The following is a 115,343-nucleotide window of genomic DNA, read 5'->3' as shown; positions in this document are numbered from 1 at the left end:
ATAGTGGCGGGGTTAAAAATATTATTACAGATGGAAAAACGGGAGTTCTTTGTCCGCCTAAAAATGAAGATGCATTTCTATCATCCATTTATTTTTTATTACAAAATGAAGAAAAACTTGAGCAGATGGGAATAGCAGCTTCATCTTTTGCGAAATCAAAGAGCTGGGATGAGATCTTTCGTGGCTTGCTTAACCAATATGAAGAAGTCCTTCAGCATAACGCATCAGAGTTGCTTGCTTAAATAGAAAAACTCCCTTCAAAAAACGAAGGGAGTTTATTACATGGTCATAAATTTTAGTTTAATAAATGATACATAAGGTTAAGCATTGTTTTATTTCTATATTAATTATATCAAAAATAAACATAACTAAACAGACTTGTAATAAAAACCCATAAAAATTAATATATGGTTATACAGTGTTTTAACTGTATAATGATTTTAAGAATTCCCCTTAAAATCAACTCACTCACATACCTTTATACAGCAATTGTTCCCCAATTCTGTATATCAAAAAAACCTTTCATTCATTTGAAAGGTCTTTTTGAGCCTGCACATATTCTTCTTTCGTATTTACATTTATAAACCAATCCGCATTCGCTTGTACATCTTCTCCAGAAACATACTTCACATTACATTGTGATAAAAGCTGCCCCATACTTCTTTTTTCTTCCTGAAGTAAAGCATAAATCTTTTCTTTCACGCGGTTATGATACGCCGCAAGTAGCGGTTGTTTTCTTCCATTAATAATAGGTACAACCGCATCATATTCATTGTTCGTTTGCTCTAGTAAAATGGTAAACCATTCATGCGACACGTTTGGTGCATCGCAAGGCATAATAGCGTACCAATCTGCTTCTATGTATTCCATTCCTGATACAATGCCGGCCAGCGGTCCATTCCCTTTATAGTGCGGAATGTCTTCTATAACAGGTACTTGTACGAATTGCTCTACTCGCTCTTTTATATCAGTATGGCTAATTACTACAATGTCTTGCAAAGTATTTCCCATCACTTTCACAATATGCTCAACAAAAGTAGTTCCCTTCCAAATTGCTAACGCTTTCGGCTCACCGAATCTACTCGACATACCACCTGCTAATACAATTCCAGCATACTTACTCATTGGCGATGCAGCTCAAATGTAATATGACCTAATTCCGGTAAAATTAATTTATTCATCGCAAGGCGAACCGCTCCGCTAGACCCTGGCATCGAGAAGACTACTTTGCGCCCAATTGTACCACCAATCGCTCTACTTAACATTGCGCTGCTTCCGATATCTTCTAAATAACTAATCATACGGAACAGCTCACCAAATCCAACAATTTCTTTATCTAATAACGCTGATACTGCTTCAATTGTGACATCGCGTTTCGTAATACCAGTACCGCCATTTGTTAATACAACATCTACATCTTCCTTATGATAACCAGCTAACACTGCTTGCTGAATACTTTCTTTATCATCTTTTACAATTTCATAAGAAGTTACTTTATGTCCCGCTTCTTTTAACAATTCATGTAATAGTTGTCCGCTCTTATCTGTTTCTTCCGTACGTGTATCGGAAATCGTCACGATCTTGCAACGCACTTCTTTTGGAGCTTGTTTTTTATGTTCAGTTACACTCATTTTTTATCTTTCCTTTCTTAAAGACTTTTCTTCATTTTATCATACATACCTTTACACAATTATGTATGAAGCCAATCATGCGCCATGATACAATATAAGTATACTAACCCACAAAAAGGAAAGTGCCCTTTCTTATACTCCTAGACTACACATCTTTAGCTACTCTTTATATTTTCTACATAATAGAATTCAATTTTAAAACTTGTACTAAAAAATAAATTGGAGGTCTACATAGTATGGAACTTTATAAAAAATTAACAACAACATTTATCCTCTTATTCATCGCTTCAATCACTGTCGGCTTTTCCTTAAAAGGCGCAATTCCATACGCTACATTAGTAAGCATTATATTCGCGACACTATTTTTACTAAGTAGTGCATTTTGCGCAGGTAAAGCACGTCAAATGAAAGGTTGATTACATATGTTCCAGAAGAAATCAATCCTTTGTAAATCATGTGAAAAGGAAATACAAAAGGAGGACTTACATTGTTTGAATCAAACCGTATCCAGTTACGAAAGTTTTCCGAAGATGATATTCTAACATACTATAAATGGCATAATGATATAGACGTTATGAGTTCAACTACTCTCACTCTTGATAAATATTCCCTTCAAGACACAGAAAAACTTTGCCAGCAATTTATTCATTCTTCGGACTCTAAGAGCTATATCATTGAAGAAAAATCTACGCATCTTTCAATTGGTATTACTTCTTTAATTCATATTGATTCGTATAATCGAAACGCTGAATGTATTATTGATATTGGTAACAAGGATTACTGGGGGCAAGGTTATGGGAAGGAAGCTTTCACCTTATTATTGGATTATGCATTTTTAGAATTAAATTTACATCGCCTTTCTTTACGAGTATTTTCTTTTAACGATAGAGCAATTAAATTATATAAATCACTCGGTTTTCAACATGAAGGAACTTGTAAAGAAGCTATATTCCGCAATGGCAATTGGCATGACATTGAACTCTTCGCTTTATTCCAACGTAATTATAAATAAAAAAAGCTTTGCGCTCACCGCGCAAAGCTTTTTTTCATATATTATAGACCAGCTTGCTCTTTTAAAGCTGCTGCTTTGTCTGTACGTTCCCATGATAGATCTACATCAGTACGTCCAAAGTGGCCGTAAGCTGCTGTTTGTTTGTAAATTGGGCGACGTAAGTCTAGCATTTTAATAATACCAGCTGGGCGAAGATCGAAGTTGTTACGAACTAGCTCTACTAGTACGTCTTCAGATACTTTACCAGTGCCGAATGTATCAACTGAAATTGATACTGGTTGTGCTACACCGATTGCGTATGCAAGTTGTACTTCTGCTTTTTCAGCAAGACCAGCTGCTACGATGTTTTTCGCAACATAACGAGCTGCATATGCTGCAGAACGGTCAACTTTCGTTGCATCTTTACCAGAGAATGCACCGCCACCGTGGCGAGCGTATCCACCGTAAGTATCAACGATGATTTTACGTCCTGTTAAACCAGCATCACCTTGTGGTCCACCAATTACGAAGCGGCCAGTTGGGTTAATGAAGAATTTCGTTTCTCCATCCATTAATTCTGCTGGTACTACAGCTTTAATTACGTGCTCTTTTAAGTCGCGATCGATTTCTTCCCATGTAACATCTGGGTGATGTTGTGTAGAAATTACGATAGTATCAACACGTACTGGTTTACCATTTTCATCATACTCAACTGTAACTTGCGTTTTTCCATCCGGACGTAAGTATGATAATGTATCATCTTTACGTACTTCAGTTAAACGGCGAGCTAATTTGTGAGCAAGCGAGATTGGAAGTGGCATTAACTCTTGTGTTTCATTACATGCGAAACCAAACATTAAACCTTGGTCTCCTGCACCAATTGCCTCAATCTCAGCGTCAGTCATTTGCCCTTCGCGTGCTTCTAGCGCTTGGTCAACACCCATAGCGATGTCAGCAGATTGCTCATCGATAGATGTTAAAACTGCACAAGTTTCTGCATCGAATCCGTATTTTGCGCGTGTGTAACCAATGCCTTGAATTGTTTCACGAACGATTTTTGGAATATCTACGTAAGTAGAAGTCGTAATTTCCCCCGCTACCAATACTAAACCAGTTGTTACAGTTGTTTCACAAGCTACACGTGCATTTGCGTCTTTTGATAAGATCGCATCTAAAATTGAATCAGAAATTTGGTCACAAATTTTATCTGGATGTCCTTCAGTTACAGACTCAGATGTGAACAGATGACGTTTTTTTGTCATGTGGTAAACCTCCCTACAGTAATTGTATATATTGTACGGAACTCATCCTTAATTTGCCACAAACTGCGACATACATTTATTCTCCCACACAAGCATACAGAAAAACCTTTCCTACTTTACATAGAGGAAAGGTTTAATTTGCTACTTGCATACTGCTTTTTGCCCTTCGCTCTTATCGTTCGAGACCTGTAGCCTCGCACAGGTTTTAGCACCTATTCACCTGTATTTACCACTACAAGTGAGGTTGCTGGGCTTCATCGGGCCTGTCCCTCCGCCAGCTCGGGATAAGAGAGTATCCGTCCCAACCTATACTAAAGAAATGATATTCATTTGTCAATTAATATTCACATTTTCCTGAAAGTTTTTCTCAATACGCCTGAAATGAAATATTAATAGGGAAATAATGCATTCACACAAACAAAAAGAAATAAATAGTATACATTATTTATATAATTGTGTTATACTCTTGTTGGGGATTACGAGAAATATTTCATTAAATGAAAAGGATGGTATATAAATATGAGTACTGTGAATGTCCAAATTGGTTTACACGAATTATTGAACGGAAGCAATGCACAGATTCAACTAAGTGTTCCGCAATTAGTGGAAAAAGTATTAATGCGAAATGAAGGGAAATTAACTTCGACTGGTGCCGTTTCTGCTTCAACTGGAAAATATACAGGACGTTCTCCTAAAGATAAATTTATTGTGAAAGAAGCATCGGTTGCTGACAAAATTGCTTGGGGAGCTGTGAACCAACCGATTTCTGAAGAACATTTTAATAAATTATATACTAAAGTTTTAGAATACTTAAAAGAAAAAGAAGAGTTATTCGTCTTCAAAGGATTTGCAGGCGCTGACCGCAATTACCGCCTACCAATTCAAGTTATTAACGAATATGCATGGCACAATTTATTTGTACATCAATTATTCATTCGTCCAACTGAAGAAGAATTAACAACTCATGAATCAGAGTTCACAATTGTTTCTGCACCGAATTTCAAAGCTGATCCAGCTGTTGACGGTACAAACTCTGAAGCATTCATTATGGTTTCATTCGAAAAACGTATCGTACTAATTGGTGGTACAGAATACGCTGGAGAAATGAAAAAATCAATCTTCTCTATTATGAACTTCTTATTACCTGAACAAGATATTCTTTCTATGCATTGCTCTGCAAACGTAGGTGAAGAAGGCGACGTAGCACTATTCTTCGGTTTATCTGGAACAGGTAAAACGACATTATCTGCTGATCCAAACCGTAAATTAATCGGTGATGATGAGCACGGTTGGTCTGATAACGGTGTATTCAATATTGAAGGCGGTTGCTACGCGAAATGTGTAAACCTTTCTCACGAGAAAGAACCACAAATTTTCGATGCAATCACATTTGGATCTGTTTTAGAAAACGTTATCATTAATGACCAAACACGTATCGCCGACTACAACGATACTACTTTAACAGAAAATACTCGTGCTGCATACCCTATGCATGCGATCGACAATATCGTACTGCCAAGTGTTGCTGGACACCCAAATACAATTATTTTCTTAACTGCTGATGCATCTGGCGTATTGCCTCCAATCAGTAAGTTATCAAAAGAGCAAGCTATGTATCATTTCTTAAGTGGTTACACTAGTAAACTAGCAGGAACAGAGCGCGGCGTTACTTCTCCGCAAGCAACATTCTCAACTTGCTTCGGTTCACCATTCTTACCACTTGATGCATCTCGCTACGCTGAAATGCTTGGTGAAAAAATCGAGAAACACGATGCGAAAGTATTCTTAGTAAACACTGGCTGGACTGGTGGCGAATACGGCGTTGGTAAACGTATGAACTTAGGTTACACTCGTGCAATGATTCAAGCTGCATTAAACGGTGAACTTGCAAAAACTGAAACAGCTAAACATGATATCTTCGGTCTTGAAGTTCCACTTCACGTACCAGGTGTACCTGACGAAGTGTTAATGCCTGAACAAACTTGGGCTGATAAAGCTGCTTACAAAGCAAAAGCAATCGAACTTGCAAATGAATTCAAAGCTAACTTCAAAAAGTTCGACAGCGTATCTGAAGACATTATTAACTTAGGCGGTCCAATCGCTTAAATTAAAACTTTCTGTTGGAATAACCCTTTACTCATATGAATAAGTGTCGTGTAACCGTAAAGTTTCGCGTACTCACCGACAAAACCCAATGCGGCTTAACGGTTACACACACTTACATAAAAAAGAAGCTTACGTGAAAACGTAAGCTTCTTTCTATATCTTATATAAAGTGAAACGCTAATCTCTTCATCTGTGACCTAGATTATAAAATTACAGCTTCGAATATATACATTATATCCCTACTCACTACATCTCTCGGGTTTCACATCGTATGGGGCTAAAAAAGGCCCTGACCGCTTCTATTCGTGACTGGATCATCTATTCCATCTAAAAAGAAGTCTTTTATCTTTTTAGCTCTTTGTTAGTTCTTTCTCATCTTTCATGCTATAGTAACCTAAGTTCACAACGATTAAAAAATAACCGCCCATAATCCCTACTGCAAATGCCCACATCACCATATGGTGCTCAATTTCGTACATAATAATAGCGCCCAAAATAGCAGCCGCAAAACGATTAAACATACCAAGCGTCGGTGCTTTCGTTTTCTTTACGATACTATCTCCAAGCTTCTCAATTCTTCTCCCTAAAAGCCAAACGCAATACATACTTACGATAAGTCCAATTCCTGCACCTAAAAAATGTGCTGAAAACGGTGTTATCATCCAGCCTAGTAAAAGAATACCTAGTATATAATACGATTGAATTTTAAATGATCTTAGTGACATACTAATCATGCTGTACCTCTCTTCATTCGTTCTTATCTATCCAACAAAAAATTTCTTTCAAATTCATATTCCTTACATTCATTTCATTCAAATTAAAAACAACATAAACAGTATGTTTATGTTGTTTAAATGTTTTTAGAAAATAATATTATACAAGATTTCAAACATCATATTCTCATATTTTGTGACGGTTTTTCAAACTTTTTTCGTCCATTTATGAAAAAAATGATATCAATCTATGAACATACGGATATGATGTAATAAGCACACAAATAAAGGGGGCGTCTAATGATTTATTTTTTAATGGCTCTCATTCACCTCATTATCCCTGCACTTATTGGACTTTCATTGTATTGGTACACGAAAAATCATAGCATTTTTTACGCTGTCCTCGGTGTTCTTCTTCCAGGTATTATTCTTATTACACTCTTCCGTATTCCATTTTTAAACTTAATTCCACTTATTACTGCTATCTTGTTTCTCATCTTCTTACCAAAAATAAAAAAATAGGAAAGCAGATCATAGGTGATCTGTTTTCCTATTTTGATATAGGTTCCCTTGCAATAGAATGAACTTTTACTTTCTCCGATTTCACAAACCATAGACCGACAAAAATGATAATTCCACCGATGATTTGTTGAAACGATACATATTCATTTGCCCAGACAGCTGCAAATAGAACCGCTACAAGCGGCGTTATATACATATATACCATCGTATGTGACGCCCCAATTTTTTGAACACCAACATACCACATTACTAGACCAAATACTGTTACAAAGAAAATAGAATATAGTAAAGCAAATAGTGTCATTCCGTGAGTAATGTGAAATGGCATGACAAACACATGTGGACCACTTAACAATAATAGCGGAATCGCACCCACTAATGCAGACCATGCAGTAACACGTAATGCTGAATATTTTTTAATTAATGGTCCTGCTAAAACAGGATAAAGCCCCCAGCATATTGATGTAATAAGTCCAATTCCATTGCCATAAAAAGAACTAGTAAGTGAATGTCCTGCTACTAAAACTAAGGCTGCACCAACAAAGGCAGTCATAGAACCGATTAACTTTCGAGAAGAAAACTTTTCTTGTTTCAAGAAAATCGCAAATGCAGTTGTAAAAATAGGTGAAATAGAAATGAGTAAAGAGGCATTTGTAGCGGATGTATATTTGACAGTTTCCATAAATAACGTTTGATACAGTACAATACCTACAACGCTAACGATAATTAATCTAGGTATATCCGTTCGCTCCATATAAACCGACTTTTCAATACAAAAGGTAAGGAGTAACAGAAGCGGTGCCGCCGCCATCATACGAAGTGCAGTAAACTCAATTGCTGTAAATTCTAAAAGTCCATACTTCGCAATTGTATAGTTAATCCCCCAAATAATAACAACACTTAAAATTAATAACTCAATTCCCCATCTTCTCATGCGTATCCCCTCCGCAAAGAAGATTATACAGAAAATTCAATCACATGTACATTTCATTATGTGAAAAAATCTTTTTATTATATGAAACGTTTTGGTAAATGAAATTATATGGGCGATTTTTTCAATATATCGACTTATCGACAATAATAGCGACTTATAAAATAAAAAAAGTGAGTCCAAAATACATTTTGGACTCACCTTTACTATACTCGAACGTGTAATTTCATATTTGGATTATAAAACTGGCTTGGGCTCTTCAACTGAAAAGTTCCTCCACCTTCATGCCAATCAACCGTTAACTTATCGTCCATAAATACAAGCTTTGTACGATCAGCGATAAAGTTCATTGTGCTTGATTCAATATCCACATCGCGCTCATCTTTCTCTGCTACAGCTACTAAATCGATGATTCCGCTCATAACACAACCGCAACCTTCATTATCATAAAATAACTTTATATATTTCGCTTCACTTGGAATCGTATCCATAATCTTTTTATATGCTGCTTCTGTTACAGTAACGTACATATGTTAATCTTCATCCTCTCTTCTCTTATCATTCATATATTGTATCACCATTTTTCTTAAAAGTTATATACAGAAAATTAAGACTAATATACAATGTATGTGATAAAGTTTCAGCAATCGAGCTTTTATGAGTAGTTCATGCAGGAGAAAGGATGTTTACTATCTGTGTTCAAACTACAACGATATCCCATGTTATTAGGTGTATTTAGTAGTTTCTTCATTTCTAGCGGAATGCTATTACAGCATGTACTTCCCTATTCTCCTTCTATTAGCTGGATTCTAGGTTTTATTTGTTTCCTATCCGCTTCTTATTTTGCTACGAAGAATACAAACAACTCATAAAGCAAGAATCATCTTAAGGAGGATTATCAAACATGCCAGCCTTAAAAAAAATAGAGCAATCACTCGATCACTTATTCCAAATTGAAAAATATGGAAAAGATAGTACCTTTAGTCGATTTATCCCAGCCGTATATGATCCTATCAAATTTCCTTGGCAACAATTTTTCGAAGCAAATTTTGTAGATTTATTTAACGGCCTTATGATGCACGGATCTGAAAATGTAAACAAAGTATTTTTAGCTGTATTCCCTACAGATGACGTTCTTGAAACATTCATTTCACAATCCACACCCGGTGATTTACTCTTTATGCACCATCCCCTTGTAATGGAGTGCGGTGATCCGCTTGGAAGATCAGGCCGCGGTTTCTTACCAATTCCTGAAAAATATTTGCAAGGAATAAAAGAAAAACAACTTTCTATATATACATGTCACGTACCAATGGATTTTCATCAAACACATGGAACGAGTATTTCAATTGCAAAAGCATTAAACGCTACTGTAGTGGACGACTTTGCATATGGAGGTCCAGAACAAGAACCAGTTGGCCTTATTTGTGAAATAGATGAAACATCAACAGAAGCACTCCAAAAACATCTAAAACAACTCTTCCAGATTCCTTACACAGACTTCGAAGGTAAACGACATGATTCCATCAAAAAAATCGCAATTATCGCTGGATGTGGCGATGTCGTATCTTTAATGAAGGAAGCAGAAGAAAAAGGTGCTGAAGCATATATTACAGGAGAAATCCATTGCCATATCGACAATGATTACGGCAGACATAAATACTCGCTCATTATGGATTATGTAAAAGAAACGAATATGTCTCTAACTGGTGTGTCACACTCTGTCTCTGAATATTTAGTGAAAGAGACATTGATGTATGATTGGTTTAAAGAGAATTTTGATGTGGATGTTATTTTACTTCCTCAGGAAAAATGGTGGCTCTAACGCTATCATTTTTTAAATTTATATACACAATACAATCGACCACAGAAAAATAGATAAATGAGAAAGCACATGTACCTACGTAAATGCTTCCATTGTGCCGACTTTACTGGCGCTAACAGTATTACAGCTGGAAACCTATTTTTTGGAGAGGATACAACCGCTCTTTGTATTCATGCTGCAAGTGCTGTATATTCTGTTTTTATAATTACCGAAATATAGAAATTCACTTCATAAAAAAAGACCCGAAATTCGGGTCAACAAATAGAAATATAAATGAACTACAACAAATAACAGACAAAGCCATTATATATTTTTCATAGTAAAACATCCATTATTTTCTTTTTACACTATCAATATATTATTTTTCGTTATCGTCCTCTTTTTTAGAACGTCTACCTAAGAAGAACACAAAAACATCACTTCCAAATAAGTGATGTTTTTTGTAGTTAATGCAGTGGTAACATAACTTCAACCGTCGTTCCAACCCCAACTTCACTTTCAAAACTTATTTTACCGTTGTGGTCTTTAATAATTTTTTCTGTAACTACTAAACCTAGACCAGTTCCTGTTTCTTTCGTTGTATAAAAGGCTTCATTTAACTTTGGAATTTTATCTTTCGGAATGCCGCATCCCTCATCTTTCACTTGAACGATGATTCCATCTTTTACAGTAACTTTAATCGTAATTGTTCCGCCAACTGACATTGCTTCAATTGCATTTTTGATTAAATTAAAAAAGACCTGTTTTAATCGTTTTTCATCACATGTAATTGATGGTAAGTCTTTACTGTAAATACCTTGTATGTAAACTCCTTGTTTTAAAGCTGGCTTTTCCATAACTCGAATAACATAAGAAATAATTTCTTGTATGTTATGAGTTTCTGATTCTAGTGATTTAGATTTCTCAAATCCACTAAGTTCTGTAGCAATTATATGAATCCGATCTACTTCTTGTTTCATAATATCACTATAAATTTTATCCTCTGGATGCTTGTCTGCTTGTTTATTCACAAGTTTTTTTAAGTTTGCTAAAGGTCTTCTAATCTTATAACCAATAACCGTTGCCATCTTTCCAACAGCTGCTAGTTTTTCTGTCTGTTTTATTTCTTTGTCCATCATCTCAAGCGTACGAACGTAAGACTGAACCCTTAAAAATATAATCCAACATATGATAGTAAATACGCTATATAATGCCATTGGGATTAAAACGAGAGAAGATTGAATAATGATTCCTGTAAGAGCATACTTTCCGATAAGTATCGCTGGAACTAACCAGAAATATCTTTTATTCACAAAGATTGGTGCAAACAAAATAAAAAATCCTTCTACTATATTTCCACCGTCAAATTCTGCATCGCTACCATAATAAATCATAATGTTATGGATACAATCTAATACATTATAGCCAATTAGAATAATATACTTTACCGCAAAAGCATTCTTCCATTTCATAAAGTATATTCCAATGCAAAACAATACCACCATCAAAAAGTAAAGCCATAAACCTAAACCATCTTCAAACTCTCCCACACCTTCTTGCTCTCCACCGATTAACGGTACGATAAATTCATAGGCAAGATCATATACGAAAAATATAATAAAAAATAAACTTAAAAATGCTTTCAGCGCCTTTATTTCTTCATTTTTAAATATATAGCCTTTATTCATATGGTAACTCCTAGCTTTTCTTCCACTTGGATTTCAGTATTTCCACACTTCCTTGGGAGAATGATGTCTATTCTCGTTCCAGTATCTTTTTCACTTGAAATATGCAACTCACCAAGGTGCTCGGCGACAATTCGATTCGCTACCGTCAGTCCCAGACCAATTTTATCTTGTTTCGTTGTATAAAAGGCCTCTGTAACACGGGGTAAGTTTTCTTGCTTAATACCATGACCATTATCGATCACACTGATCATTACATATTCTTTCCCTTTATTTTCTAATTGTAAATGTAATATACCACCTTGTCCCATTGCCTCTAAAGCATTTTTTATCGTATATAAAAAGACTCCTCTTATTTTTCGTTCATCACATTCAACTTCTATTGTTTTTTCTTCCACATTAGAAATAAACTGAATGTTTAATTCATCTATTTTTTCACGAAGACTTGTTATTACTTGTAATACAATTTTTCCTACATCATGTTTCTTATAAATAGAAGGTTTGCATGTAGCAACTTCCATTAACTCACTTATCATATTATTCATATTTTCTATTTCAAAAATCATACGTTTATAAATAGGATCCTCTTCATGCTTCTCTCGTTGTAATTGCGTAAATCCTTTTAATGAAGCAAGTGGATTTTTAATTTCATGTCCAACCGTCGCTGCCATTTTTCCGATTACTGCTAATTTCTGTGATTCACTAGCAATCGCAATACTTTCCTTTACAGCTGAAAGATATTGTAAAAATCGGTTTAAAATGATATATGCAGCTATTAACATAAGTGTATACATAATAAGGAACATAAATGCTTTTACTTCCTCTAATACAAATAAATAAATTAAATATTTTCCTACAATAGAGGAAAGTAAAAACACATAGAATTTTTTATTTAAAAATATAGGTACAAAGAAAATGAGAATAATTTCTATTATATTTGTCGCATCAAACGCCGCCTTATTATAAAAAACATACGAAAATATATTAGCGAGTTCTATCCCTATGTATGCAAATATCCATGCATATTTAACAAGGCTTGCCTTCTCTTTTTTCATTAAATATATATTCACGCACAGTATTGCTACTCCGCAAATAACTTGCCATATTATATTGTATCCCTTATCCATTATTGATTTATCTTCTAATACGATTGCATAGAAAATTTGATATACAATAACAATGACATATAACACCCATAAAAGGATTTTTGCATTTCTTTCTTCTTCTTTATATGATAGAAAACTTTCTTTCACTTCAACACCCCTTCAAAATAATATCTCGAAGAATACCATTTATTATAATAAATGATTTTCATAGACAAACAAAGATAAATCGAACATTTGAGGAAAATCATGCCAACTATGCAATATCTTCATGCTATATACAAGCATAAAAAACATAAACAATAATACGTATATTATGGGAGGTGTTTTTTATGGATGGCAAAAAAAATAAAAAGACCGAACAACTCCAATCTTTCATGCGTGAAAATGAAGGAAAGGAGATGACAACAAATACAGGTATTAAAATTTCAAACGATGAAAACTCTTGAACTGCCAGTGATCGTTTCAGAACGATTAGGCATAGTGCAGGGAACGCCAAATGGACAGTGGGAAGTAAATGATACTTTCTTAACAGGCTCACCACTCCTTTATGATGGATTACTTCTTATCGGCGGAGAGATGGATGATCATTTTCTTAACAAAGCAAGTTCATTTGTCGTAGAATCATATAATCACTTTAAGCCGATTGGCTCCTTCCAAAACGGCTCTTCTATTATTCAATCTTTAAATATCGAAGGAAAGCCTGGTATTTTAATAGAACAAGACCCTACAAGGCTAGCAAATGAATTTATTAAAGCTATGACAAAACAACGCTTTTGGGATAGAGCATATTCATAAAATAGGGGGACATTTATGTTTGTTACTGTCGAGAAAGATGTGCATATTTTTGTGCAAGACGTTAATCCTGGGCCAGGTAGTAAGACTGTTTTCTTCGTTCACGGATGGCCTTTAAATCATCAAATGTACCAATATCAACTCAATGTTTTACCAGAGCATGGCTTTCGCTGTATCGCCATGGATATACGAGGGAATGGACAATCTGATAAGCCATGGACTGGTTACACGTATGATCGATTAGCGGATGATATCGCAATTGTTCTGGAAGCACTTCAAGTAGAGAACGCTACATTAGTCGGTTTCTCAGTTGGTGGTGCTCTTTCTATTCGCTATATGTCTCGCTATAATGGGCGCCGCATTTCTAAGCTCGCATTAATTGACGCTGTCTCCCCCTCTTTCGTTAAAAATCAAGAGTCCCCTTACGGTGTACCGAAAGAACAAGCAGATGCTCTCATTAATCAAATGTATGCTAATTTACCAAAATTTTTAAATGATGTATCTTTATCCTTTTTTAATAGAAACTTAGGGGCTGCAACCCTTGAATGGTTTTCTTATCTCGGTATGCAGTCCGCTTCTTATGCCCTTATAAAAATTTTACAAGCAGCTGCAAATGAAGATGTAACGAAAGATTTAAATAAAATTAACGTCCCAACAAAAATCTTCCACGGCGTTCACGACCAACTAATTCCTTACAAAAGTGCTGAGCTTACGCAACAACGAATTAAAAATTCTCAGTTACATGCTCTTACAAATAGTGGTCATGGTTCACCAATCGATCAAGCGGATGAATTAAATAAAGAACTGATAAAATTTTTACATGCATAACAACTGCAATACAAGAACGAAAGTTAATATAATCGTTTTTTCACAAAATATAAAATTCACATATTTCTCACAAATACATAAATAAAACGATTACATTTTCATATATACTAAATGTACAGGTAATACTCCCTAAACCCAGCTTGTCTGGTTACCCCGTTAAATACTATGAAAAAAGAACTTGTATCGTTATACAAGTTCTTTTTGTTTCTTTTATTTAAAGAGGATATCTTTACTATATTGATTTCCGACGAGTAAATCATATTGGAGCATTTTATATTGCTCTAACATTTCTTTTTGTTTCTTTGTTAAATCATTGATTACTTCTCCATTTTTATCAACTTTTAATTCATCTCTAAGTACTGGTATTTCCTTGTAAAGTTCCGATAAAAATTGATAAAATAAGGATTTATTTAATCCTGCATAATCAAAAATAAGATTAGAAAAATGAATTGGGCTTACTAAACCTAAATTATCATTTGGCATATCAAAGTTTGCATACATTAATAGCGGCGTTTGCGCCATCGCTAAACGTTCATTCGGTGTTTTTTCATTCGTTATATACCCATTTTCTTTATAAAAAGATTTATTTGTTCCTAATGATGGAAGATGATCTCCAAAGAATACTAATAATGTAGGTCTATCAAAATTATCTAGTTGCTCTATTAAATATTGAAGAGCCTCATCTGAACGTCTTAATCCTTCTGTATACGTCTCTAATTCTCCCTTTGAGTCTTCATTTTCTAGACCGCTAATTTCGATTAGGTTTTCACCAAATCGGCCCTCTGTAAATGGAAAATGATTTTGCATCGTAACTGCATGAATAAATGTAGGTTGTTTTTGTTTCTCTAACTCAGCAATTATCTCTTTACTCATCGCTAAATCACTAATATAATCTCCATCAATATCCACATTTTCCATCGTGTCCTCTGCATTAAACTTATCAAACCCTAACACCTTATATACATCATCACGTTTAAAGAATGTGCGACCAAATGAATGAATTGCACTTGTATAATAACCTTCTTTTTTCAACGCCGTAGGGATTGATGGAATTTCTTTCTTATTTGTAATAACCTGCTGATATGGTATAGAACCTGGCTTTAACAAACTCATTGAATAACTTGTTAATGCCTCAAATTCAACGTTCGCCGTATTTCCCCCAAATGTAGGAGAAATAGTTTGTCCACCAGGAAAGTTTTCTATATAATGATGTAAATTTGGTACAGGATCTTCACTAAAAGAAAGGTTAGTTACTTTCGTCGGATCCCAAAACGATTCACTCATTACAAAAATAATATTCGGTTTCTCTTTTTTCTTTTGGCTCCCTATATTTCCACTATATTGTTTTTTTATATCGTTTGCTATTTGAAGCATATTTTCTTTAGAATAATTTTTTGGTTTTTCCATAACTGTTGTATCTAAATTGCTAATAAACCCAAGTACAAAACCATTTGAAGCATAGTTCTCATTTTGATTCCACAAAACAAAATCTACACCTGATTTTTGAAATACTTTATTCATAAATGTATTCGCAAAATTACCGTACGCATATAGAACAAAAATAGATCCTACTACTAATAAGGCTCTTATTCCTAGATGAATCTTTACATTTTGAATATACCTTCTCATATATATCCCTGCTACAATACAAGCTACGATACTTAAGATAATGACAAAAATATAACTCCAACTAAAATAGTCCATCACCATCGGTATAACAGATTGCATATGCGTAATTTGTGTAAAATCAGAAGGATATAACGGATCACCTCTGAAAATAAGCTTCAAATAATTCACAATACATAAAATGACTAACGTACAGCTCGTTAAAACCATAGTTAGAAAAACCTTACCTATTAAATTATATACAAGAATATATATTGCATAAATTACTACAAAACTTAATATAAACTGCATATTATAAAAGTAAATCCAATTCATTGCCTCTATGAAACTCATATTAACTTGCATGACAATATAAAATAACGCTACTGTATGAGCTAGCAAAAATAATATAAAATGCACTCGTAGGGATGCTCTAAGTATAGACATCTCTTTTTTATTGAACTGCGTAATATAAAACGTTATGCCCCATATGAAAATCATCATAACACTTAAAACAAGCTTTTGATTTAAATGATCTTTCATCATGTCTAAATTGAAAACCTTTAAAATCATAAACAGCATAGTTATTACTAATAAAGTCACCATACTACTTATAATGCTAGAAATTAATATATTTCTTTTTGGAAGATGAAAAAGTGTAGAACCATACTTCAATTCATTCCCTCGTTTCTATGTCTTAATTTCCCCCGCATCGAAAGAACTATTTCTATTAAAATAACATATATTACATATTTCGTCTGCATACTTGTTTCTATCATAAATGTATTGTCTTAATATTCCCTTAATCAACAGTTAAATTGTGGCATACAAATTACTCATTCTTGAAAAACTTAATTTCAGCATTCCACTTTATGATATAATAACTATGTTTTGGAAATCCTTAATACTATTAAAGATTTCACATAAAAATACGAAAGAATTAATAAAAAAGGAGTTGCTCATTTTTGCTTACTAAGTTTAAGAGTTTGCCTAAAGCGGTATATGTAATTTTGGCGCTTTCTTTCCTGTTGCACGTTTTTTGTTTAGTAAAACAGCCAGGATTAGATGGAGAGTTAGTCAAAGTAACATATGGTGCAAATGATGCCTTTAACTATTCGTTAACAGCTGAACAACTATTAAAACATGGTGTATTTGGTTATGTGTATTTAGAACCTAGTGAAGTTCCAGGAAAAAATGCATATATTACACCAGGTCAGCCATTACTATTAGCTGGCGCTATGATTATTTCTGATATTACATCAATTCCTTACTATTACGTAGCAACTGTTATTAACATGATCATGAACCTTTGCACAGTGCTATTAGTATTCTTAATAGGAAAAGAATTGTTCGAAAAAAACATTTATGGAATTGTTGCAAGTATTTTATATGCTATTTATCCAAGTAACTATACATACTTCCGTACATTGCTAACAGAAGTTCCATCCATATTCTTATTGGCGTTATGTGTATATGTATTTGTTCTCGCATGGAAATACAATAAAGTGAAATTCCATATATGGTTTGGAATTGTCGTTTCAATTTTACTTATGTTCCGTCCAAATCCAGCTCCAATGATGCTCATTCCTGTTCTTGTTGTGTTATTTACATATGGATTTAAAGACTCCATTCGAATCGGATTGTTATGGTTTATCGGACCTTTCTTTATTATTGGCGCATGGGTTGTTCGTAACTACTTAGCACTCAACCAATTTATTTTATTCTCAACCCAAGGTGCAGATCCACTAATTGCCGGTGCAGATCCATTTAATAAAATTGGATATGAAAATATAGTAAATGAAATGAGAGCTAAAGGCTTAGATGACAAAGGTGCATACGCAAAAGAATTAATCAAGAACGGATTTAAGACGGACTTCACTTATTGGTTCTCTTGGTTCACTGTCGGTAAAACAATTGAATTATTCAAAACAGCTCCTGCTGTAGACCAATACCGTATTCACAACTTTATGCAACTATGTCATAGAGTGTTTATCATCGGTACATTCTTGAGCAGCTTCTGCTTCATGCTAAATTCATTTAAACATAAACGCGTTATGATGCTAGTAGCAAGTTCTATTATTTACATTATCTTCTCAAACTTATTCTTAGCAATTAATCGCTATGGATTTTTCATTAATCCTCTTATGTGCTTAATTCTTGCATACGGATTAATTCACATTGTGCAGAAACTTCCATTCTTTCGCACTAACCAAGCATAATAAGAAAGAGGTCGTCCACCGTTGGACGACCTCTTTCTTATTCCCTACACTTTACACACGGCCAATTTGTCCATTCTGTAATTACACTTTAATTCCGTATGTATGTGTTTCTGTATTTGTCAAAATATCTTTCACAACACTACTCACTGTTTTATGTATAAATGCAAGTTTTTTACAAATATTACTATAACGAAAAGAACCCGCCACAAGACAGGTTCTTTTCGTTATTTTATGATAAAAGAGAAGATGATTAGCATGTGTATTATATAAAAGGAAGCAGCCATATTTTCCATACGATACATACGAGTACTGTAACTACAAAATCAAAAAAAATCTAATCTCGGGCCTTTTTTCATATTCATATGTAGCCACATATGAAACCATTTTATTTTTGTATATTTATGGATGTTTTTCTTTGCAAATTGGTAAATAAGCATTTGCATGATAAAAAATCCGGCCACAAAAATAAATAATAAGATGAGAAATCCAATCACAAAATTCCTCCTATTTTTGTAGCGTTTTTTCTACTATCCGATTTTTCAAAACCCACTCTTCAAACTGGGCACTTCCAAATTCCCAGCTAAGATCGCGAGCATGTACAGAAAAAACGTAATAACCGGCATATTCATCCATAAACCTACCTAACTCTACATCGTCTTTCTGAATACCGTATACTCCAAAATTAAAATACACATCCCATACGTCTTCATTCTTTCTCTTATAAGCAATCGATTCCATATCACATTCTGTCCCGAAATAATCAAGATGTAAATGTACGCTATCATCGTATTCGTACTCCATTTTATCACCCCTTATATTTGTACTTCTTTACCACCAAAAAAATTCCTGCTATCTACACTCACATATGGGCGATTACCTACATATCATGCTTGTAGAGTGACTTCTAGGAGGTGTTATATAGTGAAAAAATTAATCGCGATTTTTTGCATCATGTTACTAGCTGTTTTTACTTTTGCTGCTTGTAGTAGTAAAAAAGAAGGTACGAAAGAACAAACTCAAAACATTCGCGTCGGCGAAGTTACCCATTCTCTCTTCTATGCCCCATTATATGTTGGGATTGAAAAAGGATTTTTTAAAGATGAAGGACTAAATATTGACCTACAAACAACAGCTGGTGGCGATAAAACGATGACCGCCCTATTATCTGGCGGAATTGATATTGCTCTCGTCGGTTCTGAAACGTCTATTTACGTTCATCAACAAGGAGCGAAGGACCCTGTCATTAACTTTGCACAGCTTACACAAACAGATGGGACATTTTTAGTTTCACGTAAAAAACTAGACTCTTTTAATTGGAATGACGTAAAAGGTGTTACATTTTTAGGACAGCGTAAAGGCGGCATGCCGCAAATGGTTGGAGAATACGTTTTAAAGAAAAATGGCATTGATCCTCGTAAAGATACGAACTTAATTCAAAATATCGAATTTGCTAATATTGCAAATGCCTTTGCATCTGGTACAGGAGAGTTTGTCCAGCTCTTTGAACCGACTGCAAGCATATTCGAAAAAGAAGGTAAAGGTTATATCGTCGCTTCATTCGGAAATGAATCTGGTACTGTTCCTTATACAACATTCATGGCAAAAGAAAGTTTCTTACAGAAAGATAAAGCTGCTGCTGAAAAGTTCACACGTGCGCTCTATAAAGCACAGCAATGGGTTGATACACATAGTCCAGAAGAGATTGCTGATACTGTTTCCCCGCTATTTAAAGACACTTCAAAAGACATTACAGTAAAAGTAATTAAACGGTATAAAAAGCAACATTCTTATGCGACAAATCCACTATTAGATGCAGAAGAATGGAAACAGCTCCAAACTATTATGAAAGACGCTGGTGAATTAAAAAAAGAAGTCCCACATGAAGCGCTCGTCAATACAAAAATTGCCGAAAGCGTTATTAAGAAATAGAGGCGAAGTGTATGAGTTTTTTGCAAATACGTAACGTTTCTCACTGTTTTTTTGCAAAAGAGAATGCCAAACTTATTCTTGAAGATATGAGCTTACAAGTGGAAGAAGGCGAATTTATTTCTATACTCGGTCCAAGTGGTTGCGGTAAAACAACGCTCCTCTCAATCATTGCTGGACTACTTGATCCAATTGACGGTATCGTCTTTTTAGATGGTGAACCGATTACAACGAAAACATCATCTATGGGGTATATGTTGCAGCAAGATTACTTATTCCCGTGGAAAACGATTGAAGAAAATATTATGCTTGGACTTCATATTCGAAGGATTTATGATGAACAAATGAAAGAACATACTTTAAACCTTTTAAAGCAAGTCGGTCTACATGGGGTAGAAGGACAATATCCTCGTGAACTATCCGGCGGTATGCGTCAACGTGCTGCTCTCGTTCGAACGTTAGCAACTGATCCGAAAATTTTATTACTAGATGAACCATTCTCCGCACTCGATTATCAAACGAAATTAAAACTAGAAGAACTCGTTTTCAACTTACTAAATAAATATAAGAAAACATCACTACTTGTTACTCACGATATTGAAGAGGCGATTGCGATGAGTGATCGTATTTATTTACTGCAAGCGAATCCTGGAAAAATCGCGAAAACCTTTATCGTCCCGGAAAGTATCCGTTCTTTATCACCGTTAGAAGCACGCCATCACTACGATTTCCCAGCCCTCTTTCAAGATATATGGAAGGAGCTGGAACGACTTGGATAATATAAAACAACTACATGAACAATTTCGAAAGAAAGAACGCAGGCGTGCTTGGATTGCTCGCTCACTACAGCTTTTACTACTTATTCTTTTCTTTGCACTATGGGAAATAGCTAGCAAAAAAGAATGGATCGATCCTTTACTCTTTAGTGCTCCTTCGAGTATTTGGAATCTCTTCTTAACGAAATGGATCGACGGTTCACTTTGGATCCACATATGGACGACATTGCTGGAAACAGGAGTAGGCTTCATTCTCGGAACAGTACTTGGTGCTATTATTGCCACGTTCCTTTGGTGGATGCCACTTCTAGCCCGCGTACTTGATCCTTATCTCGTCGTCCTAAATGCAATGCCAAAAGTTGCACTCGGTCCAATCATCATCGTTATTTTCGGTCCAAACATTTCATCTTCTATTGCAATGGGAGTAATCATTTCCATCATCATTACCATTCTCGTTATTTACAGTGCATTTCAAGAAGTCGATTCTAACTATATAAAAGTGATGGACACATTTGGTGCAAATAAATGGCAATGTTATAAGCAAGTCGTTCTCCCTGCATCCTTTCCAGCAATTATCTCAACGTTAAAAGTAAACGTTGGTTTATCCTGGGTCGGTGTTATTTTCGGAGAACTTCTCGTTTCCAAACAAGGACTTGGCTACTTAATTAGCTACGGATTCCAAGTCTTTAACTTCACACTCGTCTTACTTAGCGTACTACTCACATGTGTTCTTGCAACTCTTATGTATGTATTTGTTGAGGCATTTGAAAAAATTTTAATTGGAAAAAGAAAAAGAAGCTGACTCAAAACAGTACGCTATAGTCAGCTTCTTTCTTTTACCTTTTATCACACATTTTCGTTTCATTTGTAATGTTTCCATCCGCAACCGTAACTGTATGGAAACAGTCTTTCACACGTACTGTAACGACATTATCTTTTCGATCTATCACATGATAATCATTAAACTTTTCATTCAAAGCACTACGAATTTGCTCCCCTTCAAAAATCGGAAAACCGTGAGACATTACCCAAATGAGACCAGCAACAGCAAGAATCGTTTTCATACGTTTCATTACCTCCTCGAGAGTAAACTTATAGTCCCTACAACACGCGCATTATAATTGTGTCTAAATTGTGACATTTTTATACTAATTCTATTTTATACCGCAAGTTCCTTCTTCTTTTTAATAAAAATACAGAATTTTCAATTTTATCAACATAAAAAAACGCAAAGAATTAAAAATTCTTCACGCTTTTCTTTAACGAAACTATATCGAAAGCATACCTCACATTAGTCTCCACTTTGTTGTTCTATCGTTTTTGAAACATCATATAATCCCGACAGCACTTCCGCTCTCATTTTTACAAGCTCAGGGAACTGATAGAAGAAAGCAATTTTTTTATATTTTAACTCTGTTCCTTCTTTCAACTTTTTTGAATCTTGTAAAATGAACGCTGTAAATGTATCTGCGATATCCTCCGTTACATTTGTTGTTCCATACAGCGATACAAAATCATCATGCTTTTCTTTATAAAATTCAATTTGTGCCTCTTCACTTTCTTCTACTTTCTTTTCTGTCCACTCTTGCTCAATTGGTTTCCAAAATTCATTATAAAATTGGTTAATATACGAAGTTTTTCTCGCACATCCATTTTTCAAGAACACCGTGTTACATTTATTTCGATATGATGAAATGTCTTTCTCTTCATCAAACGCCTCTAAATATTTCCTATCTACTGGTACTTGTTTATGCCCAATCGTTAATACGTGAGCCGTTTCATGAATTAATGTTTTCATCACTTCATCTATATTCACCCCAGAATCGAGCACGTCTAAACTAAGCAACCAATCTCTCGGGTCATCCATACTTGGCATGACATGGGCAACAACGCCGTCATAACCATCCGTTATTAAATCCAACCCTGTTATATTCTCACGATATTTCACTGGAATAAGAGTGCGATACATGTCCCATAACGTTTCATGATACTCTCTATCTTGCCGCTGGCTTAACAAATCATCTTTTGCTACTTTGTCATCTGCAAAAACTTTATTCAATCTCTTACGATCCAATTTCTCAAAATAAGGATCTACAATTTCATCATCATCGATATAATAAGAAGCTAAAAAGAAGTAATTGTCATCCTCTTCTTTTTTCTGTTCCGCCTCTTTCATATTCATACTTTCATACTCTTCTATGTCATAATCCTCTACTTTTTCAAGTTCTGAAAGTCCCTCTATCTTTTTATATACTTTTTGTAATGTTTTATCTCCTATTTGCGTGCACTCTTCTTCTGTTTTACAAATTTCTTTTTCATTCGTAACCTCGATAGCACTCTCGCATCCTGCAACTAAACTGCTTGCTATAATACAACACACTAACTTGCCATACAGTTTCTTCATACAATCCCCCATTATTCCATTCTACAAAATATCATAATCATTTTTTTGCGAATATGCGATAAGTAATTATAAAAACTGCAAGGAGGCTTCCCATGATTCGTGCAATCTTATTCGACTTAGATGGAACACTATTAGATCGGCGCCAATCTTTAGAACAATTTATTTGTGAGCAATATAATCGCTTCGCCTCACATTTGAAGAGCATAGAGAAATCAAAGTATTGTTCTCGATTTCTTGAACTCGATAATAATGGCTATACGTGGAAGGATAAAGTATATGCTACTCTCCTTTCCGAATACAACATTACTACTTTAACGCAAGAACAACTACTACACGACTATATTACAAACTTCCAACATCATTGTATTCCTTTCAAAAACACGCATGAACTACTTCAACAGTTAAAACAGCGAAACATTAAAATTGGTATTATTACAAATGGTTTTACTGAATTTCAGATGAGCAACCTTCGAGCACTACATATACATACGTATACAAACACCATTCTCGTTTCAGAAGCTGAAGGAATTAAAAAACCTCATCCTGAAATTTTCGAACGTGCTTTGCAAAGACTAGATGTGAAGGCAGAAGAATGTCTTTATGTTGGAGATCATCCAGAAAACGATGTGCTTGGTTCTGAACAAGTAGGGATTCTTGGTGTTTGGAAAAAAGATGCGTTTTGGGGGAATTTTAAGCATTCACGTATCGTAGATGATTTGTTGGAGGTGCTTTCGTTTTTAGAGGTGGAGATAAAAATACAATAATAGTAATTAAATTATATCAACAATTTTCACAATATATTGATTTACCGACAAAAAATAATAAGAGGAGGCAGTTGTTCAAAAACGCCTCCTCTTATTATTCATATACTGTAAACTGCGGTTTACTCGGATGATCTTTTACTAGCGCATCATCTGGAAACTTTGAAACTTTTTGATATACGGCAATGTCGCCGATACACCCTGCTGTTAGTAGAATTCCTAAAAATGAGAGTGGCTCCAGATTCATAGCTAATCCCAATACAATTGGCAAAATTCCAGTTGGTAAAAACGGAAGCATTAACACTTTCTTCATTTGCTTTACTGTAACCGCCTGTTTAGAATGAGCATATGCAACACCTAATTTCCAATTAACGCCCCATTTTAGTTCACTCCACGGAACACCTCCGATATAACGAAAGCCAATTAAATGTATCGCTTCATGAATACAAACGAGAACAATCATTGCGATAATAAAAAGAAACATCGTTAATAATGTAACTTCGACTTGAACCCCACCTGAAAGAAATATATGCAAATAACCAATTCCAAACGACAAAGCAATTATTATAAAAAATAAAGAAAAGTTTAATTTAACCATCGAAACAGTAACAGTCGTTTCTTTTCTTTTATCCATCTTCCCCCTCCCAAAATGTAAATATATCTTTACAAAATTGTATAATATCCCCAAAATAATGTAAAGATATGTTTACATTTATTCTTACATACAAAAAAAGAAACCGGCTACTTTACTTCGTAAAACAGCCGATTTCTTCTATATGTTTCATCGTACGCGCTAATACGTCATCGCGCATTATAAAGCTAAATTTTCTATTCGTTTTAATGTTGTCAGGAATGTCTTTTAATAAAACAGACCCTTTCGTTTCTTCGTAATGCGTATGTTCTTCTACCGCACTAATTGTTGCAAAATAAATGTTTTTAATGATTATTTTGTCTTTTCCAGATACTTTGTATTGTCCTAAGTAAGTTAAATCAGAAACTATGCCGCCGGTTTCTTCATGAACCTCTCGAACTGCCGCTTCTTCCGGTGTTTCCCCTAGTTCTACTTTACCACCTGGAAATTCAAGACCGCGACGTAAATGATGCGTTAATAACCATTGATCCCCGTACCGGCATACAACCCAAACATGCTTTGGCTCAGGAGAAAATGGATAACGTTCAAACGATAATTGTACAGTGTTGTGGTAATAATCTTTAAATTTGTACATGCCATTACTCCCCTATTGATGGTTACAAGTTTTTCCTACCACAAATTGTAGCATATTCTCGCTTTTCTGCATAATATTATCCAATTACAATCCATTGATTATTCCCATTTGTGCGACTAATTCTTTCGTCTCATGATTTCCTAAATCGTAAATCATTTTATATGCTTTTTGTAGTTGTTCATCATATCGGTCATTATTTGAATCGTGATGATACTCAACAAATGGAACGTGGGAGCGTACAAATGACCCTAAATCTTCTACATATGCTTGATCAAAGTGCTCTCTTAATTCCGTAATTTCCTCATCATTTGCGGAAATCTCAAAATTATACGTATCCGCCGTCTTCACTTGTGAAATTTGACCGTTTCCTATTGATATATAATATGTTTTTTTCGTCTCCATGTAACACCCTTCTTTCATCCTTTTATTTTCTATTGTTTTCATCAATTACAAAATTATGTAAAATAAAGAAAAGGAGGGATTTTATGTTCAAAATATTAATTATCGGTATTATCATCGTCCTAATCATCCTCGTACTCTCCGTCATGACAATTAATAAAGGCTATGCTTATAAACATTCCGTCGATAAACTAGAAGACAATCCTTATACAAAAAAGAATAAGGAGAATTCCTAATATGCTTCGTATACTTCGCATCATAGTAGCACTCACTGTGATCGTTATGTCGGCAATTGGATTATATACAGGTCAAAATAATTCTTTACCTCTTTCACAATTTCTATTAGGGGCTTTAATGTTTCTCATCGCATTTGAACAAATAAAGAAAAGGGAATCAGCAACTGGACTTATTTGTATTATTGCCGGTGCTTTCATTTGGATTGTTCTCATTATTACCTACATAAAATAGAGGAGGTCTTTTATGCTAAAAGGGGGACGGATTACTTTATCACTTATTGCCTTATCTATAGCAATCTATGGATTTTTTACTGGTAATAGAGAAATAATCCCTTATATGTTCATCTTTTTAGGAGGTATGGCCCTCACCATAAGTTTAGAGGAAATATTAAAACAGCAAACAGGAGGTAGTGTGCTCGCTCTACTAGCAGGAGCCGCTGCTTTATTTATTGGCTTCACAGAAATATTCTAGTAAATGGTCTAAAGGGGGCTATACGATGCTAACTCTAACTATATTACGGATTTTTTTAGCATTTTTCATGCTTCTCTTACTCACTCTAAGCACTTATGTCCATTTTACCGATAATTTTTCACTTCTCCCATACGTACAATTTATTCTCAGTTGTTCCTTTATTCTTCTAGGAATTAATGAGTATCCCGTATTTTTTCGTTTCTAGTCTCATATTCTTCTTTTTAATATCAAACTCTTTCGCTACATGTAGAATAAAATTTCGATCAATTTAGCATTTATAATTATTTTCTCTCAGTAACTATTTCTTTCTACTTAAGGGGGATTCCATGTTAAAAAACATTCAAATTATAATCGCCACTATCGCTCTTTCTCTCGCCCTATTTAGCTTCTTTGCAAACTTCACTATTCTTTTACCTTACGTGTTTATCCTTTTAAGTATTATGTTTATCCTTTTTGGAATTGATGAAATGAAGAAACGGGAAAAAGCAAAAGCATTTGTTTATTTTCTCGGTTCTGCCTTTGTTTTATATGTTGGAGTATCTAATATATTTTCATAAAAAAGAAGAGTATGTTCGCTCTTAGTACAATAAAAAAACTGCCCTTTCACAGGCAGTTTTCCTTTTTATCCAAACACTTTCTCAAGTTCATCTTTATCTTGGCTTAACCAGAAGTTCATTAAGCGTTGTGCTCCTTCTAAGTCGTGAAGCTTCGCTTGACCACATTGTGTTTCATTTGCAGCTGGAATTTCTGTAATTTGAACCGCATCTTTTAATGTTAGTTCTAATAAATCAATGATTTCTCGTACTGTCGGTGTTCCGCTTACTACAAGATAATATCCTGTTTGGCAGCCCATCGGTGAAATATCGATAATATCAAAATGCGGATAACGATCAATATATTTACGTAAATTAAATGCTAATAAATGCTCTAACGTATGAATAACATCTGGTTTCATTGCTTGTTTATTCGGTTGGCAGAAACGAATATCAAATTTATTTACAATACCGTCACTACCTACATTGTGAACTCCGCAATGTCTTACATAAGGTGCCTTTACAATCGTATGATCTAATTCAAAGCTTTCTACTGATGGCATACAACATCTCTCCCGCTTTTAATTTAATTCCGTTATATCCAATATGATATAACGGAAATGCACATTAGTAAAGTATTATGTACAGTCGTGCTATAATACTTTAAGAATATGCTGAAAAGGAGACCGTTATGAAACAGATTTTTATTGGGATTATACGCTTTTATCAAAAATTCATTTCTCCGATGACACCACCAACATGCCGTTTTTATCCGACTTGTTCTCATTACGGATTAGAGGCGTTTCAAAAACATGGTGCACTCAAAGGTTTTTGGCTTACTTGTAAGCGTATATTAAAATGTCACCCTTTCCACCCGGGAGGATTTGATCCTGTCCCAGATAAAAAGGATGACAAAGTAAATTCTTAATTGTCGTAACCATTCACAACTAAATCTAATTTTCCTGTTTCAGGATCGATAACAAGACCGTGAACAGGTACTTCTTCTGGAAGTAACGGATGGTTGCGAAGTATCGATACGCTATGTTCTACACTTTCTTCTACACTAGAGAACCCTTGTAGGAATCTTTCTAAATCGATTCCAGAATAACGGAGTGTATCTAATTTCTCATTTGTTATACCGCGCTCTTTCATCTTCTCAATTGTACTGCTTGCCTGAATTTTTGCCATACCGCAATCGTGGTGACCAACTACACAAACTTCATCAGCACCAAGTTCATATACAGCAACTAAAATACTACGCATAATACTTCCGAATGGATGTGAGATAACAGCTCCTGCTACCTTAATAATTTTCACATCACCGTTACGCATATTCATTGCTTTTGGTAATAATTCAACAAGACGAGTATCCATACAAGAGATAATTACCATTTTTTTATTCGGGAATTTTCCTGTTTCATACTCTTCGTATTTTTTCTCTTCAACAAATTTCTCATTGTACTGCAAAATCTCTTCTAATGACTTCATAGTAAGGAACCCTCTTTTCTCTCATTTACACTACATAAATAGTGTACCAAAATATGAAAAACTCAAAAAGGATATCGCTTTATAGTAAAAATAAGATATTTTCAGATAATCGACATAATTCTTTCAAAATATACACACAGCTTTGTAACAAGTTTCACATACTTTAAACGTATTTTCACTATAAACTGATTGTAGATAATGTAAAAAAGGAGTGAATATTCATTATGTCCGACGTTCTGTTACTGAGTCGTTTTCAATTTGCAATTACTATTTTTTATCACTTTTTATTTGTACCTTTGACAATCGGACTTGTCATTTTAGTAGCATGTATGGAAACTCAATACGCCCGCACATTGAATCCAACATACCGCAAAATGGCAAATTTCTGGGGTAAATTATTTACAATTAACTTCGTAATGGGGATTATAACCGGGATTACGATGGAATTCCAATTTGGAACAAACTGGTCTGAGTACTCCAAATATATGGGAGACATTTTCGGATCACCTCTCGCAATCGAAGCACTTGTTGCCTTCTTCTTAGAATCTACTTTCATGGGAATATGGTTATTCGGTAAAGACAAAATTTCACCAAAGTTCCGTGCCTTCTGCATGTGGATGGTTGCACTTGGAACAAACATTTCTGCCCTTTGGATTATTACAGCAAACGGCTTTATGCAAAACCCTGTTGGCTACGTAGTACGTAACGGCCGCGCTGAATTAAATGATTTCTGGGCACTCGTTACGAATCCATACGCTTGGAATATGTTCTTCCATACTGTAGTTGGTTGTTATATTGTTGGTGCTTTCTTCGTTATGGCAATTAGTGCCTATCACTTATTACGTAAAAATGAAGTTGAATTCTTCAAAAAATCATTTAAGTTCGGCTTAATGTTAGGCTTATTCGCCGCAACAATTACACCGTTTATGGGACATCAATCTGGTGTATCAGCGGCTAAATATCAACCCGCAAAAGGAGCTGCGATGGAAGCAGTTTGGGAAACCGGAAAAGGACAAGGCTTCTCAATTGTTCAAATTCCTGATGTGAAAAACGAGAAGAATTTTGAATTCCTTACGATTCCAAAACTCGGAAGCTTCTTCTATACAAACTCATTTGATGGCGAAATTGTTGGTTTAAAGGATATTCCGAAAGATGAACGTCCAAATGTTAACCTCGTGTATTATAGCTTCCGCTTAATGGTTGCACTCGGTATGTTCTTTATGGCATTAACTTGGTATGGCTTCTATTTAAACCGAAAAGGAAAACTAGAAAACTCAAAACGTTATTTAAAAATTACAATATGGTCTGTCTTACTTCCTTATATTGCGATTAACGCAGGATGGATTGTCGCTGAAGTAGGTCGCCAACCATGGACAGTATATAAACTAATGCGTACAGCAGAATCTGTATCGCCTATATCTGTTCCACAAATTTGGTTCTCATTAATTAGTTTAATTTTATTCTACACTTTACTTTTAATCGCAGACGTATACTTAATGCTGAAGTTCGCGAAAAAAGGACCTGCCGCATTAGAAGAACCTGCTACTGAGGGAGGTGTGGCTCATGTCTCATGATATGCTTGCAATCATCTGGTTCGGTTTATGGGGCGTGATTTGGACAGTTTACTTCATTCTTGACGGGTATGCACTTGGTAACGGAATGATTTTTCCTTTCGTTACGAAAGATCGACAAGAACGAAATCAATTACAAGAAGCAATTGGCCCGTTCTGGGGCGGTAATGAAGTATGGTTAATTACAGCTGGTGGCGCAACATTTGCTGCCTTCCCAGTCACATATGCTAATATGTTTAGTTATTTATATACACCGTTATTCTTAGTATTACTTGCACTATTTGCTCGTGCCGCTGGACTGGAATTCATGCATAAAGATGATTCACCAATTTGGCAAAAAACTTGTAAATGGGCATTTGCAATTGGCAGTTTCTTAATCGCCTTTTTATTCGGTGTTACATTTGCTAACTTGTATTACGGACTACAAATCGGAAAAAATGGCTATGAAGGAAATTTACTTAGCTTACTAAACCATTACGGTATTTTAGGAGGGTTGTTCTTCACTGCTATATTTGTCGTATCCGGTGCCCTTTGGGTCATGATTAAAACGACTGGTGAAGTATCTGATCGTGCTTATAAAATCGCAAGGCCATTTTCAATGGCAGCTGCTATTATTTTAGCTATCTTCTATGTAGCGACTGCTAATCGAACAAACTTATTCCAAAACTTTACGGAATATCCGGTACTATTCATTCTTCCAGTACTTGCAATGCTAATGAGTGTACTCGCACTAATTATGGTGTACAAACATAAAATTGGCCTTGCCTTCACATTCGTTTGCCTAACAATCGCAATGTTTATGACAACTGGCTTTGCAGGTATGTTCCCAAGAATGTTACCATCTCGTATTAACGATGCATACAGTACAACGTTATACAACGCAGCCGGTAGTCAATTAAACTTAAAAATTATGTTCTTCGTTGCAATGGTCATGGTACCAATCGTTATTGGATATCAGCTTTGGAGCTACAGTATATTTAAAAATAAAATTCATAAAGACTCTGCTAAAGGGTATCACTAAGGTACAAAAAGACACTTCATTTGAAGTGTCTTTTTTATACGTATGATTTTCGATAAGATGTTATATTTCTAATCTAACAACTATACTACAGAAGAATCATTAACAGCTCACAGCTAGATTGTATCATAGGGCAACTTCATCATTTTATGCAATTTTACATACTGTACTATAAAGTAAACTGTATCCCCTGATCATTCGCATCATTATCCCATACATCAGCTGTACTAATCCCGCTAAACGTTTGTACTTTCATTCCTGTATTTGATGATCCCGATCCATTATAAGCCTTCGTCTTTTCAATCGGCTGTACGTTATATTTGTCACCTACATTAATTGTTCCATTGCAGTTTTCAATAATAACACCTTCCACAACTGCCGGCATTTTGTCACCCACTTTCATTTCTTTACTTTTATTTTATGAAAATCGCCTAGAAAAATAGCATGTTTCAATAAGAAAAAGCACTCAATTTGAGTGCTTTTTCTTTAAGCATAAAGACAAGTTTGGAGACAGTTGACTTCTTCAAAATTTTATTAGGGGTAATATTTTGAAAAAGAAAGCCTTTCATATGTAGGTTAACACCACTGGAATATATAGTAAATTGATAATATTTATACGGAAGATTGCTAATGTTTAGTATAGATAGTTTACACTATGCTAACAGTGTAAACTATCTATACTAATAAAAAAAGGTGCCTTCAAAAAAGACACCTTTCAAAAACAGACACTATAAAACAGAATTATTTATTGTTATACGATTGTTAGATACAAAAAGTAGAGGGAAATGTTTGTATGAAATTCTGCTTTATAAAGTCTGTCTACAACTTATATTGTAATCCTCTTCATTTGAAAAAAAATATAATATGCACAATTGCATACAAAAAGAAAAAGCACTCTACTGAGTGCCTTTTCAACCATTTTACTTTTAATATATCGCTTTGAATATATTGTAACATACGTATCTATATATTTTATTGAGAAAATTCAAAATCCTTTTTCTTTCATTTTCACTTATAAAATCATGTAATATAAAAGGTATGTCAAATTCTTATACAAGTTGAGGTGTACTATATTTATGATGTATTTCGGAATTATTCCTCTTATATTATTTATTATTTTTCTTATCTCATATTTAAAAGATCCGCGAAAAATAATAAACGGCTTTTTATTTAATGCCTTTATCTGTTTTTTCCTTCTTTTTTGTGTGATTGTATCATTGAACTCAGATAGTGATGTCCTACGCTACATTATATTTTTACCTTTTTTAGCACTTCTCATTATGCTTCCTTTCGGTATTGTTGCTTTAATGTTTGGGCTATTTCTTAATGCTAGAATTTTAATGAAGCGAGAAGGACGACGGTTCACTAACTGTTTAACACTCCTTGCTGCTTTAGGGATGTTATTCTTTATGTTACTCCCTATTATAAATCCAGCAAGTTTGGTTTCATCGCATTTAGAGCCTATTTTTGCAGCTATTTCTCTTATAAGCATATATTTCTTTATACACTTATCTAACTTCTTAAGTGCATATTTTTTATACCAATTCAACAGACCAAGACGTAATCAAGATTTCATCATCGTTCTTGGTAGCGGCTTAATTAATGATAAAGTACCACCTTTACTTGCAAGTCGCATTAATAAAGCGATTGACTTCTATTGGAAACAAGCCGCTGTTAATACACCACCAACAATTATTTTTTCTGGTGGACAAGGTCCAGATGAAGGTCTTCCAGAAGCGGAAGCGATGCAAAGTTACGCTGTTGAAAAAGGAATTCCTCTTGAACATACAGTCCAGGAAAATCGCTCTGTAAACACATATCAAAATATGCTGTTCTCTAAAGAAATTATGGATTCTTTAAAACCAGAAGGTAAATATAAAAGTATTTTTACAACGAATAATTTCCACCTTTTCCGTGCTGGTATATATGCAAGACAAGCCGGTCTTAACAGCCAAGGTATTGGATCAAAAACTGCATTTTATTACTGGCCTAACGCAATGATCCGTGAATATGTTGCGATTGTCGTAATGGGACGCAAGCGCCATATGAAAATATGTGGAACTATTTTAGGTTTCGCTTTATTCGTATCAGTACTTAGTTTTATATTTTCTTAATAGCATCCCATCCTTTGAAAGGATGGGATTTCTTATACTGATTTCAAAAATATTTTAAAGATAATATGGTGATAATATTCCCTGCATACATCCATTAAAGGAGAATTTTTTCAAATTAAATGTTAAAATAAAATTTAGGTGTGAATTACGTAACAAATAAGAAACTAGTTTGAAACGAGGAAATTACATGGAGAAAATTATCAAAAACAAGCCCAATAAGCTAAGAATTGCTTCAAAAGCTTTGATGATTATTATTGGGGCATTTATCACAGCGTACGGATTAGAAGCAGTATTAATTCCAAATAACGTATCAGACGGTGGTGTAACTGGTTTAAGTATCGTTAGTTCAAGATTATTTGGATTGCCATTAGGAGCTCTAATCGCAGTTATTAACATTCCTTTCGTTTGGTTAGGGTATAAGCAAATCGGTAAAAGCTTTGCGATTTATTCTATTATCGGAATTGCTTCATTAGCAGTAGGTACCGTTGTCATGCACGGAATACCAGCTATTATTGAAGGCGATACATTATTAGTTACAGTTGTTGGTGGTATTATCATCGGTTTTGGTATGGGACTAGCATTACGTAACGGTGGGGCATTAGATGGAATCGATATGCTTGCTGTATTGCTTTCTCGTAAGTTACCATTTGGAACGAGTGACCTTATTTTATTCTTAAACATGTTCGTATTTATTTTCGTATCAACGGTATTCGGCCTGCAAGGAGCTATCCTTTCGGCAATTGCTTACTTTATCGCTTCGAAAGTGATTCATATCGTTGAAGTTGGTTTAAGTGGTTCAAAAGCATTTAAAATTATTACAAAAGAGCCTGAATTAATGGTAGAAACAATTCGCGATCGTTTAGGCCGAAGTGCAACATATAACGAAGTATACGGTGGTTATTCAAGAGAGAAGTTTAAAGAAATTTCATGTGTAATTAACCGTTTAGAAGAAAGTAAAATGAAAGAACTTATTAATGAAATCGATCCACACGCCTTTATTACAGTTTATGACGTAGCAGAAGTAAAAGGCGGTAACTTTAAGAAACGTGATATTCATTAATCGTTATGAAAAAGAGGGTGTGCCAAAATTTTGGCACACCCTCTTTTTATTATTAAGTTGCTATCGTTGTCAGTTTTTGTCGGTAAGTCGATATATTTCAATAATCGCTGATATATTTTTACTTCCTCCCTTATGCCTAAATCGTACCACCTGAGAGGAATTAATTCCCATAACAAAAAAAGACCAAAAAGCAAATTCCACTTTTCGGTCTCTACACTATCTTCTCTTCGTAATTTTTCCTGAACCACCGACCCTCGTTTTCGGAGGAGATGTATTCCTTGGCGGCGTTTTAATAGATGATTTTGGCTTCACATCTGATCCGCTTGAACCGCCTGGTGTTTTTGTAATTTTACCCTTGCTTCCAGTAGAAGGTGGGGGCGTCGTATTACTTCCTTTTTCAGTAATACTTCCCTTATCACCTACTGATGGTTTCGAATCTACATTATCGCCTCGCTTAATGATAGACCCTTTCCCTTCCTTCGTAATTGGAGGTGGGGTTTTCTTTTCTTCTTTTGTAGGTGGTCTCTCTGGAATAACTGGTTTATGATTTTGTCTATCGTTATATCCTCGATAATCACCGTATGATGATTTTCGTGAACCGAATATATCGTTTAATATGCTACCCATAATATATCCTTGCAAGAAGGACGGTTGGTAATTTTGACGGACAAATTCTTTATTACTTATTTCAATTAACGTATCAGATGGTTTCTCTTTATCCTTTTGCAGGTTATAAATCTTATCAGAATAAACGAGGAACATTTGATTTTCGTCTTCTTTAGATGCTTGCTGCGGTTCTCTTTCATTAATGAGTTCCTTTGCGACTTCAGGAACTGACCGATTGGCGGCCCTATACACGTAAGATTCTTGTTTACCTTCCTTGGCAACAGATTCAAGTGGATAACGGTCTTGAATCGACTTTGTCTGCCCGCCTTGACAACCTGATAAGGCATAACCAGCAACAACAAGTAATATAACGATAGCAAGTATAGGGATCACAAACGATTTAATCATGGTAAACAATCGGTTTGACATGATTACGCCCCCTTACGTTGCTCTTATAATTTGTACATCAGCAGGAATGATTGCTTCTCCCTCATACATCATTGTGCGACCATTTTGCCATTCAATACGCAATAATTTTCGATTATCTGATTGGAATTCCCATATATACTGTTCTTCTGAAGCTGAGAATGGAGTTTTTCCCATCACAACAACACGTCCGTTATATTGTTCTTCCATATGGTACTCGATATCATCCATTTCAATTGTCGTCGGAATTTCATCAATTGAATCTAAGCGACCATCAATTGGAGTATATAATTTGTAATACGTATTTTCTCGGTCTTCAATTTTTAAATAACGAATATCTTTTCCATCTTGCAATGTCAAAACAATTTCCTTACGCGAATGCATACTCGTTTTCCCAATTAATTCATACATAACTAATGAAACTTCAATCATATCGCCAGGAGCTAACGTTAAAAGACTCTTTTCCGGCTTCGGTGGCTCTGGGCTTTTCATTATATTTTTAATTCGTTTAAATAAACTCATGATCTACCCCTCCTTTTCTCTTTATAAACAAGCACCTAAAATTAGTGCACCAACAATATGTAATGATCCGGCTAACATCGCATGTGCAACGCTACCTTCTTTCGTACCTTCTTCTAAATCAAGACCAGACATTTTCTTTAATACGAATTCGATAAACATTTCTACCACTAATAAAATAACGAAAGAAACTGCTGATGCAAGAAGTGCTTGCCATAAATCATTTGCTTTCGTTATCGATTGAGATAAAATGTACCCTTGTGCAAATAATTTCATAATAAAACGAGTTGTTACAGCTGTATTTCCATTTTTGATTTCTTTTAAATCATTGTATTTTGTAAAAATTGAATCAACCCACATAATTGCAAATAAAAGTACTGCACTCGCTCCAGTCCATACAAGCATGGCAACTACATTCATCCATGTCATTGCAAAACCTCCTCTAAAATATAATAGAAAACCGACATGAATATATTTAGACATGTCGGTTCATTTGTCTTTATTCTATATTATTTCTCATACTGCTTCATAATACGAGCTAATTCATCGTCAACAGCAGAATTTTTGTTTAAGCTTGCGAATTCATCATCTAATGATTTTTCTTTCTTATAAACTTCACTGCTTGCTTCCGCTTCAGCCTCTAATTGAAGGGCTTTCTCTTCCATACGGCTTAAACCAGCTTTTGCTGAATTTGAATCAAATCCAGACATCGCCTGATTAATATTTTTGTGTGCTTTCGCAGCATTTACACGTGCTACAAGTGTTTCACGTTTATTTTTCAGCTCTGTTAATTGCTTACGCATTTCTTCTAGCTTTAGGCGCAGGTTATCAGCAGCAGTTTTATTTTGCTCGTAGCTTGCTTTATACTCATTCATTTTTTGCTCTGCATTTTGTTTTTCTTCTAATGCACGACGCGCAAGATCTAAGTTATTAGCTTGAACAGCCATATGAGCCTGCTCTTCACGTTTTTTCACAAGTGCTTCTTGCTCTTCAAATAATATTTTGAATTTCTTCTCAAGTGCGATTTGAGCTGCTACACTTTTCTCAGCCTCTTGTACATCGGCTTGCATATCGCGTAAATATTGATCAGTCATCTTAACTGGATCTTCCGCTTTTTCAATTAACGAATACACATTCGACATTGTTAAATCTCTTAATCGTTTAAATACAGACATCTAAATTCCTCCTATGATATACCTCATATTTCAAATTCACTACTTGGAAAACTGAAAAATCTCCCTTTACAGTAAAGAATATTCATTTTACAGCCTATGTGTTTATTATAACAAAACTAATATGTCCTTACATGTTATTTCCAAAATACATCCATTATAATATGACATTTTATATATAATATTGTATTTACAATATATTATAATTATATCTATTTGGAATTAACTTACTTTTTTGCAATTTCACTAAATTACATAAGTGTAATGTTACTGTAAGCTAACTCGATAGTTGCATTCCAATATTTCTTATACACTAATATCAGAAGCAACAAACAAGCTTCTTCGCATGTAAGCAACGATACAAAAATTGTATTTACTATAAAACAGATAAAAGGAGAAATCATCATGAAAAAATTAGTAGGAATCGGATTAGCAGCAGCAATTTCACTTGGAGCATTATCAGGTTGTTCTTTATTAGGAGAGAAAGCGAACGGCTTTGTACTGTACGGATCAGAAGAACAAGTTCAGCAAATTACAGATAAAAACAAAAAAGAAGTGAAAGAAAAAGACTTCTATAAAATGAAAATGACAACATTAGATGGTAAAAAAGTTCTTGTAATGGATAAGAAAACTGGTGAAGAACTAGTGAAAAAAGAGTTACTTAGCAAAGTTGATGAAAAAGACAACACGAAACCACTTGATAAATTACCAGCTGTAACAACAGAACAAGGTGTATTATTTGCAAAAGAAAAAGTAGAAAATGCTGCACTTGATGGGGCAAAATTAAAATATGAAGGCAACACAATTATCGGAAGTGGTCGTGCATATACAGATATGTATGCGATTGTCGATGACGCAACTTACAGCAATGTAAAAGGTGATGAAAAATCTGTAGGTGTATTAAAATTTGATAAAGACCCAAGTAAAGAATTCCCTGGTTACAAAGGCGTAGAAGCTTCTCAACTTGTAAAAATTAAAAAGTAAAACAAAAAAGCTTTGCGAAATTCGCAAAGCTTTTTTCTATTTATTATGAGCAATTTGCTCCATATCCGGGCTACAAGTTTGCGACTGACATGACTTATTTAAAGAACATGCCGCGCATTTTCCTTTTTTACTTCTCTTTACAAAATTAACTAACGTATATGCTGCATAACCAAAAATGATAGCTCCAATTATAATATTGACCATCATCACAATACATCTCCTTCTAGAATCCGAGTAAGGATCCAACTTGGTATATAATGAGCGTTAATACATAAGCAACTACGAGTGGATAAACGACTGAAAAAATCGTCCACTTCGCTGATCCTGTTTCACGTTTAATAACAGCTACCGTCGCTAAACACGGAACATATAATAAAATAAAGAACATAAATGCATAAGCTGATAATGCTGTATAATGTGCTCCCATTACATTTCCAAGCACATCTTCTTTAACTGCATAAATAATTGCCATTGTAGAAACGACAACTTCCTTCGCTAAAAATCCTGTTAAAAGGGATGCTGCAGCTTGCCACGTTCCGAAGCCGAGCGGTGCAAATAATGGTGCGATAAATCCACCAATCATCGCTAAGTAGCTATCTCCCATATCAACGCCGAATCCTGATGGACCTGCATAGTTTAATAACCAAATAACAACCGAACCACCAAAGATGAATGTACCAGCTTTACGAACAAATCCCTTTCCTTTCTCCCACGTGCTTAGCCATAATGTTTTTGCTTGTGGCACACGGTAAGGCGGTAATTCAATTACGAAAATAGACTTTTCCGCTTTCAAAATTGTAAGAGACATAATTTTTGTAACTAATAACGCAAGAACAATCCCTGCAACATATAAAGAAAATACAACAGTCGCCTGACTATGCGGGAAAAATACGCCCGCAAATAATGCATATACAGGTAATCGTGCTGAACAAGACATAAATGGTGTTACTAAAATGGTAAGTAAACGTTCTTTTTCCTGTTCAATCGTTCTCGCAGCCATGATACCTGGAACGTTACATCCAAAACCGATAATCATCGGAATAAAAGCTTTTCCGTTTAAGCCGAAAAACTCCATAATTCTATCCATAACAACTGCAATTCGCGCCATATACCCTGAGTCTTCTAATAATGAAATAAAAAAGAATAGTGCAAAGATTTGTGGTACGAATACTAATACAGCACCAACACCGGCAATAATACCTTCTGTAACTAGTGCTTGAATAAAATCAGAAGCTCCAATACTTGTAAGTCCAGCCGTCACCCAATCCGTAAGCTGGCCACCAAAAAACTCATCTAACATATCCGATAAAGGTGTACCAATCCACGTAAACGTAACCTGAAAAATAAAAAACATAACTGCTAAAAAGATTGGAAGTCCTAAAATTTTATGTGTAATTAATCTATCAATTTTTTCTGAAAAAGGAATTTTTCCTTCTTTCTCATGCTTCATAACATTTGTTTTTAACTTTTCAATATACGCTTCACGAGTTTTGTAAATGTGCTCTTCTAACGTACAATCAAGTCTTCCTTCTAAGCAAGATCGAATGGCTATGAGTTCCTTATAAATTGGTAATGCTTTCATTTCTTTTTCTACTACTTCGTTATTGCTTAAAAATTGAAGTGCTAACCATCTCGGATGCTCGTAATTCGCTGTCTCTAAAAGAGCAATTACTTCTCCAATTCCTTCATCCATTTGTACACCATATGAAATAAGGAATGGCTTTTTCTCTTTTTTGTCATTTTCTTTAAGAGTCGTAAGCAGTTCTTCACAGCCTTTTCCACTTCTTGCAACAACAGGAACGACTGTTACACCTAATAGCTCTGATAATCGTTTTACATCAATGACAATTCCTCTTTGCTTCGCCACATCAACCATGTTTAAACCAATTGAGACTGGCTTACCAAATTCAAGTAACTGCAACGTTAAATGCATATTTCTTTCAAACTGCGAGGAATCTACGATATTTAACATATGATTAAATTCTTCTGTTAATAGAAAGTTTGTTACAACACCTTCATCACGTGAAACTGGATTTAAATCATACACACCTGGCAAATCAATTAATGTTCCTTGTCTATCTTTTAATTTACCAATCTTCTTTTCTACTGTTACACCGCTCCAGTTTCCTACGTATTCATAAGAACCAGTAAGTGCATTAAATAATGATGTCTTCCCTGTATTCGGATTCCCTAGCAAAGCTACCTTATTCACGCTAATTCCACCTTTATCATTTTCGCGTCACAATGACGAATACTAATTAACTGTCCACGACACTCCAATGTACAAGGACCTTTGAACATCGCTTTCTGTTTCAGGCGAAGTTCGCTTCCTTCAGCAAGACCGAAAGCAGCTAGTCTACGCTTTAATAGCTGATCTAAAGACTGAATACTTTTTACTAACACTTTCTCTCCAATTTTAATATCTACTAAGCTCATAACCTTCCCCCTCAGAAGAGAATGATAATTATTTTCAAAAAAATTATACCACACCCAATTTCTCTTGTACTATACCCTTTTGCTTCATATTTATTAACATTTCGCTACAATTCTATTTCAATTATTGTCATACTGTATTCGTTTGCCATTCTCATCCATTTCGCTTACAATAAACAATAACAAATAAAGAATTTCGTTATCACTGGGGGAGCCATGCCGCTGAGAGGGAACACTTCGTTCCGACCCTTCGAACCTGTTAGTTAATGCTAACGCAGGGATTGTGCAAACGTCCGAAATACATACCTCATTTTTATTTACGTATTTCGTATCCTCCTATGATATCTATTCTTTTTTGTACAACTTGGATTTAGGGGGAGACAACATGCGTAACACCAATTTACAAGCGATGATCGAATCTGCTATTCTTGCAGCCTTCGCCATGATTATCGATATTTTACCATTATCACTTAAACTTCCAACAGGCGGTTCTATCTCATTCGCTATGATTCCTATTTTTATTATTGCTTACCGCTGGGGCTTTAAATCAGCTTTCTTAGGCGGTTTAGTTTGGGGACTATTACAAATTGTCGTGGGAGATGCTTATATTTTAACACCTGTTCAAGCATTCATTGAGTACTTCATTGCCTTTGCTTTTATCGGATTTGCTGGCTTATTCTATCGTCCAATTCAAAAAGCACTTTTAACATCCAATGAAAATAGCTTAGAACAATCAAATTTAGGTAACCGTAAAGACAAACCTTCATCAAAACAAAATCAGGGTAAGAAAGTCCTTGCTTATATTATCCTTGCTACATTTATCGGTAGCTTTGCTCGCTATTTCTGCCACTTTATTGCCGGCATTATTTTCTGGGGACAATATGCGCCGAAAGGTCAATCAGCTGTGTTATATTCATTAATCGTAAATGGAAGTACAATGCTTGGTTCTTTTATTTTATGTACCGTTTTACTTATATTTTTATTTATCACTTCACCACGATTATTCAAGAGCATCAGTGCTTATCAAATGAATATACAAAAAAAGGGCGCTTAATGAGCGCTCTTTTTTCATATCGTAATATCAATTAAAAATACAATAAATGCGCAAAAGAAAATAAATACCATTATACTTAGCCAATTGCTATGCACGGTTCATCGACTCCTTACATAACCTCATTTTCTAAACAAATTATACTGATTAAAAATAAAGATTAGGTAAAGATAATATGAAAATAAATTAAAAAAGCATAGATCATATTGTCTACGCTTTTTTCGGTAAATAGAAATAAAATAATACACCATCTTCTGTATTTTCTGCCCCATATTCAGCATCATGTAGTTCTAAAATATTCTTTGAAATAGCAAGCCCAAGCCCCGTCCCACCTTGTGAACGCTGACGAGCTGTATCCACGCGATAAAAACGATCCCAAATTTTATCTAATTGCTCTTCTTCAATATGAGTACCTTTATTTTCAATGCACACTTTTATACGATTCTTCTCATCTATTGTAGAAATAATAATATCCTCTTTATTTGGTGTATATCGTATAGCATTCGTAATAAAGTTCACGATGACTTGTTCAATCCGGCCTTGATTTGCAATCACTTCAAATGAACTTATATTTTTATGAATATGAAGTTCTTTTTTCTCTATTTTCACAGATAGATGTTCACATATACCTTCAATTACTGTATCAATATAAAACGAATCTTTTTTCATTTTATATGTACCAGATTCAAATTTAGCTAACTCAAGCATATCCAAAATTAACGTATCCATTTTGTCTACTTCTCTCTCCATTGCCTGAAAATAATACTCTTTTTTATGTTCAGCTACCCCGTCTTTTAAAATAGAAATACAGCTTTTCATAATACTTAGCGGTGTTTTTAATTCATGTGAAACACCAGAAATGAATTCTTTTCGCGTCTTTTCTAACTTTCTTTCCTTTTCAATATCTTCTTCTAACTGTCCAATATGCGAATGGAGTTTATTTGATAGCACATTAATATTTTTCGATAAATCTCCAATTTCATCTTTCGAAGTAATCGGTATTTTTTCTGTGAAGTCTAAATGCGCTATTTTCTTTGTTGTATCATTTATTTTCAATAATGGCTTTGCAATTTGTTTTGAGTAATAGAACGAAGCTAAAAAAATAAGAACGACTACAAATGCAATGATATAGATATAATAATCTTGCACCATTTGTACAGCTTCATCTACCGGCTGTAAAGAAGCCATCGCATAAATATATGTTACCGATCCGTCTTTTTCTTTTATTGGTTTCATTAATAATTTATATTTTATATCATTCTTTTCGTAATCCATTGTCTTTGTTGAATACTCTATTTGATTACTCTCTTTTAGTAACACATCCGTTTGAAATTCTTTTATACTATCCAAAAATAAAGTGTTTTTATAAATTGGATTTACGGGGCCTTTTACATCTGGAAACTGTACTTTCGTAACACGCCCTCCTATGTAAACATCTGGTTCTTGAGCAGCTTGCTCCCGAACAGCCGGCTTCTTTTCCTTACCAACTTGTTCCACAGCTGCTTTCTTTTTCTCCTCATTTAATTTACTCATTTTCTCATTAAATGCTTTTTCTAACGGTTTATTAGATCCGCTTAAATTCTGCTTAGATAAAGAAAAAGAGAATGGAATAAAACTATCTTCTTTTCTCACTCCAGAAAAATAAATTTCTTGCCCTAAAAAATGCTCCGATAATTTATTATCAATCTCCTCTATATTGACGAGATTGCCTAAAGGAATTTTAAATATTTGTTGTCCAAAGCTCTTTTGTTGCCTACGATCTATCGTTACCTCAAAATAAAAATCATCTGCATGTTTTAAATTCCCGTTCTTATCTAATGTCGTAATCCACGTATTATTTTCTCTTAAAAAGTCTTGCTCTAGTTTCTGAATTTCTTCTGCATTTCCTGCATGATTTAAATAGTTCTTCTCAAAGGAATTTAAATTCACTTTAATATCTTCCACTTTTCGATTCGCATAATATTGTTTAAAAAATATCGTTTGTCCAATAAATATCGTCGCTAAAATTAACATGCATAATGCTGTTGTAAGAGTAAATAATTTTAGAACAATCCCTTTTCTCATATATTCCCCTCAAATTTATAACCAGTTCGTACTACAGTTGTAATATACTTTGCTTTCTCTCCTAATTTATTTCTTAAATTACGAATATGGCTATTCACCGTTCGATCATCGCCAGCAAATTCATATCCCCAAATTCTTGAAATGAGTTGCTCTCGCGTTAAAACAATTCCTTGATTTTTCATGAAATACGCTAATATTTCAAATTCTGTATGCGTTAAATTAATATCGGTTCTATCTACCGTAACAGTGCGAGACGGAAAATGAACGTGAATACCGTGGATTGATAATGTATCATCTTCATTCTCTAAAAGTTGCTTTGTCACTTTTCTGCTTTCTAATAACCTTTTCGCTCTTGCTAATAAAATTGGCGGACTATACGGCTTCGTCACATAGTCATCTGCCCCGAGTTCAAAACCGAGTAACGTATCGTCTTCATCTACGCGCGCCGTCAGCATAATAATAGGCACCTCGGACGTCTTTCGAATTCTTCGGCAAACAGACCATCCATCGAGTTCTGGCAACATAATATCTAAAATAACTAAATCAACCTCTTCTTCTTCAAATACAACTAAAGCCTCTTTCCCGTCCCTCGCTTCAAACACTACATATTGCTCACTTAAAAAATAATCTTTTAATATTTCACGTAATATGTCTTCATCTTCAACAATTAAAATATTTTTTGACATAATTTATATATCCCCCTCCCGCTTTCAGAAACTATAATTTCACTTTGAATAACTGCCAGTTAACTTCGCCTCGATAATATATCTATCTGGTGCATTCCCTATATAATTAAATGGGTAACAAGTTGTCAGTGTTAATATCGGTTCTTCTTTTTTTATAATAACAGTACGATCATCCGCATGAGTAATCCATGTCTTTTGAATTTCATATGTGTACGTTTTATTATCATACTCTAAAACAAGGGTATCCTTTTCTTTCAACTCTCCTAAATCTGTAAATACAGTATCTCGATGTCCACTTAGTACAGTATGTCCCCCTCCAGATGGAGTTGTCGTTAAATCACTAACGAACATACCCACTCCTTTTTTCAAAGTCGTATCATCCGCTCCCCAATATATAGAAAACTTCTTCTTTATTTTTGGTATGTTTAACATCGCTACCTTTTCTCCTTCTTTATGTTCTGTTTGAGAAGAAGGCACTTGAGAAGTTACAGGTGTTTCACGAGAAAGTTGAGTATCTTGTATATTTTTAAGACTCTTTATTTCTTCTGCAGTTAATTGCCCGGCAGAGCTTCTTCCTTTATACCATTCCACAGCATAATAGGATCCCATGAATAGCCCTATAGCCATCAATATGATACCGATATAATTGAGTAACTTCATTCTTCATTCCTCCATGCCAAAAATGGTAGGAGTAACCTACCATTTTTAATATATGAAATTATCCCATTCTTTATAGGAAAATATTTTATTTACGCTTTAATCTTATTGCGACGATTCAAACCAAATAATGTACCTACCGCTACAAGACATGCACTTAATCCCATCATTGCTACATTATTTGATGCTGTATTTGGTAATTTTTCACCTTGTACAACTGGCTTTGCTACTTCTTTTTTAGCTACTTCATTCTTTTGCTCGGCTTTTATCGCTGCTTCTTTTTTTGCCATATCGTTTTTTAACTGTTCTTGCGCTATTCTCTTTTTCTCTTCTTCACTTTTTTTCTCAGCTTTTATTGCTTCCTCTTTTTTAGCCATATCACTTTTTTCTTGTACTTGCGCTGCTTGCTTTTTCTCCTCATCACTCTTTTGCTGTTCCTTAATTGCTTCTTCTTTTTTAGCTTTATCTTGTTGCACTTGCGCTTCTTCCTTTGTTACTGTTCCAGTATCTGCACTCGCTACTGAAGAATATCCTACTGTTAAAAGTGCCATTGCACAAATTGGTAATAGTCTCTTTTTCATTTTCATTCTCTCCTTATATTTTATTCTCATCAACTCGCACCGGATGTATTACTAGAATAAGCAAGAGATATAAATATAAGATGCAGATGAAATATATTTCATTTAAAGATTTCATTGTAGAAAAAGAAAAAAACATCGCAATATGTACGATGTTTTTTTCGGGTGTGTGTCTCAATTATTTACATGTTACTTTCGCGTGATTTGGAAGTAGAACGGGCTGGAGCGATAACTAATTGTCTCGGCTCAGTTTTCTTGAAGTGATTTTTGACGTTACACTTACGACGTTGAACAACCCACGCTTTAATAGGGTTTGTTAAAATAATCTTTTGCTCTTCGTTAGGGGCCTCTTCTTCAAACCTACAACTCTCGCTCCATTTATTCCATTTCATTGTAAATTTAGAAGAAGAATGATCATCTTCACGATCAAACAAGTGCAAAAAATCCATTTTTCCATCTAGCATTACGGTGTTACTAGTCGCTAAAAAAGAAAAGGTCGTCCAACGTTTCTCCATGCCCTCCTACTCCTTTTTCACATATAGAGTGCCTAAAACTTAATTTACCTAAAATATGCTTGCCTTTTACCTTACACCCATAGTTTATCCAAAATGCTATTATGCAACTATCGATTTGCCTTACAACTACCTTACATTTTTGTAAGAAACAAAAAAACCTTCACTCTATATAATGAAGGTTTCTTACTTTTTATCTATATGATCTCTCATATCATCAAGTCCAGCTTCTTTTAGCTGCGACATCATACCGTGCGAAATTGCTCCTAACACTAAAGTCATTCCAATTAATGAAATACGAATCGCAGGTACATCAATTACGTAAGCCAACAGGCCAAAAACAATTGTTAAAAGTAATGCTTTTATAAATTTTACACTTGTGTACTGTTTCTTCTTCATCATATTCACCCTTTATGGAAGCGTTTTCTTAATATACTTAGTATATCATATCATCAGATGATTTTGTCGTTATCTTTGTAAAAAATTACTATCTCCTTTGACTTTTTCTATTCTATCCTTTACAGTCGAAATGTTCATAAGTTTTACACTGTAGGAGGATTACAATGAATATTGAAATAAAAGACACTTTAATTTCTGAAGAACAATTACAAGAAAAAGTAAAAGAACTAGCACTTCAAATCGAACGTGATTTTGAGGGAGAAGAAATCGTAGTAATCGCTGTATTAAAAGGATCTTTCGTATTCGCTGCTGATTTAATTCGTCACATCAAAAATGATGTAACAATTGACTTTATTTCTGCATCTAGCTACGGAAATCAAACAGAAACAACAGGAAAAGTGAAACTACTAAAAGATATCGACGTAAACATTACTGGGAAAAACGTAATTGTTGTAGAAGATATTATCGATTCTGGTTTAACACTTCATTTCCTAAAAGACCACTTCTTTATGCATAAACCAAAGGCACTCAAGTTCTGTACATTACTTGATAAGCCAGAACGTCGTAAAGTAGACTTAACAGCTGAATATGTTGGCTTCCAAATTCCAGACGAATTTATCGTTGGCTACGGTATCGACTGTGCAGAAAAATATCGTAACTTACCATTTATCGCTTCAGTTGTAACGGAATAATATAATAAAATAAACTTTCATCAATTACTGGTGGAAGTTTATTTTCTATCACAATTCGTAAAAGACAAAGGGAGAGAAAAAAATGACAAAGACAAAATTTGAAAAAGTACTCCTCATCGTAAATCCGAAAGCTGGACAAGGTGACTTACATACAAATTTAACGAAAATCGTACCACCTCTTGCCGCAGCTTTTCCTGACTTACATATCCTTCATACGAAAAAGCAAGGTGATGCAACAAAATATTGCCAAGAGTTTGCTAGTAAAGTAGATTTAATTATCGTCTTTGGTGGTGACGGCACTGTATTTGAATGCACAAATGGCTTAGCACCTCTTGAAACTAGACCTACACTTGCAATCATTCCAGGCGGAACTTGCAACGACTTCTCTCGCACACTTGGCGTTCCGCAAAACATTGCAGAAGCGGCAAAACTTATTACAGAAGAACATATAAAACCAGTTGACGTTGCAAAAGCAAATGGACAACATTTCTTAAACTTCTGGGGGATTGGTCTTGTATCTGAAGTATCAAACAATATCGATGCAGATGAAAAAGCAAAGCTTGGTAAAATCGGTTACTATTTAAGCACAATTCGAACTGTAAAAAATGCTGAAACATTCCCAGTAAAAATTACTTATGACGGACAAGTATATGAAGACGAAGCTGTCCTTGTCATGGTTGGAAATGGTGAATATCTTGGTGGTATTCCATCCTTTATTCCAAACGTAAAATGTGATGACGGAACACTTGATATTTTCGTAGTCAAATCAACAGGTATTCAAGCATTTAAAGATTACATCGGAAAGAAACTATTCGAGGATTCAAATGAAAATGACATCTTCCACGTAAAAGCGAAATCCATTCATATTGAAACGAAAGAAGAAAAAGAAGTAGATACAGATGGAGAAAGTTCGCTTCATACACCTTGTCACATTGAATTATTACCAGGACACTTTACGATGATTTATAATCCTGCGGTTGTGTAAAGAAAAAAACGAGTGCTAGCACTCGTTTTTTCTCTTCTAATCTAGCTATGTCTTTGAATCATTTCTTGTATTTCTTTAACTCTCTTTAAAGTAATTCCATTTCTTTGTTCGATTGCTAAAGGATGCTCGGTTGGCTCTAATTCAACATACGGTGCCGTTCCAACTTCTCTTATATGTACATTTGTTTTTAAATTTAATGTTTCTGGATAAACTGGTATTTCTACAGATAACCAACCAAAATAAGGATCACTATTTTCTCGGCCTCTCTCATCCCACTTTTCTAATACTTCATCATAACTTTCTTTACTAAGTGATACCCACACAGTCCATATGAAATTTTCGTGGTAATCAATGATAGGAATCTCTAAACAACCTCTAATAAAGTAATGCTCATCTTCCATTACGCAAAGTTCTGATGTTAAATGGAAGCGTTCCTCTCTTTCATGGGGCGCTACCTCGTAATAATAATATGGTGCTTCACTTCCGTAGCATAGAGGTAGTGCAAAACGATGCATTTGTACTTTTTCTCCGGATTTTCTTCTTCTTTTCATTTATTATTCTTTCTCCTATCCTTTTCAGTCACAATCAAACGCTACCCAATTTCTCCAATGCGTGTTAGAATCCTTCTTCACAATAATACGTGGATCTTTCTTCTCTATTGCAGCGGCTACTGATTGGAAGAATTCATTTTCACTTACTTTTTCGTCTTCAACATGTTTCCATTCTTCCGTTTCATACGCTAGTTCCCAATTACCTTCTAAACCGAACTCTTCTAAAATCTCTTCTTTACTCCACCATAATAATGTTCTAACTTCTTCATTAGTAGCAAGCATACGCATAAAGTATGTTGGATAATGCTCTGTCGTTTGTACTTCTATTCCATTATTTATATAATCCTCTTCTGTAAATTCATATTCAAAATGATGCTCACGAATTTTTAAACTGCCGTTATAAATATTCGGCATAAATTCACCTTCATCATCAAATAACTCATAATTGCCATCATTTAATTGTAAAATGCAATCATCACCCATTGAATGAGTAATTCTATCTCCATATACTTGAATATCATTACATACACCTAATGAACCTACACCAACAAGTTGAAACACCATTAACCAATCCTTAGTATCTTTAAAGAAAAGAGAGAATTTCACTTGCGAAATATCCATATATTCATTATCAAAGGCAGGAAATTCATAGTTACTTTGCTTTTTATCTAATAGTTTTAAAATATCTTTTTGCATATGTATCATCTTCACCCCGATATAAACAAAAATATTTTTTAATTTCACTAGAGTATAACATAACCATACTTACCTGTGACATTCTAATAAAACTACTAAAAAATAGAAGAATGGCTTGTTTGCATACTCTAGTTCTTTTTATGTACAATGAAGGAAAGAAGTACCTTCATATAAGGGAGAGGACAAACTTTGTTCAACCAACAGTTAGTTAATTTACGCATTGATTTTGCATTTAAACAATTGTTTGGTACGAATGGTAGCGAAGATATTCTAATTGCATTTTTAAATGCTATGTTACAAGAGTCTTTAGAGTCGCCCATTGCTTCTCTACAACTAGAAGATCCACATTTACACAGGGAATATGAAGAGGATAAGTTATCTATTTTAGACATTTCAGCGACATTAGACACAGGAACAAAAGTTAATGTAGAAATACAACTCAATAATAATCACGATATGGTTAAACGCAGTTTATATTATTGGGGAAGACTATACACATCTCAACTACAAAAAGGGATGCCCTACAGTGCACTTCACAAAACCATCACCATAAACTTACTAAACTTCGTAATGTTTTCGGAACACCCAGCCTTCCATACAACGAGCATATTATGGAATACACAACAACAAAAACTCCTGAGTGAAGACATAGAAATCCACATTATAGAAATTCCAAAGTTAACTGAACAATGGCATGAAGAAAAAGTAAATCCGTGGAAAGATCCATTTGTTCGTTGGCTTTTATTGCTTTCAGCAAATGAGGATGAGCACTTAACTAAGCTATTGGAGGATATTGCTATGAACGAAGATCCTATTTTACAAAAAGCGATAAATAAATGGGAACGTATGAGTCAAGATTCTTCTTTCCGGCAAGCCTATGACGCAAGGGAGAAAGTTTTAATGGATGAAGCAGCAAAATTCGCCCATGCAGAGACAGAAGGAATAAAAAGAGGAATGGAACAAGGGATGAAACAAGGAATTAAAAAAGGCATTGAAAAAGGCATTGAAAAAGGTCGAAAAGAAGGAGTTCAGCAGGGAAAAATTCAAATGATTAAAAATATGTATGATCTTGGTATACCACTTGAAACGATTGCTAAGGCAAGTAAATTAAGTTTGCATGAGATTGAGCATATTTTAGGACATAAATAGTGATAAAAAAGAGCTTGAATAGTTTCAAGCTCTTTTTTATCAACTCTCCTCAATATCATCCAATTGAGTCTTATAACATTCATCACACTCTGGCCTCGTAGGAAGAATCCCTCTTTCATCAGGTAATAAAACCCTCAAAACTTCTCGATCCATCTCTACGAAAGACTTCATAATAATGGGATATCCTTCAATAATATTCGTATACTCAATCCCTTGTTCAAACTTTTTTCCGCTCTTTATTTCTTCTATTATGGTACAAAAAACACTATGCGCGACTTCAGGATCCATATTTAATGCTATTTGTAAATCTTGATGATTAAAGTTATCTCTTAGACCATGCGTATGATAATTAGCATGGATGCCATCAATATCTTCTGCTAATATGCTATGCATGTACCATCCATACTCTTGTAGCATATTTTCTTCCCATTCATCTGCATCCTCTTCTAAATCTTCATCAAACAAATTCGGATCATAAATCTCCAGCAATTAAAAATCTCCAACCAGGTGGTAACCCTAAATACTTCTTTATTTCAGGTGCCCATTCATCAATATGTTGAACGTGTAAAGGAAGAAAGAAATCTTCTTCTTTCCCCATTTCTTCACCAGCCCAAATGTACCAACCTGTCGTTCCATTTTCTATAGGCATTCGTAACCCATTAATCGGAGCGATACCATCTTTCACATTTTGCGCTATTCCTAATTTCAAGTCATTCGGAGATTCTACATACTCCGCTTTATATTTATCACATATACTTCTCTGTTCTTTTATGTATTTTTCCATCCTTTTAGCACACTCCCCAATTTTTGAAAGATAGATTTCTTTGCCGAAGCACTCTCTAACTTCCATACCCCACACGGATTATAAAATGGATCCTCTTGTTCATAACGTTTATCTATATAATGAGATAAACGATACACTGGAGCATCTTCTGTGAAACTAATTGTATCTCCATCTTTCAAATTAGGTTTTTCCAATATATTATGTAGGTTAAAATCATTCAATAAATCTACAGCTACTTCCGGATCTATCCCTCCGTCTAAAACAACGTCTGGTAGATTAAATGCTTGCATTCCACATGAATAATAACCGTCTTCTTCATCTCCAACTAAAGTTACAAGGTGCGAATACATCGGAAAGATTTCCTTATCCTCTGCAAGCTCTTGCCATTCTTCTTTCGAATAAGCTACACCTGCTGTTTCAACTTTTAAAGCAAGTCCACCTGCATTTAAAAGTTCCATTCCTACATCAATTACTTCTTGTAATCTCTCTGTATCGTCAACTTTTGCAATAACATACACTGTATAAGTATGCTTCTCCAACTCCTGAAGCAATTCTTCATCAAAACGCTCCCCACCTGCATAGAAGAAAGCCTCTCTCAAAGAAGGGTCTTGTTCATATATATCAATTTCAAAGCCAATCTCTTTCTCCTTATGGTGCATCACATTTCCCGCTAATATATAGTTACTTTTACTCACAACTTCTTGTATTAATTCTGTTCTAGATTTCCATAAACCAGGTACTCCAATAACGATTTGTGTCTCCATCATATGCACTCCAATTCTCATCTATTTTCAATCTATTCTTTCAATCTTCCAAACTAAATTAGCTGGGATATCTTTCTCTAAAAAGGTTAACATCCATACAGTTTTTCCTTTATCGTTCATCAACAGTACTTTATGGTTTAACTTCCAAGCCACTTCACTAACATGATGAAATATCTTTGTTAATAGGCCTTAATCAATTTCAAGCCAACCCATTCCCATAGAAAGAAATAACACTCCATTTAAATACCATTTTCATGCACACCTCATTTTAACTAAAAAAAGCGAAAGAGAACATAATTTTCACTATGCTCTCTTTCGCTTTTTCAAAAACTGTATACCTTATTTTCATTTACTAACAATCCTGAAATAAGAACGAACTGTTAAGCAATAATAACCAATATAAATAACACTATACACCCCGATGCTAATTAGTAACGGAACTGCAATTTCATACGGAATAACTGTCGCTAATCCTTTGAGCGCAAATAAAGTGTGTAATATACCAACTACTAAAGGAATAAAGAAGATAAATCTCATTTGCTTCGCAATGGCTTTTTTCATTTCTTTTTTCGTGACACCGAGTTTTCGAAGAACGATGTAACGTTCACGATCTGCATGTGCTTCTGTTAATTGTTTGAAATAAATAATAGAGCCTGTTGCAAGTAAAAATACAAGTCCTAAGAATATACCACTAAACATCATTAACCCTGACGTTTCAATACCGCTGCGGAATATTGTATAGAAGTCACTGAATTGCTCTCTTCCTTCTGCATCTTCTTCCGATATTACTTTCTTTAATTTCTCCGTTAACACTTTACTATTTCTTTCGTCTTTCACATCAATATTTTTCACAGTATGAGAGCCAATTGTCTTCTTTGCTTGCTCATACACTTCATCCGGAACGACAACTAGAAGTTCATATAAGTTTGTAATGTTTTTTGCTTGTACATCTTTCACTTGTACTGGTGCTACTTCTTCAATTGGGAATGTAGCTTTTCGATTTTTATATACGCCACTATCTCTCTTACCTTCACTGTACATGCCATCAAATGCATACAATTCGTTCTTCTTTAAATCTAAAGTTTCTTCATTTAAATATTTTGCGATTGTATTAAATGATGATTGTGCGATAAGTTCTGTTGTTCTTGATTGTAATGAAGTGCCATCACCGTATTCTCCTACTACTTTTACCGTCTCTAATTCATATTGATGAATGACTTCATTCTGTCCTTCTTTTAAAATCTCATTTACTTTACGATCTAATTCCATATCTTTCTTTTCATAAGAATAACTAACTGGATGATATTTCTTCGCCTGCATATATGTGTTGTAATACATCGTTACAGAAGTTCCAACCGCCGTTAACGTTACTGCGCTTAATACGGCAATTGTTGCTAACGATTTTGCATTTCCTTTAATGCGGTATAGTAACTGAGACGTCGTAACCATTTTCATTCCGTTATAAAATGCGGATTTTTTATTTCGCACTCTTTTTAATACAAAAACGGTAAAGAACATAAATAATAAATACGTTCCAAGTACTGTCGCTAATAAAATGTAAAGTGCAAGGGGCATAAAGTTATCACCGCTCACATTTTTAATAGCCGTTACTGACAAGAAATAACCTGATCCAATTAATAATAAAGAAATGAAAGCCATTATTTTCGAACCTTTTGGCATGACTTCGCCTTCGTTATCTGCACGGAATAGCTCGATTAACTTAAATTGATAAATAACGCGGTATCCTTTAAACGATGTGTATAAAATGATGAGACAAAAAATAACTGTTGTATCTATAACCGCTCCAACTGGTACTTCAAAATGAACATTTACATGTAGCTCTAACATATTTAAAAGTAGCTTTAGGAATCCTTTTGAAAGTAAACTACCAATTACAATTCCGATTACTAATGATAATAAACCCATTAACATATTTTCATAAAACAGCATTTTACCTATTTCTTTTTTTCGAATACCGAGTAAAGAATAAAGACCTATTTCTTTCTTACGCTTTCGTGTAAAGAAACCATTCGAATATATAATAAATATTGCAACGAAAATAATGAGCATTACGCTCGCAAGCTGGAATCCTCGTCCAATGTTATCTCCAGCTTCACTTATTTGTGAATTGTATTGCAACGCCTTAAACGTAAAATAAATGACGATGCTAAAAATCATGGAAGCAAAGTATATAAAATAATCTTTAAAATTTCGTTTTATATTACGAAGGGCAATGCTAGATAAGCTCATTTGCCGCACCCCCAGAGATTGAAGACATCATATCAATAATTTGTTGGAAGAACTGTTTTCTTGTCATCTCTTTGCGATGTAATTCTTTATATAACTTTCCATCTTTAATAAATACAACTCGTTTACAATAACTTGCCGCAAACGCATCATGCGTTACCATTAAAATCGTTACAAGATCTTTTTCATTTAATGTCTTCATACTTTCTAATAAATCCGTCGCTGACTTCGAATCAAGCGCACCAGTTGGCTCATCTCCAAAAATCATACTTGGATTTGTTACAATCGCTCTTGATGCCGCGCAGCGTTGTTTTTGTCCGCCTGAAGCTTCATACGGATACTGATTTAAAATATGATCTATCCCAAACTTCTTTGCAATCTCCTCAACGCGAGATTCTACTTCTCTCGCCTTCACCTTTGATAAAGCAAGTGGCAATGCAATATTTTCTCGCACTGTTAACGTATCTAATAAGTTATAATCTTGAAAAATAAATCCTAAATGATTACGGCGAAAAAGTGCCAATTCATCATCATTCATCTTCACAATATCTTTTCCATCAATTAAAATCTCACCTTTTGAAGCCGTATCAATAGTAGAAAGAACATTCAAAAGTGTCGTCTTACCAGAACCAGACGGTCCCATAATACCGACAAACTCTCCTTCTTTCACTTTCAGTTGAATATCTTTCAACGCTTCAAACGTATTCCCGCCTGTATCATATATTTTCGAAATCCCTTTCGCTTCTAACATTGTTTTCATCTATTTGTACCTCCTGTTATAATTCGTGATGTTCTCTTTAAGCAACAGAATTCAGTATAGATACATTTTCTTAACAAATAGTAATGGGGTTTCTTAATATTTTCTTAAAAAGAAAAATCCAAAATCATAAGAATTGATTTTGGATTTAATATAGTTAAAATATTAAATTACATTTCGAACAAAAAGGAGCCGAATTCCCTTTTCTAATTTTCGCATCACATTTTGGGCAATATACATATCGCTCTTCTATCATTTGTCGCTCTATCATATGTAAGGATACTATTCTCATACTGCACATAATCCCAATTAATATAAGGCTAACAATGAGTAGCATACCTCTCGCCCTCCCCCTTTATCATTTTACCATAAAATAACAAACCCGATTCTCTCATCTAGAACCGGGTTTATACTTACAATCCTAACTTCACCTTCGCGCCATCAGGAATTATTTCTTCTTCTATTTGTACCTTATCGTGCACAGACTTTCCTCTCGTAATTACATGCCAATAGGAACCTTTTTGCAATGTATCCACTCCATCAATTGTTATCTCTTTTTTCGTTTCCATCCTTATCATATGTGTTCACTGTGTATGCACGGCCTTTATTTCCACCTAAATCTTTTCCATCGTTATCAATTACCGCATAACGATATTCTAATTTAAGAAACGGATTCATGGAATCTACTGTAGCACTCCCATTTAACAAATATGCCGCTCCTGCTATGATGACAAGTAATGATCCTAAAATAAATCTTTTCATCTATATTCCGCCTTTCATTATGTTTTTCTATAAGACCTTTCTAAGTATAGAGAGCATTTCTTAATAAAAACTCGTGCGGTTTCTTAACTTTTTCTTAATGTCACAGGGCTTTGCATCAGCACTTCGATAAATAAAGCCATATTAATAATAAAAGGAGGCTGCCGCCTCCTTTATTTACTCATCACTGTATTTCTTTTTTGTCTGTAAAAATAAAACACACTCACAATCAATGCAATACTCCCGCCAAAATACAAACCATACTCTATCGCAGCTGCTACAATCCTTTCAATATGTTGTCCAAATAAAGAACCGAGCACAAAATAAACGAGTGTCCAAACAAATCCTGTCGTATAGGAATACAAAGCATATATCCGAAATGACATGTTATTCATCCCAACTAAATACGGTACGATATGTCTTACAACTGGTATGAAATAGCTTGTAACTAACGCGTACTGTCCGTATTTATCAACCATTTCTTGTGATTTCATCAAATACTTCGCTTTTTTCTTTTTCATTAATTTATGGAGTACCTTCGTTCCAAAAACCTTCCCTAATATATATCCTAAAGAAAGCCCTGATACAACACCTAAATATGTTAATACGAATGAAGGAAAAACACTTAATATACCTACTGAAGATACGAAACCACCACTCATAACAATCATTTCATCTGGAATTGGCATACCGATAATCCCTAACCATAAACAGAAAAATAAAGCCCAATAACCGTATTGTTCAATATAAGATAATAATTCATGTAATTCCATTATGCATATGCTCTCCTTAGTTCTTTTTTGCAACTAAAGACGTAGGCTGGCGGGAAATTGAGCCATACTTTTTCTAGTGTAATTTCAGGGAAGAAATGCTGTATAAACCCTTTTTTCACAAGTGAATATTGAAATGTAATGAACTCACCATTCTCATGTATCGCTTCCATCGCATTATTTAAAATGCGCTTTGAAACTTCTTCTGGTAAAGAAGTGAAAGGCAACCCTGATAAAACGTAATCAATGCATTCTATATTGAGCTCCTCCATATACTTCTTTATATTTTCAGCTGAACCGTGTACAACAATGACATTCTGCTCATCTTTAAACTTTCTTTTTAATTCTTTGAAAAATACTTCATTAATTTCAATAAGAAGAAATATCGTTTCCTTCTTTTTTCTCTTCATAATCTCTTTCGTAAAAACCCCTGTGCCAGGCCCTAACTCTACAATACATTTCGCTTTATTAAAATCAATTACATCGACCATTTTCTTTGCTAATATTTTTGAACTTGGCGCAATTGCACCAGTATGTTTTGGATGCTTTATAAATTCATGTAAAAATGTAATGAGCTGCATGTAAACCTCTCCTCATTCGTTCGATAGTTTTTAACTTGTGTCTAAGTATAACTATCGTTTCTTAATAAAAATTGAGGAAGTTTCTTAAGATTTTATGAAGAATAAAAAAAACAGCTATCGCGTGTAGCGATAGCTGCCCCTTATTACTTCGCACTCACGATCTTATAATAAGAACGAACCGTTAAGAAGTAATATCCAATATAGATGACACCGTATACTCCAATACTAATGAGAAGCGGAATCATAATTTCAAATGGTAATATGTTCCCTAAACCTTTTAATGCAAACAAGCTGTGCAGGATTCCGATTACTAACGGAATCGCAAAGATAAAGCTTACTTGTTTTGCAATAGCTTTTTTCATTTCTTGTTTTGTGACCCCTATTTTGTGAAGTACAACATAACGCTCACGATCAGCATTTGCTTCTGTTAATTGTTTAAAGTAAATGATAGAACCTGTTGCTAGTAAGAATACAAGTCCTAAGAACATTCCGATGAACATCATTAATCCTGTTCCTTCAAGCCCCATATGGAAACCAGTGTAGAAATCTCTAAATGATGGCACCATTTCTGATTCACCAGCTGGCATCACTTTTGTTAATTTTTCTGTTAACACTTTACTATCTTTTTCATCTTTTACATCAATATTTTTTACAACGCGTGTTCCAAATGCTTGCTTCGCTTGTTCATACATTTCATCTGAAACGACAACAACTAATTCACCTAAATTTGTAATCGCAATGTCATTTGCACCTTGGATTTTTAATTGCTTCGTTTCGTTTCCAATTTGGAATACTGCTTTGTTTCCTTTATATTGTGGACTAAACTCATGCCCTTCCATATACGAACTATCATATATAAATGCTTCATCAGCAGCTACATTCACTGTTTCTGCGTCAATTTTCTTAGCAAGTTTATTGAATTCCGACTGAGACATTAACTGATATTTCTCTGAAATCGTGTAATTCATATTCAGAATGAACTCAACTTTGTCTCCTTCAAACTTCCCTTTTACAGGAACTGTCTCAATTTCAAATTGATCTTTGATCGGGTGATCTTTCTTCTCTTCTGCAAAAATTGTATTTACTTTCTTATCAAGCGCTGCATCTTTTTTCTCGTAAGAATAACTGTATGGCATAGCTGCTTTTGATTGCGTAAATGTGTTGTAATACATCGTAACAGACGTACCAACCGCCGTTAATGTTACCGCGCTTAAAATAGAAATTGTCGCAAGTGATTTTGCATTTCCTTTAATACGATATAGTAGCTGTGACGTCGTTACCATATTCATACCGTTATAAAACGATGATTTATTCGTTCTTGCACGTTTCAATACGAATACTGTAAAGAACATAAATAGTAAGTACGTACCTAATACTGTCGCTAGTAAAATATAAAGTGCAACTGCCATAAAGTCTGCATATTTAACTGCCTTCATGAACATTAATGCTAAGAAATAACCTGAACCGATTAAGACAACTGAAATTAATGCCATAATGACAGACCCTTTTGGCATTGTTTCTCCTTCACGTTCTGCGCGGAAAAGTTCAATTAACTTAAAGCGATAAATTAAACGATATCCTTGAAGTGATGTATATAAAATAATCACAAAGAAAATAATTGCTGTATCAATAATAGCAGCCATCGGTACTTCAAAATGAACATTTAAATTTAATCCCATCATATTTACTAATAACTCAAGGAATAATTTCGAAAGGACACTACCAATCGCAATCCCGATTACTAATGACATTAATCCCATTAACATATTTTCATAAAAGAGCATTTTACCAATTTGTCTTTTACGAATACCTAATAACGAATATAAGCCAACTTCTTTTTTACGTTTACGTGTAAAGAATCCGTTCGAATATATAATGAACACTGCTACGAAAATGATAAGCATCACACTGGAAACTTGGAACGCTCCGCTAATCTTTTTAGAAGCTTCTGCTGCTTTTTCCATTTGTGAATTATATTGCAGTGCTTTAAATGTAAAATAAATAACGATACTAAAAATCATAGATGCGAAATATACAAAGTAGTCTTTAAAGTTCCGCTGTATGTTGCGGAGGGCAATGCTAGATAAGGTCATCAGCCATACCTCCAGAAATAGAAGACATTACGTCAACAATTTTTTGGAAGAACTGTTTACGCGTTGATTCACCACGGTGCAATTCTTTATATAGTTCACCATCTTTAATGAAAATAACTCGTTTACAATAACTTGCTGCAAATGCATCATGCGTTACCATTAAAATTGTTGAGTTATCATATTCATTTAATGACTTCATACTTTCAAGTAAATCTGTTGCAGATTTAGAATCAAGCGCTCCAGTTGGCTCGTCTCCGAAAATCATACTTGGATTCGTAACGATTGCACGTGATGCTGCGCAGCGCTGCTTCTGTCCACCAGATACTTGATATGGGAACTGACTTAAAATATGATCAATACCAAATTTCTTTGAGATTTCAAGAACGCGGCGATCAATCTCACTCGCTTTCACCTTTGATAACGCAAGTGGTAAAGCAATATTCTCTTTCACTGTTAACGTATCTAATAAGTTATAATCTTGGAAAATGAAGCCTAAATGATCGCGGCGGAATAACGCTAACTTATCATCATTCATTTTCACAATATCTTTTCCATCAATTAAAATTTCACCGTTCGTCGCATTATCAATTGTAGAAAGAACATTTAGTAAAGTCGTCTTACCAGAACCAGAAGGTCCCATAATTCCAACGAACTCACCTTCTTTTACTTGTAAGTTAATACCTTTTAACGCTGCAAATTTATTACCACCCGTGTCATATACTTTTTCAATATTTTTTGCTTCTAATACTGTTTTCATCTCGACATCCCTCATTTCTTCTATTCTCTATTTTCAACTATATACACTCTCTACTCTTACCACTATCGATGTTTCTTACACAAACATGACAGTTATGTAAGGCACATAAGTAAAGAAATCAAAAAGTTAACGTAATGAATTAAAGTACTTTGTTACTATAACATTGGGATATCATACCATCCATTCATTCTCCTTACAGGAACATTACAATTTTGTAAGGTAAAAAATGCACCTACAAAGTTGTGCACGAAATGTCGGATGGAGCTATTTCGTTCCTGCTATTCTATGTACAGAGGAGGTCATAATATGGATTCACTTAAAAATATGAATGCTGCAATGCAGTATATCGAAAACAACCTTACACATGAAATTGATTTTAAAGAAGTCGCAAAAATAGCTTACTGCTCCGAATATCATTTCAAGAGAATGTTTTCTTTTTTAGCTGGCATATCACTATCAGAATATATTCGCTGTAGACGTCTTACTCTCGCTGCCTTTGAACTAAAAAACAGCAATGTAAAAGTCATTGATATCGCTATAAAATATGGATACAACTCACCAGATTCATTCGCTCGTGCATTTCAAAACTTGCACGGTATAACACCTTCAGAGGCCCGAAATAGTAGCCATTCTTTGAAGGCTTATTCACCAATGACCTTCCAATTATCCATTCAAGGAGGAAATGAAATGAACTATCGAATTGAAGAAAAAGAGCCATTTCGAATTATAGGTATTACAAAACGAGTACCAATCGTTTTTAACGGTGTAAATGAAGAAATTGCTTCTATGTGGAAAAGTTTAAACCCAGGGTCTATTCAAACATTAAAGTCCCTTTCGAACATTGAACCTACTGGAATTATTAGTGCTTCTACTAATTTTTCTGAAGGAAGAATGGAGGAAAAAGGAGAACTTGATCACTATATTGGAGTAGCCACAACAAAGGATTGTCCAGAGCAGTTTAAACAACTCGAAGTCGCAGCTTCAACATGGGCTATATTTGAAGCTGTCGGTCTATTTCCTGATGCATTACAAAATGTGTGGGGGCGTATTTATTCTGAATGGTTCCCTTCTTCGAACTATGAACTAGCGGAAGGACCGGAAATATTGTGGAATGAACAGAAAGATATATCTTCTCCAAACTTTAAAAGTGAAATTTGGATACCGGTTTTGAAGAAGTGATTAAAAAAACAAAGCTGCTCTTCCCTAAAAGGAAAAGCAGCTTTATTTACATTTTCAACTCTTCTTTATAAATACTATATGACTTTATTGTTGATACGATAATACATATTAATATGATTCCAATCCCCATAAAAATATTAAATGGATCTGGAAGCAAAGCCCCGGCATATATACAAAGTGAACCTATTACAAATACCCTCGAAGCAAATCTATGTGTTTTTCTCCAAACTACAGGATTTTCTAATGTCCAGTCCATTCGAATGCCTACTAACCCGTTCGGCTTCGTTTGTTGCATGTAATTACCTAGTACAAGAAACAATGTTCCAAGTCCAAAATTAAATGCAATTGAGCCCGATGCAATATAATTAGACGCTGCTAATAGTGCAAATATGTTACATCCAAATCCGATAAAGAGAATGGCATAATTAATCGCTGAAAGAACTTTGGATTGCTGTGTAGACTTATCTTTTATGAATCCAAAAACTAGCCATATCATATAGAGCACTACCATACTACCTATCGAGAATGAACTTGCTTCTATTTTAGAAAAATATCCATCTACTACTCCTGCTGCATTATAATGGCGTGGAATTTGTTCTGGTAAATATGGCCATACAATATACCATCCAATTGCAATGCCAATAATTAAACTCCATGGTACTACGTGTCTTTTCATCCTCTCTCCCCCATAATTTTTTATTAGGCCCCTATTTCTTTTTTATAAGCAATATATGAATATCCCATCGTTAATCCTACTGCACCAATCATAATTCCAACCATTACGAAAGATTTCCACGCCACTGGTGCAAAAACACTTAAAATCATAATGATCCCCAATGCAACAAACACCTTTCCGCTAAAACGGTGCGTTTTTCTCCACACTTCTTCGTTACTTAATGTCCACGGTGTTTTTATACCTACAAAGTAGTTTGGTTTACATTGTGGTAAATAGTTTCCGATGACTATAAATAAAATACCCACTAATAATTCCGGCACGCGATTAATGAATAAATTGTATCCTAATCCACTTGTAATAATATCTATATTCCCTACAAATAGTAGCAGTAGTATCCCGTTATTCATCATCATAAAAGCTTTAGAAAACTTCTCGTAGTTCGCTTTCTTTGGATCAATCTTTGGTAACACGTTTAGAAAAATATATAAAACAATCATAATTCCAACCATAGAAAGCATTCCATACAATTTAGAAGAATATCCATCTACTTTACCGCCGCTCCAATGCGTTGCAATTGTATCCGGTAAATGTGGCCAAGCAAACGCCCAAGCTAAACAAGTTATAACAATTAATAAGATTGCAAAAAGATGCTTTTTCATTTCCCCTCTTCCCCCTTATTCGTAAATGTAAACACCCAAGTCAATAAATCTTGAAAGACCGTTGTGTTTAAAGAGTACATAACGAATTGCCCTTTCTTTTCATCTTGAATAAGTTCAGCATTTTTAAGTGCATTTAAGTGGTGTGAAATACTTGGTTTTGTCATATTGAAATGTTCAGCAATCTCACCAGCGGTTAGATCGCCTTCTTTTAATAAGTCTAAAATTTTTCTCCTTGTTGGATCTGCTAATGCTTTGAATGCTTGATTCAATGTCTTTCTTCCTTTCGATAATTAGACATTTAGATATTTATCTAAATATTAAACCAATTACCGTTATTTGTCAATTTCATCCAGCGCCCTTTTTACTTTTCTCACTTTTAACCTATACTGTTTACTAGCTTATCTTTCAACATAATGAAAAGACTTGAAACACATGATACACTATAGCTACAATTGTTTTTTTGAGGAGGAATATACATATGTATAAAATTTTAATCGTTGAAGACGATCCAAATATTTCATCATTACTGCAATCTCACATTCAGAAGTACGGTTATGAGGCTGTGGTAGCGGAGAATTTCGATGATATTATGGAATCGTTTAACGCAGTGAAACCACATCTTGTTTTACTTGATGTAAACTTACCGAAATTCGATGGTTTCTACTGGTGCCGTCAAATTCGTCATGAATCTACTTGTCCAATTATTTTCATTTCAGCGCGTGCTGGTGAGATGGAACAAATTATGGCAATTGAAAGCGGTGCGGATGATTACATTACAAAGCCATTCCACTACGACGTTGTAATGGCAAAAATTAAAGGACAATTACGCCGTATTTACGGTGATTATGCACCAAATATTTCTGAACGTATCGTTGAAGTAGAAGGTTTAAAACTATTCCCTGAACGTCCAGAAATTCATTTTGGATCTGAACAAGTTCTTTTAACGAAGAAAGAGGCAATTTTAGCAGAAATGTTATTATCTAAATTCCCTCGTACAGCGAGCCGTGAAGATTTATTAGCTGCGCTTTGGGATGACGAAAGTTTCGTTGAGGAAAATACATTAAACGTAAACATTACACGTCTTCGTAAAAAGTTTAATGAGCTTGGCATTGAAAACTCTATTGAAACAGTACGTGGACTTGGATATCGCTTTAACGCAACTTGGAGTGAATAAGCATGAAGCTATTTTTACGTGATCATTTTGCATTTTTTCTACTGTACGTATTAAACTTCGGTATCATTTTCGTTCTTTATGATGCAGTAGACGGATTTCAAAATAATAAATTTTACTTCGTCGTTTTAAGCCTATACTTATTTATTTGTTTCCTCGCTTATCGTTACGTTCGCAATCGTAGAATGTACCATAGATTAAGTGAGCAACCAGAAAAAATGGAAGATGCGTTTATTGAAAGAGCAACTGCTCCGATGCCTCACGGTGTCAATGAACTCGTACGTACGCAGTACCGTTTATTCCAAAAAGAACTACAATCGTATGAAGTAAAACAACAAGAACATCAATTATTCATTAACCATTGGGTACATCAAATGAAGACACCTGTTTCTGTTATGCAGCTTATGGTGCTAGAAATGGAAGACGAGCATTTAATTCCAAAGTTTAAAAAAGAATTAGAGCGTCTAAACCAAGGACTTGATATGGCTTTATACATGGCTAGGTTAAATAACTTCCATGAAGATTTCCATGTCGAGACGATTTCATTAAAAGATACGGTAACAAAAAATATTAACGGATTAAAAGAACTATTCATTCGTAATGGTGTCTTCCCTGTTTTAGAAGTCCATTCTGATTTAAAAGTTGCTTCTGATGCGAAATGGCTAAAATTTATCATCTATCAGTTAATGACAAATGCTGTTCGTTACTCTGGGGAACGCGGAAAGAAGGTATTCTTATCTGCTTACCGAAACGGAAAAGATATTATTTTAGAAGTTCGCGATGAAGGTGTTGGTATTCCGCAAGAAGATATTCGAAGAGTATTTGAACCATTTTACACTGGGAAAAACGGTCGCGCATTCGGAGAATCTACTGGTATGGGCCTTTATATTGTAAGTAAAATTTGTGATTATTTAGGTCACTCTGTCAAACTAGATTCTGAAGTTGGTAAAAGAACGACGATTAAAATCATCTTCCACAACGCTGCAAATAATCAAGCAGAACATACGGAGAAGGTGACCGAAGCATGATCGTAACATATGCAAGCAAAATGTATGAGAACTCACTCTCATACATTTTTTGCAATACAACTGCTTCTATATCTTCTAGCCGGAGGTATAATCTATGACATTTTGGCAATTTGCATTTAAAAACGTCACGCGCAACTCAAGAGCTTATTTTGCTTACTTTGTAAGTAGCTCCTTTTCCATTGCTGTGTTCTTTTCGTTTGCTGTTTACTTATTCCATCCGAAATTACAAAACTTTGACATGACCTCTGAAATTTCAGGATTAATGATATTTTCAGAAGTAGTAATTGTATTTTTCTCTTTCTTCTTTTTACTATATTCCATTGGTACTTTTTTAAAAGTTAGAAAAAAACAATTTGGTATTTTGACCATTTTAGGAATATCGAGAAAACAATTACATCGTCTTATTTTTATGGAGAATATGTTAATCGGGATTTTATCTATCTTTTTCGGCATGCAGTTTGGAGTTGTTTTTTCTCAATTTTTCTTATTAGTAACAGCCAAACTTACCCATGTTCCAGGAATATATTTATACGGGCCTACTAACGCGTTTATTTTAACAACCATTGTTTTCCTTAGTCTTTTTATCATTGTATCTGCATTCACACCAATGCTTATTCGTACAAAAAAAGCAGTACACCTTTTAAAAACAAATGGTGGAAAACAAAAAGAAAGAAAACCATCCATACTTGTTTCATTATTTGGTGCGATTTGTTTATTTGGTGGTTATGCGTTAGCTGGAAATCCTAAATATTTCGTATCAGTAAGCCCGCAAATCGGTGTTATATATATGGTTTCAAGTATTTTCGTTATCCCAACGCTTGTTACAATTGGAACATATTTCTTCTTTTCACAAATTAGTTTCTTACTTATTTATATTTTAAAGAAAAGAAGGAAGTTTTATATGAAACGGATTAATATGCTTTGGATTTCGGATTTAGCGAGCCGTATTCGAACGAATATTAATATGCTGTTTATTGTAGCGATGCTATCTACAATTGCTTTCACAATGATTACGTTTCTATATGGATTCGGGAAATTTATTAAGCTAGAGGTGAATAGAACTTCTCCTTTTCCAATTTCTTATTTTTCTTATGATGCGAACCCTTTTGTTACAGAGCATTTAAATTGGCTTGAGCAACAATTACACAAAGAGCATTTCCCCTATCAAAAAATAAAAGCTGATATATATGAAACACCACTAAAAGAAGATAAAGATATAGCTATTTATAATGACGTATACGCAATTAAGCAAAGTGACTATAACAAACTTGCAGATTCTTTACGAATGAAACAACTATTTATGGATGATAACGAAGCATATGTGCTAACAGGGACATCTTATAACACCATATTCAACGAATTTGAGCAAAGCTACAAAAGAGATTACATTACACTCTCTAGTACAAATACGAAATTACGAGTGAAAGGCTATGAGCATGTGAATGCAATTCCATCTGGCTTTTCATATCAAACGATAGTTTTGCCTGATGTTATCGTAAATAACTTACCTAGCACCGTAAAGCATATATCAGCATACAATTACAAAATTCAAAACTGGGAACAGACATATGAAATTGCTGATAATTTTATAGAAAAAGTGCAAAAAGATCGAAATAAATCCCAGTATGAAGGACCTCTTATTCGTTCCTTTGAATCAGCAGGATCGTTATACAAAATAACATCAGGCAGTGCTGCATTTTTCCTAATTGGGACATTTTTAGGAGTTATTTTCTTCATTGGAGCTGGTAGCGTTCTTTACTTTAGAATGTATACGGATTTGACGAACGAACAAGAGAAATATATAACGATTTCTAAAATCGGTGTAACAGATACAGAGATGAAACGATCTGCAACCATTCAACTTAGTATTTTATTTTTCATTCCGTACATTATGGCATCCATTCATACAATGTTTGCAACAAAAATGCTACAAGATGTAATTGGTTTATCTCTGTTCAAAGAGGTTTCAGCCGTTCTTATTATTTTTGGATTCGTTGAAATCGTATTTTTCATATTCATTCGTTCACTTTATATGCAAAAATTATCACAATACACGAGTGGACAAAATATTTAAAACAAACTTGATGAAAAGAGTATTTCTTATGCTCTTCTCATCTTCACCCTATCAGGAGGTTCAGGTGAATGACATTTTGGCAGTTTGCATTTAAAAACGTGACGCGGAACGCCAGAGCTTATTTCGCCTATTTTGTAAGCAGTGCGTTCTCCATCGCAATCTTTTTCTCATTTGCAGTTTATTTATTTCATCCTAAATTGCATATGACAGACGTGAATTATTCTCTGAACATATTAATGACAATTTCAGAAGTTGTCATTGTGTTCTTTTCATTTTTCTTTTTACTGTATTCAATCGGGACCTTTTTAAAAGTACGAAAAAAACAGTTCGGGATTTTAACAGTACTTGGCATATCTCAAAAACAATTAAAGCGACTCATATTTATAGAAAATATGTTAATTGGTGCTCTTTCTATATTTTTTGGCATTCAACTTGGAGTTGTCTTTTCACAGTTCTTTTTATTAGTTACCGCCAAAATTACACACGTACCTGGTTTATATTTATATCCGCCTACAAGTGCTATCGTTTTAACTATCATCATCTTTCTTGGGCTCTTCATTCTCGTATCATCTTTTACACCGATGCTCATTCGTACGAGAAAAGCCGTACGTCTTTTAAAAGAAGGAACACAACAAAAAGAAAGAAAAGCATCCGTGCTCATCTCTCTATTTGGTGCGACGTGTTTAATATGTGGATATGCGTTAGCCGCAAATCCGTTGTATTTTATGTCGCTAGGTGACATCATTGGGCTTTTATACGCCGTCTCTAGTATATTTGTCATCCCATCGCTTATTGCAGCTGGAACATACTTTTTCTTTTCACAAATTAGTTTTTTACTTATTCGTATTTTAAAAACGCGAAGAACGTTTTATATGAAACGAATTAATATGCTTTGGATTTCGGATTTAGCAGCGCGCATTCGGACAAACATTAACATGCTCTTTATTGTAGCGATGCTATCAACACTCGCTTTTACAATGATTACATTCTTATACGGTTTTGGGAAATTTACAAAGTTTGATGCAATTAGACAAAACCCTTTCCCGTTTACGTATTTATCGCATACTGAAAATACATTAGCTGATGAACATTTAAACTGGTTAGAGCAGAAATTTAATGAAGGGCACTTTACTTATACAAAATTTAAAACGGATATATATGAGGTATCTTCAGCTGAAGATAACACGCAGCTCTATTACGCAATTAAACAAAGTGACTATAATGTACTTGCTAAAGCATTAAATTTGGAAAAACTCACGGTAAATAAGAATGAATCTTATATTCTTATGAAAGACTTAGATGATCAAGTTATTGGAACACTTCACAATGAAGAAAAGAAAAATACTCTTACACTTACTCAAAACAATTTACAACTACAAGTGAAAGAATATAAAAGTTATAGCCCATTCCCAAACAGCTTAATATACCAATTACTCATACTATCTGATGAAAATGTAGAAGCCTTATCCACAGTTTCCAAACAAATGAGTGTATATAACTTCAAAGTTACAGATTGGGAAAAAGCACATAATATCGGTTCATCGTTTATAACAAAAATCCATAACGATAATGTAGCAATTCAAGCAGAGCACCCACCTTTCCATGCAAGTGAAGCGAGCGATTCTCTATATAAGAAAAAACTAAATGTTGCCTCATTCTTCTTAATTGGTACTTTCTTAGGTGTTATTTTCTTTATCGGTGCTGGTAGTGTTCTTTACTTCCGAATGTATACAGATTTAACAAATGAGCAAGAAAAATATATAACGATTACGAAAATTGGCTTAACTGAGACTGAAATGAAACGTTCAGCGACAATTCAGCTTGCGATTCTTTTCTTCGTGCCTTACATTATGGCATCAATCCATACGATGTTTGCGACAAAGATGCTACAAGAAATATTACATCTCTCGTTCTTTGCTGAAATTACAGTCGTACTTATGATTTTTGGAACAGTTGAAATTTTATTTTTCCTTTTAATTCGTTCCTTTTATATGCAAAAATTATCACAACACATTAAGTTTTAAAAAGTAGAAAGGTGATTACTATGGAAGAAGTATTACACATAAAAAACGTCTCAAAAGTATATGAGGGAAAAGTCCCTCATACTGCTTTAAAAAATATAAATTTACACGTGGATAAAGGTGAATTCGTTGCCATTATGGGACCATCTGGTAGCGGGAAATCTACATTTTTAAACGTTATCTCTACAATCGATTCTCCGACTTCTGGTGATGTCGTGATTAACGGAAAAAAACCGCACACATTTCGTAGAGAGAAGTTAGCTATTTTCCGCCGCCAAGAGTTAGGATTTGTTTTCCAAAACTTTAACCTACTAGATACACTAACAATCGGTGAAAATATCGTACTACCTTTAACATTAGATAATGTTCCATTAAAAGAAATGGATGAAAAGCTTGATAACATTTCAAAAAAGCTTGGAATTGATCATATTTTGGACAAGCGTATTTTTGAAGTTTCCGGGGGACAAGCACAGCGTACCGCAGTAGCACGTGCTGTCATTCATCATCCTTCACTTCTACTTGCCGATGAACCGACAGGAAACTTAGATTCAAAAGCGGCAATTGACGTAATGGAGCTATTTACGAAATTAAATAAAGAAGAAGATGCAACGATTTTAATGGTTACGCACGATCCGTTTGCAGCAAGTTATTGTAACCGTGTTATTTTCATTAAAGATGGAGAGCTTTACAATGAACTACACCGCGGATTGTACCGTGAGAAATTTTATCAAGAAATATTAGATGTTTTAGCATTATTAGGAGGAAGACGTGGATGACATTTTGGCAATTCGCATTTAAAAATGTCTCACGTAATTCGAAAGCATATTTCGCCTACTTTGTAAGTAGTGCGTTTTCTATCATGGTTTTCTTTTCATTTACTGTATACGCGTATCACCCGCGGTTACAAAGTGTACAAAGTTTCCAAGAACGTGATCCTCTAATGAACTTAGCTAGTACAGCACAGCTTGTGATTGTTATGTTCTCGTTCTTCTTTCTCTTATATTCAATTGGAACATTTTTAAATGTACGGAAGCACCAATTCGGGATACTCACCATTCTCGGTATCTCACAGAGACAATTAAAGAGACTGTTATTTACTGAAAATATGATAATCGGGATATTGTCTATCTTTATCGGCATTCAAGGTGGACTTGTATTTTCTAACTTTTTCTTATTAGTCACTTCGAAATTAACAAACGCGAAAGGTCTCTATTTATATTGGCCAACAGAAGCGATTATCGTTACAACCGTAACGTTTATTATCTTATTTTTAATCGTTTCTACATTTACACCAATGTTTATTCGTACTCGAAAAACAACGAAGCTTATTAAGGGCGTTAACAAAGAGAAGAGCGAAAAAAAACCATCTATACTGATTTCACTATTTGCTTTAACTTGTTTAGGACTATGCTATTATATTGCTGGTTATCCGCAAGGCTACATAACGGAAAAAAATGCACAAAATGGATCTGTATTCTTAATTATGCTATCTATTTTACCGCTTGTAGTAGTTGGGACGTATTTATTTTTTTCACAAACATTTCTTCTCTTTATCTATATTTTAAAGAAACGAAGAAAGTTTTATTTAAAACAAATAAATATGTTATGGATTTCAGATTTAGTTTCTCGTACACGCAGTAATATTAATGTACTCTTTATTGTTTCTATGCTATCTGCACTTGCATTTACAATTATTATCGGGTTATTTGCTGCAAACAATAATACGAAAGCACCCATACTAGAACGATATCCAATACCATTCACCTATACATCAGAAGGTGTTAATGCATTTGAACAAAAGCATATTACTACGATTGAAACTGAACTTACAAATGCTAATTTTCAATATGACAAATATAAGTTTACCGTTTTAAAAGATACAGCTTCAAAAGAATCAATTGCCATTATGAAAATGAGTGATTATAACGCAATAGCACAGCAATTAAACAGACCAAAAATCACTCTCGATTCTTCACAAGTTTATAATATTTCTCGCTATTCACCAGTGTTATTAAATCTCGTGTCTAACCCATTTGCGAAGCAGAACACGATTACACTCGGCTCTAATAAAAAGGAATTTCAAATTAAAGGTTTTATTAATAGAGGAATTGAGCCTCCCTTTGCATTACCTCACTTAATTGTGATGCAAGATGAAGTAATTGAAAATATGATTCCTCATATTGAAACAATTACAGTCTATAACTACTTCGTGGAAAATTGGGAAAATGCAATTGTCCCAACAAAAAATATATTAAAAAGCTTAAATCATGATGCAGAAACCTTGTATGAAGCACATAAAAATGAAGAAGATTTCATTAAACCATTTTATATTTATACAGCTACGGATGAACTCGTTCATAGTAAAGGAAATGCAGTCGCTCAATTCTTTATTTGGGCATTTCTCGGCTTTATTTTCTTTATCGGAGCAGCTAGTGTTTTATATTTCCGTATGTATAATGACTTAACAACTGAAAGACAAAAGTATATTACGATTACAAAGCTTGGCTTAACTGAATCAGAAATGTTTCGCTCTGCAACGATTCAATTAGGAATTTTATTTTTCGTTCCTTATGTCGTTGCTGGTGTTCACACATTATTTGCAGTTAAGTTTTTACAAAGCATGTTTTCTTTCTCCTTATTAAAAGAGACATGTATCGTACTCACCTTTTTCGGGATTATCGAGATCATTTTCTTCTTCTTAATCCGTTCTCTTTACATTAATAAATTATCACAGCATATAAAAATATGAATAAAATAGCCTTGTGCAATATGCACAAGGCTATTTTCAATAGTTTTTAATAATTAGCAGCAATATCCGCCGTAGCCGCCAGCATAACCGCCGTAACCACCATAACCACAACCGCCGCCTCCGCCGAAGCAGCTAGCACCGATGATAATTAATAAAATAAACAATACGATTAGAAGCGCAAAACCGCCTCCGCAACCATGTCTGCGGTTACAATCATCATGTCTGTGTTCACACTTTTCGCTCATTACCCTATTCCTCCTTTAGTATCATTCATAACAAGTTCACCTTGCTCTAAATGAGGGGATTCCATTTATATTATGTTTTCAGGGCGAATAAGAAGCTTGGCTTACCTAAAAACGGGCTTGTTTTAGGAATTGGGCTTTATTAAAAAGCGAATGAGCCTTATCCAGATGTAAGCATAAAACATTTGACATACTCTTAATTTCTTACTAATATTTAATTGAACGACCAATCAATTTTTTGATTATACATTCAAATCATATAAATTAGGAGTTGAATAGCGTGACTGATTCTTTTATTGCAGAGGCTAGGCGTGAACAAATTATTCTTGCATGTATTGATACATTAGAAGAGGTTGGATATAACAACTTAAGCTTAACGAAGGTAGCAAAAAAGGCTAAGATTAGTACCGGACTTATTTCTTATCATTTTAATGATAAGCTTTACCTTATGAATCGCACATTACAATTTTTAGTTGCCAAGCAACATGAATTTATTAGTAATCGAGTGCTATTAGCTCAATCTGAAATAAATAAACTAGAGGCTTTTATTGAAGCGCATTTGGCTTATCAAGAAACTCATTACAAAAATAATATTGCCTTAATTGAGATTGTCTTTAATGCAAGAAATGAAGAGAACGTTCCTTATTACAGAATCGAAGACGACGAAGAGGAGGATGCTCTTAGAACGATGTTATTAGATATTTTGAAGACTGGTCAACAAAATGGCGTGTTTTCCGATTCTTTCCAAACCGACACATTAGCTTCATTTATTTTAGGAGCAATCGAAGAAAGAATGCTGAAGGCAAATTCATCTATATCCATAGAAAATTACTCAGATGAGCTCATAAAAATGGTGAAGAAACTCACTGTTTAAAACATGCCTTGATTAAAAAAATATATATGAAAGGATGAACTACACATGAAAAAGGCATCTGTCATTGGATTAGGTTTTTTAGAAAAATTACTTGCTATAGTAAGCCCAATCCTTTTAGGAATTATTGGATATTTTTCACCTAAATTAATAGAGATTATAAAAAAGATTCCTCTCTTTTCTGATTCAAAAATTATAGAACTTTTAAATTTTATTAATCCCTTCTGGCTTCCTATTATCCTCATGCTAATTGGTGTTATTGCAGGAATTTTATTTTCTTTAATTATTTATAGTGAAGCTTTAAAAATGAACATTACTTCGGAAAGCATTCACGTGAATAAGGACGATCAAAAGAAACAAATCACCAGATTAAATGTAAAAGCCGTTTTTGTAGATAAGCGTCAAGTGGTTATCATTGATCAAGAAGACCGCGAATGGTTACGTGAAACATCTGACATTACCCCAAGCAAAATTAAAGATACTTTCTTAATGCACGGCTTCCCCTGGGTGGAACAAGATCCTTATAAACATGAGTATAGCTTATGGAAATTAGAGGATGAGCGATTTAATAAAAGCATAAATACTATTTTGTATGAAAGACGCAATGCCCTTCGAGAAGGAAACTCTAAAAAAAAGAAGCATTTACGCAAAGATTTGAATGAGCTAGGAGTCTTTGTCGAAGACGATGGAGAAGATCAGTATGTCCGTTCCATTAAGTAATAGAAAGCACAAAAAACGAATAAAACCTACAGAGAAATTACATTTCCTCTGTAGGTTTTATTCGTTTAAATCTGATCTCCTCTCCTAAAGAAACATATTCAACACAAGCGCAAAACCAAATGCAATAAATGATAACAATGTCTCGAGTACCGTCCACGTTTTAAATGTTTCCTTCACCGTCAAACCTAAATACTCTTTTACAAGCCAGAACCCTGCATCATTTACGTGAGAAAACATTAATGATCCTGCACCGGTTGCAATAACAAGCAACTCTAAATTCACACCAGACATGTGCTGAATAACTGGTGAAACAATCCCTGCTGCTGTCGTTAATGCTACTGTCGCTGAACCTGTTGCAATTCGAATTAATCCAGCTACCATGAAAGCTAATACAATTGGTGATAACGATATATGTTCTGCCATTTGCGCAATGGCCGTTCCAACGCCACTTTCAATTAATATTTGTTTAAATCCACCGCCTGCACCGATAATTAAAATAATGGAACCGACCGGTAATAAACTTTCGTCTGTTAATTTTTTAATCATCTTTTTATTAATTCCTTGTTTGATACCAAGTAAATAAAATGCTGCGAAACATGAAATAAGTAAGGCGATTACTGGACTTCCTATGAAAACAAAAAATTCAGTCAACTTTTTCGATAATGAAATATATGGTGCAACGACCGATAAAATCATCAATACAACTGGTAATAAAATAATAAAGAATGAAACTTTACGACTCGGTAAATCAGTTGATACAGTCGTAACTCGAATAAGCTCTGGTTCATTTTCAGGTATAACCCTTTTATGTACCCACTTTGCAAATATTGGTCCTGCGATAATGGCTGTTGGTAACGCGATAATTAATGAATATAAAAGTACCTTTCCTAAGTTCGCGTTATAAATACCGATTGCTGTCATCGCCCCTGGATGTGGTGGCACGAGCCCGTGAACAATAGATAATCCTGCAATGACAGGTAACGCAATTAATAATATATTTTGCTTCGTCGTTTTTCGAATGGAAATTACAAGTGGTAATAAAATAACGATCCCCACTTCAAAAAATACTGGAATCCCTATAACAAATCCTGCAAATAACATAGCCCACGGTAGTTTCTTTACACCGAAAAATCGAATAAAGAAATCTGCCACTTGCATGCCGGCCCCTGAATCGGACATCATTTTCCCTAAAATTGTTCCGAGAGCTAAAATACCAACTAAATGCCCTAGTACACTACCAACACCAGTTTCATAGGCAGTCACTATTTTCGTTAAGTTCAGTCCAGACATGATAGCTAAAAACAAACTCGCAACTGTTAAACTAATAAATGCATGCCATTTCCACCATGATACCCCTAAAATAACAATCGCAATTGCAAGTAACGTGACGATTAATAAGTATATATCCATCTCCCATTCTCCTTACTTTATAAAAAAAGAGGGAAAATCCCCTCTTTTTTATACGTCATAATTCACTACATAATGCTGCATTTCTGTATTGTAGTAGCCTTCGCTATATTCAATTATTTCGCCAACTTCATCGTAAGAATAACGCATGCGTTTTAATAGCGCTGTCCCCTCTTTTTCACCTAGCGCTTCTGCAACGAAAATAGGCGCGAGTCCAACAGCGAATTCATCTCTGAAGTTTTCTAAATGAATACCTCGGTCTTCAACTAAATCATAAAGCGATTGCAAGTCAAAATCCGATAAATCTGAACTTGCCATTCCTGCTGAGAAATAGTGCGTATAATGAATGTACGGTGCATCATTTAACGTATATAAACGTTCAATACGAAAACTCTCCTTACCGAATAATCGAAATGGCACTGTTCCTTCTTCATTCTGCACAATTTCTGCTTTTAGCAATTTCTTCTGTACTTTATATCCTTCTTCCACTAACACTTCAGTAAATTTCTTACCCTTTGACAGTTTTGTCGCAGAAGTATTGCGGATGACTTTCGTTCCTTTACCGCTTTTCTTTTCCAAATATCCTTCTTGAGTGAGTTCTTTAATCGCATTTCGCACTGTAATTTTACTCACTTTGAACTCTTCTTCTAACTGCGGTTCGGAAGGAATATTCGTATGAATCGCATATACACCATGCAATATTCGATCACGAATAATATTTTTTATTTGCAAATATAATGGTCCTTTTTTTCTCGTTACGTTCACCGTTACACCCACTACCTTTCTACATCACCTACTGATGCCGTCATTGCCCGAAGTATATCCTTCTCTGATGACATTGGCGTATCACCGACGATTGTATGTGCTAGCATTCCAGCTGCTGACGCAAATGAAACAGCTTTCTCTGGTGCGAACTCCTTTATCTCGCCATGAATAATTCCGCTCGTATAAGCATCTCCAGCACCTATTCTATCATATACAGAAAACGTAAGTGTTTTTGCAAAAGTGAACGTTCCATCTTTACATATAAACCCGCGAAGCGAATGTGTATTATCACTGTTAATAGAGCGATGAGTACCAGCGATTGTAGCGATATGATACGTTTCAGCTACCCTTGGAATAAGATCAACAAGTTGCGCCTCTCGCTCCGTTTCTTCGGTTTTTATTCCTAAAACAAACATTGCATCTTTTTCGTTCATCATAACGATATCAGCAAGTCCCAGCATTTCTTCATAATGCGGTTTTGCCTGTTCATATCCGTCTTCTCCCCAAAGTGATGGACGATAATTACAATCAAAAACGACGGTTCCTCCGTTTTCTTTAACTGCTCTCGCTAAAGACTTCATATGATGGCGCACCGTATCATTCATCGCAAGTGTAATACCGCAAAAATGAACGATATCAATTTCCTTAGCAATTTCTTCAAATTGGTATATCTCTTCAGACGCCGTATTGAAGCTACTTTCTAGTCGATTCGAATACGTAACGCGGCTTGCACGTGCACCGAATCCATTTTCTAAAAAATACATACCTACATATTTACCGCCTCTTGAAACAAGAGAAGTTTGAATCCCTAACTTTTGAATGTAAGATACAGCTGCATCTCCAACCGAATTTTCCGGTAAAGTTGAAATAAGAAGCCCTTCATGTCCTAAGTGAGAAAGTGCCGCTGCAACGTTCACACCTGTACCTGAAAATGAGTAATTTAACGTGTTAGCTTGCGACAACAATTCATATCCAGGTACTTGCAGGCGCATCATTACTTCGCCGAACGCTGCAATTTTCTTACGCATATTGATCAACTAGCTTCTTCACGACTGCTAATAATTCACGCACATCTTCTACTTTCGTGTTACCAGTTTCTTTATCAATAATAGAAGAGTACACGTGCGGGATAACTTGCTCTACATTTGCTTCAAGCGCAATACGTACAATTGTTTCGAAGTTTTCTTTATCAATTCCGCCTGTTGGCTCTAATGCGAATCCTTCTTCCGCACAAGCTTTCGCAACTGCGCGATATTCTTCTTCGTGAGCTAGCCCTTTCATTGGGAAGTACTTCAATGAATTTCCGCCCATATCACGTACAAGTGCGATCGCTGTTTTAATTGGAACGATTGCTTTTTCTTCTCCAGCCGCACTAATTGGGCCAGTAGAAATATTTACGTAACCTACTTTTCCTGTTGGCGATACTAAACTATTAATCCAGCTATCTTTTTCGCCAAGATTTGCACGTGTCGCTCCAACTGAAGGGAACACTTGGTTAATATGACTGCCAGGATAATGCTTCGCAATTTCAGCGACAACTGCCGCTTGGCGATTATCTCCTGCACCTAGTCCGATTGATACAGCGTCATCAATTTCTTTTCCGTATGCTTTCATCGCTGTAACAGCTTCTTCTACAGTTGCATAATCTTTTGATAAAACACCTACTACTACATATCCTTCTGCTGCTTCAAAAATATCTTTCGCATTTTGGATATTGTTTGCCAATACATTTAATGCTACGCGGTCTTTATAAAAACGTTTTTGAATGTTTGTCATTTTAGTTTCCCCCTACAATTTCTCTCAATTTTTCTTCAATCACATATATGTCATCACCTTGAAGTGGACGTGGATCAATATCAAAGAATCCTTGTCTTACTCCGTAATCACGTGTATAAATGGCAATTTCCCCTTCGCGTAATGCAGTCACAACATCTTTTGCTGATTTATTTAATTCTTTCTCGTTAATATGAATACGAGCTCGAAAGATTGCTCTTCCAGCTTCATCTTGAACGATCGTTACATTTACACCATTTAATTCTTTTAGCGGCATAAGTATTTGTAGCAATTCTTTTTCTTGCTCGCTCTTATCTTCTTTTACTCCGTACTCATCAAGTGCTTGAAGTAAACCAAAAGTTGTTTCTTTCCCAACTTTCATGCTTCTTCCAATGCAATGTAATTGCACTTTCAGCCATTCAATATACTTTCTTTTACCGCCCACAATACCAGAAGTAGGTCCTTCAATTGCCTTTGAACCGCTATAAATAGCAAGATCTGAATACTTCACATATTTTTGAATGTCTTCTTCAGCTGCTGCATCCACGATAAGCGGTACTTTATTTCGCTGCGCAACTTCCCATGCTTCTTCAACAGAAATCATATTTTTTTGCACTGCATGATGTGATTTCACATACAGAATCGCTGCTGTATTTTCACCAATTGCATCTTCAATATGCTCTGCTTTCCCTTCATTTGCATAGCCAACTTCTACAAGTTTACCGCCGCCTAAGTAAATCATCGTTTCAACAGGAGCACCGTATTGAACGTTATGACCTTTTAACATAATCACTTCGTTTTTCGCGATTACTTCTTGATGAAGTCTTTCACTTTTACGGCGATTTCCTTCTGTAACGATACCAGCGATAGAAAGCGCAATTCCGCTCGATGCTGAATTCACAACGACCGCTGCCTCTGAATCTAGAATTCTCGCAATATGGTCTCCTGCTTTATCTACTAAATCAGCAATTTCCACATAATTTTGTCCACCATGTTTCATCGCATCCATTACCGTATCTGTAGGAGCAGATACACCTAAAATACTCATTCTACCGCTCGCATTAATTACTCTTTTTAATCCGTACTTAGCATTCAATGAATGACCCATTAATTACAACCCCTTTCGTATCAATCCTTCTTTCAGCAATGCGCTGATCCCCTTCTGAATCAATTAACGTAACCTTCTCATCTTTAACCGTAAATAAAGTTAAGTTTGCAATATCTCCTTCTTGAATACGGCCAAGCTCTGGTTTCTTAAGCCACTCTGCCGCATTTTTCGTAACCGCATCAATCACTTCTTCTAGCGGATAACCTAAGTAAAGGAATTTCGAAAGAACATGAGCCATACTATACACTGGACCGTGTATACGGTTCTTTCGGTAAATATCTGTACTAATTGTATGAAAGGCAATACCGTGACGCTTCGCTGCTTCTGCTACTTTAAAAGAAAAACTAGCATTACCGTGACCAACATCTAAATGTACGCCGCGATTCACTGCATCTAGTAACACAGGTAGCGGTTTGCCTTCTTCATCAAATAAATTATTTTCTTTCCCGTTTAAGTAATGTGTAATAACATCATCTTTTTCTAAAAGAGGTACAACTTCCTCAATGCGAGGAGGCGCTGAACCGATATGTACCATAATCGGTAATGATGTTTCACGGGATAAAGAGCGCGCTACATGCAGCGGTTCAATTCCACTATCACAAACGACGCTTTTACTCATTCTCGCCTTTAACCCAACGATTACATCTTTATACTTTTCTACTGCTTCTATTACTTTCTCTTTATCTATCCATTCCATATTGGATAATTCATCAATTCGTTTCAAACCGATGCGAGAAATATTTAAAAAGGCAAATAAATTTGTCTTTGCCTGTTCTCTACTTTTTACTAAATCTGCAATGCGATCAGCTCCGCAGCTACCCGCATCAACAATTGTCGTTACCCCTTGCTTAACGCCAATTTCATCCACTTCATCGCCATACGGATCAAACTCTGGAAAAGCATGAACGTGTAAATCAATCCAACCACTCGATACGTAAGTACCAGAGCAATCAAGAACCTTTCCACCCTCACCAGCACCAGCTTTCGTCACCTGTGCGATTTTATTATTTTCAATTACAATGTCAATCTCTTCCCCGTTCACACGTTTCACATTACGTAGTACGAATCGTTCTGTCATTGTACTTCCACCCTTTTCTATAAGAAGCCATAAGAATACGCTTACATTAAAGTTTCATTTTTATATCTCTTTCACACGTTTAGCGTAACACAAAAAAAGGGAGAAGTAAATATAACGTTATAATGTTTAAGTGCCGATAATGGAGGCCATTAGCATTTCGTAAATTTTATATGTTAAGACATTTCTCCGTCATAAATAAAAAACCAAAAAGCACTTAAATTGATAGGCTTTTTGGTGATAGATAAATTTATAAAATGAAACTTTAATCAGTGTGGATTAGCCTTCATCAACTTTTGAGGTGGAAGCCTTACTGCCCGCCAATAGCGGGCTAGAACTAAACAATTGAATTATTAATTAACCAATCAGTAAATAATTTATTTCCTTCACACTCATCTAGATCTTTTGTACGAACATGGAGAATTTCATATCCATATTTATCATAGAATGGATACTTAGAAAATTGATGAATTGATAAATCATTATAGTAAGAAATATCAAAATATACTACCCATAAATTTTCATTACATACTTTATAAGCTACAGCCTCATATGTAAAAACCTCTTCTATATCCCTGTAATAAAATAAATGCATATGAATCGAATCTTCAAAGTTATATTTTTTCATAGATATAAGCTCCTTAGACATTATCTAAAATATTTATGTGCACCGACATTAGGAGGACTATGATAATGTAAAATAGGACCTTTTCCATCAATATAATGATAATCTATGGCAAAAACTCGGTTACCAGTAGCTTTAGAACGTACTTGTATTATCATTCCACCCTTAGCTGCTTCTAAAATATATTGCTTCGGAGAATTGAGTGCCTTTTGTACATATGGACGCGCAACCGCCCAGGCTTTATCCGCAGCAGTTCTACCTACTTTTGAAACTAATACTCTTAATGCACCAAGAACAATAGCCGGCAATATTTCCTGCTTAACAACCAATTCGCCAGTAAAAGGATTTTTTTCAACAACAGATTCAACCCTTAGTTTACTTCCTCCTCTAGTTGTAAAAAAACAGGGTCATTTACTAAAAAATCATACTCTTTTTCAAAGTTTTCAAAATCGAAGTCAGAAGTATCAACCTTTGATAAATCAATGCCTAGATTAATTTCAGGGATATACTCCGTTACAATACCATCATCTTCCGTTTCAATACTTGCATCAGCAATTGATGGTAAAGTAAAGCTCAGCAATAATGCAGCAGAAATCATCCCCTTGATAAATTTCTTTTTCATCTACCATTCTCCCTCCTAAATATATAACAGCAGAAAACAATAAAAATACACTTTTATTATCTCGCAATTCAAATAGTAAAACATTCAGAATAATTAAACTAGTCTATTAATAACCATCAATATTTGTTACTATTAATTTGCATAAAACAATTATTTAATGACATTTAAAATAAATCTCATAACTAATTCATTCGGTGCAAATATAGAGCAATTTATATAATTAATAATTCCTTTTCGTTCCTATTTCAAGCAAACGCCTTTATCAACTGCTTAAAAAGAATGTTCTTAAATCTCATCGATATAAGAAGGTGACCATTTTTATAATCCGATATTGTGTATAAAACAACGATAAAGCATAGACAAGTACCTAATAAAAAAATCGCACTTTAATAAACTTTTTTAGCACTCCTACTTTTACTTGCTAGTTTAAAAACAACTATATTTCGTATCCATTGATTTATTTCGCTAGCTTGATAGGCATATGACCGGGGCCAATCATGAAAAAAAGCTATCTACTTCAGATAGCTTTTTCTCTATTCCTGAACCGTCACAATAACCCCATCCATATTGTTCCCGGAAATTTCATACTGCTTGTTTGCTGGAACGTTCACTTTCATATTCTCAGAAACTTTATAATAAGAAACAGTATATTTCTTACCTTCGACTTCAGTTGAAATCTCTTTTTCCTCTTTTAAAAACCCTAAATATTCCTCTAGTGTGAAATTCTTTTTTTGCATAATTGCGCTATGAGGTAAGCCTACATAACGTATATGCCATGGCTCATATTGAATGCCTGTAATGTTACTTTTATTTTTCGGATAACGTAATACAAAGCCATGCTTCCATACGTTCTCTTCAATCCATTTTCCTTCAGGCGCTTTCTCCATTTTCTTTTGAGTAGACCCAATGTCCAGTGATAATCCTAAGTTATGTTCACTGTATCCTGCTGGAAGTGCATAATCAGATCCCATTTTTTCATATAGCTGTTTTTGCTCTTGGAAATCTCTATAGCCACTACTAATCAAAAAATGGTTAACACTTTCTTTTCCAGCCGCATCGACAACGTTCAAAAACTTTTTCACAACATCCTTTGATAAACGAAGATTTCTATCAAATATTACATAGCCTCTCACTAATTCACTATTATGATTTACATTTATAATATCAGACCTAATACTATCTTTTTTTACTGGGTAATCCCTGTTAACTAATAATAAATCGCCCTTATAAATTTGTTCCTTCGTAATCTCTTTCCCATCGGTGTTTGCCGCCTTTACTAGCTCATCTTTCCCGACAATTTTAACGTCGATTTCCTTTTGAAATAACGGTGATATATAAACGCCTACACATACTGTGCATACTATAAAAAAAGAAATAAATACCCACTTTTTCATTTCTAGTTCCTCCTTAACGTAACTTACGTATAGAATAGAAAAAACTATTAAAATAAAAAGTGGGGTAAAGTTTAAATTTTCATTAAATTGTTACATTCTCGTCTTTTGGCAATCGTACTTCAAATATCGTTCTAACTACATTGCTCTCAGCAGAAATCGTACCGTTATGTTGCTCGACAATATTTTTCGCAATAAATAGTCCAAGGCCTGTCCCGCCACGGTTCTCAGTTCTTGCTTTATCACCTGTATAGAACATATCAAAAAGATACGGTAAATCTTCTTCCGGGATGCTATCTCCGTAATTCATAATTTGTACGACAACTTCTCCATTATCAACATACCCATTCATATCAACAAATTGTCCATCATAGCCGTAACGAACGGCATTTGTTAACAAGTTTTCAAATACTCTAGCTAACAATTTTCCATCACCGTGCATCGGTAAATGAGGAGCCACATTCAATCTAGCTTCTAAATGATGTTTTTCTAATAACGGATACAATTCCTCCTCTAACTGTATAAGCAACTCACTTATATCAATCGGCTTTTTATCCAGTTTTAGCATGCCATAATTCATACGTGTAATTTCAAATAGCTCATCAATTAAACTTTCCAGTCTTTGCGATTTCGTATATGCAATTGTGGAGAAATGTTTAATTTGTTCTTTTGTTAAATTTTCATCTTTAAGAATTAAATCTAAATATCCTAACACGGATGTTAATGGTGTTCTTAAATCATGAGCTAAATTCACAACGAGCTGACTTTTACTACTTTCAGCAAAATCTCCTCTTTCAACAGCTTCTTTTAACTTTTCACTTGCAATATTTATTTCACGCGCGATATTTCCAAACTCATCATTTGATGAAACTTGAACTTTATTCGTAAAGTTACCGTTCGCAAGATGATGAATCCCATTAGAAATTTCATCAAAGTATTTTAAATACGGTTTTGTCAAAAAGAAGAAAAAGATAATAGATAACGGAATAAAGAAAATTAAAAAGAAATTAATGTCTCCAAATTCCCTTACCATTGACCTAAATTGTGCTAAAGGCTCTTCGTAGCGAACCATCGTTTTATAATACAACTGCAATCCTTTATAAATTATATAAGTTACAGTTGCTGCAAGCACCATACTTAACGCAAATAAGGCAATCATTTTAAATCGAAAACTTTTCATCATATTAGCCATTGAAAGTATAACCTACTCCCCACACTGTTTTTATTAATTTATCCTTTCTTTTATCTTCTCCAAGTTTCTTCCGCAAAGTACGAATATGTACCATTACTGTATTTCCACCTTCATAATAATCGTCTGCCCATACGTGCTGAAAAATATTTTCCACATTGTATACTTTCTTCGGATGACTCGCTAATAAATATAAAATATCGAACTCTTTCGGCGTTAATTCAATTTGCTCACCATACACATCAACCGTCCTGCGCTCAGGATTAATTACGACTCCGCCTATTTCTAAAGCAGATTTACTCTCCGCTACTTTCGGTTGATTTAACGTAAAAAACCTACGCAGTTGTGCATTTACACGTGCAACTAATTCTATCGGTGTGAAAGGCTTCGTCATATAATCATCCGCACCTAGTACAAGACCTGTCACCTTATCAAAGTCCGAAGTTTTCGCGCTTAAAAAAATAATTGGCATATGATGTTTCGCGCGAATTTGACGCGTCACCTCATAACCATCCATTTTCGGCATCATAATATCTAAAACTACCAAGTCGATTGGCTGCGTTTCAATAATATGAACCGCCTCTTCCCCATCCGCTGCTTTCACAACATGGTACCCTTCTTTTTCTAAATGTATCTCAATTAAGTCAGCAATTTCCGCCTCATCATCAGCGATTAAAATTGAAATGCGTTTCATTTTACTCCCCCTTTTTCATTCCATTTTTATACGCTCGATTGTAAACTAGTCTATCCAATTTGTACAATACAAAAAGGCTACTCGTTAAAGTAACCTTTGTAAATAAAATTATATCAGCGATTATTGAAATATATCGACTTACCGACAATGAACGACAAAATCCTCTCGCTACTTGCGGGCATCCTAATGAAACTTCCATTTACCGCTCAAAAACAATCCGCTGCTTCGTAATTTCTTCCAATCTTTCGCGGTCAACTTTATACTCAGCTTCAACACTTTGCGGTACAATCACTTTCCCGCCCTCAAGCGTCACTTCCGGTGAAATAATATCCCTCTGCCAATGTCTACTAGAAGCGGATATATCACCAGGAATCGTAAAGTTCGGCAGTGAAGCAAGAGCAACATTTTGCGCTCGTGAAACCCCCATTTCTACCATACCGCCGCACCAAACGGGTACGTTATGTTCCATACAATAATTATGGATTTGGATTGATTCTGTTAATCCGCCCACTCGCCCTGGTTTAATGTTCACAATTTGGCAGCTGCCAAGCGTAATCGCAACGCGTGCATCTTCTAAACTATGAATACTTTCATCTAAACAAATCGGCGTTTCAATTTTCTTTTGCAATTCCGCGTGATCAAGAAAATCGTAATCCGCTAACGGTTGTTCAATCATCATTAATTGGAATTCATCTAGTCGTTTCAGCCTCTCCGTATCCCCTAATGTATATGCTGAGTTTGCATCAGCCATTAACGGGATACCTGGGAACTCTTTACGAATCTCTTTCAATAATTCGTAATCATGCTCTGGCTTTATTTTCACTTTAAAGCGCTCGTATCCTTCTTCTGCGTACTTCTCGATTTGTTTTAACATAACCGGAATTGTATTGATCCCAATTACAACGCCGACTTCAATTTCAGACTTCGTTCCGCCAAGCAATGTCGCTAACGATTTCTTTTGACGCTTCGCATATAAATCCCAAACAGCCCCCTCTATTCCGGCTTTTGCCATTCGGTTTCTTTTTATATGTTGAAATAGACCCGGTACCTCATTCGGATGAGAAATTTCAGCCTTTAATAAATCAGGTATTAAAAAGTCTTGCAGTACATGCAGCGCTGTCTTCACCGTTTCTTCCGTATACCACGGTTCAGAGAATGCAACGACTTCCCCAAATCCGATGTACCCGTCCTTATCCTCTAATTCAATAACGATACTCTCACGCTTTTCGTAAGTCCCGTAGCTTGCAGCAAACGGGATTACGAGTGGCATTTCCGTTATATACAGTGTCGCTTTTTTTATTTCCACCTACATCTCCTCCACTAATTGTCTTAACTCTCGTCTTAACAATTTTTTCGAAGCGTTACGTGGTAATTCCTTTAAGAAACATGCTTTCTTCGGCACTTTATATTTCGCTAACTTCTCCTCGCAAAAATGAAGAATTTCTTCTTCTGTTACCGCCCCGCTTTTCACAACAAAAGCAGCTGGTACTTGTCCCCATTTATCGTCAGCCATGCCGACAACGCCAGCTTCCGCTACTGCCGGATGGGAGAGTAACACTTCTTCAATTTGAGCTGGGTATATATTCTCTCCGCCAGAAATAATTAAATCACTGCGGCGATCTAATACGTATAAAAACCCTTCTTCGTCTAAATAACCGAGGTCGCCAGTATGAAGCCATCCGTTTTGAATAGTCTCTCGCGTCGCATCTTCACGGTTAAAGTAACCGCCTGTTACGTTCGGTCCTTTTACTACAATCTCACCTTCCGCAAATGGTGGCACTACTACGCCATCTTTTTCAATACGAAGTTGGCACTGAAATAGTGGTTTTCCAGCTGATCCTACTTTCGTTAACATGTAATCTGCGGATAACGTACAAATTTGCGAAGATGTTTCTGTCATACCGTACGTTTGATATACAGGAATTCCTTTTTCTACACATGCTTCTAATAGTGGTTTTGGCGCTGGTCCTCCGCCAAGTAATATGCATCGTAAAGAAGATGGATATGTCTCTGCCCCAAGTCGCTCTAATAAATCAGTTAACATTTTAGAAACGACAGAAATAATTGTTACTCCTCTCGTTTGAAGTGCTTTATGAATAAAATCAGCATCATATTTCGGAACAAGTAAAATACGCATGCCATACATAATGTTTTTCATTAAAAGAGATAGCCCGCCAACATGGAACATCGGCATGCAGGCTAACCAACAATCATCATCACGAAGTCCTAAATTAAGCGACGAACCGACTGCGCTTGCCCAATGATTGCCGTACGTTAAAATAACGCCTTTCGGTTTGCCTGTCGTCCCAGACGTATAAATAATTGTCATCGCTTCTTCTAAAGAAAACTCTTCTTGTATAGAGGCTTCCTCTTTTGGTCCATTCATCACTTCGGCTAATGAATAAACAGGAACATCTTTAGCATCAAAATCTTGATCCGTTACTAAACAAACAACTTCAGCATCATCCATTTGCCAAAGTAGCTCTTCTCTTGAAAGACGCGTATTTAAAAGCACAGCTACTGCACCTACATAAGATAGGGCGTGAATAACTGTAATCATCTCCATACCATTTTTCATCAGAACAGCCACCTTTTGCCCTCGCTCCACTCCAACATGCGTGAGGTGTTCACAAACAGATACTACTTTTTCATGCAGCTCCATAAAAGTAACTTTCTCTTCCTCTATTTCAATTGCAGTGCGATCTGGTGTTAAAAATGCACGTTGCATTAACCAATTTGGCATCGTCTCCATCATTCATTCTCCTTTCATGAAAGAAAGAGACTTGATATGATATCAAGTCTCTTAGTTGTTTTGTTTCCGGTTTGGTCTTATCCAGCTACAGCAGCTAGAATGCTCGGTGGCTGCTTTCGCTTTTGGTTTCATCCAGCTACAGCGGCTAGAACAGTCGGTCGTTTCACTTCTTCCTACGAGGCAAAAAGCGCCTCTACGTCAGAAGCTCCATCCCCCTCACATTCTGAACGAGCTGCTTTCGCTTTTGGTTTCATCCAGCTACAGCGGCTAGAACAGTCGGTCGTTTCACGCCTTCCTACGAGGCAAAAAGCGCCTCTACGTCAGGAGTTCCAACGCCCTCTTGTTCTAAGCAAGCCGCTTCCGCTTTTGGTTTGATCAAGGGAAACGAGGGAATTGACCGAAGTCCGGACTGCGTTTTTCTTTGAATGCGTCACGACCTTCTTTTGCTTCGTCAGTTGTGTAGTACAATAACGTTGCATCTCCAGCTAGTTGTTGAATACCAGCTAGACCGTCTGTGTCTGCGTTGAATGCAGCTTTTAGGAAACGAAGTGCCATTGGGCTGTTTGCTAAAATTTCTTGTGCCCATTGTACTGTTTCTGCTTCAAGCTCTTCTAATGGTACTACAGTGTTTACTAAGCCCATATCAAGTGCTTCTTGAGCGTTGTATTGACGGCATAGGTACCAAATTTCGCGAGCTTTCTTGTGGCCTACCATACGAGCTAAGTAACCAGCTCCGTATCCACCGTCAAAGCTTCCTACTTTAGGACCTGTTTGTCCGAATACAGCGTTGTCTGCAGCGATTGTTAAGTCACATACGATATGAAGTACGTGTCCACCACCGATTGCATAACCTGCTACCATTGCGATAACTGGTTTAGGAATTGCGCGAATTAGACGTTGTAAGTCTAATACGTTTAAACGAGGGATTTGGTCGTCACCTACATATCCACCATGACCGCGAACTTTTTGGTCGCCGCCAGAACAGAATGCACGTCCACCTTCACCTGTTAAAATGATAACGCCAACATTTGCATCATCACGAGCTTGTGCAAAAGCGTCGATTAACTCCATTACCGTTTTAGGACGGAATGCGTTATGTACTTCAGGGCGGTTAATCGAAATCTTTGCGATACCATTGTATGTTGAATAAATAATATCTTCGTAATTGCCTTCTTTTACCCATTCAATAGCCATTACAACTACCTCCTTGTATATTTCTGATCTCCTCTATAAGTGTAACTTCATTCTTAACTGAAAAAAGCATCACTGCATAGTTTTTAGAAATCCCTTTACTATTGTATCAAACTTTTCCGGTTGTTCCACATGAATTGCATGGCCAGCACCATCAATTTTGACAAATTTCGCGTCAGAGATGCATTTTTCAATATTTTTTAATATACGAAAGAACTTTTCATCATACTCTCCGTTCATTAAAAGAACAGGTATTTTTAAGTTTTTCAGCTTATCCCACCATGAAGGCTGAGCACCCGTTCCCATGCCGCGCAAGCTATTTGCAAGTCCTTTTGGATTGTTAGCAAGTCGTTCTTTTCGCACCGCTTCTTGTACGTTTTTTGCTAAACGTTTTTGCGTTTCAAAAAGCGGAATATTTTCCCACATAGATACAAAACTTTCTATGTCTTCTCGCTCAATTTTATCGGCAAGTCGATCATCTTTTTCACGACGTTCTTTTCTATCTGCTTCGTTTTCGAGCCCAGCTGTACAATTTTCTAATAAAAGAGAGTGTACATAATCTGGATATAGACATGCCATCGTAATCGCCAGTCTTCCTCCCATTGAGTAGCCAAGTATATGTGCTTTTTCAATATGAAGGTAATCTAGTAGTTCTTTCATTTGCAATGCCACATTTCGGATATCATAATGCGCAACATTTTCAGGACTCTCAGTCTTTCCGTGTCCAACAAGATCCACTACAATAACTTGAAACTGCTCACTCCATGAAAAGATAAAAGAACGCCACGTTTCCATGCTTCCCGTAAAACCATGAAGAAGTAGAAGTGGTTCCCCGCTTCCGACTACTTCATATTCATACGATACACCTTGCAGCGTTACGTTCATTTTGATTCACCTTGCAACGATGTAGTAATTACGTCCTGTGTTTTTGCCCATAACGTACGGTGCAATGTTAAGTTTTCATCACGATTCGTACAAATTTCCACAACGTGTAAACCTTCTGTCGTCGTTCCTTTTCGAACTTCTTCTCGGAATTGCTCCCAACCATTTACACGGCTAAATGAACCGCCGTACATTTTGACAACGTGCTCATAATCAAGTCCAATTGGTGTTCCAAATAATGATTCAAAATGTTCCTTTTTCTCATACTGTGGTAAGAATGAGAAAATACCCCCACCATCATTATTTACAACGACAATTGTTATATTTAATTCATGTAATTTCGCTGCTAACAGTCCATTTAAATCGTGATAAAATGATAAATCACCAATCACTAATACAAGTGGGTCGCAAATAACGCTTGCTCCTAGAGCTGTCGAAATGATTCCATCAATACCATTTACACCACGGTTTGCCATCACATGGATGTTTTTATCCGATGTGAAGAAGAATGAATCTGTATCACGAATTGGCATACTATTGCTCGCAAATAACGTTGCGTCTTCTGGTAATACGCGCACAATATCTGTAATAACCTTTCCTTCAAATGCAGTTTCATATGTTTCCATTTCACGAAGCGTTTCCTTCGTTTTTTCGTTTATATGTTGCCACATTAGGGACCAATCATTCTTTTTCATAACTGGCATTTTTTCTATTAATGCCTTGCAGAATTCAATGTCACTTGCTTGCACAACTTCTGTCGCAACAAGAGCTGGATCTCTCCATTGTCCTGATTCATCGACAACGATATGAACTGCTTTTGTTTGTTTTTTTATGAACTGCGTTAATGATTTAGAAACAGGCATACCACCAAAGCGAATTAAAACGTCCGGTTTCCATGTTTCTTTTAACTTTTCATTTCGTAAAAATGTATCATAACAGTCAATTACCATCGTTTTATCGTGGTGTCCGCTACGAATATTAGAAAGTGGGTCTGCTAATATAGGATAGCCAGTTTTTTCAGCTAGTTGCGTTGCAAACATTGCAATTTCTGCATGACTATCATCTCCACAAATAATAAGCCCCTTTTCCATATGTGAAAGGCGCCCTACAAGAGAATCTACATATTCACTCGGCATCACCGCGTTTCCTTGCTGAACTACTCCTGTATATTCACTACGTCCTTTATCCCATAAGCTTTCTAGTGAGAAATCAGGGATAAGTGGCTCGCGAACTGGAAAATTAAGATGAACAGGACCCTGCGGCGCTAAACAAGCATTTGCTACTATACGCTGCGTCGTCATACGAGCGTAATGATACATCGCTTCACTTGCTTCTGGCAGTGCCATCTCTGTAAATTGTTTCACAAAAGTACCGTATAAATTAAATTGATTCATTGCTTGTGGTGCACCCACATCTCTTAATTCATGCGGTCTATCCGCTGTTAAGACGATAAGTGGGACCCTTGAATGAAAAGCTTCACATACAGCTGGATAATAGTTCGCTGCTGCTGTTCCTGACGTACATAATAATGCTACTGGGCGTTTTTTTGCTTTCGCAATACCGAGCGCGAAAAATCCTGCTGATCTTTCATCCACATGTAAATATGTGTTCATTCCTTCGTGTTGTTCCATTAGTAAAGCAATCGGCGTTGACCGTGAGCCTGGACTAATGACAACATCACATACATCTAGACGCGTCAGTTCATCCACGAACGCGCCTAAATAATATGATAATGCTTCTATATGATTGTTCATTTCATTAATTCCTCCAAAGCACCAAGCATCGGTCTAAACTTCAAACTTGTTTCTTCATATTCAAGCTGCGGGATTGAATCAATTACAATACCACAACCGGCAAATAAGGATGCTTTCTCGCCGTTTAATAATCCGCAGCGCAGCGCAACCGCAAATTCACCATTTCCTTCATCATCTATCCAGCCAATTGGTGCACCATACAACCCTCTGTCTAACAATTCAACATCACGGATCAGTTTCATCGCTTCCAAACGAGGTGTCCCGCCAAGAGCTGGTGTTGGATGTAATTCTTCTACCATTGTTAAAAGACTCGCATCGCCTTTTGCTTCTACAGGCGTATATAAGTGAATTAAGTTTTTCGTTGTTAATAAACCTGGGCTTTCCGGAATATTAACGTATTCGCAATGTTCATTTAGTACCGAGCGGATCATGTTAACAACATACCCATGTTCAGCTAAATTCTTTTCATCATGAAGAAGCGCATTACTATTTCGCTTACTTTCTTCTATAGAATGACCATGACCGATTGAACCCGCAAGACACATCGATGTAAATTTCTCATCTTCTTTGCGAATTAATCTCTCAGGAGTCGCTCCTAAGAAGCATGCTCCTTTATAATCAAAAGAAAATACGTAACAATCCGGTTGACCAATGCGAAGTGCTTCTAAAACAAGAGCAGAATCAATCGACTGATTCATCTCTACTTTTAGTTCCCTCGCCAATACAACCTTCTGCACGTTACCCTGCTTCATCTCATCTTGTACTTTTTCAATTGCTTTCATCCAGCCTTTCGGATCCACTTCTACTTTAGAAATAACAGTCAATTTCGATCCGTTTAGCGCACATTTACTCTCTCCCAAAATCTTCTCTTCTAAAGAAATCATTTCGTTAGAAAGAGTTTCTGCACAATCTGTTGCTGAAACAAATGTATTCATCGTTAACCATGCTTTTTCATTTTTTACAGTTAATAAAAATGCTGGTAGTGAAAATGTCGTATCTTTAAATTCTTTCCATAGGTCCGTTTTCTCTTTTTCTGGATCAAAGGAAAAACCACCAAATAAAAGCGGACCCGTTCCAAATTCATATTCATCTCTTTGGACAAATGCATTCTCTTTTACTTTCTCCCACTCGTCGCAAGCGGTTTGAAAGCGCTTATGAGAAGAATTTGCTATAGTGAAAACAGAGCCAATTCCTGCAAATATTACATGCTGAGCCGGGTCTGCAAAATAACATCTATTTTCGAATGAAATCCTTTTTCCTGCTGCATAGAACAGAAGCGGATCCACCCAGTCTATTTGTTTTACAAAACTAACCAATGTTTTTTCGTTAGTTGCACGCTTGATAGCTGCAATAAGAACTTCTTGCAAGCCTTTTTGTTTCGTTTGAATCACAATTGTCTCCCCCCTATGGGCGAAAAATAGTCATAATTACGCTTGATTTTAAGATACACCTCAAACGAAAGGCCTGTCAACGTTTAGCATTTCTGAGAAATTCACCTTCTCTTCCTAGAAAATAAACGTTGACACTAAATGATGCTTTTTCTACACTTAGTTGTGTACAATATGTGACCAAAGGAGGATTCAACATGGAAATGAACGTCAAAACGAATTCCTCTCCTACGGCGCCAAAGCCAAGTAAGCAAACAGGCTGGCGCATCTGGTGGAGTTTACTACGTCCCCATACATTAACAGCCGCTTTCGTACCTGTTTTCATCGGAACAGCATATTCGATGCAGGTCGGAGGTATAAATCAAATACATCTTCCTCTTTTCCTTATGATGCTTCTTGCTTGTCTTCTCATTCAAGCAGCAACAAACATGTTTAATGAATACTTTGATTATAAAAGAGGACTCGATCACGAAGGTTCAGTTGGTATCGGCGGCGCTATCGTTCGCGATGGCATTCAGCCAAAAACAGTGCTTAACTTAGCATTTGGATTTTTCGGCATCGCAATACTATTAGGTGTTTATATTTGTATAAATTCTAGCTGGTGGCTTGCTGCAATCGGTCTTGTTTGTATGGCCGTTGCTTACCTTTATACAGGTGGCCCACTTCCAATTGCATATACACCATTTGGAGAGTTGACAGCCGGATTATTTATGGGTGTCATTATTATTGGGATTTCATTCTTTATTCAAACTGGAACTGTAACATCAGAAGTCATTTTACTATCTATTCCAAGCTCCATTTTAATTGGTGCCATTTTACTAGCGAATAATATCCGTGACTTGGATGGCGATAAAGAAAACGGTCGTAAAACGTTAGCAATTCTCGTTGGACGCGAGCGAGCGGTTGGTGTACTTGCTTCGATGTTCATCGTTTCCTACATTTGGACAATTGCTTTAATTATCGTGGGCATCGTATCACCATGGATGCTTATCGTATTTTTAAGTGCGCCGAAAGCATTTAAAGCGACGAAAGGCTTTATCGGCAAAAGCATTCCGATAGAAATGGTACCTGCGATGATTGCAACAGCAAAAACAAATACAATCTTCGGTTTCCTAATGGGAATCGGATTATTACTTGGATACTTTCTATAAAAGGAGCTGCTTATGCGGCTCCTTTTTCATATCTAAAATTCATCTCATAATTCCTACTCTCAACGCTCATACTATGTAAAGAAACTGAATTGTAGGAAGGTGGACGACTATGTTAACTCCACAACAAGTAGGTCAATTTAAATCCATTTTAGAAAAACAAAAACAAGAACTAGAGCAAACGATACAAACTCATGAAAATACAGATCGTGCTTCTGAACGTGACTCAGTAGGAGAACTGTCTAGCTATGACAACCATCCAGGTGATATGGCTACAGAGCTATATGAACGGGAAAAAGACTTCGGGCTTATTGAACTTTGGCATAAACAGCTTGAGGACACGAAACATGCCTTGCAAAAAATAGAAGCGGGTACGTACGGCATTTGCGAAGTGTCTGGCGAAGAGATTCCATTTGAAAGATTGGAAGCAATGCCGACTGCTACAACATGCATCCAGCACGCGACAAATAAGTTAAATATGAATACACGACCAGTTGAAGAAGAAGTGTTGTCTCCTTCTTTCCACAAGCATGATGAGGACAATTCTGTTGAGTACGATGCGGAAGATGCGTGGCAAGATGTCGCAAATTACGGAACATCTGAAACGCCGTCTGATTTAGAAAGACAAGATTCAAAAAACTATAATGGCATGTATGTAAATAGTGAAGAAAACGTAGGCTACGTGGAGGATTTTGAAAACTTTATCGGTACGGATATGTACGGGAAAAACCCACAAGTTTTCGCTACAGAAGAGCATGAAGAATATGAACAAATGCTTGATGATTTTGAAGAACGTACCTTCAAAGGTGAATTATCTTCAAATGAATCTAGTTCCAAAGAATAAAAAAAAGCATTCCGAAAATCGGAATGCTTTTTATCGCTAGCTAATTAGTTTTTTGTAACGTTAGCAGCTTGTGGTCCACGGTTACCTTCAACGATTTCGAAAGAAACTTCTTGACCTTCTTCTAAAGTTTTGAATCCGTCACCTTGGATAGCTGAGAAGTGAACGAATACATCGTCTCCACCTTCAACTTCGATGAAACCGAAACCTTTTTCGCTGTTGAACCATTTAACTTTACCTGTTTGCATGTCATGTACCTCCTAAATAAAAATGAAACTATGAATCCACATGAAAAGGTGGATATAAAGGACATGAATGTATAACAAGCTTACAGCCTTTAATTCAACGTGCTTTATTTCCGTACCACATTATGTAGCTCAATAGTGATTTCACTATATCACGCTATATCCAAAACGTCAAATGAGAACACTTTCATTCCACCATTTTTTTATAATTTTAATATAATGTTGAATTTCCATATTCATATATTACCCCGCCATTTGTGGGCAGCTTGATTGGCGGGAGCTGATAATCAGTTTTGGCTGGTTCCACTTTATTTGAAAATTAACAAAACTAAAGTATTCTAATCCTATTAAATTCTGTACAATATAAGTATCTATTACATACGAGGTGAAAAAAATGAGAGCACACGAAATCGAGTATAAGTTATATGGCGATGATATGCAGTTTGTTGAAATTGAGTTAGATCCAGAAGAGAGCGTGATCGCAGAAGCTGGCGCAATGATGATGATGGAAGATTACATAGAAATGGAAACAATCTTCGGTGATGGTTCTGGCCCATCTGGAGGTTTATTCGGAAAATTAATGGGCGCTGGTAAACGTCTCGTTACAGGCGAAAGTATGTTTATGACTGTATTTACAAATACAGGTCACGGCAAGCGCCACGTCTCATTTGCTGCTCCTTATCCTGGTAAAATTATTCCTGTAGATTTAACAGAGTATCAAGGAAAAGTAGTTTGTCAAAAAGATGCCTTTCTTTGTGCCGCAAAAGGTGTTTCCATCGGAATTGAATTTACGAAAAAAATAGGAACTGGTTTCTTCGGTGGTGAAGGTTTCATCATGCAGAAACTTGAAGGTGATGGCCTTGCTTTCATGCACGCAGGTGGAACTGTATATAAACGTGAATTAAAACCTGGTGAGAAACTTCGCATTGATACAGGTTGTCTCGTTGCTATGACAAAAGACATTAACTATGATGTCGAGTTCGTCGGTAAAGTAAAAACAGCTCTATTTGGCGGCGAGGGTTTATTCTTCGCAACATTAGAAGGTCCTGGAACAGTTTGGATTCAGTCCTTAACACTTAGCCGCTTAGCAGCACGCCTTACAAGCCCAGCAGCGCAAAGTACTGGCGAAGGTAGTGTATTAGGTGGACTTGGTCGTTTATTAGATGGGAAAGAGTAAACTGTGCCCTTATGTAGGCATGGCCATCAACTAATAAAATAATAAAATTAAAACACCCTTACTTGCAGTAATGCAGTGAAAGGGTGTTTTAATTTACGTCTACAAACGAGAAAAAGCAGTTAAAATAAAGTAATAAGGTTTACTTCAGGAAAATAAGGTATATTATATTTGTTGAATAGATTCTCTTTAGAGACAAGAAAAGTAGGTGAACAAAGTGGGAAAATATCAATTGGATTCCAAAAGTCAGGTAGCTGTGGCAAAGTTCCATGAAAAACAGAAACCTGCCAAATTTGATAAAAAGCAGAAACTTGAACAATTACGTGCGGAGTATTTGAAAAAAAAGCAAAAACAAACAGATAAATAATATGTTTCGTTTCCCGAAATTTTCGGTATATAGTGCGAACAAACACAAGTAAATAGGTAATCATCGTTCAAATATATACAGGCTATTTTTTCAAACCTCTTACAAGCCCAGCATTATAAAGTACTGGTGAAAGTAGTATATTAGGTGGCCTTGTTCACCTTTTAGATGGAAAAGAGTAAAAAATGCCTCCAATGCAAAAAAAACATCGGAGGCATTTCTCTAAAGTTTATGACTATGGCACTTTATTTTTACTGCGGAGGGCTATACATACCATTTCGAATCATATAATACTCCATCGCTTCATTAAGCCATGTCTCTTCTTCTTCCTTGTAAGGAGATGGCATCATATTATTATATTGTTCTTCTACATTCTCTAATTTACCTAAAGAATACATTGTCTCTTCACCAACATACTTAAGAGTCGCCTTCATATGTTCATCAACCAATTTTTGCACTTCTGAATCCTCAATTTGTCTTCCAAATAACCTTTTCACTTCTTTTGCTAAACGCACAAACTCTTTATCAAGTGCTATGCGCTCTTCTTCCGACTTATTATATAATCCATCAGCCAAGTCTTTTGATACATATCCTTCAAGCCATAAACGTTGTTCGTTTTCTTTTTGAATGCTGTTAATTAGACTCATTAATATGTCACTATCCAACTCTTCATCTTCCTCAAGACATACCATTGTTCGTTCAAGCGCCTTTATCGAAACTTCAATGTGTCTTCTCTTTTCTTCAAAGGCTTTTCTTTGTTGTTCCAACGTTTCTTTTAAATTTACATTCAAACTTGGCATTTTCAGCATAACGCGTATTTCTTCTAAACTATATCCTAATACTTTAAGACTCACTATTTTCTGTAGCTCTAATATATCTTTTCCTTTGTACAAACGGTGACCAGAGCTAACATTCTTTTCAGGTTTAAGTAGTCCAATTTCATCGTAATATTGTAGTGTCCGTATTGATGTGCCTGTTCTCTTTGAAAACTCACCAATTGAACAGCCTTCCTTTTTGCTCATCTTACACTCCTCCTAACAATATGTTTACAAAAATCATACTCCCTCACGTAGCTGTAGGTTCAAGCACTTTTTCCAAAAGAATGAATCAAGTTCCTCACTGCATATATTAAACTATACTTTTTCTTAAGGAGGGCTTCCTTAATGCGTACTCCTTTATCCTTTGATAAAGACACTGCCATACTGTTAGCTTCTTGTTGTGAGTTAACGTATGAACAATATAAACAAAATGGCATTTTCGAAATACCAGATGGTTTTCAATATGTACAAGGGTTTCAAGGAAAGGCCATTCAAACAACAGAATGGTTCGGATTTATATTAGAATCTGAGGATACAATTATTGTTGCCTTCAGAGGCACTCAAACAGATCCAGATTGGATTATTGATTCTCTCGTCAATCAAAAACCTTATCCTTATGCTTTAAATGGCGGAAATGTCCATAACGGTTTTCTCTCTATTTATGAGTCTTGTCGTGATTCTATTATGGATATGCTCGTATCATTGCCAGCACATAAAAAACTGCTAGCTACTGGGCATAGTCTAGGTGGCGCGCTTGCCACATTACACATATTAGATGCACGTATAAATACTGCCTTCGCACAGTATGGACTTTATACATTCGCTTCTCCAAAAGTAGGAGATATCGCTTTTCGAAATTATTATAAACTACAAGTAGCTAGTAGCTTTCGTTTCGTCAACTTGTTCGATGTCGTCCCACTTCTCCCTCCCCGAAACATAAATTTTAATGATCATGATTGGGAGTATGCACACGTCCATCACAACATGACATTTACAAAAAACACAAAATCCATTACAAATAATCATTCCATTACAACATACAAAACATGTCTGACTTCTCATTTTTAACCAGTAAACAATTGGAAATAAAATATTCGTATACTATAATAATGTATGAAGTTATTTTTGGATGAGGGGACCTTACATGTTAAAATTTATCTTCGCACTTTTTCTTATTGTAATTTTTACGGTTACAGGTTTCTTTACATTTTCATACTTTGCGACAGGAGAGTATGATGGGGCAGGTATCATATATACCACTGTTCCATTTCTTTCTTAAGCAAAATAAATAAAACGAGCTTAATTTTATTAAGCTCGTTTTATTTATTAATATCCATTTTTGTTGGTAAATCGATAATATATCTCCCAATATAGCAACCTCTTTAAAACTGTTTAACTGCATTACCGATACCCCAAATTTCATTACTGTACTGCAAAATCGTTCGATCGCTCGCAAAATGACCAGACTGTGCAATATTTAAAATAGACATTTCTAGCCACTTCGTTCGGTTCTCATAAGCTCTACCAACAGCTTCTTGTCTTTCAGCATACGGACCAAAATCTCGCAGAACGAAATATTCATCGTTTTGAATAACGAGAGAATCGTAAATCGCTTCAAATTCAGCTCCCGATTGTGCAAAGAAACCATTTGTTAATTGATCAACTACTTTTTTAATGTGCCTATTGTGGTGATAATAATCACTTGCACGATACCCACCATTTTGATAGTAATGAAGAACCTCTTCGGCTGTTAAACCGAAAATAAAACAGTTATCCTCACCGACCCGGTCTTTTATTTCAACGTTAGCACCGTCTAGCGTTCCGAGTGTAATCGCACCATTCATCATAAATTTCATATTACCTGTTCCCGATGCTTCTTTACTCGCCGTTGAAATTTGTTCACTTACATCCGCTGCTGGGAATATATCTTCAGCTAAAGAAACTCGATAGTTTTCTAGAAAGATAACTTTCATATATTGACTGACATACGGGTCATTATTTACTTTTCTTGCGAGTTCATTTATTAATTTAATAATTTTTTTCGCGTAATAATAGCCAGGTGATGCTTTCGCTCCAAAAATAAAAGTACGCGGATAAAATGTAAAACTAGCATCCTCTTTCAAACGGTTATACAAATATAAAATATGAAGAACATTTAATAATTGTCGTTTATAAGCATGTAATCTTTTCACTTGCACATCAAAAATAGAATTTGGATCAATGGTAATCCCCATTGTATTATGAATACGCTCCGCTAAAATCTCTTTACGCTCTTGTTTTACCTCTGCAAATTTCTCTTGGAAACTCGCATCATATTGAACTAATTGTAGCTCTTGAAGCTTAATCGGTTCTTTCTTCCACTCCGTTCCAATCGCCTCTGAAATGAGATTTGTTAACTGTGGATTTGCTTTCATAAGCCAGCGCCTATGAGCAATTCCATTCGTCTTATTATTAAACTTATCTGGATAAAATTCATAAAACAATCGCATTTCCCGCTGCTTTAATATTTCCGTATGAATTTTTGCTACACCGTTTACGCTATGGCTACCGACAATCGCTAAATGAGCCATTTTCACAAGGTCATGTGCAATAATCGCCATTGCTTCAATACGATCCCACTCATACGGATACTGTTCCCACAGTTCATGACAGAAACGTTCATTAATCTCTTCAATAATCATATAAATTCTCGGTAATAACGGTTTAAAAATGTGAATTGGCCACTTTTCGAGCGCTTCTGATAACGTCGTATGATTCGTATAAGAAATCGTCTGCGTCGTTATGTGCCAAGCTTCTTCCCATGCTAACTTTTCTTCGTCTAGTAAAATACGCATCAGTTCCGGAATTGCTAAAACCGGATGTGTATCGTTAATGTGGATCGCAATTTTTTCATGTAGTTGACGAAGGTCACCATATCTTTCTCTATGCATTCGAACGATATTTTGCAAACTTGCTGATACGAGGAAATACTGTTGTTTTAAACGAAGTATTTTTCCCTCATCATGCGTATCATCTGGATATAAAAACTCCGATACAGCCTCTGTTTCACGCTTATATTTCAAAATATCTTTGCAGTTTTGCGGGAAAGGAACTGGTTCAGCATTCCAAAGTCTAAGTGTATTTACAGTACTCGTCTCATAGCCAACTACCGGCACATCATATGGCACGGCCATAATGACTTCTGCATTTGTATGCCTAAACTCTAAACGCCCGTCAATTTCTAGCGGTTCAACACTGCCGAAATAACTTACTTCTACAGCTTGATCATACCTTCTTACTTCCCATACGTTTTCATGAAGAAGCCACTGTTCTGGAAATTCAACTTGATAACCATCAACAATTTTCTGATCAAACAAACCATGTTTATAACGAATTCCACAGCCGTGTCCTGGTAAGTTTAAAGATGCGAGTGAATCGAGAAAACAGGCTGCTAAGCGTCCAAGCCCACCATTACCAAGGCCTGCATCTGCTTCCACTTCTTCTAACTCTTGTAACGAAATCCCTAGTTCAGATAACCCCTGCTCGCATACATCTCGAATACCTAAATTCAAGATGTTACTTCCAAGCAAACGTCCAAGCAAAAACTCAATAGACAAGTAATACATTTGCTTTTGCTCTCCGGATCGATAACTCTCGTTCGTTGCAATCCATTGACTATTCATATACTCACGTACCATATGGCCGAGTGTATTATATTGATCACGAGTTGTAGAATCTTTAAAACTTTTACCATACATCGTCTCTAACTTTTCTAGAAAAGTTGATTTAAAACTTTCAACATGAGTAAACATTTTTTCACCACCTACATGTTATTCCATGAGACTTTTATACAATTCCTTATAAGCAAGAGCCGATTGCTCCCAGCTATAATCTTCAGTCATCGCTTGTTTTACAAGCTGCTCCCACACTGGTTTATCATGATAGAATTCAATTGCACGATGAATCGTATGCAGCATGTCATGTGCATTAAAATTCGTGAAACTGAAACCATTTCCTTCTCCAGTTTCTTCATCATAAGAATGTACCGTATCGTTTAACCCACCTGTTTCTCTTACAATTGGAATCGTACCGTATGCTAATGCGATAAGTTGTCCAAGTCCACACGGTTCAAACAGCGATGGCATTAAAAACAAATCGCTTCCCGCATACACTTGGTGAGCTAATTCTTCATTAAATCCGATATAAACTTTTACCTTCTCCGGATACTCATATGCCATCCACTCAAAGAATTGCTCATATTCCGAATCACCTGAACCTAAAATAATACATTGTATATCTTCTTCCATTATTTCGCGGAATACAGTACGTACTAAATCAAGACCTTTTTGCTTCGTTAATCTCGTTACCATTGAAATAATTGGTGTATCCTCTTTTTCTGGCAAACCAAAATAACGCTGCAAGGCGCGTTTATTTTCACTCTTTTCATATAATGAATCTGCATCATACTGGGCCTTAATATACGAATCCGTTTCTGGATTATATACGCTCGTATCAATACCATTTACAATGCCGCTAAGCTTATCATTATATTTTCGCAGTAATCCATCTAACTTCTCACCGAAAAATTCATATTGAATTTCTTCCTTATACGTCGGGCTCACCGCTGTAATTTGATCCGAAGCAATAATACCGCCTTTCATAAAGTTTACGTTTCCATAAAACTCTAGCTGCTCACTATGAAAATATTCATCACCAAGCTCTAACAAGTCGTACATCACTTCAGGAGGAAATACACCTTGGAACTGCAAGTTATGAATCGTATATACCGTTTTAATACGCTCATATAACGGGTTATCTTGATACTTTTCACGAAGTAAGAAATTAACCATAGCCGTATGCCAATCATGGCTATGAAGAACATCCACTTCAAAATCAAGGTGCGGAATACACTCTAACACTGCTTTTGAGAAATAAGAAAAACGCTCTCCGTCATCGTAATGACCATACAGAGAATCTCTCTTAAAATAATATTCATTATCTATTAAGTAATACGTAATTCCGTCTTGCTCACCTTTTAAAATTCCACAATATTGATTTCTCCACCCAAGAGGGACGTTAATTACTTTATGTAACGTACATCCATCTCTTAACTTTTGCGGAATGAGACTATAATTCGGAAGTATAATACGAACGTCCACTCCTAATTTTTTTAGCTCTTTTGGGAGCGCACCCGCTACATCAGCTAATCCTCCCGATTTCACAAACGGTACACATTCTGATACTGCAAATAAAATATTCACTTGTTGTCCCACTGCGCGAAAAGTTTTTATTACTCCTCTTGCAGCTTCCTCCCTTCGAGTTTTCATTTAAATTAAAACTTTAATCAGTGGAGGAAAAAGCCCCCACTGATTCTTTAGGAATAACTATTAATCGTACTGTTTTGTACGCTTCCTTTTTCTACAACATACGGCTCATCGGCGCTTCCTTTTAATACGACACCGTCGCCAATTTTCACGTCTTTATCAATAATAACACCGTCTATTATACAGTTATCTCCAATTTGGCTCTTTTGCATAATAATACTGTTACGAATAATTGAACCTTTTCCAATTTTAACCGAACGGGAAACAACACTGTTTTCGACTTCCCCTTCAATAATACTGCCATTTGCAATCATTGTATTTTTCACGACTGCACCCTTTAAATAACGAGTTGGTGGCTCATCTTTTACTTTCGTAAAGATCGGTGCTTCTTTCTTAAATAATTGCTTCCAAATAGCAGGTTGCAAAATTTCTAAGCTATGTTTATAGTAACTTTCAATCGAGTCAATAATTGCTACATATCCAGTATGTTCATATGTAGCAATGTGTAATGATTTCCCGCGCTTTTCTCTCACTACATCAAATAAACTGTATTGTTCCACACCTTTATATGACTCAAATAAGTCTAACAATAATTGTTTCTTTAACACGTATGTTTGAAGCGAAACCCCTTCATGGCAAACTTCTGTAATATCAGCTGCCGTATGTATATGTCGCTCTAACACCGCTTGAAAATTTAATGCTGTTACGAGATGGCTATTCGTAATAACAACGTACTCTTCTCTGCTTCTTAGAAAATAATCAATATGTCTTCTAAAGTGTGCAAAAGACCCAAATTCATCTTGGTCACATTGGCAGTTTGGCGGGAATAAAAATAGTCCGTCTCGTTTTCTATCTAAATCCCACTGTTTCCCTGAACCAACATGGTCCATTAACGAACGATTTTTATGGCTTGTAAAAACTGCCACACTATGAATACTAGAATTCACCATATTTGAAAGCATGAAATCAATGAGTCGATAACGGCCCCCAAACGGTAACGCCGCTAGTGAACGATGCCCTGTTACTTTCTTTAAGGAAGGAAAACTTCCCGTTGCATTAATAATTCCTAACATTTTTTCTCCCATTCATTTCATCCCCCTTTTCTATTTCCCTTCAGCAATTAATACTACATCGTCAACATTCTTTTCTGGACGAATGATTGTTCCATCTTCGATAATCATTTCTGATCCAACAATCGCTCTTTCAATCACAACATTTTTACCAATCTTAGCCCCTGGCATAACGACAGAATCAATCACCATACTTCCTTCTTCCACCGTCACTCCTTGGAATAACACAGAATGCTTCACGTCCCCTTCAATGACGCATCCTTCGTTAATAAGCGATTCTTCTACTTTCGCCTTTTCAGCAATATATTGAGGCGGTTCGTTTGGATTGACAGAGTAAATACGCCAATTACGATCGTTTAAATTCAGTGATGTTTCATCGCGAAGCAAATCCATATTCGCTTCCCATAAGCTCTTCACCGTTCCAACATCTTTCCAATATCCTTCAAACGGATACGCCATTAACTTCTTCCCTTCATCCAATAAAAGCGGAAGTACGTCTTTTCCGAAATCGTTACTAGATTCAGGGTTTCTTGCATCCATCTCTAAATACTCTTTCAAAATTGACCAATTAAAAATATAGATTCCCATTGATGCAAGATTACTTCTTGGAAATTGTGGTTTCTCTTCAAACTCAACAATCTCCATTTCTTCATTTGTATTCATAATGCCAAAGCGACTCGCTTCATCCCAAGGTACTTCAATAACAGAAATGGATACGTCCGATTCTTTCTCAATATGGTAATCTAGCATCTTACTGTAATCCATTTTATAAATATGGTCGCCTGATAAAATAAGAACATACTCTGGTTCATATTGACTTAAATAGTTTAAGTTTTGATAAATGGCACTTGCCGTACCTGTGTACCACTTCACACCTGAAGACTCCGCATAAGGAGGTAATACTGTGACTCCACCGCTTACTCGGTCTAAATCCCATGCATTGCCGATTCCGATATAATTATGAAGTTCTAGTGGTTGATATTGCGTTAAAATCCCAACCGTTTCAATACCAGAATTTGCGCAGTTACTTAGCGTAAAATCAATAATGCGATATTTACCACCAAATGGAACAGCTGGCTTGGCTAAATTTTTTGTTAATGCACTTAATCGACTACCTTTTCCCCCTGCTAGTAACATTGCTACGCACTTTTGTTTTTGAGCCATCTTGTTTTTTGCTCCCCTTTCTCGTCTTCACTGGTCGTAATATGGATACGCCAAATGGTGGAATTGTAATCTCTACATGTGCTGCTTGATTATGGTACGGTTCTAGAATTGTCTTAAGACGTTTCTTATTCACTTGCCCCGAACCGCCATATTGCTGTGCATCACTGTTTAAAATCTCGTTATAATACTCGAAATCTGGTACACCTACTTTATAGTTTTCATATGGAGCTTTCGTAAAATTACATACGATAACTAACGCATCCTCTTGTTTATCCCCTTGGCGGATAAACGAGAAAATACTTTGCTCGTTATTATTAGCATCAATCCACTGAAAACCTTCAGGCGAATGATCAAGCTGCCAAAGTGGTTTTGAGCGCTTATACAATGCTATGAGCTCTTTAAAGTAATCATGCATATAACGATGCATTTCAAAATCATGTAAATTCCAATCTAAATCTTCAAGGTCTTTCCACTCATCAAACTGTCCGAATTCCCCTCCCATGAAAAGTAATTTCTTTCCTGGGTGAGTAAAGAAATATCCATATAATAAACGAAGCTGAGCAAACTTATCCCAGTAATCACCTGGCATTTTATTTAATAACGACTTTTTCCCATGAACGACTTCATCATGAGAAAGCGGTAATATGAAGTTTTCAGAGTACGCATATAGCAAAGAAAACGTCATTTTCTCATGAATGTGTTTCCTATATTCAGGCGCACACTCCATATATTTCAGCACGTCATTCATCCAGCCCATGTTCCATTTGTAATTGAATCCAAGCCCACCTTCATACGTTGGAGTTGTTACAAGTGGCCAAGCTGTTGAATCTTCTGCCGTCATAAGAAAATCTTCATCCTCTGCAAACACTGCTTCATTTAACTCTCTTAAAAATGAAACAGCATGCTCATTACTTTGCTCTTGTCCTTCTTTATTCCAGTACAACATGTTCGCAACTGCATCTACTCTGAAACCATCAATATGGAAATATCTCATCCAAAATAACGCATTTGAAATTAAGAAATTACGTACCTCTCTCTTTCCTAAATCAAAATTGACAGTTCCCCATACTGGATTTTCTTGTACATCTTTATCTTTATATTCATAGGTCGGTGTGCCATCAAACAAATATAAACCGTGAGCATCTTTACAAAAATGCCCCGGCACCCAATCTAAAATGACACCGATTCCATATTTATGACATTCGTCGACAAAATACATTAAATCATGCGGTGTACCAAATCTACTCGTCGCTGCATAATATCCCGTTCCTTGATATCCCCAAGAACGATCATATGGATGCTCAACAAGCGGCATAATTTCAATATGTGTAAATTGATGTTCCACCACATATGGAATGAGTTCTTCTACCATTTCCCTGTAAGAATACAGTTTTCCATCTTCTTTCTTTTTCCAAGAACCAAAATGCAATTCATAAACTGTCATCGCTTCTTTATAAATCGATTTTTTCTTTTTCTTACGAGTCCAGTTTTTATCATTCCATTCATATCCCTTTATATCAAAAACTACAGATGCCGTATTCGGTCTTACTTCTGCATATACAGCATACGGATCTGCCTTTAAAATGACGTCACCAGCCAACGTTTCAATCGCATATTTATATATTTCTCCTTCTTCAATATGCGGTATAAACAAGGACCAAATGCCTTCTTCTGTCACTTGTAGCATTTTATGTTGCTCATAATCCCACTCATTAAAATCTCCAACAACACTCATTGCTTTCGCATGAGGAGCCCACACTGTAAATCGTACCCCTTGAATCTCACCTTCCGTCACAACATGTGCGCCAAAGATGTTATAACTTTCATAGTACTTTTCTGTATGAAACTCATCTCGTTTCACTTCTTCACAATTTATTACACTCAATATGCTCACCTCACTTAGATGACAGAATTTTTTATACTTTAACTATTTCTGCGAAAAACTGCAATATCCTTGTTAATTTATAAAAAACATTCGTTTTTTTCTTAAAAATGTTAGTTTTCCTTCACATTTCCGTGTAAAATATCGAATTTTGACGAATATTCATTGAAAACGCTTTATTATTCTTCTATATTTTTACCAATTATTTTTTCTCAACCTTTATTTTATTATGTTTATCCTATTTTTCATGCTATTTTCCACTTAAAATCAAAACAAAATAATCTGTCATAAAAAAATGTTTCTCAATATTTTTTGTCACAATTTTATTGAAATGCGAAATTCATATGCATATACTTGTTCTCAATAAAGAACATCGATCTTTCGTAACTACAATTCATAGCGGACTACTATGTTTACTTGTTTATCCTTGTTGCGAACGGTTGCTATACAAATTTAACTAGGAGGCTTTCTTATGTCATTAAAACAAAAAGTAGGAATGGGAATTATCACCGCTTCACTTGGCTTATCCCTTACATTCGGCGGTGTATTCGCCTATTTCAGTGATTCAGAAACATCAAGTAACTCATTTCAAGCTGGAACACTAGATCTTTCTATTAATCCAAGTGTAATCGTTAATGTGAAAGATTTAAAACCAGGTGATTTTATTGAAAGGAACTTCAAGCTTGAAAATAAAGGTACATTGGATATCGCAAAAGTAGCACTTGAAACATCATATGAAGTTACAGATGCAAAGCAAAATAATGACGGTGAAGATTTAGGTGATCACATTATCGTCAAGTTTCTAGTAAATGATGGACAGCCATCTAATCCAAACGATGATCATGAGATTGTGTGGGAAACAAAACTATCACAATTAAAAACTATGAAACCTGAAGATGTCGCTACGTCTCTAGAACGTCATAACTTAATAGATGGTATTAAATCTGGTGAAACAGATTACTTACACGTCCTCTTCTCATTTGAAGATAATGACCGAGATCAAAATAAATTTCAAGGTGATTCCCTGCAGCTAAACTGGACATTCCATACTGAGCAAACAGCTGGCGTGGAGAAATAATTTTTAAAAATATAAATTACCGGAGGCCTATAAATGAAAAAGAAAAATCGTTTTGTTACCGGAATTGTAACAGCTGGCGTTTTGTTTTCAACTGCTATTCCGTTCAATGTACTTGCTGAAAGTCCTATTAACCAAATTGAATCTTCAAATGCTCATTCTATATTATCTAAGCTTTCTAAAGAACAACGCCTGGCATTACAAACGGTAGATGCCAACCCTGGTTTTACAATTTCACCAGATATTAATACGAGTAGTTCTGAGCCTGTAAATATCATCGTAGAATTTCAAACTGCTCCAGTAAAGATTAATGAATTAAAACAAAAAGAAAAAGGATTACAGTCTGCTCCTGAAAATATAAAAGCACGTATTGATCAAGAACATGAAGAATTCGAAAAAGGACTAAAACGTCTTTATCAATTCAGCCCATCAGTAAAATCAGGAAACTTCCAGTCTGTACAAATTAAACGTTCTTATAAGCATGCGATAAATGGTGTTGCGATGACATTACCAGCAAATACAGTAGAAGAATTGTTACGAATTGGCGTTGTAAAACGTATTTGGAAAGATTACGAAGTGAAATTAAATTTACCAAAACAAGCTGAGCAAAAAGCGCCTCAAAAACTAACAGATAGCATCCCGCAAATTGGAGTAGATAAGTTACATAGTGAGGGCATTACCGGAAAAGGAATTAAAGTTGGTGTATTAGATACAGGTATTGATTACAATCATCCTGACTTAAAAGACGTATATAAAGGCTATCGCGCGAAACCTGGTGAGGACTCTAGCAAAGTAGACCCAAACTCAGTAAAGGGTTGGGACTTTATTAATAACGATGCAGATCCAATGGAAACTACTTATTCAGAATGGCAACAATCTGGTGCTCCTGAATTTGATAGCCGTGGTTCTTCCTTCTACACAGCCCACGGCACTCACGTAGCAGGTATCGTTTCTGCACAAAAGAAGAACCAATCTGATTCAGCAGTAAAAGGTGTTGCACCTGGCATTGAACTGTATAACTATCGTGTACTCGGACCATACGGAAGTGGAGATAGTTCAGGTATTATCGCTGCAATTGATAAATCCATTTCTGACGGTATGAACGTTATTAACTTATCGTTAGGTGATGATAGCAACAATCCTCTTGATCCAACATCTATCGCTGTTAATAACGCGATGCTTTCAGGCGTTGTTACAGTCGTTGCTGCTGGTAACTCTGGACCAAATCCATCAACACTCGGATCACCAGGTGCTTCACCATTTGCAATTACGGTTGGAGCAAGTGATAGCTCTATTTCCTTACCGAAACTATCAGGTCATGCTGGACACTTACAATTTCCTAACCTAATTCTATTCGGCAAAAACTTCACTGATAAAATAGAAGATTTCAAGGGACAAACTTTACCTATTGAATATGTAGGAATTGGTACGCCTGACGAGTTTAGTAAAAAAGATGTAAAAGGAAAAATCGCTCTCGTTGCACGCGGTACACTGTCATTTGATGAAAAAATTGCTAATGCAAAACAAGCAGGTGCAAAAGCCGTTATTATTTATAACAATGTGGATGGAGAAATTCCTTTCTACGTTGGCGAAAGTACAAAATACATTCCAGCATTCCGCCTAACGAAAGAAGAAGGTGAAAAACTAAAAGCTCAAATCGAACAAGGTAGCACCTCCTTAACTCTCGATGAAATTAATTACATTCAAACAGAAGGCGATCATCTTGCAGACTTTAGCTCACGCGGTCCTGTTACAGCAAATGATGATATTAAGCCTGATATTACAGCGCCTGGTGTCGCTATCCTTTCAACAGTTCCTGAATATATTAACGACCCGCAAGAGGGTGAAAACTACGCTGTTTCCTATGAGCGTATGCAAGGAACATCTATGGCTTCTCCTCATATCGCTGGCGTTGCTGCTCTAATTTTACAAGAACACCCAGACTACTCTCCGTTCGATGTAAAAGCGTCTCTTATGAACACAGCTAATGATTTAAAAGAAAAATATTCCGTATATGAAGTTGGAGCTGGGCGAGTAGATGCTTACAACGCCGTTCGTACAGAAACAAGCTTTAAAGTATTAGATACGACACAAACTGTTGTAAATGATGAAGTAATTGAAGTACCCGAAGAAACTGGATCTATTGCATTCGGTAAGTTTTATCAAAAAGACGGTGAAGCTCTTGAACAAAAACGAAATATAAAAGTAACTAATCATAATAAACAAAAGAAAAAAGAATTTAAAACAGAAATTTCTTATACACCAGCATCGTCTACTATTAACGATGCTGTCGCAAACGGTGTAAAAATCTCTGCTCCAGAAACAATTACTCTTGATGCTGGCAAAACAGGTGAAATTGAAGCAAAAATTAATGTTCCAGCCGGTGTGAAACAAGGCCGATATGAAGGGTACATTCATATTACGAACACAAAAAATAAAGAAGAAACATATCAAATCCCATTCTCTATTCGTGTATCAGAGCCTGGTATTGAAAATGCAATACTATCAAGAAAAGCAATTTCAACTGATACATCTAAATTCAATCCATACGGTGAATCGTATGTTCACGGAGCATTCCAATTAAGCAGCGAACTTGAAACGTTAGATCTTATCGTAAAAGATTCCAAAACAAATAAAGCTCTTGGCTTCATTGGAACATTAAACACGAGTGGCCTAAAAACTGATGTGTATTACTACTTAGATTCATTCTTTAATGGAAAAGTGTATCCTTTTACAAATGATCCTGCAAAACCAATCGGTGATGAGAAAATCAACTTACCAGAAGGGGACTATACAATTGAGTTTGTCGGTTATGATAAAGCTGGGAAAGCACGTGTAAAAGGTGATTATGTTGTAATTGATAATACACCACCAGAAGTGAAATTAACTGGATTAAAACCTGGTATTTACGAGTTAAATGAAGAAAATTATACAGTAGAAGATGGCAAAAAAGCACTATGGATTAAAGGAAATGTATACGATTCAAACGTTGATTACTTAAAAGGAAAAGGATTAAACATTACGCAAGAAGCGAATGGCGTTATGTACTATGACTATTCTCCATACTTGCATAAGTTTTTACCGATTAATGCAAATGGCGACTTTAAAGTTGGCATTACACCTGACTCCTTCAGAACGGAAGGTCCAATGAACACAGGCGTATATATTTTCGATTATGCAACTGCAGGTCCTGACTATCCAAACGGTGTAAATAACTACTGGTTTATCCCGCAAGGTGCTCAATATGCAAAAACTAGTTACGATAAAAAAGAATTATATAAAAATGACGAGTTCACAGTAACACTAAACGCGAAACACGTAAAACAATTTGTTGCTGGGCAATTTAATGTAAACTTCCTAGAGAAGAACTTCAAATTTGCAAATGCGAAATTGAATCCTGCCTTTGAAAAACTTCTTTCTGAAAAAGGGGTAACAGCAAAAGTAAATGAACCGAAGCTAGAAGCAGGCTCTGTTACAGTTGGCGGTGCTATCGATGACAAAAACTTCGCTGGATTAGATGGTGATTTCCCGTTCATTGATGTAACGTTCAAAGTAGAAAACGATGAGTTTTATGAAGCAACTGCTCAATTAGAGTCACCAGTGTTTGTATACTGGAAACCAGGAGAAACAGAGCCAAATAGAATGCGTGTCCTTCAAGATCAATCATTCTCAGTAATGTCCTTAAACTCATTAGTAGAAGGAAATATTAAACCTGGTGCATTCTTAAATGAACGTGGATATTTAGATGAAAAGTTAGATTATACAAAGCTTGGCGTAAAAGTATATGCGACTGATTCTTACCGTCATAAGTTTGAAGGCTCACTAGATAAATACGGATACTTCAAATTAAATGGACTTCCTGTTAATAAACGCGACTACAACTTATATGTAGAAGTACCAGGGCATTTAATAAGCCGCCTAACTACGAAACTAGGTACTGAAAAAGACGGCAAGCTACTTGGCCAATATTATTATGCACGCCTTGATGAAAACCTTGCAGGTGATGTAAATGGCGATAAAGTAATTGATATAAAAGATGCTGAAATTATCGCTAGCAACTATAGTAAAAAAGGACTATCTGTGAAAGACGGCGACCTTAACAAAGATGGTATTGTCGACGAAAAAGATATTCGCTTCGTTGAAAAGAACTTCTTGAAAAAAGGTCCAGATGCATCTAAATCACAAACACCTGTTGAAAAATCAAAAAGCGGTACACTGGCAGATATTTTAAAGAAATTAGGATTAACGCCTAAAAAATAATAATAAAGAGCACTCTACTTAAAGTAGGGTGCTCTTTTCTATAAACGACCCTGATCCAGCAAAAGGGGTATATTGGGGATATACAAGGGAAACCGGAAAAGGAATTTATATTAAATTATATAAGTTCAGAGGTAAGAAGCAGTTTCCCACCTCTGAACTATTTAGCAATTATTATAGTACTGGTGCCATTGTTTCTTTTAATACTTTTACAGAATGAGCGAACTTCGCTTTTTCATCTTCATTTAGCTCAAGTTCTACAATTTCACGTACACCTTCGCGGTTAATTACAGCTGGAACACCTACGTAAGCATCTTTCTCGCCGTATTGACCTTCAAGGTATGCAGATACAGTTAATACGCTGTTCTCGTTGTTTAAGATTGCTTTAGTTACACGAAGTAGTGACATACCGATTCCGTAGTAAGTTGCACCTTTACGCTCGATGATATGGTAAGCTGCATCACGTACGTTTTCGAAGATTTTGTCTAAGTCTTCTTGTTTGTACTGTTCGTTGTTAGCTAAGATTGTTTCTAATTTTTGTACACCGATAGTAGCATGGCTCCATACTGGAAGTTCAGTGTCACCGTGTTCACCAACGATGTAAGCATGAACGTTACGTGGATCTACATCTAAGTAGTCACCTAACATGTAACGGAAACGAGCAGAGTCTAAAGTAGTACCAGAACCGATTACGCGCTCTTTCGGTAAACCAGATTCTTTCCAAGTTACGTAAGTTAAAATATCAACTGGGTTAGTTGCGATTAAGAAGATTCCATCGAATCCGCTATCCATAATGCCTCGAACGATTTGTTTAAAGATCTTTGTATTTTTCTCAACTAAGTCTAAACGAGTTTCACCTGGCTTTTGTGGTAACCCAGCAGTGATAACAACTAAATCTGCATCTTTACAATCTGCATAGCTACCGCTCCAAACTTTTGTTGGTGATGGAGAGAATGGTACCGCATGGCTTAAGTCCATTGCTTCCCCTTCTGCTTTTGCTTCATTAACATCTACTAATACGAATTCTTCAGCTACACCTTGGTTGATCATTGAGTAAGCGTAACTACAACCTACAGCTCCTGTTCCTACTAATACTACACGATTGATACCTTTTTTCATGGTAATTTCCCCTCTCTATTGTTCACATATATTTTTTTATGATTGTTTAAGTAATTAATTAAAATACTAATTTAATGTTGTTTAACTTCTTTACATTCATATTGTAGCACGTATTATTGTGAATTACTTCACAAATTATGACCTATTTGTGAACTTTTTCACATAGAGTGTAAAGTTATTGGAATAGGTGTGGAATCCATTTCAATGGAGGCGTTTTCTTTAGATTGTGAAAGGGATTTTCTTGTGGTTTTTGTCGGTAAGTGAAATTATACCGGCGATTTTTAGAATATATCGACCGTAACTCCAAATATATCAGCGATTATTAAAATTTATCGATCGTAACTCAAATTATATCAGCGATTTTTGCAATATATCGACTTACCGACAATACTGACAACATAAAAAAGCTGTCTTCAGTAGATCACAGCTATTGAGAGAAAGCAGCTTCTTCTATATATTATTTATTTTCCACAGTAGCTCCCAGATGCATTTTCATCGGTTTCTCCAAGTGTAGGAGGCTACAGCCATACAGCTGGGGTAAAAGTTCAAGTTGAAGTTAATTCCTTCATATTCATACAGGTCCAAATAATTAACATGATTGTATTTACGGCTCTCTATGTACCCAACTGCAACAGCGAATACTTCATATTTCTTCTATTGCATAAAAAAGCAGACTATCCAAAGTCCATTTTTATACAACAAAAAAGAGATAGCAGATTATGCTATCTCTTTTAGTATGACCCGTACGGGATTCGAACCCGTGTTACCGCCGTGAAAGGGCGGTGTCTTAACCACTTGACCAACGGGCCAGTTCTGGCAGAGAAGAAGGGATTCGAACCCTCGCACCGCGTTCGCGATCTACTCCCTTAGCAGGGGAGCCCCTTGAGCCACTTGGGTACTTCTCTATAAATATGGCTCCGCAGGTAGGACTCGAACCTACGACCGATCGGTTAACAGCCGATAGCTCTACCACTGAGCTACTGCGGAACAATTATGGTGGGCCTAAATGGACTCGAACCATCGACCTCACGCTTATCAGGCGTGCGCTCTAACCAGCTGAGCTATAGGCCCATAATTGAAAAGCGGGTGAAGAGAATCGAACTCTCGACCAGAGCTTGGAAGGCTCTTGTTTTACCACTAAACTACACCCGCATTAAATTGTAAATGGTGAGCCATGAAGGACTCGAACCTTCGACCCTCTGATTAAAAGTCAGATGCTCTACCAACTGAGCTAATGGCTCATTTTGAAAGTGGTGCCGACTAGAGGACTTGAACCCCCAACCTACTGATTACAAGTCAGTTGCTCTACCAATTGAGCTAAGTCGGCTTGCGTTTTCAAAATGGTGGCTCGGGACGGAATCGAACCGCCGACACGAGGATTTTCAGTCCTCTGCTCTACCGACTGAGCTACCGAGCCTTTATGTAAAAATGGCGGTCCCGACCGGGGTCGAACCGGCGATCTCCTGCGTGACAGGCAGGCATGTTAACCACTACACCACGGGACCATTTGGTTGCGGGGACAGGATTTGAACCTGCGACCTTCGGGTTATGAGCCCGACGAGCTACCGTGCTGCTCCACCCCGCGATGATAAAATATTTACTTTAGAAAAATGGAGGAGGTAGAGGGATTCGAACCCCCGCGCGACTCTCGCCGCCTGTCGGTTTTCAAGACCGATCCCTTCAGCCGAACTTGGGTATACCTCCGAGATATATACGTCTAATGGTGGACCTTGTAGGACTCGAACCTACGACCGGACGGTTATGAGCCGTCTGCTCTAACCAGCTGAGCTAAAGGTCCTTTATGGTAGCGGCGGAGGGGATCGAACCCCCGACCTCACGGGTATGAACCGTACGCTCTAGCCAGCTGAGCTACACCGCCATAAATGATATTAATATAAGTGGAGCCTAGCGGGATCGAACCGCTGACCTCCTGCGTGCAAGGCAGGCGCTCTCCCAGCTGAGCTAAGGCCCCATGTTTTTTAGGAATATCGGGAAGACAGGATTTGAACCTGCGACCCCCTGGTCCCAAACCAGGTGCTCTACCAAGCTGAGCCACTTCCCGTTAATAAAAGCGCGCCCGAGAGGAGTCGAACCCCTAACCTCTTGATCCGTAGTCAAACGCTCTATCCAATTGAGCTACGGGCGCATATGGTGCCGAGGGCGGGGGTCGAACCCGCACGGTGGTCACCCACCGCAGGATTTTAAGTCCTGTGCGTCTGCCTGTTCCGCCACCCCGGCATGTCATATTGAAAATTGGAGCGGAAGACGGGATTCGAACCCGCGACCCCAACCTTGGCAAGGTTGTATTCTACCACTGAACTACTTCCGCAAGACATGTATGAGTTATTTAATTAAAAGTGCGGGTGAAGGGAGTCGAACCCCCACGCCAAAGGCGCCAGATCCTAAGTCTGGTGCGTCTGCCAATTCCGCCACACCCGCATATTAATTTATTTAAGAAAAATGGGGCGACTGATGGGAATCGAACCCACGAATGCCGGAGCCACAATCCGGTGCGTTAACCACTTCGCCACAACCGCCATGATTTCTGGTGCCGACTAGAGGACTTGAACCCCCAACCTACTGATTACAAGTCAGTTGCTCTACCAATTGAGCTAAGTCGGCTAAATGGTGGAGGATGACGGGATCGAACCGCCGACCCCCTGCTTGTAAGGCAGGTGCTCTCCCAGCTGAGCTAATCCTCCATTTGCCTGGCAACGTCCTACTCTCACAGGGACAAGGTCCCAACTACCATCGGCGCTAGAGAGCTTAACTTCCGTGTTCGGTATGGGAACGGGTGTGACCTCTCTGCCATCATTACCAGACTGTATTCATTTAAGACAAGAATTATTATAACTTATTTACTTTCGAAAGTCAACAAGTTTTTTATATTCTTTCAAAACTAGATAACATTGCTTCATATTATATGGTTAAGTCCTCGATCTATTAGTATTCGTCAGCTCCACATGTCACCATGCTTCCACCTCGAACCTATCAACCTGATCATCTTTCAGGGATCTTACTAGCTT

General features: G+C 35.8%; 115 protein-coding genes, 22 tRNA genes, 2 rRNA genes, 7 pseudogenes and 2 riboswitches (1 of these 148 running past the window's edge). Of the genes and pseudogenes, 47 read left to right on the top strand and 99 right to left on the bottom strand.

The window, feature by feature from the left end; all coding sequences use genetic code 11:
* Positions 1–242 carry the final stretch of a glycosyltransferase family 4 protein gene (locus ACTFRM_RS13835; protein WP_001261646.1) on the top strand. Its footprint begins 901 nt before the window's first position, so the window shows 242 of its 1,143 coding nt (coding positions 902–1,143); its start codon lies off the left edge, out of view; the stop codon is at positions 240–242.
* Between the two features lie 280 nt (positions 243–522).
* Here ACTFRM_RS13835 and ACTFRM_RS13830 read toward each other — a convergent pair whose 3' ends face one another.
* Together ACTFRM_RS13830 and ACTFRM_RS13825 are read right to left on the bottom strand one after the other, a co-directional pair.
* Entirely contained in the window at positions 523–1,125 is a 603-nt protein-coding gene (locus ACTFRM_RS13830; RefSeq protein ID WP_000049596.1) for a molybdenum cofactor guanylyltransferase, read from the bottom strand.
* Positions 1,122–1,631, bottom strand: a complete 510-nt coding sequence (locus tag ACTFRM_RS13825; RefSeq protein ID WP_000117124.1) for a MogA/MoaB family molybdenum cofactor biosynthesis protein — start codon at positions 1,629–1,631, stop codon at positions 1,122–1,124. Before ACTFRM_RS13825 ends, ACTFRM_RS13830 begins: the two co-directional genes overlap by 4 nt.
* Positions 1,632–1,867: 236 nt before the next feature.
* Between ACTFRM_RS13825 and ACTFRM_RS13820 the strand changes: the two genes are divergently transcribed.
* Together ACTFRM_RS13820 and ACTFRM_RS13815 are read left to right on the top strand one after the other, a co-directional pair.
* A complete protein-coding gene (locus ACTFRM_RS13820) occupies positions 1,868–2,047 on the top strand; it encodes a hypothetical protein (protein WP_000424797.1) in 180 nt (59 codons plus the stop codon).
* Positions 2,048–2,118: 71 nt separating this feature from the next.
* Positions 2,119–2,643 (top strand): GNAT family N-acetyltransferase, encoded by a 525-nt coding sequence (locus tag ACTFRM_RS13815; protein ID WP_000464126.1) that lies wholly within the window; start codon positions 2,119–2,121, stop codon positions 2,641–2,643.
* A gap of 41 nt (positions 2,644–2,684) precedes the next feature.
* Here the strand turns inward: ACTFRM_RS13815 and metK are convergent, their stop codons facing one another.
* Positions 2,685–3,884, bottom strand: a complete 1,200-nt coding sequence (gene metK, locus ACTFRM_RS13810; RefSeq protein WP_000163123.1) for a methionine adenosyltransferase — start codon at positions 3,882–3,884, stop codon at positions 2,685–2,687.
* A 169-nt stretch (positions 3,885–4,053) separates the two neighbouring features.
* A riboswitch (SAM riboswitch) is annotated at positions 4,054–4,175 on the bottom strand.
* Between the two features lie 228 nt (positions 4,176–4,403).
* On the opposite strand from metK, the gene pckA reads away from it, so the two are divergent.
* On the top strand, positions 4,404–5,990 hold the full coding sequence (pckA, locus tag ACTFRM_RS13805; protein WP_000108802.1) for a phosphoenolpyruvate carboxykinase (ATP): 1,587 nt from the start codon (positions 4,404–4,406) through the stop codon (positions 5,988–5,990).
* 350 nt (positions 5,991–6,340) lie between these two features.
* On the opposite strand, the gene ACTFRM_RS13800 is transcribed toward pckA, so the two are convergent.
* Entirely contained in the window at positions 6,341–6,724 is a 384-nt protein-coding gene (locus ACTFRM_RS13800) for an ATP synthase subunit I (RefSeq protein WP_000624922.1), read from the bottom strand.
* A gap of 279 nt (positions 6,725–7,003) precedes the next feature.
* Here ACTFRM_RS13800 and ACTFRM_RS13795 point away from each other — a divergent pair, with 279 nt between their 5' ends.
* The gene (locus tag ACTFRM_RS13795) at positions 7,004–7,225 is read left to right on the top strand and encodes a hypothetical protein (RefSeq protein ID WP_000639042.1); all 222 of its coding nucleotides are present in this window, start codon (positions 7,004–7,006) and stop codon (positions 7,223–7,225) included.
* 28 nt (positions 7,226–7,253) lie between these two features.
* Here ACTFRM_RS13795 and ACTFRM_RS13790 read toward each other — a convergent pair whose 3' ends face one another.
* Both ACTFRM_RS13790 and ACTFRM_RS13785 read right to left on the bottom strand, forming a co-directional pair.
* Positions 7,254–8,159 carry a DMT family transporter gene (locus tag ACTFRM_RS13790; RefSeq protein WP_173600481.1) on the bottom strand — a complete coding sequence of 302 codons (906 nt, stop codon included), beginning with the start codon at positions 8,157–8,159 and terminating at the stop codon, positions 7,254–7,256.
* A gap of 203 nt (positions 8,160–8,362) precedes the next feature.
* Entirely contained in the window at positions 8,363–8,686 is a 324-nt protein-coding gene (locus ACTFRM_RS13785) for an iron-sulfur cluster biosynthesis family protein (protein ID WP_000289570.1), read from the bottom strand.
* A 165-nt stretch (positions 8,687–8,851) separates the two neighbouring features.
* On the opposite strand from ACTFRM_RS13785, the gene ACTFRM_RS13780 reads away from it, so the two are divergent.
* Positions 8,852–9,028, top strand: a complete 177-nt coding sequence (locus ACTFRM_RS13780; RefSeq protein ID WP_011110431.1) for a hypothetical protein — start codon at positions 8,852–8,854, stop codon at positions 9,026–9,028.
* A 32-nt stretch (positions 9,029–9,060) separates the two neighbouring features.
* Entirely contained in the window at positions 9,061–9,981 is a 921-nt protein-coding gene (locus ACTFRM_RS13775) for a Nif3-like dinuclear metal center hexameric protein (RefSeq protein WP_440043404.1), read from the top strand.
* A gap of 446 nt (positions 9,982–10,427) precedes the next feature.
* On the opposite strand, the gene ACTFRM_RS13770 is transcribed toward ACTFRM_RS13775, so the two are convergent.
* Both ACTFRM_RS13770 and ACTFRM_RS13765 read right to left on the bottom strand, forming a co-directional pair.
* The gene (locus ACTFRM_RS13770; RefSeq protein WP_001032628.1) at positions 10,428–11,648 is read right to left on the bottom strand and encodes an ATP-binding protein; all 1,221 of its coding nucleotides are present in this window, start codon (positions 11,646–11,648) and stop codon (positions 10,428–10,430) included.
* Positions 11,645–12,898 carry an ATP-binding protein gene (locus tag ACTFRM_RS13765; protein ID WP_088322442.1) on the bottom strand — a complete coding sequence of 418 codons (1,254 nt, stop codon included), beginning with the start codon at positions 12,896–12,898 and terminating at the stop codon, positions 11,645–11,647. The genes ACTFRM_RS13770 and ACTFRM_RS13765 overlap by 4 nt, the downstream gene beginning before the upstream one ends.
* 182 nt (positions 12,899–13,080) lie before the next feature.
* Here ACTFRM_RS13765 and ACTFRM_RS13760 point away from each other — a divergent pair, with 182 nt between their 5' ends.
* The 3 genes and pseudogenes from ACTFRM_RS13760 to ACTFRM_RS13750 all read left to right on the top strand — a co-directional run bounded on the left by ACTFRM_RS13760 (position 13,081) and on the right by ACTFRM_RS13750 (position 14,371).
* Complete coding sequence (locus ACTFRM_RS13760) at positions 13,081–13,197, top strand: hypothetical protein (protein ID WP_002182974.1); 117 nt, start codon at positions 13,081–13,083, stop codon at positions 13,195–13,197.
* A gap of 4 nt (positions 13,198–13,201) precedes the next feature.
* Positions 13,202–13,546: pseudogene (locus tag ACTFRM_RS13755) on the top strand (catalase); the annotation flags it as partial.
* A gap of 15 nt (positions 13,547–13,561) precedes the next feature.
* On the top strand, positions 13,562–14,371 hold the full coding sequence (locus tag ACTFRM_RS13750; protein ID WP_000498278.1) for an alpha/beta fold hydrolase: 810 nt from the start codon (positions 13,562–13,564) through the stop codon (positions 14,369–14,371).
* 210 nt (positions 14,372–14,581) lie between these two features.
* On the opposite strand, the gene ACTFRM_RS13745 is transcribed toward ACTFRM_RS13750, so the two are convergent.
* Positions 14,582–16,651, bottom strand: a complete 2,070-nt coding sequence (locus ACTFRM_RS13745) for an LTA synthase family protein (RefSeq protein ID WP_088322444.1) — start codon at positions 16,649–16,651, stop codon at positions 14,582–14,584.
* 290 nt (positions 16,652–16,941) lie between these two features.
* On the opposite strand from ACTFRM_RS13745, the gene ACTFRM_RS13740 reads away from it, so the two are divergent.
* Entirely contained in the window at positions 16,942–18,195 is a 1,254-nt protein-coding gene (locus ACTFRM_RS13740) for a glycosyltransferase family 39 protein (protein ID WP_000956221.1), read from the top strand.
* A gap of 81 nt (positions 18,196–18,276) precedes the next feature.
* On the opposite strand, the pseudogene ACTFRM_RS13735 reads toward ACTFRM_RS13740, so the two are convergent.
* The 3 genes and pseudogenes from ACTFRM_RS13735 to ACTFRM_RS13725 form a co-directional block, all read right to left on the bottom strand.
* Positions 18,277–18,348, bottom strand: a pseudogene (locus ACTFRM_RS13735) (DUF2196 domain-containing protein); the annotation flags it as partial.
* 109 nt (positions 18,349–18,457) lie between these two features.
* A pseudogene (locus tag ACTFRM_RS13730) lies at positions 18,458–18,689 on the bottom strand (hypothetical protein).
* Between the two features lie 10 nt (positions 18,690–18,699).
* Entirely contained in the window at positions 18,700–18,996 is a 297-nt protein-coding gene (locus ACTFRM_RS13725; protein WP_000455580.1) for a DUF3986 family protein, read from the bottom strand.
* A gap of 120 nt (positions 18,997–19,116) precedes the next feature.
* Here ACTFRM_RS13725 and ACTFRM_RS13720 point away from each other — a divergent pair, with 120 nt between their 5' ends.
* From ACTFRM_RS13720 to ACTFRM_RS13710, 3 genes are read left to right on the top strand one after another with little or no spacing between them, the layout of a single operon-like run.
* Positions 19,117–20,124 carry an ABC transporter substrate-binding protein gene (locus ACTFRM_RS13720; protein ID WP_322372319.1) on the top strand — a complete coding sequence of 336 codons (1,008 nt, stop codon included), beginning with the start codon at positions 19,117–19,119 and terminating at the stop codon, positions 20,122–20,124.
* A gap of 11 nt (positions 20,125–20,135) precedes the next feature.
* Positions 20,136–20,900 (top strand): ABC transporter ATP-binding protein, encoded by a 765-nt coding sequence (locus ACTFRM_RS13715; protein ID WP_000009035.1) that lies wholly within the window; start codon positions 20,136–20,138, stop codon positions 20,898–20,900.
* Complete coding sequence (locus tag ACTFRM_RS13710) at positions 20,893–21,699, top strand: ABC transporter permease (RefSeq protein ID WP_173600485.1); 807 nt, start codon at positions 20,893–20,895, stop codon at positions 21,697–21,699. The genes ACTFRM_RS13715 and ACTFRM_RS13710 overlap by 8 nt, the downstream gene beginning before the upstream one ends.
* Positions 21,700–21,733: 34 nt before the next feature.
* Here the strand turns inward: ACTFRM_RS13710 and ACTFRM_RS13705 are convergent, their stop codons facing one another.
* Together ACTFRM_RS13705 and ACTFRM_RS13700 are read right to left on the bottom strand one after the other, a co-directional pair.
* Positions 21,734–21,961 (bottom strand): hypothetical protein, encoded by a 228-nt coding sequence (locus ACTFRM_RS13705; RefSeq protein WP_000849112.1) that lies wholly within the window; start codon positions 21,959–21,961, stop codon positions 21,734–21,736.
* 227 nt (positions 21,962–22,188) lie between these two features.
* On the bottom strand, positions 22,189–23,301 hold the full coding sequence (locus tag ACTFRM_RS13700; RefSeq protein WP_322372317.1) for a recombinase family protein: 1,113 nt from the start codon (positions 23,299–23,301) through the stop codon (positions 22,189–22,191).
* Positions 23,302–23,393: 92 nt separating this feature from the next.
* On the opposite strand from ACTFRM_RS13700, the gene ACTFRM_RS13695 reads away from it, so the two are divergent.
* Positions 23,394–24,065 (top strand): HAD family hydrolase, encoded by a 672-nt coding sequence (locus tag ACTFRM_RS13695; RefSeq protein ID WP_322372316.1) that lies wholly within the window; start codon positions 23,394–23,396, stop codon positions 24,063–24,065.
* A gap of 94 nt (positions 24,066–24,159) precedes the next feature.
* On the opposite strand, the gene ACTFRM_RS13690 is transcribed toward ACTFRM_RS13695, so the two are convergent.
* The 3 genes from ACTFRM_RS13690 to ACTFRM_RS13680 all read right to left on the bottom strand — a co-directional run bounded on the left by ACTFRM_RS13690 (position 24,160) and on the right by ACTFRM_RS13680 (position 25,690).
* On the bottom strand, positions 24,160–24,696 hold the full coding sequence (locus ACTFRM_RS13690) for a DUF3267 domain-containing protein (RefSeq protein WP_000361288.1): 537 nt from the start codon (positions 24,694–24,696) through the stop codon (positions 24,160–24,162).
* A gap of 112 nt (positions 24,697–24,808) precedes the next feature.
* A complete protein-coding gene (gene mutTA / locus ACTFRM_RS13685) occupies positions 24,809–25,288 on the bottom strand; it encodes an antimutator 8-oxo-(dGTP/GTP)ase (protein ID WP_000276385.1) in 480 nt (159 codons plus the stop codon).
* A gap of 84 nt (positions 25,289–25,372) precedes the next feature.
* Positions 25,373–25,690: a hypothetical protein gene (locus ACTFRM_RS13680; RefSeq protein WP_000448409.1), complete on the bottom strand. Its 318-nt coding sequence runs from the start codon at positions 25,688–25,690 to the stop codon at positions 25,373–25,375.
* A gap of 83 nt (positions 25,691–25,773) precedes the next feature.
* Between ACTFRM_RS13680 and ytzI the strand changes: the two genes are divergently transcribed.
* The 4 genes from ytzI to ACTFRM_RS13660 all read left to right on the top strand — a co-directional run bounded on the left by ytzI (position 25,774) and on the right by ACTFRM_RS13660 (position 26,952).
* On the top strand, positions 25,774–25,923 hold the full coding sequence (ytzI, locus tag ACTFRM_RS13675) for a YtzI protein (protein WP_000472794.1): 150 nt from the start codon (positions 25,774–25,776) through the stop codon (positions 25,921–25,923).
* 1 nt (position 25,924) lies between these two features.
* Entirely contained in the window at positions 25,925–26,155 is a 231-nt protein-coding gene (locus ACTFRM_RS13670) for a DUF3953 domain-containing protein (protein ID WP_000944458.1), read from the top strand.
* Between the two features lie 12 nt (positions 26,156–26,167).
* Positions 26,168–26,395 (top strand): DUF3953 domain-containing protein, encoded by a 228-nt coding sequence (locus ACTFRM_RS13665; protein ID WP_000911650.1) that lies wholly within the window; start codon positions 26,168–26,170, stop codon positions 26,393–26,395.
* Positions 26,396–26,721: 326 nt separating this feature from the next.
* A complete protein-coding gene (locus tag ACTFRM_RS13660) occupies positions 26,722–26,952 on the top strand; it encodes a YczI family protein (protein WP_000916668.1) in 231 nt (76 codons plus the stop codon).
* 65 nt (positions 26,953–27,017) lie between these two features.
* Here ACTFRM_RS13660 and luxS read toward each other — a convergent pair whose 3' ends face one another.
* Entirely contained in the window at positions 27,018–27,491 is a 474-nt protein-coding gene (luxS, locus tag ACTFRM_RS13655; protein ID WP_001141371.1) for an S-ribosylhomocysteine lyase LuxS, read from the bottom strand.
* A 128-nt stretch (positions 27,492–27,619) separates the two neighbouring features.
* Between luxS and yidD the strand changes: the two genes are divergently transcribed.
* On the top strand, positions 27,620–27,856 hold the full coding sequence (gene yidD, locus ACTFRM_RS13650) for a membrane protein insertion efficiency factor YidD (RefSeq protein ID WP_000809334.1): 237 nt from the start codon (positions 27,620–27,622) through the stop codon (positions 27,854–27,856).
* On the opposite strand, the gene ACTFRM_RS13645 is transcribed toward yidD, so the two are convergent.
* Positions 27,853–28,416: a beta-class carbonic anhydrase gene (locus ACTFRM_RS13645; protein ID WP_000838169.1), complete on the bottom strand. Its 564-nt coding sequence runs from the start codon at positions 28,414–28,416 to the stop codon at positions 27,853–27,855. The two genes, yidD and ACTFRM_RS13645, sit on opposite strands and share 4 nt — an antisense overlap.
* A gap of 224 nt (positions 28,417–28,640) precedes the next feature.
* Between ACTFRM_RS13645 and cydA the strand changes: the two genes are divergently transcribed.
* Positions 28,641–29,990: a cytochrome ubiquinol oxidase subunit I gene (cydA, locus tag ACTFRM_RS13640; RefSeq protein WP_001286188.1), complete on the top strand. Its 1,350-nt coding sequence runs from the start codon at positions 28,641–28,643 to the stop codon at positions 29,988–29,990.
* Complete coding sequence (gene cydB, locus ACTFRM_RS13635) at positions 29,980–31,008, top strand: cytochrome d ubiquinol oxidase subunit II (RefSeq protein WP_000017662.1); 1,029 nt, start codon at positions 29,980–29,982, stop codon at positions 31,006–31,008. Before cydA ends, cydB begins: the two co-directional genes overlap by 11 nt.
* A 166-nt stretch (positions 31,009–31,174) precedes the next feature.
* Here the strand turns inward: cydB and ACTFRM_RS13630 are convergent, their stop codons facing one another.
* Complete coding sequence (locus ACTFRM_RS13630) at positions 31,175–31,408, bottom strand: spore germination protein (protein ID WP_002001299.1); 234 nt, start codon at positions 31,406–31,408, stop codon at positions 31,175–31,177.
* A gap of 673 nt (positions 31,409–32,081) precedes the next feature.
* On the opposite strand from ACTFRM_RS13630, the gene ACTFRM_RS13625 reads away from it, so the two are divergent.
* The gene (locus ACTFRM_RS13625; RefSeq protein WP_000990094.1) at positions 32,082–33,119 is read left to right on the top strand and encodes a YdcF family protein; all 1,038 of its coding nucleotides are present in this window, start codon (positions 32,082–32,084) and stop codon (positions 33,117–33,119) included.
* A gap of 187 nt (positions 33,120–33,306) precedes the next feature.
* Positions 33,307–34,179: a YitT family protein gene (locus tag ACTFRM_RS13620; protein WP_000411246.1), complete on the top strand. Its 873-nt coding sequence runs from the start codon at positions 33,307–33,309 to the stop codon at positions 34,177–34,179.
* Between the two features lie 216 nt (positions 34,180–34,395).
* On the opposite strand, the gene ACTFRM_RS13615 is transcribed toward ACTFRM_RS13620, so the two are convergent.
* The 4 genes from ACTFRM_RS13615 to ACTFRM_RS13600 form a co-directional block, all read right to left on the bottom strand.
* Positions 34,396–35,214, bottom strand: a complete 819-nt coding sequence (locus tag ACTFRM_RS13615) for a DUF4247 domain-containing protein (protein ID WP_000071199.1) — start codon at positions 35,212–35,214, stop codon at positions 34,396–34,398.
* Between the two features lie 12 nt (positions 35,215–35,226).
* Complete coding sequence (locus tag ACTFRM_RS13610; RefSeq protein WP_000051743.1) at positions 35,227–35,733, bottom strand: DUF4178 domain-containing protein; 507 nt, start codon at positions 35,731–35,733, stop codon at positions 35,227–35,229.
* 21 nt (positions 35,734–35,754) lie between these two features.
* A complete protein-coding gene (locus tag ACTFRM_RS13605; RefSeq protein ID WP_000220087.1) occupies positions 35,755–36,159 on the bottom strand; it encodes a DUF350 domain-containing protein in 405 nt (134 codons plus the stop codon).
* An 80-nt stretch (positions 36,160–36,239) separates the two neighbouring features.
* Positions 36,240–36,905 carry a PspA/IM30 family protein gene (locus ACTFRM_RS13600; RefSeq protein WP_322373145.1) on the bottom strand — a complete coding sequence of 222 codons (666 nt, stop codon included), beginning with the start codon at positions 36,903–36,905 and terminating at the stop codon, positions 36,240–36,242.
* Between the two features lie 402 nt (positions 36,906–37,307).
* Here ACTFRM_RS13600 and ACTFRM_RS13595 point away from each other — a divergent pair, with 402 nt between their 5' ends.
* Positions 37,308–37,886, top strand: a complete 579-nt coding sequence (locus tag ACTFRM_RS13595; RefSeq protein ID WP_000737501.1) for a lipoprotein BA_5634 family protein — start codon at positions 37,308–37,310, stop codon at positions 37,884–37,886.
* A gap of 36 nt (positions 37,887–37,922) precedes the next feature.
* On the opposite strand, the gene ACTFRM_RS13590 is transcribed toward ACTFRM_RS13595, so the two are convergent.
* Genes ACTFRM_RS13590 through ACTFRM_RS13580 form a run of 3 tightly spaced genes read right to left on the bottom strand, consistent with a single transcriptional unit; the run spans position 37,923 to position 40,322 of the window.
* Positions 37,923–38,093 (bottom strand): FeoB-associated Cys-rich membrane protein, encoded by a 171-nt coding sequence (locus ACTFRM_RS13590; RefSeq protein ID WP_000989598.1) that lies wholly within the window; start codon positions 38,091–38,093, stop codon positions 37,923–37,925.
* 16 nt (positions 38,094–38,109) lie between these two features.
* Entirely contained in the window at positions 38,110–40,098 is a 1,989-nt protein-coding gene (gene feoB / locus ACTFRM_RS13585; RefSeq protein WP_088322472.1) for a ferrous iron transport protein B, read from the bottom strand.
* A complete protein-coding gene (locus ACTFRM_RS13580) occupies positions 40,095–40,322 on the bottom strand; it encodes a FeoA family protein (protein ID WP_000060512.1) in 228 nt (75 codons plus the stop codon). The genes feoB and ACTFRM_RS13580 overlap by 4 nt, the downstream gene beginning before the upstream one ends.
* Before the next feature lie 194 nt (positions 40,323–40,516).
* A riboswitch (TPP riboswitch) is annotated at positions 40,517–40,618 on the top strand.
* Between the two features lie 86 nt (positions 40,619–40,704).
* On the opposite strand from ACTFRM_RS13580, the gene thiT reads away from it, so the two are divergent.
* Positions 40,705–41,373, top strand: coding sequence for an energy-coupled thiamine transporter ThiT (thiT, locus tag ACTFRM_RS13575; protein WP_088322473.1), 669 nt, complete (start codon positions 40,705–40,707; stop codon positions 41,371–41,373).
* A 207-nt stretch (positions 41,374–41,580) separates the two neighbouring features.
* On the opposite strand, the gene ACTFRM_RS13570 is transcribed toward thiT, so the two are convergent.
* The 6 genes from ACTFRM_RS13570 to ACTFRM_RS13545 form a co-directional block, all read right to left on the bottom strand.
* Positions 41,581–43,434 (bottom strand): sensor histidine kinase, encoded by a 1,854-nt coding sequence (locus ACTFRM_RS13570; RefSeq protein WP_088322474.1) that lies wholly within the window; start codon positions 43,432–43,434, stop codon positions 41,581–41,583.
* Complete coding sequence (locus ACTFRM_RS13565; protein ID WP_000041856.1) at positions 43,431–44,120, bottom strand: response regulator transcription factor; 690 nt, start codon at positions 44,118–44,120, stop codon at positions 43,431–43,433. Before ACTFRM_RS13565 ends, ACTFRM_RS13570 begins: the two co-directional genes overlap by 4 nt.
* Positions 44,121–44,159: 39 nt before the next feature.
* Entirely contained in the window at positions 44,160–44,780 is a 621-nt protein-coding gene (locus ACTFRM_RS13560; RefSeq protein ID WP_000771595.1) for a class D sortase, read from the bottom strand.
* 89 nt (positions 44,781–44,869) lie between these two features.
* Positions 44,870–45,358 carry an LPXTG cell wall anchor domain-containing protein gene (locus ACTFRM_RS13555; RefSeq protein ID WP_000746708.1) on the bottom strand — a complete coding sequence of 163 codons (489 nt, stop codon included), beginning with the start codon at positions 45,356–45,358 and terminating at the stop codon, positions 44,870–44,872.
* Between the two features lie 179 nt (positions 45,359–45,537).
* Entirely contained in the window at positions 45,538–45,870 is a 333-nt protein-coding gene (locus tag ACTFRM_RS13550; RefSeq protein WP_000415613.1) for a hypothetical protein, read from the bottom strand.
* Positions 45,871–46,053: 183 nt separating this feature from the next.
* Complete coding sequence (locus ACTFRM_RS13545) at positions 46,054–46,269, bottom strand: hypothetical protein (protein WP_440043403.1); 216 nt, start codon at positions 46,267–46,269, stop codon at positions 46,054–46,056.
* A gap of 161 nt (positions 46,270–46,430) precedes the next feature.
* On the opposite strand from ACTFRM_RS13545, the gene hpt reads away from it, so the two are divergent.
* Positions 46,431–46,958, top strand: coding sequence for a hypoxanthine phosphoribosyltransferase (gene hpt / locus ACTFRM_RS13540; RefSeq protein WP_001019306.1), 528 nt, complete (start codon positions 46,431–46,433; stop codon positions 46,956–46,958).
* Between the two features lie 82 nt (positions 46,959–47,040).
* Positions 47,041–47,943 (top strand): diacylglycerol/lipid kinase family protein, encoded by a 903-nt coding sequence (locus tag ACTFRM_RS13535; protein ID WP_000167893.1) that lies wholly within the window; start codon positions 47,041–47,043, stop codon positions 47,941–47,943.
* Between the two features lie 41 nt (positions 47,944–47,984).
* On the opposite strand, the gene ACTFRM_RS13530 is transcribed toward ACTFRM_RS13535, so the two are convergent.
* Positions 47,985–48,494, bottom strand: a complete 510-nt coding sequence (locus tag ACTFRM_RS13530) for a DUF2199 domain-containing protein (protein WP_088322475.1) — start codon at positions 48,492–48,494, stop codon at positions 47,985–47,987.
* Positions 48,495–48,518: 24 nt separating this feature from the next.
* Positions 48,519–49,190: a DUF7003 family protein gene (locus ACTFRM_RS13525; RefSeq protein WP_053563485.1), complete on the bottom strand. Its 672-nt coding sequence runs from the start codon at positions 49,188–49,190 to the stop codon at positions 48,519–48,521.
* 189 nt (positions 49,191–49,379) lie between these two features.
* On the opposite strand from ACTFRM_RS13525, the gene ACTFRM_RS13520 reads away from it, so the two are divergent.
* Positions 49,380–50,339: an Rpn family recombination-promoting nuclease/putative transposase gene (locus ACTFRM_RS13520; protein WP_088322476.1), complete on the top strand. Its 960-nt coding sequence runs from the start codon at positions 49,380–49,382 to the stop codon at positions 50,337–50,339.
* A gap of 39 nt (positions 50,340–50,378) precedes the next feature.
* On the opposite strand, the pseudogene ACTFRM_RS13515 reads toward ACTFRM_RS13520, so the two are convergent.
* The 10 genes and pseudogenes from ACTFRM_RS13515 to ACTFRM_RS13470 form a co-directional block, all read right to left on the bottom strand.
* Positions 50,379–51,123 (bottom strand): annotated as a pseudogene (locus tag ACTFRM_RS13515) (DUF4262 domain-containing protein).
* Complete coding sequence (locus tag ACTFRM_RS13510; protein WP_119684049.1) at positions 51,108–51,887, bottom strand: DUF4261 domain-containing protein; 780 nt, start codon at positions 51,885–51,887, stop codon at positions 51,108–51,110. The pseudogene ACTFRM_RS13515 and the gene ACTFRM_RS13510 overlap by 16 nt, the downstream one beginning before the upstream one ends.
* A gap of 345 nt (positions 51,888–52,232) precedes the next feature.
* Positions 52,233–54,137, bottom strand: a complete 1,905-nt coding sequence (locus tag ACTFRM_RS13505) for an ABC transporter permease (RefSeq protein WP_000059440.1) — start codon at positions 54,135–54,137, stop codon at positions 52,233–52,235.
* A complete protein-coding gene (locus ACTFRM_RS13500; RefSeq protein ID WP_255914348.1) occupies positions 54,124–54,894 on the bottom strand; it encodes an ABC transporter ATP-binding protein in 771 nt (256 codons plus the stop codon). The genes ACTFRM_RS13505 and ACTFRM_RS13500 overlap by 14 nt, the downstream gene beginning before the upstream one ends.
* A gap of 154 nt (positions 54,895–55,048) precedes the next feature.
* Entirely contained in the window at positions 55,049–55,228 is a 180-nt protein-coding gene (locus ACTFRM_RS13495; protein ID WP_000924676.1) for a hypothetical protein, read from the bottom strand.
* 76 nt (positions 55,229–55,304) lie between these two features.
* Positions 55,305–55,653 (bottom strand): annotated as a pseudogene (locus tag ACTFRM_RS13490) (YxeA family protein).
* 170 nt (positions 55,654–55,823) lie between these two features.
* Entirely contained in the window at positions 55,824–56,423 is a 600-nt protein-coding gene (locus tag ACTFRM_RS13485; protein ID WP_000418935.1) for a DedA family protein, read from the bottom strand.
* Positions 56,423–57,001, bottom strand: a complete 579-nt coding sequence (locus tag ACTFRM_RS13480) for a class I SAM-dependent methyltransferase (RefSeq protein ID WP_001176064.1) — start codon at positions 56,999–57,001, stop codon at positions 56,423–56,425. The genes ACTFRM_RS13485 and ACTFRM_RS13480 overlap by 1 nt, the downstream gene beginning before the upstream one ends.
* Before the next feature lie 143 nt (positions 57,002–57,144).
* Positions 57,145–59,094 carry an ABC transporter permease gene (locus tag ACTFRM_RS13475; RefSeq protein WP_000176164.1) on the bottom strand — a complete coding sequence of 650 codons (1,950 nt, stop codon included), beginning with the start codon at positions 59,092–59,094 and terminating at the stop codon, positions 57,145–57,147.
* Positions 59,081–59,851 (bottom strand): ABC transporter ATP-binding protein, encoded by a 771-nt coding sequence (locus tag ACTFRM_RS13470; protein WP_000859655.1) that lies wholly within the window; start codon positions 59,849–59,851, stop codon positions 59,081–59,083. Before ACTFRM_RS13470 ends, ACTFRM_RS13475 begins: the two co-directional genes overlap by 14 nt.
* Positions 59,852–60,157: 306 nt before the next feature.
* Here ACTFRM_RS13470 and ACTFRM_RS13465 point away from each other — a divergent pair, with 306 nt between their 5' ends.
* Positions 60,158–61,030 carry an AraC family transcriptional regulator gene (locus ACTFRM_RS13465; RefSeq protein WP_322372437.1) on the top strand — a complete coding sequence of 291 codons (873 nt, stop codon included), beginning with the start codon at positions 60,158–60,160 and terminating at the stop codon, positions 61,028–61,030.
* 46 nt (positions 61,031–61,076) lie between these two features.
* Here ACTFRM_RS13465 and ACTFRM_RS13460 read toward each other — a convergent pair whose 3' ends face one another.
* From ACTFRM_RS13460 to ACTFRM_RS13450, 3 genes are read right to left on the bottom strand one after another with little or no spacing between them, the layout of a single operon-like run.
* Positions 61,077–61,706, bottom strand: a complete 630-nt coding sequence (locus ACTFRM_RS13460; RefSeq protein ID WP_000820683.1) for an SdpI family protein — start codon at positions 61,704–61,706, stop codon at positions 61,077–61,079.
* A 23-nt stretch (positions 61,707–61,729) separates the two neighbouring features.
* Positions 61,730–62,365 carry an SdpI family protein gene (locus ACTFRM_RS13455; RefSeq protein WP_322372439.1) on the bottom strand — a complete coding sequence of 212 codons (636 nt, stop codon included), beginning with the start codon at positions 62,363–62,365 and terminating at the stop codon, positions 61,730–61,732.
* Complete coding sequence (locus tag ACTFRM_RS13450; RefSeq protein ID WP_001070523.1) at positions 62,362–62,634, bottom strand: autorepressor SdpR family transcription factor; 273 nt, start codon at positions 62,632–62,634, stop codon at positions 62,362–62,364. The genes ACTFRM_RS13455 and ACTFRM_RS13450 overlap by 4 nt, the downstream gene beginning before the upstream one ends.
* Before the next feature lie 209 nt (positions 62,635–62,843).
* On the opposite strand from ACTFRM_RS13450, the gene ACTFRM_RS13445 reads away from it, so the two are divergent.
* From ACTFRM_RS13445 to ACTFRM_RS13420, 6 genes are all read left to right on the top strand, one after another.
* The gene (locus ACTFRM_RS13445; protein WP_000276738.1) at positions 62,844–63,539 is read left to right on the top strand and encodes a response regulator transcription factor; all 696 of its coding nucleotides are present in this window, start codon (positions 62,844–62,846) and stop codon (positions 63,537–63,539) included.
* A 2-nt stretch (positions 63,540–63,541) separates the two neighbouring features.
* Positions 63,542–64,564 (top strand): sensor histidine kinase, encoded by a 1,023-nt coding sequence (locus tag ACTFRM_RS13440; protein ID WP_440043401.1) that lies wholly within the window; start codon positions 63,542–63,544, stop codon positions 64,562–64,564.
* Positions 64,565–64,658: 94 nt separating this feature from the next.
* A complete protein-coding gene (locus ACTFRM_RS13435; RefSeq protein ID WP_086401990.1) occupies positions 64,659–66,638 on the top strand; it encodes an ABC transporter permease in 1,980 nt (659 codons plus the stop codon).
* Between the two features lie 68 nt (positions 66,639–66,706).
* Entirely contained in the window at positions 66,707–68,662 is a 1,956-nt protein-coding gene (locus ACTFRM_RS13430) for an ABC transporter permease (RefSeq protein WP_086401991.1), read from the top strand.
* Between the two features lie 20 nt (positions 68,663–68,682).
* Complete coding sequence (locus ACTFRM_RS13425) at positions 68,683–69,435, top strand: ABC transporter ATP-binding protein (RefSeq protein WP_000393250.1); 753 nt, start codon at positions 68,683–68,685, stop codon at positions 69,433–69,435.
* Positions 69,432–71,408, top strand: coding sequence for an FtsX-like permease family protein (locus tag ACTFRM_RS13420; RefSeq protein ID WP_000144944.1), 1,977 nt, complete (start codon positions 69,432–69,434; stop codon positions 71,406–71,408). The genes ACTFRM_RS13425 and ACTFRM_RS13420 overlap by 4 nt, the downstream gene beginning before the upstream one ends.
* Before the next feature lie 53 nt (positions 71,409–71,461).
* On the opposite strand, the gene ACTFRM_RS13415 is transcribed toward ACTFRM_RS13420, so the two are convergent.
* Positions 71,462–71,653: a YjcZ family sporulation protein gene (locus ACTFRM_RS13415; RefSeq protein WP_001290392.1), complete on the bottom strand. Its 192-nt coding sequence runs from the start codon at positions 71,651–71,653 to the stop codon at positions 71,462–71,464.
* 277 nt (positions 71,654–71,930) lie between these two features.
* On the opposite strand from ACTFRM_RS13415, the gene ACTFRM_RS13410 reads away from it, so the two are divergent.
* Both ACTFRM_RS13410 and ACTFRM_RS13405 read left to right on the top strand, forming a co-directional pair.
* Positions 71,931–72,524: a TetR/AcrR family transcriptional regulator gene (locus ACTFRM_RS13410; protein WP_000132248.1), complete on the top strand. Its 594-nt coding sequence runs from the start codon at positions 71,931–71,933 to the stop codon at positions 72,522–72,524.
* 45 nt (positions 72,525–72,569) lie between these two features.
* Entirely contained in the window at positions 72,570–73,241 is a 672-nt protein-coding gene (locus tag ACTFRM_RS13405) for a YqeB family protein (RefSeq protein WP_440043400.1), read from the top strand.
* Between the two features lie 84 nt (positions 73,242–73,325).
* On the opposite strand, the gene gntP is transcribed toward ACTFRM_RS13405, so the two are convergent.
* The 8 genes and pseudogenes from gntP to ACTFRM_RS13365 all read right to left on the bottom strand — a co-directional run bounded on the left by gntP (position 73,326) and on the right by ACTFRM_RS13365 (position 80,616).
* On the bottom strand, positions 73,326–74,651 hold the full coding sequence (gntP, locus tag ACTFRM_RS13400) for a gluconate permease GntP (protein ID WP_440043398.1): 1,326 nt from the start codon (positions 74,649–74,651) through the stop codon (positions 73,326–73,328).
* 48 nt (positions 74,652–74,699) lie between these two features.
* The gene (locus ACTFRM_RS13395; protein ID WP_440043397.1) at positions 74,700–75,425 is read right to left on the bottom strand and encodes a GntR family transcriptional regulator; all 726 of its coding nucleotides are present in this window, start codon (positions 75,423–75,425) and stop codon (positions 74,700–74,702) included.
* Positions 75,425–76,441, bottom strand: a complete 1,017-nt coding sequence (locus tag ACTFRM_RS13390) for a sugar kinase (RefSeq protein WP_440043395.1) — start codon at positions 76,439–76,441, stop codon at positions 75,425–75,427. Before ACTFRM_RS13390 ends, ACTFRM_RS13395 begins: the two co-directional genes overlap by 1 nt.
* Positions 76,434–77,189 (bottom strand): 2-dehydro-3-deoxy-phosphogluconate aldolase, encoded by a 756-nt coding sequence (gene dagF, locus ACTFRM_RS13385; RefSeq protein ID WP_000181896.1) that lies wholly within the window; start codon positions 77,187–77,189, stop codon positions 76,434–76,436. The genes ACTFRM_RS13390 and dagF overlap by 8 nt, the downstream gene beginning before the upstream one ends.
* Position 77,190: 1 nt before the next feature.
* Positions 77,191–78,294 carry a DgaE family pyridoxal phosphate-dependent ammonia lyase gene (locus ACTFRM_RS13380; protein ID WP_006915668.1) on the bottom strand — a complete coding sequence of 368 codons (1,104 nt, stop codon included), beginning with the start codon at positions 78,292–78,294 and terminating at the stop codon, positions 77,191–77,193.
* Positions 78,272–79,372, bottom strand: a complete 1,101-nt coding sequence (locus ACTFRM_RS13375; RefSeq protein WP_000139930.1) for an amidohydrolase/deacetylase family metallohydrolase — start codon at positions 79,370–79,372, stop codon at positions 78,272–78,274. Before ACTFRM_RS13375 ends, ACTFRM_RS13380 begins: the two co-directional genes overlap by 23 nt.
* A 334-nt stretch (positions 79,373–79,706) precedes the next feature.
* Positions 79,707–79,997, bottom strand: a complete 291-nt coding sequence (locus tag ACTFRM_RS13370; protein ID WP_121868469.1) for a DUF3986 family protein — start codon at positions 79,995–79,997, stop codon at positions 79,707–79,709.
* Positions 79,998–80,017: 20 nt separating this feature from the next.
* Positions 80,018–80,616: pseudogene (locus tag ACTFRM_RS13365) on the bottom strand (hypothetical protein).
* A 198-nt stretch (positions 80,617–80,814) separates the two neighbouring features.
* On the opposite strand from ACTFRM_RS13365, the pseudogene ACTFRM_RS13360 reads away from it, so the two are divergent.
* Positions 80,815–81,006 (top strand): annotated as a pseudogene (locus tag ACTFRM_RS13360) (hypothetical protein); the annotation flags it as partial.
* 143 nt (positions 81,007–81,149) lie between these two features.
* Here the strand turns inward: ACTFRM_RS13360 and ACTFRM_RS13355 are convergent.
* The 10 genes from ACTFRM_RS13355 to ACTFRM_RS13310 all read right to left on the bottom strand — a co-directional run bounded on the left by ACTFRM_RS13355 (position 81,150) and on the right by ACTFRM_RS13310 (position 91,860).
* Positions 81,150–82,010 carry a D-Ala-D-Ala carboxypeptidase VanY gene (locus tag ACTFRM_RS13355; protein WP_000759407.1) on the bottom strand — a complete coding sequence of 287 codons (861 nt, stop codon included), beginning with the start codon at positions 82,008–82,010 and terminating at the stop codon, positions 81,150–81,152.
* Between the two features lie 82 nt (positions 82,011–82,092).
* The gene (locus ACTFRM_RS13350) at positions 82,093–83,199 is read right to left on the bottom strand and encodes a sensor histidine kinase (protein WP_440043394.1); all 1,107 of its coding nucleotides are present in this window, start codon (positions 83,197–83,199) and stop codon (positions 82,093–82,095) included.
* Positions 83,192–83,890 carry a response regulator transcription factor gene (locus tag ACTFRM_RS13345; protein WP_000822510.1) on the bottom strand — a complete coding sequence of 233 codons (699 nt, stop codon included), beginning with the start codon at positions 83,888–83,890 and terminating at the stop codon, positions 83,192–83,194. The genes ACTFRM_RS13350 and ACTFRM_RS13345 overlap by 8 nt, the downstream gene beginning before the upstream one ends.
* A 1-nt stretch (position 83,891) precedes the next feature.
* Positions 83,892–84,089, bottom strand: a complete 198-nt coding sequence (locus ACTFRM_RS13340; RefSeq protein ID WP_015055199.1) for a hypothetical protein — start codon at positions 84,087–84,089, stop codon at positions 83,892–83,894.
* Positions 84,090–85,196: an o-succinylbenzoate synthase gene (menC, locus tag ACTFRM_RS13335; protein WP_440043392.1), complete on the bottom strand. Its 1,107-nt coding sequence runs from the start codon at positions 85,194–85,196 to the stop codon at positions 84,090–84,092.
* Positions 85,197–86,642 carry an o-succinylbenzoate--CoA ligase gene (locus ACTFRM_RS13330; RefSeq protein ID WP_000449571.1) on the bottom strand — a complete coding sequence of 482 codons (1,446 nt, stop codon included), beginning with the start codon at positions 86,640–86,642 and terminating at the stop codon, positions 85,197–85,199.
* 375 nt (positions 86,643–87,017) lie between these two features.
* Complete coding sequence (gene menB, locus ACTFRM_RS13325; protein WP_000963881.1) at positions 87,018–87,836, bottom strand: 1,4-dihydroxy-2-naphthoyl-CoA synthase; 819 nt, start codon at positions 87,834–87,836, stop codon at positions 87,018–87,020.
* A gap of 69 nt (positions 87,837–87,905) precedes the next feature.
* Entirely contained in the window at positions 87,906–88,718 is an 813-nt protein-coding gene (gene menH, locus ACTFRM_RS13320) for a 2-succinyl-6-hydroxy-2,4-cyclohexadiene-1-carboxylate synthase (RefSeq protein WP_440043391.1), read from the bottom strand.
* Positions 88,715–90,469 carry a 2-succinyl-5-enolpyruvyl-6-hydroxy-3-cyclohexene-1-carboxylic-acid synthase gene (menD, locus tag ACTFRM_RS13315; protein WP_001059195.1) on the bottom strand — a complete coding sequence of 585 codons (1,755 nt, stop codon included), beginning with the start codon at positions 90,467–90,469 and terminating at the stop codon, positions 88,715–88,717. Before menD ends, menH begins: the two co-directional genes overlap by 4 nt.
* Positions 90,466–91,860 carry an isochorismate synthase gene (locus tag ACTFRM_RS13310; RefSeq protein WP_440043390.1) on the bottom strand — a complete coding sequence of 465 codons (1,395 nt, stop codon included), beginning with the start codon at positions 91,858–91,860 and terminating at the stop codon, positions 90,466–90,468. Before ACTFRM_RS13310 ends, menD begins: the two co-directional genes overlap by 4 nt.
* 194 nt (positions 91,861–92,054) lie before the next feature.
* Between ACTFRM_RS13310 and ACTFRM_RS13305 the strand changes: the two genes are divergently transcribed.
* The gene (locus tag ACTFRM_RS13305; RefSeq protein WP_065212167.1) at positions 92,055–93,008 is read left to right on the top strand and encodes a 1,4-dihydroxy-2-naphthoate polyprenyltransferase; all 954 of its coding nucleotides are present in this window, start codon (positions 92,055–92,057) and stop codon (positions 93,006–93,008) included.
* A gap of 109 nt (positions 93,009–93,117) precedes the next feature.
* Positions 93,118–93,849 carry a yteA family sporulation protein gene (locus tag ACTFRM_RS13300; protein ID WP_000957396.1) on the top strand — a complete coding sequence of 244 codons (732 nt, stop codon included), beginning with the start codon at positions 93,118–93,120 and terminating at the stop codon, positions 93,847–93,849.
* 44 nt (positions 93,850–93,893) lie between these two features.
* On the opposite strand, the gene cspD is transcribed toward ACTFRM_RS13300, so the two are convergent.
* Positions 93,894–94,094 carry a cold-shock protein CspD gene (cspD, locus tag ACTFRM_RS13295; RefSeq protein WP_001193054.1) on the bottom strand — a complete coding sequence of 67 codons (201 nt, stop codon included), beginning with the start codon at positions 94,092–94,094 and terminating at the stop codon, positions 93,894–93,896.
* Positions 94,095–94,485: 391 nt separating this feature from the next.
* Here cspD and ACTFRM_RS13290 point away from each other — a divergent pair, with 391 nt between their 5' ends.
* Complete coding sequence (locus ACTFRM_RS13290) at positions 94,486–95,268, top strand: TIGR00266 family protein (protein WP_001201257.1); 783 nt, start codon at positions 94,486–94,488, stop codon at positions 95,266–95,268.
* Positions 95,269–95,482: 214 nt separating this feature from the next.
* Positions 95,483–95,632 (top strand): hypothetical protein, encoded by a 150-nt coding sequence (locus ACTFRM_RS13285; protein WP_000521637.1) that lies wholly within the window; start codon positions 95,483–95,485, stop codon positions 95,630–95,632.
* 248 nt (positions 95,633–95,880) lie between these two features.
* Here ACTFRM_RS13285 and ACTFRM_RS13280 read toward each other — a convergent pair whose 3' ends face one another.
* The gene (locus tag ACTFRM_RS13280; protein WP_000037216.1) at positions 95,881–96,651 is read right to left on the bottom strand and encodes a MerR family transcriptional regulator; all 771 of its coding nucleotides are present in this window, start codon (positions 96,649–96,651) and stop codon (positions 95,881–95,883) included.
* A gap of 141 nt (positions 96,652–96,792) precedes the next feature.
* Here ACTFRM_RS13280 and ACTFRM_RS13275 point away from each other — a divergent pair, with 141 nt between their 5' ends.
* Together ACTFRM_RS13275 and ACTFRM_RS13270 are read left to right on the top strand one after the other, a co-directional pair.
* Entirely contained in the window at positions 96,793–97,515 is a 723-nt protein-coding gene (locus tag ACTFRM_RS13275; RefSeq protein WP_001260111.1) for a lipase family protein, read from the top strand.
* Between the two features lie 76 nt (positions 97,516–97,591).
* A complete protein-coding gene (locus ACTFRM_RS13270; RefSeq protein WP_000911075.1) occupies positions 97,592–97,726 on the top strand; it encodes a hypothetical protein in 135 nt (44 codons plus the stop codon).
* 103 nt (positions 97,727–97,829) lie between these two features.
* Here ACTFRM_RS13270 and glgP read toward each other — a convergent pair whose 3' ends face one another.
* From glgP to glgB, 5 genes are all read right to left on the bottom strand, one after another.
* A complete protein-coding gene (gene glgP, locus ACTFRM_RS13265; protein WP_000494109.1) occupies positions 97,830–100,238 on the bottom strand; it encodes a glycogen phosphorylase in 2,409 nt (802 codons plus the stop codon).
* 18 nt (positions 100,239–100,256) lie between these two features.
* Entirely contained in the window at positions 100,257–101,687 is a 1,431-nt protein-coding gene (gene glgA / locus ACTFRM_RS13260) for a glycogen synthase GlgA (protein ID WP_033687543.1), read from the bottom strand.
* Positions 101,688–101,800: 113 nt separating this feature from the next.
* Entirely contained in the window at positions 101,801–102,835 is a 1,035-nt protein-coding gene (gene glgD / locus ACTFRM_RS13255) for a glucose-1-phosphate adenylyltransferase subunit GlgD (RefSeq protein ID WP_000504168.1), read from the bottom strand.
* A gap of 18 nt (positions 102,836–102,853) precedes the next feature.
* A complete protein-coding gene (glgC, locus tag ACTFRM_RS13250) occupies positions 102,854–103,984 on the bottom strand; it encodes a glucose-1-phosphate adenylyltransferase (protein ID WP_098770686.1) in 1,131 nt (376 codons plus the stop codon).
* On the bottom strand, positions 103,932–105,869 hold the full coding sequence (gene glgB / locus ACTFRM_RS13245) for a 1,4-alpha-glucan branching protein GlgB (RefSeq protein ID WP_440043389.1): 1,938 nt from the start codon (positions 105,867–105,869) through the stop codon (positions 103,932–103,934). The genes glgC and glgB overlap by 53 nt, the downstream gene beginning before the upstream one ends.
* A gap of 469 nt (positions 105,870–106,338) precedes the next feature.
* Between glgB and ACTFRM_RS13240 the strand changes: the two genes are divergently transcribed.
* Together ACTFRM_RS13240 and ACTFRM_RS13235 are read left to right on the top strand one after the other, a co-directional pair.
* Complete coding sequence (locus tag ACTFRM_RS13240) at positions 106,339–106,944, top strand: TasA family protein (RefSeq protein ID WP_440043388.1); 606 nt, start codon at positions 106,339–106,341, stop codon at positions 106,942–106,944.
* 33 nt (positions 106,945–106,977) lie between these two features.
* Entirely contained in the window at positions 106,978–111,201 is a 4,224-nt protein-coding gene (locus tag ACTFRM_RS13235) for a S8 family serine peptidase (RefSeq protein ID WP_440043387.1), read from the top strand.
* 171 nt (positions 111,202–111,372) lie between these two features.
* On the opposite strand, the gene ACTFRM_RS13230 is transcribed toward ACTFRM_RS13235, so the two are convergent.
* From ACTFRM_RS13230 to ACTFRM_RS13110, 25 genes are all read right to left on the bottom strand, one after another.
* On the bottom strand, positions 111,373–112,317 hold the full coding sequence (locus tag ACTFRM_RS13230) for an L-lactate dehydrogenase (RefSeq protein ID WP_000715338.1): 945 nt from the start codon (positions 112,315–112,317) through the stop codon (positions 111,373–111,375).
* A 737-nt stretch (positions 112,318–113,054) separates the two neighbouring features.
* Positions 113,055–113,126: transfer RNA gene (locus tag ACTFRM_RS13225), tRNA-Glu, on the bottom strand.
* A 5-nt stretch (positions 113,127–113,131) separates the two neighbouring features.
* Positions 113,132–113,222, bottom strand: a tRNA-Ser gene (locus tag ACTFRM_RS13220).
* A gap of 7 nt (positions 113,223–113,229) precedes the next feature.
* Positions 113,230–113,304, bottom strand: a tRNA-Asn gene (locus ACTFRM_RS13215).
* A 7-nt stretch (positions 113,305–113,311) separates the two neighbouring features.
* Positions 113,312–113,388: transfer RNA gene (locus ACTFRM_RS13210), tRNA-Ile, on the bottom strand.
* A gap of 10 nt (positions 113,389–113,398) precedes the next feature.
* Positions 113,399–113,469: transfer RNA gene (locus ACTFRM_RS13205), tRNA-Gly, on the bottom strand.
* A gap of 13 nt (positions 113,470–113,482) precedes the next feature.
* A tRNA-Lys gene (locus ACTFRM_RS13200) sits at positions 113,483–113,558 on the bottom strand.
* Positions 113,559–113,568: 10 nt separating this feature from the next.
* A tRNA-Thr gene (locus ACTFRM_RS13195) sits at positions 113,569–113,644 on the bottom strand.
* Positions 113,645–113,658: 14 nt separating this feature from the next.
* Positions 113,659–113,734 (bottom strand) — tRNA-Phe (locus tag ACTFRM_RS13190).
* A 12-nt stretch (positions 113,735–113,746) separates the two neighbouring features.
* Positions 113,747–113,822 (bottom strand) — tRNA-Asp (locus ACTFRM_RS13185).
* Positions 113,823–113,825: 3 nt separating this feature from the next.
* Positions 113,826–113,902, bottom strand: a tRNA-Met gene (locus ACTFRM_RS13180).
* A gap of 26 nt (positions 113,903–113,928) precedes the next feature.
* Positions 113,929–114,021 (bottom strand) — tRNA-Ser (locus ACTFRM_RS13175).
* Positions 114,022–114,038: 17 nt separating this feature from the next.
* A tRNA-Ile gene (locus tag ACTFRM_RS13170) sits at positions 114,039–114,115 on the bottom strand.
* Between the two features lie 4 nt (positions 114,116–114,119).
* Positions 114,120–114,196 (bottom strand) — tRNA-Met (locus tag ACTFRM_RS13165).
* A 20-nt stretch (positions 114,197–114,216) separates the two neighbouring features.
* Positions 114,217–114,289: transfer RNA gene (locus ACTFRM_RS13160), tRNA-Ala, on the bottom strand.
* A 16-nt stretch (positions 114,290–114,305) separates the two neighbouring features.
* Positions 114,306–114,379: transfer RNA gene (locus ACTFRM_RS13155), tRNA-Pro, on the bottom strand.
* A 10-nt stretch (positions 114,380–114,389) separates the two neighbouring features.
* Positions 114,390–114,463: transfer RNA gene (locus ACTFRM_RS13150), tRNA-Arg, on the bottom strand.
* 3 nt (positions 114,464–114,466) lie between these two features.
* Positions 114,467–114,555 (bottom strand) — tRNA-Leu (locus ACTFRM_RS13145).
* Positions 114,556–114,571: 16 nt separating this feature from the next.
* Positions 114,572–114,646, bottom strand: a tRNA-Gly gene (locus tag ACTFRM_RS13140).
* Positions 114,647–114,675: 29 nt separating this feature from the next.
* Positions 114,676–114,756, bottom strand: a tRNA-Leu gene (locus ACTFRM_RS13135).
* 22 nt (positions 114,757–114,778) lie between these two features.
* A tRNA-His gene (locus tag ACTFRM_RS13130) sits at positions 114,779–114,854 on the bottom strand.
* A 9-nt stretch (positions 114,855–114,863) separates the two neighbouring features.
* Positions 114,864–114,939: transfer RNA gene (locus ACTFRM_RS13125), tRNA-Thr, on the bottom strand.
* A 4-nt stretch (positions 114,940–114,943) separates the two neighbouring features.
* Positions 114,944–115,019 (bottom strand) — tRNA-Val (locus tag ACTFRM_RS13120).
* Between the two features lie 4 nt (positions 115,020–115,023).
* A 5S ribosomal RNA gene (gene rrf / locus ACTFRM_RS13115) occupies positions 115,024–115,139 on the bottom strand.
* A gap of 101 nt (positions 115,140–115,240) precedes the next feature.
* Positions 115,241–115,343 (bottom strand): 23S ribosomal RNA (locus ACTFRM_RS13110); the annotation flags it as partial.

The sequence above is a fragment of the Bacillus cereus group sp. MYBK227-1 genome, from assembly GCF_051916325.1.
In the GTDB taxonomy this organism is placed as follows: domain Bacteria; phylum Bacillota; class Bacilli; order Bacillales; family Bacillaceae_G; genus Bacillus_A; species Bacillus_A cereus.
Note: the sequence above shows the minus strand (reverse complement) of the source record. Positions and strands in the feature narration are given on the sequence as shown.

Excerpts from the sequence above, each read along its gene's own strand:
- ACTFRM_RS13460 (WP_000820683.1), bottom strand. The coding sequence starts at position 61,706 with ATGAAAAGACACGTAGTACCATGGAGTTTAATTATTGGCATTGCAATT.
- ACTFRM_RS13275 (WP_001260111.1), top strand. The coding sequence starts at position 96,793 with ATGCGTACTCCTTTATCCTTTGATAAAGACACTGCCATACTGTTAGCT.
- glgD (WP_000504168.1), bottom strand. The coding sequence starts at position 102,835 with ATGGGAGAAAAAATGTTAGGAATTATTAATGCAACGGGAAGTTTTCCT.
- ACTFRM_RS13350 (WP_440043394.1), bottom strand. The coding sequence starts at position 83,199 with ATGGCTAATATGATGAAAAGTTTTCGATTTAAAATGATTGCCTTATTT.
- pckA (WP_000108802.1), top strand. The coding sequence starts at position 4,404 with ATGAGTACTGTGAATGTCCAAATTGGTTTACACGAATTATTGAACGGA.
- ACTFRM_RS13420 (WP_000144944.1), top strand. The coding sequence starts at position 69,432 with ATGACATTTTGGCAATTCGCATTTAAAAATGTCTCACGTAATTCGAAA.
- ACTFRM_RS13825 (WP_000117124.1), bottom strand. The coding sequence starts at position 1,631 with ATGAGTGTAACTGAACATAAAAAACAAGCTCCAAAAGAAGTGCGTTGC.
- ACTFRM_RS13750 (WP_000498278.1), top strand. The coding sequence starts at position 13,562 with ATGTTTGTTACTGTCGAGAAAGATGTGCATATTTTTGTGCAAGACGTT.
- ACTFRM_RS13380 (WP_006915668.1), bottom strand. The coding sequence starts at position 78,294 with ATGGGTCATTCATTGAATGCTAAGTACGGATTAAAAAGAGTAATTAAT.
- ACTFRM_RS13665 (WP_000911650.1), top strand. The coding sequence starts at position 26,168 with ATGCTAAAAGGGGGACGGATTACTTTATCACTTATTGCCTTATCTATA.
- ACTFRM_RS13660 (WP_000916668.1), top strand. The coding sequence starts at position 26,722 with ATGTTAAAAAACATTCAAATTATAATCGCCACTATCGCTCTTTCTCTC.
- cydA (WP_001286188.1), top strand. The coding sequence starts at position 28,641 with ATGTCCGACGTTCTGTTACTGAGTCGTTTTCAATTTGCAATTACTATT.
- ACTFRM_RS13565 (WP_000041856.1), bottom strand. The coding sequence starts at position 44,120 with ATGTCAAAAAATATTTTAATTGTTGAAGATGAAGACATATTACGTGAA.
- ACTFRM_RS13480 (WP_001176064.1), bottom strand. The coding sequence starts at position 57,001 with ATGCAGCTCATTACATTTTTACATGAATTTATAAAGCATCCAAAACAT.
- ACTFRM_RS13270 (WP_000911075.1), top strand. The coding sequence starts at position 97,592 with ATGTTAAAATTTATCTTCGCACTTTTTCTTATTGTAATTTTTACGGTT.
- ACTFRM_RS13510 (WP_119684049.1), bottom strand. The coding sequence starts at position 51,887 with ATGGAGACACAAATCGTTATTGGAGTACCTGGTTTATGGAAATCTAGA.
- ACTFRM_RS13555 (WP_000746708.1), bottom strand. The coding sequence starts at position 45,358 with ATGAAAAAGAGACTATTACCAATTTGTGCAATGGCACTTTTAACAGTA.
- ACTFRM_RS13775 (WP_440043404.1), top strand. The coding sequence starts at position 9,061 with ATGCCAGCCTTAAAAAAAATAGAGCAATCACTCGATCACTTATTCCAA.
- gntP (WP_440043398.1), bottom strand. The coding sequence starts at position 74,651 with ATGGATATATACTTATTAATCGTCACGTTACTTGCAATTGCGATTGTT.
- ACTFRM_RS13235 (WP_440043387.1), top strand. The coding sequence starts at position 106,978 with ATGAAAAAGAAAAATCGTTTTGTTACCGGAATTGTAACAGCTGGCGTT.
- ACTFRM_RS13670 (WP_000944458.1), top strand. The coding sequence starts at position 25,925 with ATGCTTCGTATACTTCGCATCATAGTAGCACTCACTGTGATCGTTATG.
- ACTFRM_RS13705 (WP_000849112.1), bottom strand. The coding sequence starts at position 21,961 with ATGAAAACGATTCTTGCTGTTGCTGGTCTCATTTGGGTAATGTCTCAC.
- ACTFRM_RS13455 (WP_322372439.1), bottom strand. The coding sequence starts at position 62,365 with ATGAAAAAGCATCTTTTTGCAATCTTATTAATTGTTATAACTTGTTTA.
- ACTFRM_RS13470 (WP_000859655.1), bottom strand. The coding sequence starts at position 59,851 with ATGAAAACAGTATTAGAAGCAAAAAATATTGAAAAAGTATATGACACG.
- ACTFRM_RS13645 (WP_000838169.1), bottom strand. The coding sequence starts at position 28,416 with ATGAAGTCATTAGAAGAGATTTTGCAGTACAATGAGAAATTTGTTGAA.
- ACTFRM_RS13605 (WP_000220087.1), bottom strand. The coding sequence starts at position 36,159 with ATGACATGGATGAATGTAGTTGCCATGCTTGTATGGACTGGAGCGAGT.
- ACTFRM_RS13425 (WP_000393250.1), top strand. The coding sequence starts at position 68,683 with ATGGAAGAAGTATTACACATAAAAAACGTCTCAAAAGTATATGAGGGA.
- ACTFRM_RS13680 (WP_000448409.1), bottom strand. The coding sequence starts at position 25,690 with ATGGAGACGAAAAAAACATATTATATATCAATAGGAAACGGTCAAATT.
- ACTFRM_RS13545 (WP_440043403.1), bottom strand. The coding sequence starts at position 46,269 with ATGATGAAGAAGAAACAGTACACAAGTGTAAAATTTATAAAAGCATTA.
- ACTFRM_RS13820 (WP_000424797.1), top strand. The coding sequence starts at position 1,868 with ATGGAACTTTATAAAAAATTAACAACAACATTTATCCTCTTATTCATC.
- ACTFRM_RS13430 (WP_086401991.1), top strand. The coding sequence starts at position 66,707 with ATGACATTTTGGCAGTTTGCATTTAAAAACGTGACGCGGAACGCCAGA.
- ACTFRM_RS13340 (WP_015055199.1), bottom strand. The coding sequence starts at position 84,089 with ATGGAAGTTTCATTAGGATGCCCGCAAGTAGCGAGAGGATTTTGTCGT.
- ACTFRM_RS13600 (WP_322373145.1), bottom strand. The coding sequence starts at position 36,905 with ATGTCTGTATTTAAACGATTAAGAGATTTAACAATGTCGAATGTGTAT.
- menD (WP_001059195.1), bottom strand. The coding sequence starts at position 90,469 with ATGAACAATCATATAGAAGCATTATCATATTATTTAGGCGCGTTCGTG.
- ACTFRM_RS13590 (WP_000989598.1), bottom strand. The coding sequence starts at position 38,093 with ATGATGGTCAATATTATAATTGGAGCTATCATTTTTGGTTATGCAGCA.
- ACTFRM_RS13715 (WP_000009035.1), top strand. The coding sequence starts at position 20,136 with ATGAGTTTTTTGCAAATACGTAACGTTTCTCACTGTTTTTTTGCAAAA.
- ACTFRM_RS13725 (WP_000455580.1), bottom strand. The coding sequence starts at position 18,996 with ATGGAGTACGAATACGATGATAGCGTACATTTACATCTTGATTATTTC.
- ACTFRM_RS13580 (WP_000060512.1), bottom strand. The coding sequence starts at position 40,322 with ATGAGCTTAGTAGATATTAAAATTGGAGAGAAAGTGTTAGTAAAAAGT.
- ACTFRM_RS13230 (WP_000715338.1), bottom strand. The coding sequence starts at position 112,317 with ATGAAAAAAGGTATCAATCGTGTAGTATTAGTAGGAACAGGAGCTGTA.
- mutTA (WP_000276385.1), bottom strand. The coding sequence starts at position 25,288 with ATGTACAAATTTAAAGATTATTACCACAACACTGTACAATTATCGTTT.
- ACTFRM_RS13690 (WP_000361288.1), bottom strand. The coding sequence starts at position 24,696 with ATGGATAAAAGAAAAGAAACGACTGTTACTGTTTCGATGGTTAAATTA.
- ACTFRM_RS13345 (WP_000822510.1), bottom strand. The coding sequence starts at position 83,890 with ATGAAACGCATTTCAATTTTAATCGCTGATGATGAGGCGGAAATTGCT.
- ACTFRM_RS13620 (WP_000411246.1), top strand. The coding sequence starts at position 33,307 with ATGGAGAAAATTATCAAAAACAAGCCCAATAAGCTAAGAATTGCTTCA.
- luxS (WP_001141371.1), bottom strand. The coding sequence starts at position 27,491 with ATGCCATCAGTAGAAAGCTTTGAATTAGATCATACGATTGTAAAGGCA.
- ACTFRM_RS13440 (WP_440043401.1), top strand. The coding sequence starts at position 63,542 with ATGAAGCTATTTTTACGTGATCATTTTGCATTTTTTCTACTGTACGTA.
- hpt (WP_001019306.1), top strand. The coding sequence starts at position 46,431 with ATGAATATTGAAATAAAAGACACTTTAATTTCTGAAGAACAATTACAA.
- ACTFRM_RS13485 (WP_000418935.1), bottom strand. The coding sequence starts at position 56,423 with ATGGAATTACATGAATTATTATCTTATATTGAACAATACGGTTATTGG.
- ACTFRM_RS13560 (WP_000771595.1), bottom strand. The coding sequence starts at position 44,780 with ATGAAGTTACTCAATTATATCGGTATCATATTGATGGCTATAGGGCTA.
- glgC (WP_098770686.1), bottom strand. The coding sequence starts at position 103,984 with ATGGCTCAAAAACAAAAGTGCGTAGCAATGTTACTAGCAGGGGGAAAA.
- ACTFRM_RS13630 (WP_002001299.1), bottom strand. The coding sequence starts at position 31,408 with ATGAAAGTGGGTGACAAAATGCCGGCAGTTGTGGAAGGTGTTATTATT.
- ACTFRM_RS13570 (WP_088322474.1), bottom strand. The coding sequence starts at position 43,434 with ATGAGAAAAGGGATTGTTCTAAAATTATTTACTCTTACAACAGCATTA.
- ACTFRM_RS13240 (WP_440043388.1), top strand. The coding sequence starts at position 106,339 with ATGTCATTAAAACAAAAAGTAGGAATGGGAATTATCACCGCTTCACTT.
- ACTFRM_RS13475 (WP_000176164.1), bottom strand. The coding sequence starts at position 59,094 with ATGACCTTATCTAGCATTGCCCTCCGCAACATACAGCGGAACTTTAAA.
- yidD (WP_000809334.1), top strand. The coding sequence starts at position 27,620 with ATGAAACAGATTTTTATTGGGATTATACGCTTTTATCAAAAATTCATT.
- ACTFRM_RS13355 (WP_000759407.1), bottom strand. The coding sequence starts at position 82,010 with ATGAAAAAGTGGGTATTTATTTCTTTTTTTATAGTATGCACAGTATGT.
- ACTFRM_RS13415 (WP_001290392.1), bottom strand. The coding sequence starts at position 71,653 with ATGAGCGAAAAGTGTGAACACAGACATGATGATTGTAACCGCAGACAT.
- ACTFRM_RS13830 (WP_000049596.1), bottom strand. The coding sequence starts at position 1,125 with ATGAGTAAGTATGCTGGAATTGTATTAGCAGGTGGTATGTCGAGTAGA.
- ACTFRM_RS13300 (WP_000957396.1), top strand. The coding sequence starts at position 93,118 with ATGTTAACTCCACAACAAGTAGGTCAATTTAAATCCATTTTAGAAAAA.
- ACTFRM_RS13495 (WP_000924676.1), bottom strand. The coding sequence starts at position 55,228 with ATGCTACTCATTGTTAGCCTTATATTAATTGGGATTATGTGCAGTATG.
- ACTFRM_RS13370 (WP_121868469.1), bottom strand. The coding sequence starts at position 79,997 with ATGAAAAAATATAACTTTGAAGATTCGATTCATATGCATTTATTTTAT.
- ACTFRM_RS13435 (WP_086401990.1), top strand. The coding sequence starts at position 64,659 with ATGACATTTTGGCAATTTGCATTTAAAAACGTCACGCGCAACTCAAGA.
- ACTFRM_RS13465 (WP_322372437.1), top strand. The coding sequence starts at position 60,158 with ATGGATTCACTTAAAAATATGAATGCTGCAATGCAGTATATCGAAAAC.
- menB (WP_000963881.1), bottom strand. The coding sequence starts at position 87,836 with ATGGCTATTGAATGGGTAAAAGAAGGCAATTACGAAGATATTATTTAT.
- cydB (WP_000017662.1), top strand. The coding sequence starts at position 29,980 with ATGTCTCATGATATGCTTGCAATCATCTGGTTCGGTTTATGGGGCGTG.
- ACTFRM_RS13525 (WP_053563485.1), bottom strand. The coding sequence starts at position 49,190 with ATGCAAAAAGATATTTTAAAACTATTAGATAAAAAGCAAAGTAACTAT.
- ACTFRM_RS13785 (WP_000289570.1), bottom strand. The coding sequence starts at position 8,686 with ATGTACGTTACTGTAACAGAAGCAGCATATAAAAAGATTATGGATACG.
- ACTFRM_RS13535 (WP_000167893.1), top strand. The coding sequence starts at position 47,041 with ATGACAAAGACAAAATTTGAAAAAGTACTCCTCATCGTAAATCCGAAA.
- ACTFRM_RS13700 (WP_322372317.1), bottom strand. The coding sequence starts at position 23,301 with ATGAAGAAACTGTATGGCAAGTTAGTGTGTTGTATTATAGCAAGCAGT.
- menH (WP_440043391.1), bottom strand. The coding sequence starts at position 88,718 with ATGAACGTAACGCTGCAAGGTGTATCGTATGAATATGAAGTAGTCGGA.
- ACTFRM_RS13530 (WP_088322475.1), bottom strand. The coding sequence starts at position 48,494 with ATGAAAAGAAGAAGAAAATCCGGAGAAAAAGTACAAATGCATCGTTTT.
- ACTFRM_RS13695 (WP_322372316.1), top strand. The coding sequence starts at position 23,394 with ATGATTCGTGCAATCTTATTCGACTTAGATGGAACACTATTAGATCGG.
- dagF (WP_000181896.1), bottom strand. The coding sequence starts at position 77,189 with ATGACAAACATTCAAAAACGTTTTTATAAAGACCGCGTAGCATTAAAT.
- ACTFRM_RS13550 (WP_000415613.1), bottom strand. The coding sequence starts at position 45,870 with ATGGAGAAACGTTGGACGACCTTTTCTTTTTTAGCGACTAGTAACACC.
- ytzI (WP_000472794.1), top strand. The coding sequence starts at position 25,774 with ATGTTCAAAATATTAATTATCGGTATTATCATCGTCCTAATCATCCTC.
- ACTFRM_RS13615 (WP_000071199.1), bottom strand. The coding sequence starts at position 35,214 with ATGTCAAACCGATTGTTTACCATGATTAAATCGTTTGTGATCCCTATA.
- cspD (WP_001193054.1), bottom strand. The coding sequence starts at position 94,094 with ATGCAAACAGGTAAAGTTAAATGGTTCAACAGCGAAAAAGGTTTCGGT.
- ACTFRM_RS13770 (WP_001032628.1), bottom strand. The coding sequence starts at position 11,648 with ATGAATAAAGGCTATATATTTAAAAATGAAGAAATAAAGGCGCTGAAA.
- thiT (WP_088322473.1), top strand. The coding sequence starts at position 40,705 with ATGCGTAACACCAATTTACAAGCGATGATCGAATCTGCTATTCTTGCA.
- ACTFRM_RS13305 (WP_065212167.1), top strand. The coding sequence starts at position 92,055 with ATGGAAATGAACGTCAAAACGAATTCCTCTCCTACGGCGCCAAAGCCA.
- ACTFRM_RS13505 (WP_000059440.1), bottom strand. The coding sequence starts at position 54,137 with ATGAGCTTATCTAGCATTGCCCTTCGTAATATAAAACGAAATTTTAAA.
- ACTFRM_RS13405 (WP_440043400.1), top strand. The coding sequence starts at position 72,570 with ATGAAAAAGGCATCTGTCATTGGATTAGGTTTTTTAGAAAAATTACTT.
- ACTFRM_RS13795 (WP_000639042.1), top strand. The coding sequence starts at position 7,004 with ATGATTTATTTTTTAATGGCTCTCATTCACCTCATTATCCCTGCACTT.
- ACTFRM_RS13760 (WP_002182974.1), top strand. The coding sequence starts at position 13,081 with ATGGATGGCAAAAAAAATAAAAAGACCGAACAACTCCAATCTTTCATG.
- ACTFRM_RS13280 (WP_000037216.1), bottom strand. The coding sequence starts at position 96,651 with ATGAGCAAAAAGGAAGGCTGTTCAATTGGTGAGTTTTCAAAGAGAACA.
- ACTFRM_RS13790 (WP_173600481.1), bottom strand. The coding sequence starts at position 8,159 with ATGAGAAGATGGGGAATTGAGTTATTAATTTTAAGTGTTGTTATTATT.
- ACTFRM_RS13625 (WP_000990094.1), top strand. The coding sequence starts at position 32,082 with ATGATGTATTTCGGAATTATTCCTCTTATATTATTTATTATTTTTCTT.
- ACTFRM_RS13610 (WP_000051743.1), bottom strand. The coding sequence starts at position 35,733 with ATGAGTTTATTTAAACGAATTAAAAATATAATGAAAAGCCCAGAGCCA.
- ACTFRM_RS13290 (WP_001201257.1), top strand. The coding sequence starts at position 94,486 with ATGAGAGCACACGAAATCGAGTATAAGTTATATGGCGATGATATGCAG.
- ACTFRM_RS13800 (WP_000624922.1), bottom strand. The coding sequence starts at position 6,724 with ATGATTAGTATGTCACTAAGATCATTTAAAATTCAATCGTATTATATA.
- ACTFRM_RS13595 (WP_000737501.1), top strand. The coding sequence starts at position 37,308 with ATGAAAAAATTAGTAGGAATCGGATTAGCAGCAGCAATTTCACTTGGA.
- ACTFRM_RS13390 (WP_440043395.1), bottom strand. The coding sequence starts at position 76,441 with ATGCGTAAGAAAATTGCAGCGTTCGGCGAAGTAATGATGCGCCTGCAA.
- ACTFRM_RS13445 (WP_000276738.1), top strand. The coding sequence starts at position 62,844 with ATGTATAAAATTTTAATCGTTGAAGACGATCCAAATATTTCATCATTA.
- ACTFRM_RS13375 (WP_000139930.1), bottom strand. The coding sequence starts at position 79,372 with ATGACAGAACGATTCGTACTACGTAATGTGAAACGTGTGAACGGGGAA.
- ACTFRM_RS13330 (WP_000449571.1), bottom strand. The coding sequence starts at position 86,642 with ATGGAGACGATGCCAAATTGGTTAATGCAACGTGCATTTTTAACACCA.
- ACTFRM_RS13500 (WP_255914348.1), bottom strand. The coding sequence starts at position 54,894 with ATGAAAACAATGTTAGAAGCGAAAGGGATTTCGAAAATATATGATACA.
- glgP (WP_000494109.1), bottom strand. The coding sequence starts at position 100,238 with ATGTTTACTCATGTTGAAAGTTTTAAATCAACTTTTCTAGAAAAGTTA.
- metK (WP_000163123.1), bottom strand. The coding sequence starts at position 3,884 with ATGACAAAAAAACGTCATCTGTTCACATCTGAGTCTGTAACTGAAGGA.